This is a genomic window from Salinimicrobium gaetbulicola (assembly GCF_042676025.1).
Classification (GTDB): domain Bacteria; phylum Bacteroidota; class Bacteroidia; order Flavobacteriales; family Flavobacteriaceae; genus Salinimicrobium; species Salinimicrobium gaetbulicola.
The window spans coordinates 811,255-926,597 of the sequence record NZ_JBHTJP010000032.1; the positions used below are offsets into that span (position 1 = coordinate 811,255).

Here is a 115,343-nt window from a genome sequence, read left to right on the forward strand (position 1 = left end):
ACTTCTTGCTTTGATAAATTACTGGTGAAATAAGTCCAAACTTTGTCATTTTTAGTCAATTCTTTCATTTCTTCGAAATCATCTTCTTTTATTGGACGAAGTATAAACTGGTCGGTTTTTAGAACTTTCTTGTAGTTGAGCATTTTATAATAATTGGCTATAACGGTTTGCGGTTATCGCAAGTTGCGGGATTAGGAACGCGGTTTTGTCGGCTAACGCTTTAGATTGTTAGGAATCCAATTTAGTTCCTTTTTCTACAATACCCGGAATTTGAGATGAACCGCTGTTAGGCACTGAGCCATTTGATAATTATTCATCATTTCCTTCGACTTCTCTTAAAACATTACTTACGAAGTTAACACCTTCTTCGGTAAGCAGTTGATCGTCATCTACTAAATCATACTTTATTAGATCTGATTGAAATCCTTTATGAAATCTTCTGGACTCTTTGTAAAAAGTATCTTTAAATTCATCCTCTCCTAATATTTCAGAGAACGATAGAACATCACGAAACTCTTTGTTTCTGTTTAATCTAATTTTAAGGAAATTTACTAATCGTGATGGAACATTATACTTTGAATCCATTTTTAATTTAGACTTCTCGAAGAGTTTTAATTTCTTTTCTAATTTTTGAACTTCTTCATTTTTCTGGTTTATTCTTTCCAAAAACTCTTCTTTATCTTTTTCAGCAATTTGATATTTCTGCACTAATTCGTTTAGTAGTTCATCTTTTTCATTTAATTCACTTTTCAACTTTTCCTGTATTTCTTTTTCCTTTTTTTCTTCCTTTTCAATATCATCTTTTTTTGAAGAACCATTGGAGTAATATCTTTCTACCCTACTAGAAAGAGATTTATTTTCCTCTTTTAAAGATTCAAGTTTCTCACCAAATCTTTCCTCTATTCTTCCCAGATTTTCTGAAATATCTTTAGTGAAAGTGTAAGTATTATTATAAAATTTTGCGCTTGCTTCATTGTTTTTATGATAAAAATTTATGGATATCCAAACAGCGAATAATGCTAGAATTATGGATAGGAAATCTGTAAACTGAAAATTTAGTTGGGAAAAATTGTAATCAGAAAATACAATTTTCACACAAATTACAATAACTATAAGAGTAGCTAGTATCCAGCCAAACCATGCATGAATTGAACTTTTTGATTTTTCTTGTTTTGGTTTTTCCATTTTTGTTATATGTTGAAATTATTTTATGGCTTTGTGCCTAACTGGTTATACCACAGCAAAACTTATGTTTATCAATTTCTCAAAGCGATAAACACAAGCTTAGTTGATAGTTAGTAAATTTATAAAATATTGTTAAAGAAATTTACGAAAACCCGTAAAGAAGGGCCTTTTAAAGGAATTTGACAATAAAAAAGCCTGCAGCTCGTAAGTCACGGTGGAAGTAAGTTAAGCCTGGTAGCTCAAGGTATTATCGGATAGTTTTTAACATTGAAAAAGGATGCAACTGGTAAATTAAAGATCATCATCTATCCTAACAGGAGTTCACTTAATTTATTTCTAATAGTTCATTTTGAAAAGCCTGTAAGCATTTTCCGGAATCTATATCGTGACCCAGTTCTAACAAAACACGTTCTAAAGCCCCCAGAACCGCCAAGAGATCATTTGCCGAGACCGAGCCCATATGACCGATTCGGAAATATTCAGTTTTTATTTCTGATAGAAGTCCTCCGGCAATGATCACATTATTATGGGCTATTTTTGATAGAAATGACCCGCTATCCATTCCTTTTGGATAATAAACCGCTGAAAGCGTGTTAGCGGCTGATTGGGTCGTTTTCGGCAAAATTGTGAGATTTAATGAAGAAATTCCGGTTCGAAATGCTTTTGCTAATTTTTGATGTCTTTTCACCCTTTCGTTCATGCCTTCTTTTGATATGATCTTAAGGCTTGTTTCTAAGGCAACAATGAGATTCACTGCAGGGGTTCCAAAATAAGAAGGTCTTCTTTCTTCGTAGCCCTTCATTATCGGCAACCAGTTATGCCAATCGGCATAATAATTAGATACTGGCGTTTTTCTTTTTCCCCAGACTTCAATTGCTTTCTGAGATGCTACTAACAATGCGAGTCCAGGGGGTACGCCAATGGCCTTCTGAGATCCTGTTAATACAATATCCAGTCCCCATTCATCCTGTTTTATCTCCTCTCCGGCGACGGAACACACGCCATCCAGGATACTTAGGGTTTCATATTGTCGTGCTAATTGCGCTATAGGTGCGGGATCAACCAAGATCCCGGTAGAGGTATCTACATGAGTAAAAGTTAAGGCTTTATACGGTCGATTTTTGAGCTCATTTTCAATTGCCTCCAGACTTACAACTTCGCCTATTGGAGCTTCTAAAATAGTTGTTTCTGCGCCATACCGATCCATTATGTCCTTAAAGCGATCCCCAAAGTATCCTGTGGAAATTACTAACACTCTATCACCTTGTTCTATGAGATTGGCTGCTGCCATATCCATGGCCAAAGTACCTGTTCCGGCAACAATAAAAGGCTGACCTTCCGGAGACTTCCACACTTCTCTCATAAGCTCAAGACTGTTTCCAAAAGTTTCTATAAAATCTGGAGCCAAATGGCTTTGAGTAGGTATTCCCATTGCCTGTAACACTTCGGGTTCAAATTCTATAGGCCCGGGTATCATAAGTAGTTCTCTGCCTTTCATTTAATTTGATTTTGTTATTTATTTGTCGGATGCTCTAAAATAATAAATGCAATATACCTGGATATCGCATTTATCAAAATAAAGAATTATTTATCCAGAACAGCTTCCCGTACAGTAACGGTTTCATGATCTTTGAATTGATTACTTGTATTCTTTTCGCCTCCTGCTTTTAAAGCTTTTTCTCCGGCAAAGAAGCTTTTGTGATCATCACCAAGATCTGAACCTGCCATACGCTGATGTTTTACGCAGGAAACTCCCTTACGGATTTCCTGTCTTTGAACTCCTTTTACATATGCTAACATGCCTTCTTCAGAAAAATAACCTGCCGTTAGGTCATTCATATGAAGTGCTGTTGTATGATAGGTTGGCAGCGTTATCAAGTGATGGAAAACTCCTGCTTCTCTTGCAGCATCGATCTGGAAGGTCTTGATCTTCCTATCTGCTCTAAAACATAGTTCTGTATCATCATATTCAGAATTCATTAAATTATTCCTGTCATAACCGGTCATATTTTCACCTTCTGCAAGCATATCATCAAAAGCCTGGTGACGGAAGTTCAAGGTCCAGTTAAAGGATGGGGAGTTATTATATACCAACTTGGCATCAGGCACAACTTTTTTTACCCTGTTCACCATATGGGCAATCTGTTTGACATTAGGGGTTGGAGTCTCGATCCATAGAAGGTCTGCTCCATTTTGAAGACTTGTGATACAATCTAACACAACTCTGTCTATGTTCGAGCCATCTTTGAATTTATATAATCCATTGGCCAATCTTACCGGTCGCAATAATTTTCCGTCTCTTTTGAAAAGAACATCGTCTTCTTTAGCGTCGCTGATGGTTATTTCTTCGGCATCGATAAAAGCCAAATACTGAGAAGCCAGATCTCCGGGTTCCTGACTTACCGGTAGCTTTTGGGTCAGGCCGGCACCTTCTGAATCTGTTCTTGCTACAATAATTCCGTCCTCTACGCCTAATTCGATGAATGCGTATCTTATAGCATTTAATTTTGCAATAAAATCTTCATGAGGTACAGTAACTTTTCCATCCTGGTGCCCGCACTGTTTGGCATCGGAAACCTGGTTTTCGATCTGAATAGCACAGGCTCCAGCCTGAATCATTTTTTTTGCCAGTAAATAGGTTGCCTCTTCATTACCAAAACCAGCATCAATATCAGCAATAATGGGAACTACATGCGTTTCAAAATTGTCAATTTCATCCTGGACATCTTCTCCGCTTTCCAGTCTTTTGAAAAGATCGTTTAGCTCAATAGCATCTGCCTGGCGTAAGAAATCATAAATTTCATTTATTAATGCCGGGACGGCAGTTTTTTCATGCATGGATTGATCCGGTAAGGGTCCAAATTCTGAGCGTAAAGCAGCAACCATCCAACCGGAAAGATATAAGTATTTTTTGTCTGTTGTTTTATGATGTTTCTTAACTGCAATCATATTTTGCTGAGCCACAAAACCATGCCAGCTACCCAAAGACTGGGTGTATTGAGATGGATCTCTATCATATTCAGCCATGTCTTTTCTCATAATGGCTGCTGTGTATCTGGCAATATCCAAACCGGTTCTAAAGCGGTTCTGGGCAACCATCCTGGCAGCGCTTTCCGGATTTATTCCATTCCAGGTCTTTCCATACTTTTCTTTAAGGTTTTTTACAGCTGCTAAAGCAGAGCTATAATTGGTTTGTGGTTGATTTTTCATAATTTTGTTATAGTTATTTTATAATTAATAATTAGATCCTGTTGATTGTTGCCGCAATCGCAGGATTGTTTTTTTATAGGTATTGATAGGCCGGAAGGGTTAAGAACTCTTCAAACCTTTCTGATAATACTAACTTGTCAAAAAGCTCAATAGCAAGTTTAAACCTACTGTTCTCAGAAGTGTCTTTTACTGCTTCTGAAAAGATTTTTTCAACTTCATCGTTTAACAAGTCGATGTACAACTCAGTATTAAATTTTCGTCCATCTTCCAGAACTACTTCATGTTTTAACCATTGCCATATCTGCGTCCTTGAAATTTCGGCAGTTGCCGCATCTTCCATTGAATGGTAGAGCGCTACAGCACCGTAACCTCTCAACCAGGCCTCAGTATACAGGATACCCACATTGATGTTTTTCCTAATTCCGGCTTCTGTAACAGTGCCTTCAGGTATTTCTACAAGATCTTTCTCGGAAATATGTATGTCGTCACGAGTAACCTGCAACTGGTTTGGTGCTGGCATGTGTTTGTCAAACTCTGCCATAGCGACTTCAACTAATGCGGGGTGTGCCACCCAGGTTCCATCATGGCCATTTTTAACTTCGCGCTCTTTATCCTTCCTTACTTTTTCTAAAGCAGCTGCATTAGCCTTTTCATCATTCTTAATCGGGATTTGGGCAGCCATTCCACCAATGGCATGAATGCCACGTTTATGACAGCGTTGAATAACAAGCTTGGAATAAGCCTCCATGAAAGGAGTGGTCATAGTCACCTGGTCACGGTTGGGCACCACAAATTGAGGGTGGTTCCTGAATTTTTTAATGTATGAAAAAATATAATCCCAGCGACCACAGTTCAGACCCACGATGTGATCTTTAAGCTCATAAATAATTTCGTCTAACTGAAAACTTGCAGTAATGGTTTCGATAAGGACAGTTGCCTTAAAAGTACCTTTAGGCACTTCCAGGTATTCCTGGGCAAAATTAAATACCTCATTCCACCAGCGTGCTTCCTGATATTGCTCTAACTTCGGAAGATAGAAATAGGGGGCTGTATTATTGTTTAATAAGGTCCTCGTATTGTGGAACACATACAAACCGAAATCCACCAGGCTTCCTGAAGTTTCTTCGCCATTGATTAGAATATGTCTTTCGTTTAAATGCAAACCTCTGGGCCTAACCATTAAAACTGCATTCTTTTGGTTGAGACTGTAAGATTTACCGCTTACCGAGTCTACCAGTGAAATGCTTTTATTATTTGCATCCCTCAGGTTTTGCTGGCCTTCAATAACATTTTGCCAGCTGGGCGCAGTGCTGTCTTCGAGATCTGCCATAAATGTGCTGGCTCCGGAATTCAAAGCATTGATAACCATTTTTCTATCTACTGGTCCTGTAATTTCTACTCGCCTGTCCTGTAAATCATCAGGAATTTCACCTGCACTCCATTCACTTTCCCGTATGGATCTGGTCTCCTTCGGAAATTCAGGCAACTTACCTTCATCGAAAACCTTCTGCTGATCAATACGTCTTTCTAAGAGAGATAATCTTTTTCCATTAAATCTTTCATGAAGAGCAGCTATAAAGTTCAACGCATCATCTGTAAGAATTTCAGGATAATAGTTTTTAACATCTTTTGAAAAATTCAAGCTTGGCGTGTTTAAGGTGTTAGTTTCCATTGTTTTAGTGTTTTGCATGACAATTATACAGCAAAGTTTTTAAAAAAACAAGCGAACGTTCGCTAAACATTAAAATTCGCGAAAAAAAGATATTCGCAAAAAAGCTTATATTTGGTATATGGAAGAAGATTATATTAAACTAATATTTGGCCTGAAACTAAAGCAGATAAGGACTGAAAAGAATTTGTCTTTATTTGGATTGTCTAAGCTTTCCGGTTTATCCAAGTCTTACCTCAACGAAATTGAAAACGGAAAAAAATATCCTAAACCCGATAAAATAGCTTTGCTTTCAGATAAGCTGGAAGTTCCTTATGACCAAATGGTTTCTTTGAGGCTGGATAAAAATTTAGCTCCAATTGGTGAATTATTACAGTCCAAAATTTTAAAAGAGATACCATTGGATCTATTTGGTATTAAGGAAAGTAATTTGATAGATATAGTTGCCAATGCGCCTACAAAGGTAACTGCATTTATTAGCACAATAATTGAAATCGCACATCATTACAGCTTTAGTAAAGAAAGTTTCTTCCTGGCTGCGGTACGTTCATTTCAAGAAGCTAATAATAATTATTTCGATGATTTAGAACAGCATGTTTTAAAATTCTCAAAAGCTTATCAGGTGGACCTTACCAGATCTCTAACCTCGAAAGATCTAGAAGAGATCCTGACTGAAGAATATGGTTATGTTATTAACGAAAGTGAATTAAGTAAAAATGAGGCTTTAGAAAACCTACGTTCAGTTTTTGTGCCTCAAACCAAAACGCTATTGCTCGCAAATGGGATCGACGAAGCACAGCGCACCTTTATTTTCGCCAAGGAAATTGCGTATAATTATCTTAAAATAGAAGATAGGCTTCATACTTTTCCCTGGATCCAGTTCCAGAGGTTTGACCAGGTGCTTAATAATTTCTATGCTTCCTATTTCGCCGGAGCCCTTGTTATCCCTAAAGATGATTTGACATCACAGTTGGAGACAATTTTTGAAAAAAACACTTTTGATGAAGCTCTCTTTCTTCAAATGTCGGAAGGATTTAATACCTCCCCTGAATCATTCTATCAGCGATTAACAAATGTGCTGCCCCAAGCATTTAGTATTAAAAATTTATTCTTTTTAAGAATTACACATAAAGCAGGAACCGAAAAATTTTATCTGAACAAGGAACTTCATTTATCACATCAGCATTCCCCCCGAGCCAATGAGACAAATGAGCATTATTGTAGGCGGTGGGTGTCCTTGAAAGGTTTAAAGGAAATAAGTAAAAGTCGAAATGATCATGAGTTTGGCATTCAAATTTCCAACTATCCAAGTCACGGAACCACTTATTTAGTGCTGTCATCTGCAACTAAAGATCCTTTTAAAAAAAACCAGTACCGAAGCATAAGCGTTGGATTACTAATTAATAAGCAGCTGGAGCGCAAAGTGAAGTTCTTAGAAGATAAGACGATTAATCGACAAGAAGTTGGCGTTACCTGCGAACGCTGTGCAATTATCAACTGCGAGGTAAGACAAGCTCCGGCGGTTATTCTTCAAAAGGCAGCTAAGAACAAAGAAATAGAAGGAATCGTTGAAGAATTAAATGCTAAGTTTCAGAATTAAATGTGCTCCAACAAATAGCAATTAGATCTCCTTTGGTTCAAGAAGTTTCTTTTTTCAATAACATCACAGTTGTTGCTGCACCCATAGCGAGAACTGGGTTTCATAAATGCGGGTGAGAATAATGATCGCCGCCCCTATGGCCACGAAAAACCAGGAATAATTACCCTTTTTCACCTGCAAGCCTGAGATCAACGCAAGAATAGCAAAAGGCAGCATCAGGATCAAATTCGGGATCAGCCAGGCTCCCTGGAACAGGATCACCGTTTTCATCAATATGAAAAAAAGGCTGTAAAAGAGTATGATCTTGGTTAAAATGACCAGGTTTCTATGAGACATTTCCTAGTTGTAATTAGCAGGGGTTTTTCTTTGCCTGTATTTTGATTCAAACGCGTAACCTATCTCCAACAACTTATCCTCTTCAAAAGGTCTGGCGATAAAAGTGACATTTTTGGGCTCACCCGTATCTTCATATCCCATGGGGACCGTAAGAGCCGGATATTTTGCCACGGCAGCATAAGCAGCATGGAAGTTGTTGATGGAAAGTACTACATCCAGATCATACTGAGACATGGGTTGGTCAAAGAACTTTCGTCCATTCTCCTGCAGTTGCTTTTTAATTGTTTCCAGTTCTTCTTCAGAAGTGGAATCGGCTGCGATACCGTCAAAAAGCTTCTGTCCGTATGGCGCACGCAAAGTACTGTCCTGCAGATTAAAATCAATGACATCTTTAACTTCCTTAAACCTGATCTCTTCTCCCGCGGAAGAAGAAAGATAAGCCGGAAGGTCTTTTTTCATATCTGCATCCAATAATGTTAGAAATCCGTCTAACGGAATTTCAGCCGGAGAGAACTCGAAAATTTCCGCTCCTTGAGATCTTAAATGATCAACAGCAGCAACATAAAGCGAGTCTTCCAGAAGAGGTTTCATCACCCCGATTCTTTTCCCTTTTAAACTCGCGTTCTTAAGGACTTTCACATAGTCCCTGGAATCTTTTACAGAGGCTTCATCCAGCGAATCCTTACCGGTCAAAGCATTCAAAAAAATCGCATTATCAACAACCGACTTTGTCATTGGTCCGGGAGTATCCAGTGTACTTGAAATGGGTACTATTCCGCTTCGGCTAAGCAATCCAACTGTTGGTTTTAAACCAACAACCGAGTTTTTAGCGGAAGGTGATAAAATAGATCCGGCAGTTTCGGTTCCTACGGCCGCAACCGCGTAATTAGCGGCAACCGCTACCCCGCTTCCGGAGCTGGAACCTCCAGTTTCAAATTGTTTTCTTCCGTAGGGATTCAGGGTTTGACCACCCACGGCACTATATCCAAGAGGACAGCCATCACAGAAGTAATATGCCCATTCACTTAAATTCACCTTTCCCAGGATCAAAGCTTCATGATCCATAAGTCGATCAACGATAAAGGCGTTTTCGGAAGGATCGTTTTCGGCAAGGGCGATCGCCCCTGCAGTGGTAGACATATTATTAGTGTTGATATTGTCCTTCAACAGAACCGGCATTCCGTAGATGGAATATTCATTCACCGGAAGCTTTCCGCGGGCATCCAGCTTCTTTGCCTGCTCAATAACATCGGGATTAAGCGCGATGAACGCGTTCAGGGAAAGGTCATTATCGCTTTCAAATTTCCTGATCCTGTATATGTAAAAAAGGCTAAGATCTGTATAGGATAATTTATCTTCTCTTATCGCTTTTTGGAGTTCCGGAATATCTTTTTCAAGGACCAGAGGCTTAAGAGCCTCGTATTTTTCTTCAGAAAACTTGGATAGTTCAGCCGAAAATGGCTCCCAAATAGTATTCTTATCCAGGAATTTGGAATCGATGAGTTTGAACCTCATTCTTTCATTCTCATGAGAAGCCTGCTCTTCAAGAGCGCTGGTTTCATCTGTCGCCTCCCAAACAATTTGATCTTCTTCCTGCAACTCCTTTTCAGGTTCAGATTTACAAGAAAGTAACAAAAAGCTCAACAGGGGGAACAACAGAAGTTTTCTCATGACAGAAAAGATTGAGTGGAATTATTTTTTGAAAAATGAATCTACAAATTCAAATTTATTGAACACTTGCAGGTCTTCGATCCCTTCTCCCACACCAATATACTTCACAGGAATTTTAAATTGATCACTGATCCCGATCACCACTCCGCCTTTCGCGGTACCATCAAGTTTGGTAACGGCAAGAGAAGTCACCTCTGTAGCGGCTGTAAACTGCTTAGCCTGCTCAAAAGCGTTCTGACCGGTTGAGCCATCTAAAACGAGTAAGACCTCGTGAGGCGCGTTGTCAACCACTTTCTGCATTACACGTTTCACTTTGGTCAGCTCGTTCATAAGATTGACCTTGTTATGCAGTCGCCCTGCGGTATCAATGATCACCACATCTGCATCCTGCTTTACGGCGCTTTGCACACTGTCAAATGCTACGGAAGCAGGGTCACTTCCCATTTTTTGTTTCACGATCGGAACATCAACGCGGTCTGCCCAAACCTGTAACTGGTCTATGGCCGCAGCCCGGAAGGTATCGGCTGCTCCAAGTACTACCTTTTTTCCTTCTTTTTTGAACTGATAAGCCAGTTTACCGATGGTCGTGGTTTTCCCAACCCCGTTCACACCAACAACCATGATCACATATGGCTTTTTATCTGAAGGGACATAAAAACTGGTTTCTTCCCCTGAATTGGTTTCAGACAATAAAGACGCTATTTCCTCACGAAGGATCTTATTCAGCTCATCTGCCCCCAGGAATTTATCTCGTGCTACCCGCTCCTCGATCCTGTTTATGATCTTTACGGTAGTACCTACCCCCACATCACTGCTCACCAAAACATCCTCCAGGTCATCAAGAACCTCATCATCAACTTTTGATTTTCCGGCAACAGCCTTTCCTAATTTCGAGAAAAAATCGGTTTTTGATTTTTCCAGGCCTTTGTCTAAAGTCTCCTTCTTTTCCTTGGAGAAAATTTTCTTGAATAAACTCATTATAATTAAATGGTCTTAAAGTTCTACCAACAAAAGCCGATTACATCCAGCCCGGTAATATATTGGGAAAGGACACTACGGCTTGTTTGTTCTGAGCGTAAATATACACAAAAAGAAAAAGCCGTCCTGATAGGTATCGGGACGGCTTTCAATATTTTAGAAATAACTTATTTTTTGTTCAAAAAGTCATTTACTTCTTCTGGAGCCATGATTGCTTCCACAAAAGTATAGGCGCCGCTTTTAGGAGACTTAACCATTTTGATAGCTTTGGTCAATCTCTTTGATCCTGTTTGTAATGATGCTACTGATTTCTTTGCCATGACTTAATTATTTTATCTCTTTATGAACCGTCATTTTCTTAAGAATAGGGTTGAATTTCTTCAATTCCATTCTATCTGGCGTGTTCTTCTTATTTTTAGTTGTAATGTATCTAGAAGTACCTGGTTTCCCAGTAGCTTTATGCTCTGTACACTCTAATATAACCTGAACTCTGTTACCTTTCTTTGCCATTTTACTGCGTCTTAAATGTGAGGATTACTACTTGGTTAAAAAGCCTTTTGCACGGGCTTCTTTGATTACCGCAGCAATTCCTTTCTTATTAATGTTTTTAATTGCAGAAGTAGATACTTTTAAAGTGATCCATTTATCTTCCTCAGGAATGTAAAAACGTTTTTTAACCAAATTGGCGTCAAATTTACGTTTTGTTTTATTCATTGCGTGGGAAACGTTGTTTCCTACCATCGCTTTCTTACCTGTAAGTTCACAAACTCTTGACATTGCTCTATACTTTAACTCGTTATTTCAAAACAGGCTGCAAATTAACGAATTTTTTACCTAATAGCCAACATCAGGTAAAAAATTATTTTTGTTAAAAGATTTGATTGCGTTTCACAGCCTCAACTCCTGAAAAGCTTCAGATTTCTTGTCCTCCCCCACGCTTGGAAAAAATTGATTTCTAAAGGCCTTTTCAGAATGCAGGGCCAAAAGAAGTCAAAAAGCAGAAATTACGCAAAAATTATGGTGTGAAAATTTACAGTTAAGCCGTTATTTCCCTGAGGATCATCTCATAGGCTTTGTAGACCGCCTTTTTCACGACCTGATCCCTGTGGTTCCCTAAAAAGAACTTTTGTGAATAGACTTTTTCCGGGGTAGCCAGCCCAATATACACTGTGCCCACCTCGGCATCACTATCCCCTTTTGTAGGCCCCGCATTACCAGTGGTAGATAGCGCGTAATCTGATTTAAAAAGTTTTCTGGCGTTTTTAGCCATAGCTTCAGCCACCTCGGCACTCACCACGCTGTGCTTTTCAATAAGCTCCTTATTCACCTGCAAGAGATCGATCTTGGTCTGGGTCGCATAGCACACCATTCCGCCTTTAAAACATTTGGATGCCCCGGGATGTGTCGTAAATTCAGCAGCCAGAGCGCCACCGGTGCAACTTTCGGCAACCGCAAGGAATTTATTATCTGATGTAAGCAGTTTGTTGATCTCTACGGCGATCTTCTCATCTTCCTCCTGCTCTTCGGAAATAATATCCCCAAGGATCTCGTAAAGCTCTTCCGCCTGATTTTCTACATCGCTTATCAATTGCTCCTCATTATTTCCTTTTCCGGAGATACGCAAACGAACACTTCCAAAATTGGGCAAATAAGCGAACTTCAAATGCTTCGGAAGCTTCTCTTCCCAGCCTACAAGCCTGTTGGCAATAGCACTTTCCCCCAAGCCACGGGTAAGTATGGTTTTATGATAAATAAAAGGACGGTGGAATTTCTTTTGCAGCCCCGGAATAACTTCATATTCCATAAGGCCTTTCATTTCATAAGGCACACCGGGCATAGAAATGAAGACTTTACCTTCTTTCTCTATCCACATCCCGGGCGCGGTCCCGTAGCGATTATGAAGAACCCTGGCCTTTGAAGGAACCATTGCTTGTTCCCTGTTCAGGTCTGAAATAGGAGTGGTTTTGTATTTAGCGAACAGCTCTTCTATATGAGCCAGTACTTCCTCATTAAGTTGAAGCTGGTCATCAAAATACTCGCAAAAAGTGTATTTGGTGATATCATCTTTGGTAGGCCCCAGCCCACCGGTAAGTAAAATAATTTCAGCTCTTTCTGAAGCTTCTTCGAGAGCTTTTAAAATATGTGTTTTTTCATCCTGAATGGAGGTGATCTGAAAAACCGAAATTCCGATCTTGTTCAGTTCGGTCGCAATAAAAGCCGAATTGGTATCAACGATCTGCCCGATCAGGATCTCATCTCCAATGGTGATAATTTCCGCGGTCATTACAGAGCAAAATCAACCTTCAATTCTTCTTCTGCGGCTTTAACTTTTCGGGAGATAATTATGGCTGCCTCATCCACCTCTGATTTATCTTTACCTGACTTTGACCATTCCTCAATGATCTTGATTTGCGGCATCAACTCCAGGCCAAACATTTGTAGATTAGGCTTCATTTTATGCGCATACTGATAAGCCTGTCCGGGGTTATTTTCAGCAACAGCCTGATTCATTGCTTCAAGATCTGGTGGGATCTCTTCAATGAATGTCTGCACGACCACCTTTACAAAGTCCTGGTCGCCACCAGCCATTTCTTCTACGCTTGCTAGATTGTAATTGCTCATTATTTTACCTGTATTGAAAAAATTTGCTCGTTTTCAACGAAACCTTTCAGCTCGTCATTTATTTTTACCGGCCCCACTCCCGCAGGAGTCCCTGTAAAAATCACATCCCCAATCTTTAATGTGAAATATTGTGAAATATATTCAATTAATTCGTCAATTTTCCAAAGCATATGTGAAGAATTCCCTTTTTGAACCACTTCATCATTCTTTTTTAAACTGAAATTGATCTCATTAAGGTCCTGGAAACGGTCTTTTTTAAGCCATTTCTCACCGATCACCGCGGCACCGTCAAAAGCCTTCGCTTTTTCCCACGGCAGGCCTTTCTCCTTTAATTTCTTCTGAAGGTCACGCGCCGTAAAATCGATTCCCAGACCAATTTCATCATAATATTTATGCGCGAATTTCTTCTGAATATATTTTCCTACCCTGTTGATCCTCACGAGCAATTCCACTTCATAATGAACATCTTCAGAGAATGAAGGTATGAAAAAAGGTTGCTTTTTTAAAAGGATGGAAGTATCGGGCTTTAGAAAAAGTACAGGATCTTCAGGTTTTTCATTTTCCAGTTCCGCAATATGCTCTGTGTAATTACGGCCCACACAAATTATTTTCATGACTTCAGAAAAAGTTATTTGAGTTTGGTATTTAGTTTTCTCAATTTAATTGAGGTAAGTACTTTCTTGGTATATAAAGGGAAGTCGGCATTTTGAAACCATCCGAAATATCCCGGCTCCTGCTCCAAAATATCCTCCACACACTTTCCTTTGTGCTTTCCGAAGGAAAACACCTCCTGCCCTTTTTTGTTATAGGAAATGAATCCGGCGAAATCAGCGCAATTTTTCCTGGAACTGAACTCTGACAACCACTTCACGTCATTCTGAATTTCTCCTTCGTAATGGTCCAACTGTGACTTTAAGACCTCATAAGTAGCTTCTGTGTCAACTGAAGCACTGTGCGCTCCTTCCAGGGTCTTTCCGCAGTAGAATTTGTAGGCAGCAGAAAGAGTGCGCTGCTCCATCTTGTGAAAAATGGTCTGCACGTCTACGGCTAGCATATTCTTCATATCAAAGTCAATCCCGGCGCGAAGCATTTCTTCGGCCAGTAAAGGAATGTCATATCGGTTGGAATTATAACCTGCCACATCACAGCCTTTGATCATTTCATAGACTTTGGAGGCCAGTTCTGCGAAGGTAGGTTCATTTGCCACTTTCTCATCTGTGATCCCGTGAACGGCAACCACTTCTTTAGGAATTGGCACACCCGGATTCACAAGCCAGGTCTTGCTTTCTTTATTGCCATTTGGAAAAATCTTAAGAATAGAGATTTCAACGATTCGATCTTTGGCCACATTGGTACCGGTCGCTTCCAGATCAAAAAAACAAATAGGCTTGGTGAGTTTTAACTCCATATTTTCAATATCGATTTAGGGTAAAGATACTATTTTTTGAAGGCTGCAAATTTGAAGCCTTCGGGACATTCTATAAAAATTAAAGCCATAATCTTACATTTTTCAGATCATGGCTCTAATGTAATTTCTATTTATTTAAATCTAAAGATCTCGGTTCTTATCAAAGCTCTCAAGGTATTTGGCCACACGCTGAACGAATTGCCCACCTAAGGCTCCATTTACCACACGGTGATCATAACTGTGAGAAAGGAACATCTTATAACGAATACCGATGAAATCCCCCTCTGGAGTCTCGATCACTGCAGGAACTTTCCTGATCGCACCTAAGGCAAGGATCCCTACCTGCGGCTGATTGATAATTGGAGTTCCCATAATGCTTCCGAAAGTACCCACATTAGTCACTGTATAGGTTCCACCCTGAATATCATCTGGCTTTAGTTTATTCAATCTCGCGCGGTTGGCAAGGTCATTAACCGCCTTGGCCATTCCAACCAGGTTAAGCTGATCTGCATTCTTGATGACAGGAACGATCAGGTTCCCGTCAGGAAGAGCAGCTGCCATCCCCAGGTTGATATTCTTTCTCTTGATTATTTTATCCCCGTCAACAGAAATGTTGATCATCGGGAAATCTTTAATTGATTTTGCGACGGCTTCCATGAAGATAGGCGTGAAAGTTAATTTCTCTCCTTCACGTTTTTCAAAAGCATCCTTGTTCTTCTTACGCCAGTTCCAGATATTGGTGACATCCACTTCAATAAATGACTGTACATGCGCTGAAGTCTGTACACTTTCTACCATGTGGTGCGCGATCATTTTACCCATTCTGGACATTTCAATGATCTCATCTTCACCATTAACGCTCACCGGAGCTTTGGAAGGTTGCGGCGCGGCAGCAGGCTTCTGTTCTTTTCCAGCAGCTACAGGAGCCGGTCGGGAAGACCTGTTTTCTACATAGTCTAAAATGTCATTTTTAGTGACCCTTCCGTCCTTACCTGTTCCTTTAATACCTTCCAGTTCTTCAAAGGAAATTCCTTCCTCCTTTGCGATATTTTTCACCAATGGAGAATAGAAACGATCACTTTCAGAAAAATCGGTTACACTGATCTCTTTCGCTTCTTCCACTCTTTTTTCAGCTTCAGCTACTGCTTCCTGAATTTCTTCGGAAGGAACTTCTTCTGTGGTCTCTTCTGAAGATTGAGCTCCCTCTCCTCCTTCGGTCTCTATAATGGCGATTGTTTGCCCTACCTGCACTACATCATCTTCATTGAACAGCTTTTCCACTAAAACCCCGTCAACTTCACTCGGCACTTCGCTATCAACCTTGTCGGTGGCAATTTCCAGAACGGCCTCATCGGCTTCAATGGTATCACCAACCTCCTTAAGCCAGTTAGTTATGGTTGCCTCAGCAACACTTTCTCCCATCTTGGGTAATTTAAGTTCAAATTTTGCCATATTCTTAATTCGAAGATGTATTAAATTAATTTGAATGCGAATTTACTAAAAAATTCGCTTTATTAATAATAAATATTCATCAATAGAAAATCATCAATTTCTTTCAGGCTTCTATTTTCAGTTAATTTGCCGAGTAAAATTACAATTTCGAAGCCTTAATTGGAAAGTATTCAAGTCCTTTTTTGCCAGAAATCTTTAATTCTTCAAGGAATTTTCAAACGGGATCCTGTTTGTGATACTCCGTCCAAGGGTAACCTCATCTGCATACTCCAGCTCATCACCCACCGAAATTCCGCGGGCAATGGTACTGGTCTTTATATTCAGACCTTCCAATTGCTTGAAAATGTAAAAGTTGGTCGTATCCCCTTCCAAAGTGCTGCTCAGGGCAAAAATGATCTCCTCGATCTCACCGCTGCGAGCTTTCTCAATTAAGGATTTGATGGTCAATTGAGAAGGACCGATCCCTTCCATAGGATTGATCTTGCCACCAAGCACGTGATAAAGACCTCGATACTGACTGGTATTCTCAATGGCCATCACATCTCGTATATCTTCTACTACACAAACCACTTCACTTTGCCTGGAGGAATTCGCGCAGATCTCACAAAGTTCGGTATCACTGATATTATGACAGTTCTTGCAAAATTTCACTTCGGTCTTTAGGTCCACCAAAGCTTTACCTAAAGCCACTGTCTGGGATTCGGGTTGTTTTAATAAATGCAAAACCAATCTTAAAGCGGTACGCCTCCCTATCCCCGGAAGCTGAGACATCTCATTAACTGCCTCTTCCAATAATTTAGATGAAAATTCCATGACACAAAATTACGGCTTTTTCAGGCACACACCATAAAATTTAGACTACATGTCCTTGCCGTTGGTTTCACCTTTATTTGTATTTTGCCGCGGAAATTTCAGAACTAATGCAGCCTCAATACATCCTATTACTTATTGCCGCCTATTTTATGGCCTTGATCCTGATCTCCTGGATCACCGGAAAAAACTCAGACAACAGCACCTTTTTCAAAGCCAACAGGCAATCGCCCTGGTATGTGGTAGCCTTCGGAATGATTGGAGCTTCCCTGAGCGGGGTGACCTTCATTTCTGTTCCCGGATGGGTCGAAGCGAGCCAGTTCAGCTACATGCAGGTAGTGTTTGGATATGTTGTAGGTTATATTGTGATAGGAACGGTGCTGCTTCCGTTATATTATCGGCTGAATTTAACCTCTATTTACACCTACCTGGAAACCAGGTTCGGAAGATATTCTTATAAAACCGGAGCTTCTTTTTTCCTGTTGTCCCGTGTTGTGGGAGCGAGTTTCAGATTATTCCTGGTAGCCAACGTACTCCAGATCATTCTTTTTGATTCTCTGGGAATACCTTTTTGGGCGACAGTTATTATGACCATCCTGTTGATATGGCTTTACACATTTAGATCTGGGATCAAAACCATTGTTTATACAGACACGCTTCAAACCCTTTGTATGCTAATCGCTGTGGGGGTGAGTATTTATTTTGTTTCTGATGACCTCGGAATTCAGGGTGCTGACCTCATTGGTTACATCGCCGACAGTGAGCTCTCAAAAATGTTCTTTTTTGACGATTTCAAGAGCGCCGATTATTTCTGGAAACAATTTATTTCAGGAGCCTTTATTGCTATCGTTATGACCGGCCTTGACCAGGACATGATGCAAAAGAACCTTACCTGTCGTAACTTGAAGGATGCACAAAAGAACATGTTCTGGTTTACCATCGTTTTGGTATTTGTCAACCTGTTCTTTATGGCCTTAGGAATATTACTGACCGAATACGCCCGTCAAAACGGTATCGATGCTTCCAAAGATGATCTTTTCCCTGTGATCGCAACTCAAAGCGGACTCGGGGTAGGAATTGCGACCTTCTTTATTCTTGGTTTGATCGCAGCCGCCTACAGTAGTGCCGATAGCGCATTGACCTCCCTGACCACTTCCTTCAGTATTGATATTTTAGACATTGAGAAGAGATACGAAAAAGCAAAACAGGAACTGGTAAGAAAGAAGATCCACGTGATGGTTTCTATAATGCTGATCCTGGTTATCATCAGTTTCAAATACATCATCAAGGACGAAAGTGTGATCGCTAAATTGTTCGTGTTCGCAGGTTATACGTATGGACCATTACTGGGGCTTTTCAGCTTTGGACTTTTCACCAGGCTAAAAGTAAGAGACAAACTGGTTCCAGTAATCGCGATCGCATCGCCTATCCTAACATATATTATAAGCGACCATAGCCTATCCTGGTTTGGATTTGAATTCGGATTCTTTGTTTTGATCCTGAATGGATTCCTAACCTTTCTCGGTTTAATACTGGCCAGTAGAAAGTAAGATCAAAGTACAGGCTACCTCAACTTCAATATTCTTCTCCCTTAGGAGTCTAAAGAATTCCGGGTTTTCGGTGCCGGGATTGAAGATCACCCTGTCGGGATTCAGAGAAATTATATAATCATAATATTCCGGTTGCCTTGGCGGACCGAGATATAGGGTCACGGTATCTATATCCTCAAAAGGAAGTTTTTCAGTTTCTATTTTCACACCCGCCACTTCTCCCGTCCTCAAACCGATTGCCACAGTAGGAACCTTGTGAGAAGTGAGACGATTAATAGCAATATTTGAATAACGGCTTCTATTCATAGAAGCGCCTATCACCAATGTTTTTTTACTCATTTTAATTTATTTACCCTAAAGTGTAACAATTACCGTTTATACTAGTCTTTTAAGGTAAGAAATATTTCCCGCATTAGGGACTCTTGTCATGCATTGATGGTTAGTGTTAAAAGAGCTCTGGTGCTAAACCCACACTTAAGGTGTGGGTTTTTCTTTATGTAACTGTAACAAAAATCAATTTCAATAGTCTTATTTAATAGAAGCCAATAGTTATGGTTTTTTTTTGACCCAATAACTATGTATTGCAAAGTACCTTTCATAATTAATTTTAAAATTTTGCAACAAAACTTTTTGTTGCTCGTCTTTTAAGTACAGGTAAGCAATATTTCGCGGAGAGCTGGGTTTCAGAAGTATGCTTAACAAAGTAATATGTATAACATTAATCATCATAAAATCAATCAAAAAATGAAGAGTTTCATCCTATTTTTAGCCTTATTTTCTGCCACCCTGGTGGGTAGTGCTGCAAACGACCCCATAATATTGGGAAGTGTAACCGGGACGGTGATGGACAATGATCTACACGAACCTATCCCCTACGCCACAATCACCGTCAAAAATGAAACGGGCGAAATTGTTACCGGAACGGTAAGCCGGGTAGATGGAAGTTTTATTTTAGAAAAACTTCCGGCTGGAAAATACCTTTTCGAAGTACAGTTTATGGGCTACAAAACCTATTCGGAAGAGGTAATTATTTCAAACAAAAAGAAAGAGTTCGACCTCGGCGAGATCTATTTAAATGCCGAAGTAGCCCTTCTCAACGATGTTGAAGTGGTAGCAGAACGTTCGACGATCGAACAAAGAATCGACCGTAAAGTGGTCAACGTAGGAAAAGACCTTACCACTACAGGAGCTACCGCCTCAGAGATCATGAACAACATTCCTTCGGTCAGCGTAGACCAGGATGGTAATATCGCCTTAAGGGGAAATCAAAACGTGAAGGTTCTTGTTGACGGGAAACCAACTAATATGGACGTAGCAACACTCCTTAAACAAATACCTTCTACCTCTATTAAGCAGATTGAATTGATCACTAATCCTTCCGCGAAGCATGATCCTGAAGGCATGAGCGGTATTATAAACATCATTCTTCACAAGAACAGCAACCTCGGCTTTAACGGAAATGTAACGACCGGAATTACAGTGGCCGAAAAGTTGAGTTCCACAGGGTCTTTGAACATGAACTATCGCAAAGGAAAATTCAATTTTTACACGAATTTAGGTGCGAATGATCGCAACAATAAATTAGACGGATACATCAGGAACTTAACCACAGGAGTAACTGAGTACCCAGATCTTGAATTCGGAAATACGGGATATCTCGCCAAAGCCGGTGTTGACTTCTATCTTAATGACAAAAACGTACTTTCATTTTACACCAATCAGAATCTATCCCTACAAAGGTTTAATGGGGATTTTAACCTGGATTATCCGGCCCAGCCTTCTTTGAACTATACCCAGGTAGTAGATACCGATGAAGAAAACCTGTCATCGACCTATAACTTTGACTTCAAACATGATTTCGAAAAGGAAGGCCACAACCTGGAACTGGAAGCTGATCTTAACAGATATACAAATGATGAGGATACCTCTTTTGAATTCGTAGGAGAAAATCCTCCATCTGAAGATTTTTTAGACAGGTTAGACAAAGAAAGACTCACTACCCTTATAAACCTTGATTATGTGAACCCACTTTCTGAAACTATGAAACTGGAACTTGGTGCCGAGTCCCGAATAGAAAGGTCAGAAAATGATTACCGTTCCACAAACACCAATTTGAACGATGTGCTTTACAATTATGACCGCGATATTTACTCTTTCTACGCCACCTTCGGACAGAATTTTGACAAATGGTCTTATCAGTTTGGAACGAGAATGGAGAATTATAATGTAGAGGCTGTTCAGCAAGGGAGTAAGGTCTATGAAGACGATTATTTCACTTTTTACCCATCGGCTTTTCTTTCTTATACCCCGAGCGAAAAGAATTCATTCAATCTAAGCTATAGTCGCAGGGTAGACAGGCCATCGTTCAATCAGGTGAACCCGGCAAGGCAGTTATCGACTCCAAGGTTGACCGTAAAAGGTAATCCTGAGTTGCAACCGCAATTCACCAATTCAATTGAATTGAACTACACCCGAAAGCTGGGGAGAAATTCAATTTCCGGAGGTGTATTTTACAGAATGATCAATGACGAGATCGACCAGGTGATCGATGAAGATCCTGAGAATCCTGAACACCTTATCCTGACTTTCGGGAATGCTGGGGACAGCAACTCATACGGAATTGAGCTTTCCGGAAACTTTAAACCCGCCCATTTCTGGGATCTCAACGCGAATTTCAATTTTTATGGACAATCCATCAGCGGATTCCTGGGATCTACTTATGTAGAGAAAGAAACAACGTTTTACCGTTTTCAGGCGAATAACTCGTTTAAGGTTTCAAACCGCTTAAAACTTCAATTATTTGGTATTTATCAGGGGCCGGCGGAAACCATACAATTTAAACTTGATGACATGTACTTCGTGAATATTGGTGCACGTTACAGCTTCTGGGATGACAAGGCTTCTTTAAGCCTGAATGTTAATGACATTTTCAAAACCCAGTACCAGCAGTTTTCAACGACTCTGCCAAGTGCTCAAACGGGAAAACTCGCCAGGGACTCCCGCAACGTATACCTGGGCTTCTCCTATAGGTTTGGAGGCGGAAAGAACCGCGCCCTGCAAAGAAAACAACGAGATGATAATACTGCCAGCGGCGGAATGTTCTAATAGTTTGTTTGTTTAGCCAAAAAAAGCCGCAACGATCGTTGCGGCTTTTTGATTTTTGGTTTGAAGCATACTACCAATTAATAATGGCACTACCCCAGGTAAATCCACTACCAAAGGCGGCCAATACAACAGTATCGCCTTCTTTGATCTTACCGTTCTCCCATGCTTCGGTCAAAGCGATAGGAATAGAAGCAGCTGTGGTATTTCCATACTTCTGAATATTGTTATAAACCTGATCATCGCTTAACTTGAACTTCTGCTGAATGAACTGAGAAATTCGAAGGTTTGCCTGGTGAGGGATCAACATGTCGATATCTTTAACTTCAAGACCATTCGCTTCAAGTCCCTCCATGATCACTTCAGAAAAACGAACCACCGCATTCTTGAATACGAACTGACCATTCATATAAGGGTAATATGGTATATCATCGCCCTGTGGATTTTCAGCAATGATCTCAGGAACCCAGTGAAGTGTACTAGGTCCTTTTAAAGATAATTCAAGAGCGTGTTTTCCTTCAGAATGCAAATGCGTGGAAAGTATTCCCTGCCCGTTGTGATCGCTACGAGTAAGAACAGCTGCTCCTGCTCCATCACCAAATATCACAGACACTCCTCTACCTCTTGTAGAGAAATCAAGGCCGCCACTGTGATTTTCACTACCAATCACTAAAACGTTTTCGTACATTCCTGTTTTAATGAATTGATCAGCAACCGAAAGCCCATAGATAAAACCGCTACATTGGTTTCTTACATCTAATGCAGGGCAGGTGTCAATATCCAGCATTTCCTGAACCTGAACTCCCCCTCCTGGGAAATAATAATCAGGACTTAAAGTCGCAAATACTATAAGGTCAATATCATCTTTTGATATGTTCGCACGTTCAATGGCTATTTTAGCAGCTTTCACTCCCATCACCGCGGTCGTGTTGCCATCTCCTTTTTTAATGTGTCTTCTTTCTTTTATTCCGGTTCTCTCCTGGATCCACTCATCATTAGTGTCCATTATTTTAGCAAGGTCATCATTGGTTACCACATTCTCCGGCACATAGCTTCCCAATCCTGCTATCTTTGACTGATACATTTATTGTTTATTAGGGTATTTAAAATTATTCCTCTTAAATTTAAGCAATTAATAAAAATTGCGCCCGCAATATAAGAAAGATTAACGTTCTTCTAATCAAACTTGGTTACTCCTTAAAGGAAATATCTCAAGTCCCTGACAGCCAAAAACAAACCTGTAAATTACTTCGTAAGGAATTTTTCCCAGTTATTGACCTCTACCCTGGCACCCAGTTCGTGAAGCAAACTGTAAAGCCCCATAAATGTGCGACTTATATATAAAAAATGCTCACTACCCCGGTTGGTGTTCATTTTCCGCAATTCTTTATCCCTGCTATACTCCTCACTTAATGCTGAAATGGATTGTAAAAAGGAAGGATCAGAAAAATCAAAATGAACAGAATTCAACGGTTTTGCAAAGAGACTCAGCATTTGGTAATACATCCTGGTAAAATACTCTGTTTCCTTTGGGGAATCTGATTCGTGAAGGATCTCAAGTTCCCTCAGCTTGGTTTGCAGAAAATCCATGTCTTCAAAATTTTCCTTCTTCGTGAGTTCGAAATAAGGATTGTAAAAATCTTCAGGCAGTCGTTTTATACATCCAAAATCTATGGCAATTAACCTCTTTTGTTCATCAACCAGGAAATTACCGGGATGCGGATCTGCATGCACCGCCTTTAAAGCGTGTATTTGATAGAAATAAAAATCCCACAAGGTTTGTCCTATTTTGTCAGCCTCTTCGGCGGAAGGATTGGATTTCGCAAATTCACTTAAGTGGATCCCGGTCATCCAGTCCATAGTGATGATCTTTTCACTGGATAGATCCTCGTAATATTTCGGAAAGAGAAGATTTGGAAGGTGATCACAGCTTTCGGAAATTTCTTTGCTTTGCTGCAATTCCATGGTATAATCTGTTTCCTCCATCAACTTATCCTCAACCTCCCTGAAGTACTTTTCAGAATCTTCTCCTTGAAGATTGAACATTTTAAGAGCGATGGGTTTTACAAGAGCCAGGTCTGAGCTTATACTTTCAGCAACGCCAGGATACTGTATCTTGACAGCCAATTTCTTACCATTCAGTTCTGCCTTATGCACCTGACCAATACTAGCGGCATTCACAGACTCGCTGGAGAAAGAATCAAAGATCTCCTCCGGATACTTTCCATGGTATTTTTTAAAGGTTTTCTTAACCAATGGAGCAGACAATGGCGGCACACTGAATTGGGCCAGGCTGAATTTTTCCACATAGGCTGCAGGAAGCAGGCTTTTCTCCATGGATAGCATTTGAGCGACTTTCAAGGCACTCCCTTTCAGACTTTTCAAACCGTCATAGATATCCTCCGCGTTACTTTGATCGAGTTCCTCCCGGGAAAGCTCTGAGTTCAGCGCTTTTTTTCCGTAGTATTTTAAATAGTTACCGCCGATCTTAAAACCCGTTTGCAGCATTTTGCTGGTACGACCAATCTTTCCGGTAGGTATATTATCAATTGTTTTCATAGCAATTTTTAAGCATTAAAAGCCCGCAGGAGGATGTAGGGGTTCCCATTCTGCGGGCAAAAAAACGGGTGAGACTAAGACATCTTCTCCTTCCAGAGAAATCTGCCAAAATCAAATACCCGTTCTAGGGGGGTTGTATCAAAAAGTTCAAAAAGCGTATTTACAGATTTCTCTATAGCGACATCGGTACTTTCGAATTTTACTGAACTATCATTTTTCCAAAACCTAAGCAGGAATAGCTGCTGCAGCCAAACCGATTCAGAAAAGATCATTTCAGATTTGTTCAAACTTGCGGCCGGTCTTTGAGAATTCTCTTCTTTGGCAAGTTCCTTCGCGAAACCCTTTACTTTATGACGAAGACCTGATAACTGCTCCAGATTTTTCAATGGACTCTTTTCTTTAGAAAGGCTTAAGAGCACATAACTTCGGTTTGCGGTTAGTATTTCAAAAAAAGTAAAAAAGTAGGTTAGCAACTTTTCCCTGGCAGAAAAATCTTTATAATCTGCACTCTTATTCATTACTTCAAGGGCATGATCAAAAAATTGTTCCCATATACCTTTTTCAAGAGCTTCAAAACTTCCGTAGAAATTATAGAAATCCTCTTCCTTAATTTTATTCAGCTTACAGAATTTATAGATACTTAAAGGAGCGACACCTTGCTCCAGCACATGATCCATATAAAAGGCGGTTAATTTTTCCCGGGTAAGTTTTTTATCTTTTTCTGAGTTTTTTACAGTGGCCATATGACGAAGTTTTATTTTGTTTAAGTAAATTTACGCAAATCTAAACAAAAATTAAAAGAAGTAGTGTTAAATGCTGTGCTTCAAGTGTTAACTTAGACGTAAAGTCAATTGGTTCATTACAAGTTATGTCAGTTTGTCAGCGGCCGGTTATTGGTACTTTTTTTGACTCTTAGATGAGGAACAAAAAATTACTTAAATAAATTTATATATGGCAACCGGAAACATTAATGTATCTGTAGAAAACATATTTCCACTCATCAAAAAGTTTCTCTACAGTGATCATGAGATCTTCCTGAGAGAGTTGATCTCAAACGCGACAGACGCGACTTTGAAGTTAAAACACCTTACCAGTATTGGTGAGGCTTCTGTGGAATACGGAAATCCTGTGATCGAGGTAAAGATCGACAAAGAGAAGAAGCAACTTCGTATCTCTGATCAGGGGATCGGGATGACCAAAGAAGAGGTTGAAAAATACATTAACCAGGTGGCTTTTTCAGGAGCAGAAGAATTCCTTGAAAAATATAAGGATTCCGCGAAAGACAGCGGGATCATCGGGCATTTTGGTTTAGGATTCTACTCAGCCTTTATGGTAGCGAACAAAGTAGAGATCATCACCAAATCTTATAAAGATGAACCGGCGGCTCACTGGGTATGCGAAGGAACCACTGAATTCACCCTGGAAGAAGCCGATAAAAAAGAACGCGGTACAGAGATCATTCTTCATATCAATGAAGATGATAAAGAGTTTCTTGAAGAAAACCGAATTGAGCAATTGCTTGTGAAATACAACAAGTTCATGCCGGTACCAATTAAATTCGGAACTAAGGAAGAAACCATCGAGTTACCCGAAGATGCACCTGAAGATGCCAAGCCGGAAACTAAAACTGTTGACAAGATCATCAACAACACCAATCCAGCCTGGACCAAACAACCTACAGACCTGGAGGAAAAGGATTATAACGAATTTTACAGGGAACTTTACCCTATGCAATTCGAAGATCCATTATTCCACATTCACCTGAATGTCGACTATCCGTTCAATCTTACCGGAATACTTTACTTCCCTAAGATGACCAGGGATATGAATATCCAGAAGGATAAGATACAGTTGTACCAAAACCAGGTTTTTGTAACTGACAATGTGGAAGGAATTGTTCCTGAATTCCTTACTATGCTTAGAGGGGTGATCGATTCTCCGGATATTCCTTTGAACGTTTCAAGATCTTACTTACAGGCTGACGGAGCGGTGAAAAAGATCTCAAGTTATATCACCCGAAAAGTAGCAGATAAGCTGAAAACACTTTTCAATAATAATCGTGAAGATTTTGAAAAGAAATGGGATGATATTAAGATCGTGATCGAGTACGGAATGCTTTCTGAAGATAAGTTCTTTGAAAAAGCCCAGGCCTTCGCTCTTTATCCAACAGTAGATAAGAAATATTATACTTTCGAGGAGCTGGAAGAAAAGATAAAAGACACTCAAACCGATAAGGACGGAAATAAAGTAATTCTTTACGCTTCTAATGAAGATGAGCAGCACAGCTATATTGAAGCTGCCAAAGAGAAAGGCTATGAAGTTCTTTTATTGGATTCTCCTATCGTATCTCATTTAATCCAGAAACTGGAAGCTGAAAAAGAGAAAATTTCTTTCGCTCGTGTAGACGCAGATCATATTGATAATCTAATCAAGAAAGAAGAGGAAAAAATTTCAAAACTTTCTGAAGAGGAAAAAGAAAAGCTAAAAACAGACTTCGAAAAGGTGATCCCAAAAGAGAAGTACAACGTACAGCTTGAAAGTATGGATAGTAATGCGGCTCCTTTGATCATCACGCAGCCTGAATTTATGCGTAGAATGAAAGAAATGCAGCAAACCGGCGGTGGAATGTTTGGAATGGGCAACATGCCTGAGATGTACAATCTTGTGGTAAATACAAATCACCCGTTGATTTCAGATATTCTGAACACTAAAACCGAGAAGAAACAGGAGCGTTTGATCAAGCAATCGCTTGACCTTGCAAGGCTATCTCAAAACCTCTTAAAAGGGGAAGAGTTAACTTCGTTTATCAAACGTAGTTTTGAAATGATCAAATAATCATTGATCATTTCAAAAAGTAAAAGCCGCTTTCTGGAAAATCAGAGAGCGGCTTTTTTATGTTTTTAATGCCCCGGACCGTTTATAACCTTTTATTCCAGATCAACTACGGGCTGTCTTAGGTTCTTGAAAATTATCTGGAAGAACTGCGGAATATTGTAGGGTTTATTAATGATATCATTCATTCCTGCACCAAGGATTTCGTCACGCATTTCCCCTACCTCAACAGCAGTAAGTGCTATCACAGGCACATAAGGATCAAACTTCCTAATTTCCATAGTTGCCTGCATCCCATCCATTCCCGGCATGTTCACATCCATAAGAACAACATCTACTCGGTTAAGTTTTAAATATGCAATAGCTTCCTCCCCGCTACCGGCGACGTCACATTCAAAATCCCTTTGTTCCAGGATCCTTTTTGTGACCACCTGGTTAATTCTGTTATCATCTACTATCAATGCCTTCCTTACTTCATCTTGTTCAGTTTCCAATAAGGCCGTTTTTTTGATCACAGGCATTGACTTCTCGTCCCCTTTCAAGAAACTGATCTCGAAACTGAAGATCGCACCTTCTCCTGAAGCGCTTTTCAGCTTAATTTCAGAACCGAATAATTGAAGTAGTTTCTTAACAATTGGAAGCCCTAAACCAGTTCCCTGGTAGTTGTAGTTGGTTGACTTTAACTGGGAGAACTCCTCAAAGATCTCCTGTTGTTTGTCATCAGGAATTCCGGGCCCGGTGTCACCTACCTCAAAGTAAATCAAACAACTGCCGTCAGAACATTGTTTACATGATGCCTTGATCCAAACTTTTCCATTCTCAGTGAATTTTACGGCATTCCCTACAAGGTTCATCATAATTTGAGAAAGCCTCATGGAATCCCCTATCAAGTGACGGGGAATATTACTGTCGATCCTTAATTCGATCTTATTATTATTAAGATTACGGGTCGTTTTAAAAGACTGTACAATTCCGTGGAAAAGCTCTTCAATATTAAAACTGCTGTTCTCCAACTGCAGTAAATTAGATTCCATTTTATTCATTTGGAGAACATCATTGATAAGGGCCAGCAGGTAATCAGCAGAAAATTTCAGGGATTTAAGATCTTCTTTTTGCTTTTCATCTTTATTGTCCTCTAGGAGTAAAGAGGTAAGACCCACCACTCCATACAGAGGAGTTCTTAATTCGTGGCTCACCGTTGAGAAAAACCGTGTTTTAAGAAGTGACAAACGTTCAGCCTCCTCTTTGGCTTCCATATATTCTTGATTCTTATTCTTAAGTTCCTGGATCAAGGTTTTTCTTAAACGATTATTTCTGTAAAGTAAGATGAGGAAAAGTAACATAACTAAAAGAGAGAAGACCATAATAGCGGTGATCTGTTTAGTTTTAGCCAGCACCGCATCCTTATACTTCTGCTCTCTTTGGGCGGCCGCCAGGTCTTTCTTATATTCTTCAGTTTCGAATTCAGTTTTGAACCTACCGTATACCGCTTCCCGCTGAAGGTTTTTCTCCTTCTGAAAAAATTTCTCTCTATATTTTTGATGCTTTTCCAGAGCCGAATAAGCCTCTTTATAGGCTCCCGTCTTCACTAACATTTCTGCGTACTCCTTATATGCGAAGGAGGCGTCCACGATCAAGGTATCTTTTTCTGCAACTTCTAGAGCTAATTGAAAATGATCACGTGCTTCATCATATTCTTGCTTGCCCGAATGATACATCCCAATTAGGGAAAGTAAGTTGCTCTGTAGGCTCTTGTTATTTGATTTACTACTTAGTTTCCATGCCTTTTTTAAATATGGAGCAGCAGCATCGTAATTGTCATTATCTAGATAGGTCCAGGCAATATTTATAATCGGGGTTAAAGATTCATTAGGGTCATTGAGTCGCAGAGCTATACCTACAGCCTTTTTGTAATATTCAAGCCCATCATTTACAGTTTTTTCTTGCGAACTAAGAATGTTACCTAAATTATTATAGGCATATCCTAATAGGGTGTCGTTTTGGGTTAATTCCGCATAATGAAGAGCCTTTTCGTAGTTTTCCTTAGCCCGTAAAGTATCTTCAAGAACCTCATAGGAAATACCCAGTCCATTATATCCATCAAAAAGAGCAGATGGGTCATCAAATTTTGAAGCTAATCGAACTAATTGAGCTGAATATTCGATTGAAGCGTTGTAGTCGTAAGCAGAATAGGCTTCCCCGGCTGCTTTTCTCAACTTTTGAATACTATCTTTATAGGCCTTAGCTGGAGTTTGAGAGAACCCCGGAAGCCAAAGAAGTACAACAATAAAACTTAAAAAGTAGTTTTTTTTCAAATTTTTGAGGTTAAGTGAAAACAGCTTTAGGGTTCTGCAAATTATTTATTAATAACCAATTATCCAACAAAAAAAAGTAATTTGACAAAGAAATGGGGTTCACAGTTAAAAACCTACTATTATTTTTCAAAAATGATAGAATTAAAAAAGCCTGAACAGATTGTCCAGGCTCTTATTTTTATAAACAAAGAGGAATATCCTATTTAAATATATCGTTTAAAACCTTCGCTAGCCTAATACCCCCCTTTTGAATTTGATCATGGGCTACCGGGAACCATTCGTACATATACTCGTATCCCAGTTTTTCTCCTATCTCTACCGAATCATAAACTTTATTGCTCAAGGCTTTTGATTCATACATCCAATCTGAAATAGACCCAGCACGGATCTTGTTAATCTCATTTTTTGAAAGCTTATCTGTACTTTCTGCAAGTTCGGTAAAACTCATCTCAAAGTCATTGATCATTTCACTATCCCAAACCCTGTGAAGGTTAGAACCTTTACCAAACCATCTAACCTGGATATCGTTACCACCTTTATCTTCCCCTCGACCGGTGTGAAGAGGCTGGTGAAGATCTCCCATAAAGTGAACGAGCATTTTTAAATAGAATGCTTTTTGCTCTTTAGAAGCTTCTTTATCTTTTAGAACCTCTACACAGGTTTGGATCCCCTGTAAAAGATCACCTTTAGGGTTTGCATCCTCTTTTTTATAATTCGTTGCTCCCTGTGGCAGGTTTACATAATGCCATGGACCATACTCACGGTATTTGGGATCACTTTTAATATCATCACCATAAGTAGAGACAAACGCCAGGCTTTGACCATCCAAAAGTTCAGCTATCTGTTTTTGAGCTTTATTTGAAAGGTAAGACTCTGCGACTTCCCCCGTAGCTCTATGCCCCGTTCTTCCCCAATCTCCTTCTGATGCGAAAGAAAAAGATGAGATAACCAAAGCTGTGACAAGTAATAAGTATTTCATAGAATAGGTTGTATTTATTTCAGCAAATATAAAAAACGTATTAGTAGTCCGCTACTTTCAAATACCTTGCCTTTTTTATTTTCCTTCTTTTGGCAATCCTTCTTGAGCAAAAAAGAAATTTGTAACTTTAAAGGAAAGCTTAAAACCATACTTATGAAGATCTTCCAGGAAAAACAATTCATTAATCGCTGGTGGTTATTAATGTTCATTCTCGCCATTATTGTGATCATCGTTGGAACTGCATATTATGCCACCAAAGATGCTTCCGAAGATACCGCGATGATCGTTTCTCTTATAAGTGTAGGAATTACTTTACCAATTGTACTTGGTCTGCTATATTTGCGACTTGAGACCAGAATAGACGCTGAAGGTGTCACCACCTATTTCAAACCATTTTCTTTTACTCGGAAGCATTTTTCCTGGCAGGAGATCAAGGAATGTTACTTAAGGAAATACGACTCAAAAAAAGAATTTGGAGGCTGGGGTTTACGCGGAATCGGGGAAGACTGGAAAGCTTATTTTATTTATGGCAACAAAGGAATCCAGATCATTACAAATAAAGACAAACATTTTTTAATAGGCACCCAAAGACCTGCCGCAGCAAAAGAAATACTAAAAACATATTTTCAAAACCCGGTAAATACTACCTATGAAAAATAGCATTTTCGTCCTCCTATTTCTGGTCACCTCTATCACGTTCGGCCAGAATAACCAATTAAGTTCAGAAGACATTAAGATAAACAAGTTTGTTGAAGGAACCCTTCTCAAACCCACTACTCAGGAAAGACCGCCATTGATCATCATGATCCAGGGTTCGGGTCCTATTGACAGAAATGGAAATCAATCCTTCATGAAAAGCGACTACTTCAAAAAGCTGGCGTACGAGCTGGCAGAAAAAGGGATCGCCAGTTACAGATATGATAAGAGGATACTTCGAGCATCGCAATTAGGCCTTCAGGAAAAAGATATACGTTTTGACGATTTTATTTCAGATGCCTCCTCAGTCCTGGCTCACTTTAAAAATGACAGTACTTTTAGCAAGCTGGTTGTTTTAGGACACAGCCAGGGATCCCTGGTTGGAATGGTTGCTGCAAAAGATGCGGCCGATGCTTACATTTCAATTGCAGGGCCATCACAACCAATTGACTCGGTGATCACTCAACAGATAGCAAAACAGGTCCCCGGCTTAAAAGAAAATGTTCAGACTTCATTTAAAGAAATACGGGAGACGGGCAGCAGCAACAGTTATAATCCCGTTCTGGAAACGGTTTTTCGTCCCAATCTTCAGCCCTTCATGTTATCATGGATGCAGTATGACCCAAGAAAAGAAATTGCTGACCTAGAGATCCCGGTGTTGATCATTAACGGCAACAAAGACCTCCAAATTGGAGAGGAATCGGCACAAGAATTAAAAGACGCCAATCCCGATGCGGAGCTGGTGATCATTGACAAAATGAATCATGTCTTAAGAAAGATCGAAGGCAGTGACCTTGAAAATTCCAAATCCTATAATGAACCAGGTAATCCAATTCACGCTGAATTAGTATCTACCTTAGTAAAATTCATAAAAAGCATCGATGAACTATAAGATCGTTTTTTCAGACATAGATGGCACCTTACTCAATAAAGACCGAAAGCTCTCAGACCTTACGAAAAAAGTGATTAGGGAACTTAATTCTCAAATTCCGGTCATACTGATTTCTTCCAGAATGCCTCAAGCCATGAGACATTTGCAGGAACAGCTTCATATTTCACATCAACCATTGATCTGCTATAACGGAGGCCTGATCCTGGTAGATAATAAAACGGTAAGCTCTACTGAAATCCCCTTGGAAATAGTAGAAGAGCTAAACACGTTCAATTCTTCCTTAGAATGTCATTTAAGTCTTTATCACAATGAAGAATGGTATGTTCCTCAAATGGACAAATGGGCGCTTCGAGAGGAAAATAACACAGAGGTGACACCAACAGTACTTTCAAACGACAAAGTGATAGAGAAATGGAAAGGCGAGGAAAAATCAGCTCATAAAATCATGTGTATGGGAGAGGAAACCCATATTGATCAAATTGTAGATTTCCTCTCAGCCAATTTTCAGGATAAACTTCATCTATACCGCTCAAAGCTCACATATCTTGAGGTTGCCAGCAGAAAGGTTTCAAAATTAACAGCAATAAATCAACTTTTAAAAGAGCATTTTCATTATGATATTAAAGAAGCGATCGCTTTTGGCGACAACTTTAATGACTATGAAATGTTACAGGCGGCTGGCCTGGGCATTGCCGTTGGAAATGCCAAACCGGAGATTCTTGAAATCGCAAACGAGATCACCCATCACGGGAAAGAGGACGGCGTAGCAAAAAGCCTTCAGAAACTGTTTAAACTTTCATAGTTAGATCGGTTTTTTGTGTACCATAAAAATTGTATTTTTCCGGCCTTATAAGCAAAATCATGGAAAACCCCCCAATTTTTACAAATGATGCCATCGTCCTTGGAATATTAATGGTGGCTCTTGGATTCGTATTTCTTACATCTTCTAAAAAATCAGGTTTCTGGTATAAGTTTTATAAGGTCGTTCCTGCACTTTTAATGTGCTACCTTATTCCGGCGATCTTTAATTCCCTGAACATTATTTCAGATGAAGTTTCGCAACTTTATTACATAGCAAGTAGATTCCTTTTACCGGCATCACTGGTCTTAATGACCTTAAGTATAGACCTTAAAGCCATTTACAACCTGGGTCCCAAAGCCCTTATTATGTTCTTTACAGGAACTATCGGTATTATAATTGGTGGTCCCATTGCAATATTATTAATCTCCATATTTTCCCCTGAAACGGTCGGTGGCATAGGTCCTGATGCTGTTTGGAGAGGACTTTCCACACTGGCAGGAAGCTGGATTGGAGGTGGAGCCAATCAGGCCGCCATGCTTGAGATCTTTGAATACAACCCTGACCTTTATGGAGGAATGGTGTTAGTAGATATTGTGGTGGCGAATTTATGGATGGCAATTCTCCTAATGGGAATTGGAAAAAGTGACAGAATTGACCGCTGGTTACAGGCCGACAATACAGCAATAACCGAGTTAAAGCACAAAGTAACCGAATATGCTGAAAGTGTGACCCGCAACCCTTCCCTGGCAGACCTAATGATAATGTTAGCCATCGCATTTGGTGCTGTTGGACTGGCTCACTGGGGCGCCAACGGGATTTCAGAAACCTTATCTTCTAATTTCGAAGTTTTCAATGATAGTAAATCAGCTCTTTCTTCATTCTCCTCCTCTTTCTTTTGGATGATCACGATTGCCACAGCGATAGGGATAATTTTATCCTTCACAAAGGCAAAAGAATATGAAGGAGCCGGTGCCAGTAAAATTGGTAGTGTGTTCATCTACTTCCTGGTGGCTACGATTGGAATGAAAATGGATTTGACAATGGTATTTGATAATCCCGGTCTTATTGCCATTGGATTGGTTTGGATGTCAATTCACGCAGGTCTCCTGATCCTGATAGCAAAACTAATTAAAGCACCTTATTTCTTCCTTGCGGTAGGAAGCCAGGCAAACGTAGGAGGAGCAGCTTCAGCACCGGTAGTAGCAGCAGCATTCCACCCATCACTTGCTACAGTGGGGGTGCTTCTTGCAGTGTTTGGTTATGTGGTAGGAACCTATGGTGCGATCCTGAGTACAATTCTTATGCAAATGGCTTCTGCAAGCTAGTCGAATCCAAAGAAAATTTACAATATTTACTCTAACAATATCTAAACACTTACATGAAAAAATTAGCATTACTAGCACTTACATTTTGCTGCCTTGCAGCCTGTTCTTCTGAAGAAAAAAACCTTAGTATCCAGGGAAAAGTTCAGGGATTGAAAAAGGGTACATTATATCTGCAAAAAGTTGAGGACACTGCTTTGGTCACTTTAGATTCGGTAGTGATAAAGGGAAAAGAAGATTTTGTTTTAGAGAGTTACATTGATGGCCCGGAAGTTCTTTATTTATATCTAAACAAGATTGACAATAACGAATACGATGACAGATTCCTGTTTTTTGCAGAGCCGGGTCAAATGACGATCAACACGACTCTTAAGAATTTTGAAACCGATGCTGTCGTTGAAGGATCTGAAAACCAGAAAAAACTAGTCGAGTTCAATAAGATGATGAGACGATTCAACACTAAGAATTTGGAGTTGATAAAGTCAAACATCCTTGCTCGCCAAAAGGAAGACATGATATTAATGGATTCCACTGCTAAAGAATATGACAATCTAACCAAGCGACGATATTTATTCACTGTAAACTACGCGATCAATAACAAGGATAAGGAGATAGCTCCTTACCTTGCAATTTCTGAGATCTATGACGCGAACATCAAATACCTGGATACCATCTACAAGTCACTTACTCCAGAGGTAAGAGATTCAAAATACGGGAAAAGTTTAGAAGATTTCCTGAAAGAAAGACGTGAGTCAGAAAAACAGCAAGCTGCGGTTGAGGACAGCCCTGTAGCCCAATAAAATATTTACTTACTCAGTTAAAAATCCCGCTTCTAAGGCGGGATTTTTTATTTAAGACATTTCTTAATTGATCTTCCCTTCCTTCATTTTAGAATTTTAGCACAAGAGAAGAAAAGGATTCTATTATAAAGCCTCTAAGGAAATAGACACACCCGTTTAGAGCATGGAGAAATTTCCCCGCCCTTTCTCCTCGCCTTGAGGCTCCTCCCTCCCTTCGACTACAGCAACAAAATTGCTGCTTTCGCTCAGGATGAACATCTCGTCACTCTCCATAAAAAAAGCTCCTTCATTTCTGAAGGAGCTTTGAGCCGATGGAGGGACTCGAACCCACGACCTGCTGATTACAAATCAGCTGCTCTAGCCAGCTGAGCTACATCGGCAATAAATCTCTAATTAAAGAGCGTTTACTTTTTCTACAAGAACTCTTGCTTTCGCTTCAAGTTCCTTTTCGATATTTTTAAAATGCTGTTTCTTGTTCTCAACATCTTTTTGATTCATCTTTCCGATCAATTCATCGAAGTCTGCGATTGCCTGGTCAACTACTGCCTCAGACTTAGCAGGATCTTCTTTTGGGTTTGTAATCTGGTGCAGGTAAGCTGCTTCGATTATGTCTCCCATTACGTAATTGATATCCCTCTTAAGTGTTCTTTTATTAGCCATCTTGTGCTTTAATTTCAGCTGCGAATTTACACTATTTCCCGATTTCCAAAATGTTTTTTTTGAAAAAATTTTAATCTCCGCGGTAAGTCACAAAATTCCTGGGAGTTTCGAATAATTTCACCTCCAGATCAAGCTTAGATCCTAATTCATGGCGAAGCTTTCTCCAGATCACCACCGCAATATTTTCCGCAGTAGGATTAAGATCTTTAAATTCAGGAACTTCAAGATTCAGGTTTTTATGATCAAAGGGCACTTCGATCTTATTATAGATCAACTCCTTCAGGTCTTTAAGATCAATAACAAACCCCGTTTCCTCACATATTTCCCCGGTAACCGAAACGATAAGCTCATAATTATGCCCGTGATAGTTAGGATTACTGCATTTCCCAAAAACCTGTTCGTTCTTTGCATCATCCCATTCTTTCCGGAATAATCTGTGGGCCGCATTAAAATGCGCTTTTCTGCTTACCGTTACTTTCATTGCTGGATGTATTTGTAATACTTATCAAAAATGATCTTAAACCACTCGGTATAACGTTGCGGGTTTTTAGCCATATCCTCCTTCAGTGTTTCCAGGTCTACCCACTTATAATCATGCGCCTCTTCAGGATTCAGGTTTGGTTCCTCGTTATAATACCCCACTAAAATGTGATCAAATTCATGCTCGGTAAGGCCATTATCAAAAGGAGCCTTGTATATAAACGAGATAGTATCTTTCAGGTCAGTGGTAAAGCCCATCTCCTCCTGAAGTCGGCGTTTCCCGGCTTCAATGTTAGACTCCCCTTCTCTTTGATGGCTGCAACAAGTGTTAGTCCAAAGACCCGGAGAATGGTATTTTCCCATTGCCCGTTGCTGTATCATCAACTCGTTACGGTCATTAAATACAAATACTGAAAAAGCACGATGCAACAAGGCTTTTTCATGGGCTTCCATCTTAGGCATTAGCCCAATTTGTTCATCGTTTTCATTAACCAGGATAACTTGTTCTTCTTTCATCGCAAAAATTGAACTCCAAATGTACGAAATCGAACCAGAAATCAAAGTCACTCTTGTTTCAGAAGGGGTAAAAAGCCTCCATAAATCTATCATAAAATTCACGTTCAAATAATTATCTTTGCAGCCTTAATTACATGTATGAAGTTTTCAGAAGAGATCAGGAGAAGAAGAACGTTTGGAATTATATCCCACCCAGATGCCGGTAAAACCACCCTTACCGAAAAGTTACTGCTTTTTGGTGGTGCTATCCAGGAGGCCGGTGCGGTAAAATCAAATAAGATCAAGAAAGGCGCGACCAGTGACTTTATGGAGATCGAGCGCCAGAGAGGGATCTCGGTTGCCACTTCGGTATTGGCTTTTGAATATAAAGACATAAAGATCAATATCCTGGATACCCCGGGTCACAAGGATTTTGCTGAAGATACTTTTAGAACCCTTACTGCAGTTGACTCTGTGATAGTGGTGATCGATGTCGCAAAAGGGGTCGAGGAACAAACAGAAAAGCTGGTTGAGGTTTGCCGCATGCGGAATATTCCTATGATCGTATTCATCAACAAATTGGACCGTGAAGGAAAGGACGCTTTCGAACTTCTGGATGAAATAGAGCAAAAATTAAATTTGACCGTGACTCCTTTGAGTTTTCCTATCGGGATGGGATATGACTTTAAAGGAATTTACAATATCTGGGAACAGAACGTGAACCTGTTCACCGGTGACCCGCGTCGCGATATTGAAGAAACTGTTGAGATATCAGATCTTTCTTCCAGCGATCTTGATGGCCTGATTGGAGAAAAAGCTGCCGGAAATCTAAGGGACGAACTGGAACTAGCACAAGGAGTTTACCCTGAATTCAATAAGCAGGATTACCTTGACGGAAATCTCCAGCCTGTTTTCTTCGGTTCTGCCTTGAATAACTTCGGAGTTAGAGAGTTGCTGGATTGTTTCATTTCCATCGCTCCCACTCCGCGCCCGAAGGACAGTGATACCCGAAAAGTGGAACCCGATGAAAAAGATTTCACCGGATTCGTTTTTAAGATCCACGCGAATATGGATCCTAAACATAGAGATCGTCTTGCTTTCATCAAGATCGTTTCAGGGAAATTTGAACGCAACAAGCCTTATCTCCACGTAAGACATGGCAAAAATCTTAAGTTTTCGAGCCCAAATGCTTTCTTTGCGGAAAAAAAGGAGATCGTAGACGTTTCCTATCCGGGCGATATTGTTGGGTTGCATGACACCGGAAATTTCAAGATCGGGGATACTTTGACCGAAGGAGAACAACTGATGTATAAAGGGATCCCGAGTTTCTCTCCGGAACACTTCAGATACATCAACAATGCTGATCCTATGAAATCCAAGCAACTGGAAAAAGGGATCGACCAGCTGATGGATGAAGGGGTTGCACAGTTGTTCACCCTTGAACTAAACGGCCGAAAAGTAATTGGCACTGTAGGAGCCCTTCAATTCGAAGTAATTCAGTACAGACTGGAACACGAATACGGCGCGAAATGTACGTATGAAAACCTGAATGTACACAAGGCATGCTGGGTAGAACCTGAAGATTTCAAAAGTGAGGAATTCAAGGACTTTAAAAGAGTGAAATCAAAATATCTCGCCAAAGACAAACGCGGACAACTCGTGTTTTTGGCAGATTCTGCTTTCTCCCTACAAATGGCACAGCAGAAATATCCTTCTATAAAATTCCATTTTACTTCGGAATTTTAATTATTAGAAAAATCATTTATAAAGCCCTTCAAAAATGACTTTTTTGAAGGGCTTTCTTTTAAGTGATCTTATATCATAATCGCTCTTTCAAAAATTGCGTTGCTTTTATGAGGTAAAACTCTACAAGTTCAAGCCGTTTGGCTTCAGGTAAGAGGGCACTGAAGGATTCATCTTCAGCACAGAAATAAACAAAATCTCTATGACGATCTTTCGGAATACCAAGATCTGAAAAAAAACTAACCGGCAATGCAGCTACTCCTTCATCTACAACCTGTGAAAGATCTTCATTAGCGGCAGCCTTCCGTAGCATCTCAGTTTTACCGTTGAACCTGTTTATGATTCCGTCAAGACTTACATTCACCATTCCGGGAGGGTTGTATTTAGAAGATGTGCTAACGTTTGAGACCGTTTTAAGCTTTCGCTCAATTGATGTAAGTTTAGGTTTATCTGACATATGAAAACCAAGATCGGCCTGAGTGAGGGTAGGAATATACTCCAGATCATTTGCGAGATTCCCGCTAAGGTTAATATCACTTAGGGAAACTTCCTTAAGTTCATCTATCTTTTCTACCAGAAGTACTTGCAAAAATGCCATTTTCAGAACTTCTTCTGTAATAATTATTTCCCTTGATTCATATTGAACCGAAGAAAACAGAAGAGTATCCTCTTTGGACACAGAAATTTCAAATTCTCCTTTACTGTTGTTTGTGGTTCCCGCCTTACTGCTGAGATTGATAATATTAATAAAAGAATTTTCCTGATCCTGTGTGATTATCCTTCCTGTCAACAACTTTCTTTCCTGACCAAAGGCAGAAAAGTATAGTAAAAGTGCCAGAGCAATTAAATAATTTTTACTCATTCTTTTCAGAGTTCAGAATCTTGAAGGAGTTGAAGTTGGGCTCTATTAAACTTCGAATTTTACTGGTCGATATTGAGTCGTTACTACCAGTATTTATGTCATCAGGATGTGAAATAATCAAATCTAAAGCTCCCTCAGCGCTAATATTATGCAATTTCCGAAAATCAATGGCTTTTTCCATATATAATTCAATTAATGGAAGTGCCTCTCTATTGATCATAAGCTCCTTATATCTCGAATCTTCTCCACAGTAGTAAACGAATAGCCTGATCATATTTTCAGGGACATGAATAATATCCGTAAAAAATTCAGTAGGAAAAATATCTACTCCTAAGTCAATAAGATTCTCAAATTCCATGTTCTTCTGTGCTCTTTTTAACATCTTTAGCCTCCCGTTGAGCATATTTACAAGTAACATTAAGGAAGAACTTGAAGCAGTATATATCTTTCTTTCTATTGAAGTTAGTCTGGGTTTTGTAGACATTGGAAAACCAACAGAAGCCTGGTCGAAAGTTTCAATATTATTAAGATCTGCAGTTAAATTACCACTTAAGCTGATATTACTGATCCTTACCTCATCCAACTCGTTCATCATAAATGAAAGTTCTACTTTCAAAAAGCCCTTTTCAAGGATCTCTTTTGAAATGACTATTTCCCTGACCTCATATTGAACCGAGGAAAATAAAAGTGTATCTCCCACCGTGGCTTCTATTTCAAATTCTCCGGAACCACTGTTTGTCGTACCTATTTCCTTGGTCAGGTTCACGATATTAATAGACGAGCCGATTAAAGAATCTGCCAAGATCTGTCCTTTCAGCAAGGAATCTTCCTGGGCATTACCGGCCACATTCAGAAACAGGAAGAACAGTAAAAGATTATACCTCATCAATTAATCCATTTGGGAGTCAAAACTTTTATTCCCGAACAGGATCTCGAAGAATAATTTAAAATCGGAGATCAAGCTCCAAAAAGGATATTTGAATGTGGCAGGTTTGTTCTTTTCAAAAAAGGCATGCCCTACCCAGGCAAATCCGTAGCCTACAAATGGCAAAAAGACCCATTCCCAGCCCCAGTCGTTTAAAATGGCAATAAAAAACAATACAAATACCAGGAAAGTGCCAATAAAGTGCAAAATCCTGCTGCTTCGGTTCTGATGCTCTGAGAGATAAAAATGGTAAAATTCGCTATAAGTCTTAATAACTTCTGCCTTTCTTGAAAAATTAAGGTGCGATCTCCTTTTTAGTGGTCGTTTCTGAAATCGGTTTTACAACAGGCTGCAGAGCTTCATAGGAATCTGTTCTTATTCCTATGAGACCATGCTTGGTTTCACCTTTTTTAATTAAAGTTCCCTGGAGATTATTCTCCATCAAATCTTTTTTAAATGAACTATTAGAATTACTTGCCACAATCATATTTCCGGCTGCTAAGCCCGGTCCTAAAATCAATCCTATTGGAAAGGAACTAGTTTCTGTATGCCCGAATGAATTGACTTTGGTTACATAGAGATTCACAGGTGAAAGAAGGAGATAGAATAAGTGAGTAAGCGGACTCTGTTTTAAACTGGTAAAAGTTTTATCATATTCCATTATAAAAACATCTTTTCCATTTTCGTAACTAACGGTAAGATCCTTTCCAAACATCAAATCCCTGTCTGTATTATTTGTAATACTTATAGCCACGAGCTTAACACCACGTTTGGTTTCCTTCTTTTCGTATTTTTTATCAAGTAAATCATATTTGTATTCCAAGGTCACCCCATCGTTTACATTTGTGGAGATATAGTTAAGGTTTTGCGGAGTAATGGTTCTGTAACCGGAGGCGCAACTGGTCATTGCGGCTATAATCACAATAAAAAGAGAGAGTTTAAAAAGTTTCATAAGGTTGGTACTTGGTGAGATTGGGTTTATAAATATTTTAAATGTGAATATAATGTTAAAATTTAAATGAAAATAAGGAAAACCGTAAAATCGATGATTTTTTACAACTTTAACTGAGCTTTTATACAAATAATATAAATTAATCTCTGCAGGAAATCCAGAAAATAATAGCTTTTTGAAAAATGAAAAACCCCGAGGCTTTCGCATCGGGGTCCAAATTTTATTTTATAAAGTGAAGTTTATGCCTGTCCTGTGGGGCCGAAGTTCAAAGGTATAGGTGGTTGTTCATAATCCTTTATCTCGCCATGTGCTTTTTCAAATCTGTTTACGTTATCGGCCAGAGCCTTTAGTAAACGTTTGGCATGTTGTGGGGTAAGGATGATCCTTGATTTCACTTTACTCTTAGGGGTACCCGGCATAATGCTTACAAAGTCCACTACAAATTCTGATACTGAATGGTTGATGATTGCGAGATTGGAATAAGTGCCTTCGGCAACCTTCTCATCTAATTCTATATTAATCTGCCCTTTTTTAGGTTTCTTTTTTTCTTCGCTCATTACACTAATTTTTATTTCAGAATAAATGTAGGAAATAAAAACAAAAATCCCGGCCAAAGCGGACCGGGATTCAAAATAATTAAAAAAGAAAAAGGCCGCTTTAGCGGCCTTTTATCTTAGTTATAATTTACTTCCTGCTTTTTCTCAAGCATTTCGTCAAATTCTTCTTTAGAACCTACAATGATATCGTCGTAGTCTCTCATACCTGTACCGGCAGGGATTCTATGTCCAACAATAACATTTTCCTTAAGTCCTTCAAGTGTATCAACCTTACCGCTTACCGCAGCCTCGTTCAACACTTTGGTAGTTTCCTGGAAGGAAGCTGCCGAAATGAATGACTTGGTCTGTAGTGACGCTCTGGTAATACCCTGAAGTATCGGAGTAGCTGTCGCAGGAGTTACGTCTCTTGCAGTCGCCAGATTCTTGTCTTCTCTTCTCAAGATAGAGTTCTCATCTCTAAGTTGACGTGGAGAAACAATTTGTCCCGGTTTCAGGTTTTCAGAATCACCTGCATCTTCAACTACTTTCATTCCAAAGATCTCATCGTTCTCTGTGATAAAGTCAGCTTTGTGAACCAATTGGTTCTCTAAGAAGATAGTGTCTCCCGGATCAACGATTCGTACCTTACGCATCATTTGTCTTACAACTACCTCGAAGTGCTTATCATTGATCTTCACCCCTTGTAGTCGGTAAACTTCCTGAACTTCGTTCACAAGATACTGCTGTACCGCGTTTGGTCCTTTGATACTCAAGATATCCTCAGGTGTAACAGAACCATCAGATAATGGCATTCCGGCACGTACATAATCGTTCTCCTGAACAAGGATCTGGTTAGAAAGTTTCACAAGATACTTCTTAACTTCTCCAAGCTTGGATTCAACGATGATCTCACGGTTACCACGTTTGATCTTTCCGAAGGAAACAACACCATCAATCTCACTTACAACAGCAGGGTTAGATGGGTTACGCGCTTCGAATAGCTCGGTTACACGCGGAAGACCTCCCGTAATATCCCCAGACTTGGAAGACTTACGTGGAATCTTAACAAGGATCTTTCCAACCTTGATCTTCTCGTCGTTGTCCACCATAAGGTGAGCTCCAACAGGAAGGTTATAAGAACGAATTACTTCATCCTTCTTACCTAAGATTTGAAGGGTTGGGATAAGTTTCTTGTTTCTTGATTCAGAAATAACTTTCTCCTGGAATCCGGTTTGCTCATCGATCTCAACCTGGTAAGTAACACCCTGCTCGATATTCTCGTAGCGGATCTTACCTGCAAATTCAGAAATGATCACCCCGTTATATGGATCCCACTGACAAACTACATCGTCTTTAGTAACTTTATCGCCATTCTTGATGAAGATCTGTGAACCGTAAGGAATGTTATTGGTACTCAATACAATTCCTGATTTCGGATCTTTGACCTTCAATTCTGAAGTTCTGGAGATCACGATCTCGGCCTCACCACCATCAGGAGCTTCTCCTTTTACAGTTTTAAGGTCTTCGATCTCTGCGATACCATTGAACTTAACGATCAATTTATTTTCTTCTGAAATGTTTCCTGCAATACCACCCACGTGGAAGGTACGAAGGGTAAGCTGTGTACCAGGCTCTCCAATAGACTGAGCTGCTACAACACCTACTGCTTCACCGCGCTGAACCGTTTTACCGGTAGCAAGGTTACGTCCGTAACATTTCACACAAATACCTTTCTTGGCCTCACAAGTAAGCGCAGAACGTACTTCTACACTTTCGATTGGCGCACTGGTAATTTTCTTAACAATTTCTTCGTCGATCTCGTCACCAGAAGATACTAACAATTCGTTGGTGATTGGATCGTATACATCATGTAAAGCGGTTCTACCAAGGATACGCTCTCCTAAAGATTCAACGATCTCTTCGTTCTTCTTAAGTGGAGATACATCAACACCTCTTAAAGTACCACAATCTTCTTCGTTGATAATAACGTCCTGAGACACATCAACCAGACGACGTGTAAGGTAACCAGCATCTGCAGTTTTAAGAGCGGTATCGGCAAGACCTTTACGCGCACCGTGAGTAGAGATAAAGTATTCAAGAATCGACAGACCTTCCTTAAAGTTGGAAAGAATCGGGTTCTCAATAATTTCTCCACCTCCAGAGTTGGATTTCTTAGGCTTCGCCATCAATCCACGCATACCGGTCAACTGACGGATCTGTTCTTTAGATCCCCTCGCTCCAGAGTCAAGCATCATGTACACCGAGTTAAATCCTTGCTGGTCTTCACGAATACGCTTCATGGCCAATTCCGTTAGACCTGCGTTTGTAGAAGTCCAGATGTCAATAACCTGGTTGTAACGTTCGTTGTTGGTAATAAGACCCATGTTATAGTTGGCCATAATACCTTCAACCTGCTCATTTGCATCATCGATCATTCCTTGTTTCTCTTCAGGAATGATAATATCACCTAAACTGAAAGATAGACCACCTCTAAATGCGAAGCCGTATCCAAGTCCTTTGATCTGGTCAAGGAACTCTGCTGTTTCAGGAACGCTAGTGATCTTAAGGATGTTTCCAATGATATCCCTAAGAGATTTCTTGGTCAATACCTCGTTGATATAACCTGCCTTTTCAGGAACTGTCTGGTTGAACAATACTCTACCAACAGTCGTTTCAATGATCTGGTAAACAAGTTCACCGGCCTCATTGTAATCTTTCGCACGAATCTTAATGATCGCGTTCAGATCAACTCTCTTCTGGTTGTAAGCAATTACTACTTCTTCATCAGAATAGAAAGTCAGACCTTCTCCTTTTACAGGCACTTCAGGAGTAGATTTTCTAGGTTTGGTCATATAGTATAGACCAAGAACCATATCCTGAGATGGTACTGTTACCGGAGATCCGTTAGCAGGGTTCAAAATGTTATGAGAAGCCAACATTAGAAGCTGAGCTTCCAAAATCGCTTCAGGTCCAAGTGGTAAGTGAACCGCCATCTGGTCACCGTCAAAATCGGCGTTAAATGCAGTACACACCAATGGGTGTAATTGTATAGCTTTACCTTCAATAAGTTTAGGCTGGAATGCCTGGATACCTAAACGGTGAAGCGTAGGAGCACGGTTAAGCAATACAGGGTGTCCTTTCAATACATTTTCAAGGATATCCCATACTACAGGCTCTTTCTTGTCTATAATCTTTTTAGCAGATTTTACGGTCTTAACAATTCCTCTTTCGATCAATTTCCTGATCACGAAAGGTTTGTAAAGCTCGGCTGCCATGTTCTTAGGAAGACCACATTCGAATAATTTCAACTCAGGTCCTACAACAATAACCGAACGTGCCGAGTAATCAACCCTCTTACCAAGTAAGTTTTGACGGAAACGTCCCTGCTTACCTTTTAAGGAATCAGAAAGTGATTTTAACGGTCTGTTAGAATCGGTTTTTACTGCTGAAGACTTACGAGTGTTATCAAATAACGAATCTACAGATTCCTGAAGCATACGCTTTTCGTTACGTAAGATCACTTCAGGAGCTTTGATCTCCATTAATCTTTTCAGACGATTGTTACGAATAATTACACGACGGTAAAGATCGTTCAAATCTGAAGTCGCGAAACGTCCTCCATCAAGCGGCACTAATGGACGCAATTCTGGCGGAATGATTGGAATAACCTTCATGATCATCCATTCCGGACGGTTCTCGCGGTTCTTGTTCGCGTCACGAAGTGCTTCTACAACCTGAAGTCTCTTAAGAGCTTCAGTTTTACGTTGTTTAGAAGTTTCGTTGTTCGCTTTATGTCTTAATTCATAAGAAAGTGAATCAAGGTCAATTCTTTGCAGGATCTCAATAAGACATTCTGCACCCATCTTAGCGATGAATTTGTTTGGATCGTTATCATCCAAATAAAGGTTTTCCTGCGGAAGGCTATCTAAAATGTTCAGATATTCTTCTTCGGTAAGGAAATCCATTTTTTGTAAAGGCTCACCTTCTTCATTCTTGGCGATACCAGGCTGAATTACCACGTATCTCTCGTAGTAAATGATCATGTCTAATTTCTTAGACGGAAGGCCCAATAAATAACCAATCTTGTTTGGTAAAGAACGGAAGTACCAGATATGAGCTACAGGAACCACTAGGTTGATGTGCCCCACACGATCTCTACGTACTTTCTTTTCAGTTACTTCAACACCACATCTATCGCAAACGATGCCTTTATAACGGATTCTCTTGTATTTTCCACAGGCACATTCATAATCCTTAACAGGACCAAAGATGCGCTCACAGAAAAGACCATCCCTCTCAGGTTTGTGCGTACGATAATTGATAGTTTCCGGCTTTAGAACTTCCCCGCGAGACTCTGCCAAAATGGACTCAGGAGAAGCTAAACCTATAGAGATCTTGTTAAACCTCTGTACTGTATTCTTATCATTATTTCTAGCCATAATAAATGGTGCTATCTAATTATTGTAAATGCGGCGTGAAGCGTGAGCAACACGCCGCAAATTTTTATTCTTCTAATCTAATATCTAATCCCAGACCTTTCAATTCGTGCATCAACACGTTGAAGGATTCAGGTAGTCCCGGTTCTGGCATTGGCTCACCTTTTACGATGGCTTCATAAGTCTTAGCCCTACCGATTACATCATCAGACTTCACAGTTAAGATCTCACGCAGGGTAGCTGAAGCACCATAGGCTTCAAGTGCCCATACCTCCATCTCACCAAAACGCTGACCACCAAACTGAGCTTTACCTCCAAGAGGCTGCTGGGTGATAAGTGAGTATGGCCCGATAGAACGCGCGTGCATCTTATCATCGATCATGTGACCTAATTTAAGCATGTAGATCACACCAACAGTAGCAGCCTGGTCAAAACGGTCTCCGGTTCCACCATCATAAAGATAAGTGTGACCAAAGCGAGGAATTCCGGCTTCATCTGTTAGTTCATTGATCTGGTCTATAGTAGCACCGTCGAAAATTGGAGTAGCATATTTTCTACCTAATTTTTGACCGGCCCATCCTAGAACAGTTTCATAGATCTGCCCAATGTTCATACGTGAAGGTACCCCAAGTGGGTTCAACACGATATCAACAGGGGTTCCATCTTCAAGGAATGGCATATCCTCCTGACGAACGATTCTGGCAACAATACCTTTGTTACCGTGACGTCCTGCCATCTTATCCCCTACTTTCAGCTTACGTTTCTTAGCGATATAGATCTTCGCCAATTTGATGATACCAGATGGTAATTCATCCCCTACTGAAATAGTGAATTTCTCTCTTCTAAGGTTACCTTGGATGTCATTTTCCTTGATTCGGTAATTATGCAGAAGGTCTGCAACCAAAGCATTCAAATGATCATCTGTTGTCCAGGTACCTTGAGTAAGGTGCGTATAATCATCAACAGAGTTCAGCATTTTTTGAGTATACTTCTTACCTTTTGGAAGGATCTCTTCCCCAAGGTCGTTCATTACTCCCTGTGCTGTTTTACCACCAATGATCGCAAAAAGTTTGTCAACCAATTCAGATTTTAAGATCGCGAATTTAGCTTCATACTTTTTCTCAAGTGCTGCAACATCTTCCTTATCCTGAGCTCTCTTACGCTTATCTTTTATGGCACGAGCGAACAACTTCTTATTGATTACCACACCACTTAGAGAAGGAGAAGCTTTTAAAGAAGCATCTTTTACGTCTCCGGCTTTATCACCAAAGATCGCTCTAAGAAGTTTCTCTTCAGGAGTTGGATCACTTTCACCTTTTGGAGTAATTTTTCCAATTAGGATATCTCCAGGCTTCACTTCAGCACCCACACGAATCATTCCGTTCTCATCAAGGTCTTTAGTAGCCTCTTCAGAAACGTTTGGAATGTCGTTGGTCAATTCTTCATTACCTAATTTAGTATCTCTTACTTCCAGTGAATACTCATCAATGTGAATAGAGGTAAAGATATCATCTCTAACCACTTTTTCAGAAATCACGATGGCATCCTCAAAGTTATATCCTTTCCAAGGCATGAAGGCAACCTTCATGTTTCTACCAAGAGCAAGTTCCCCAGCTTCGGTAGCATAACCCTGACAAAGAACCTGACCTTTAGAAACTCTGTCTCCTACTCTTACGATAGGCTTCAGGTTAATTGAGGTTCCCTGGTTTGTTTTTCTAAACTTAACCAGTTCATATGTCTTAGAATCTGAATCAAAGCTAACCATTCGCTCTTCTTCAGTTCTGTCATACTTAATAGTGATCTGGTTTGCGTCAACATATTCTACAGTTCCATCTCCTTCCGCATTGATCAATACTCGAGAATCTGTAGCAACCTGTCTTTCCAGTCCGGTACCAACGATTGGAGAGTCAACTCTCAATAGAGGCACGGCCTGGCGCATCATGTTTGATCCCATCAAGGCACGGTTGGCATCATCATGCTCCAAGAATGGAATCAAAGAAGCTGAAATAGATGCAACCTGGTTTGGTGCAACGTCAATGTAGTGAACAGATTTTGGTTCAACTACCGGGAAGTCACCTTCCTCACGTGCAATAATTCTTTCAGGCTCGATAGTACCGTCATCAGATATTGGAATGTTCGCCTGAGCGATCATTTTCTCCTCTTCCTCTTCAGCACTTAAATAACGAGGCTGATCTTTGATATTTACTTTTCCGTCAACAACTTCACGGTAAGGTGTCTCAATGAATCCCATTCCGTTCACTTTAGCATAAACAGAAAGAGAAGAGATCAAACCAATGTTTGGTCCTTCAGGAGTTTCAATAGGACAAAGTCTTCCGTAGTGAGTATAGTGAACATCACGCACCTCGAACCCTGCACGCTCACGGGAAAGACCACCTGGCCCAAGAGCCGAAAGTCTACGTTTGTGAGTGATCTCTGCAAGTGGGTTTGTTTGGTCCATGAACTGAGACAACTGGTTTGTACCAAAGAAAGAATTGATCACAGAAGAAAGAGTCTTCGCGTTGATCAAGTCAATTGGGGTAAACACCTCGTTGTCACGTACGTTCATACGCTCACGAATTGTTCTGGCCATACGAGCCAATCCAACACCAAACTGCTGAGATAACTGTTCTCCTACTGTTCTAACACGACCGTTAGACAAGTGGTCGATATCATCGATCTCTGCCTTAGAGTTGATTAGCTCAATAAGATACTTAACGATGGTAATGATATCCTCACGGGTAAGCACCTGCTTATCCATAGCGATATCAAGACCTAATTTCTTGTTCATTCTGTAACGACCTACCTCACCTAAGTTGTAACGTTGGTCTGAGAAGAACAGTTTGTCAATAATACCTCTTGCCGTTTCTTCATCTGGCGGTTCGGCATTACGTAATTGACGGTATATGTGTTCAACCGCTTCTTTTTCAGAGTTGGTTGGATCTTTTTGTAATGTGTTGTGGATAATCGCGTAGTCTCCTGTTTGATTATCCTCTTTATGAAGCAGAATGGTTTTAGAACCGGTTTCTACTATCTCTTCAATATGTTCTTTATCAAGAACGGTGTCACGATCTAGCACGATCTCATTACGCTCGATAGAAACAACCTCTCCAGTATCTTCATCTACGAAATCTTCATACCAGGTGTTCAATACACGAGCGGCCAATTTACGGCCTAACACTTTTTTCAATCCAGACTTGGAAACCTTCACTTCTTCTGCAAGGTCGAAGATCTCAAGAATATCCTTATCACGCTCAAATCCAATGGCACGGAAAAGCGTGGTAACAGGTAATTTTTTCTTTCTACCGATATAAGCATACATTACGCTGTTAATATCGGTAGCAAATTCAATCCATGATCCTTTAAAAGGAATAACACGGGCAGAATACAATTTGGTTCCGTTCGCGTGGAACGACTGCCCAAAGAATACTCCCGGGGAACGGTGTAACTGAGATACAACTACGCGCTCTGCACCATTAATACAAAATGTCCCACTAGGGGTCATATAAGGGATAGTCCCTAAATACACGTCCTGCACGATGGTTTCAAAATCCTCATGCTCTGGGTCTGTACAATAAAGCTTTAACCGTGCTTTAAGCGGTACACTATAAGTTAAACCACGCTCAATACATTCCTGGATGGAATACCTTGGTGGGTCCACAAAATAGTCTAGAAATTCTAGTACGAATTGATTACGGGTGTCCGTAATTGGAAAGTTCTCCATGAAGGTGTTATAAAGACCTTCATTTCCTCTTTCTTCTGATTTCGTTTCCAACTGGAAGAAGTCCTGGAATGACTTAATTTGGATATCCAAAAAGTCAGGGTAATCAGGCCTGTTCTTCACAGAAGAGAAATTCAATCTTTCAGTTTGCGTTGCTAACATCAATGGACGGAATTATGTTATTATAAAAAAATGGACGCGAAATAAACAGGAAATGTTTATATACGCAAAAGGGTTTAGACCTCAGAGAACCAAATCCCCGGGTCTAAACCTATATTAGTTTGTGGGTTTAGCTTACTTAAGCTCAACCTCAGCTCCTGCTTCTTCTAACTGTGCTTTTAATGCTTCAGCTTCGTCTTTTGCAACACCTTCTTTAACAGGTTTTGGAGCTCCATCTACCAATTCTTTAGCATCTTTCAAGCCAAGACCGGTAAGTTCTTTTACTAATTTAACTACAGCAAGTTTAGATGCTCCAGCAGCCTTAAGAATTACGTCAAATTCTGTTTGCTCTTCAGCAGCATCTTCACCACCAGCAGCAGCACCACCAGCAACAGCTACAGCAGCAGCTGCAGGCTCGATACCATACTCTTCTTTTAATATATCAGCTAACTCATTAACTTCTTTAACTGTCAAGTTAACTAATTGTTCTGCGAAATCTTTTAAATCTGCCATTTTCTATCGTTTTTAAAATGTAATGTAATTTATATTTGTTAAAAAGTGCGTACTTCGTTTATCCTTCTTTTTCAGAAAGAGTCTTAAGAATTCCAGCAATTTTACCTCCACCAGACTTAAGTGCCGAAACAACATTTTTAGCAGGTGATTGTAACAATCCGATGATATCTCCAATAACCTCTTCCTTAGATTTGATGTTAACCAGAGTTTCCAGTTTATCATCTCCTACGAAGATAGCTTCCTCAATAAACGCGCCTTTTAGTAAAGGCTTATCAGATTTTTTTCTGAATTCTTTAATTACCTTAGCCGGAGCATTTCCAGTTTCAGAAATCATGATAGAAGTGTTCCCCTTCAATACTGAAGTAAGTTCACCAAAATCCTTATCTGAACTTTCCATGGCCTTAGCCAATAAAGTATTTTTAACTACCGCTAACTTTACGTTCGCTTTGAAACAAGCACGACGTAAGTTTGAAGTATTCAGGGCGTTAAGACCTGAAATATCTGCTAAATAAATAGTGTTACTATCAGCTAACTGGGCAGTTAAATCTTCAATTACTCTTGATTTTTCTTCTCTTGTCATAATCTAATAATATTATTGCTCAGTGAACCTTTTAGTATCAATCTCAACACTCGGACTCATTGTACTAGACATGTAGATACTTTTAATATATACACCTTTAGCAGCCTGAGGCTTCAATTTTACAAGGGTAGTTAATAATTCTCTTGCGTTTCCTGCAAGTTTCTCAGCATCAAAAGACGCTTTTCCAATACCTGCATGAACAATACCAGTCTTGTCAACTTTGAAGTCGATCTTACCGGCTTTAACATCTGAGACAGCTTTTGCAACATCCATAGTCACCGTACCGGTCTTAGGGTTAGGCATAAGCCCTCTAGGTCCAAGAACACGTCCTAACGGTCCTAATTTACCCATAACACTAGGCATAGTGATGATCACATCAACATCTGTCCATCCTCCCTTGATCTTGTCAAGGTACTCATCTAATCCAACGTAATCTGCTCCTGCTGCTTTAGCCTCTTCTTCCTTATCTGGAGTTACAAGTGCCAAAACTTTTACGTCCTTACCAGTACCATGAGGTAAAGTAACAACACCACGAACCATTTGATTAGCCTTACGAGGATCAACGTTCAAACGAACTGCCAAATCCACAGAAGGATCAAAGTTTACATTGGTAATCTCTTTTATTAAAGCTGAAGCTTCTGTAACCGAATAAGTTTTACCTTTTTCAAGTTTAGACTGTGCTTCCTTTTGCTTTTTAGTCAATCTTGCCATTTTTAATTTCTTTTTGGATTAAAAAGGTGCTTGTCCTTTTACAGTAATTCCCATCGATCTTGCTGTTCCCGCAACCATTTTCATTGCAGACTCAATAGTAAATGCATTAAGATCCTGCATTTTATCTTCAGCAATGGCTCTTACCTGATCCCAAGAAACACTAGCTACTTTTTTACGGTTTGGTTCTCCAGACCCTTTCTTAGCTTTTGCAGCTTCCAAAATTTGTACTGCAGCCGGAGGGGTTTTGATAACAAAGTCAAAAGACTTGTCTTTGTACACAGTGATAACAACAGGCAATACTTTACCTTGTTTATCCTGGGTTCTGGCATTAAACTGCTTACAGAACTCCATGATATTCACCCCGGCAGCACCTAAAGCTGGTCCAACTGGTGGTGAAGGGTTAGCAGCACCTCCGCGAACTTGTAACTTAACAACCTTACTTACTTCTTTTGCCATTTTTCTAATTTTAAGATGATAGTTTTGTTAGTGGAAGCATACTAAAACTATCGAAAATATGTGTGTGTAACAGTTATTATACTTTTTCTACCTGCATATAGCTCAATTCAAGCGGAGTCTTCCTTCCGAAGATCTTCACCATCACTTCAAGCTTACGCTTCTCTTCATTTATCTTCTCAACCGTTCCATTGAACCCGTTGAAAGGACCGTCAATCACTTTAATAGTTTCGCCGATCGTGAAAGGAATCGCCACGTTATCTGTCTTAACAGAAAGTTCATCAACTTTCCCTAACATTCGGTTAACCTCAGATTTTCTAAGAGGCACAGGATCTCCACCTTTTGTCTCTCCTAAAAATCCTATTACACCATTTATGGATTTGATTATATGCGTAACTTCCCCACCAAGATTGGCAAGGATCATTACATATCCAGGAAAGTAAACACGCTCTTTGTTTACTTTTTTCCCATTTCTTATTTGAATAACTTTTTCAGTCGGAACAAGAACCTGATCAATAAAATCCTCAAGTCCTTCATGAGCGATCTCACGCTCAATATATTCCTTTACCTTATTTTCCTGTCCGCTAACGGCACGAACTACATACCACTTTTTGTCTTTCACCTCTGCCATAGCAATACAACTTATGATTTAATCCACTCAAAATATTGCTCGATAACACCACTAAAGACAGTGTCTACCCCCCAAATCGCAAGTGCGAAAAGAATAGAGAAAACAGCCACCACAACAGTAAGGCGTTGCGCCTCAGGCCAGGTTGGCCAGGTAACGTGGTTCTTTAATTCGTTATATGACTCCGATAAATAATTAACTATTCCTGCCATGGTATTTTATTTAGTTCACCTTAAAAAAGGTGCAGGCAAATCGAGAATCTTCCTTCAATTAATTCGGGACAGGCCTCCTGCCAAATTGTTCAATATTATTTCAAAAAGCGACTAAAAAAGATCGTTTTTTAAGCACGGGTTGAGAGACTCGAACTCCCGACACCTGGTTTTGGAGACCAGTGCTCTACCAACTGAGCTAAACCCGTAAATATAAGTCAAGGCATTCACCGAGGCGAATACCTTAACTTTATATTGAAAGACTAATTAGTCTAAAATTTCAGTTACCTGACCAGCACCTACAGTTCTACCACCTTCACGGATAGCGAAACGTAGACCAACGTTCATTGCGATTGGCTGGATAAGATCTACAGTAATAGTAAGGTTATCACCTGGCATTACCATTTCAACACCTTCTGGCAAGTTAATAGTACCAGTTACGTCAGTAGTTCTTACGTAGAACTGTGGACGGTAGTTGTTGTGGAATGGAGTGTGACGTCCACCTTCTTCTTTCTTAAGGATATAAACCTCAGCTTTGAATTTAGCGTGTGGAGTTACAGATCCTGGCTTAGTAATTACCATACCTCTAGAGATTTGAGTTTTCTCAATACCTCTTAGAAGGATACCAACGTTATCACCAGCTTCACCTCTATCAAGGATCTTACGGAACATCTCAACTCCAGTAATAGTAGAAGTCAATTTACCAGCACCCATACCAATGATCTCTACAGGATCTCCAGTGTTAGCAACACCAGTTTCGATACGTCCAGTTGCAACAGTACCACGACCAGTAATAGAGAATACATCTTCGATAGGCATCAAGAATGGCTTATCAACATCACGCTGTGGTAATTCAATCCAAGTATCAACAGCCTCCATCAATTCCAATACAGTATCAACCCATTTTTGCTCACCGTTAAGTGCACCAAGAGCTGAACCTGAAATTACAGGACCATTATCTCCATCATACTCGTAGAAAGAAAGAAGATCTCTTACTTCCATTTCAACAAGCTCTAATAATTCTTCATCGTCAACCATGTCAACTTTGTTCAAGAATACAACGATTCTTGGAATACCAACCTGACGCCCTAAAAGGATGTGTTCACGAGTTTGTGGCATTGGACCATCAGTAGCAGCAACCACAAGAATAGCTCCGTCCATTTGAGCAGCACCAGTTACCATGTTCTTTACGTAATCGGCGTGACCTGGACAGTCAACGTGAGCATAGTGACGGTTTGCAGTAGAATACTCTACGTGCGAAGAGTTAATAGTAATACCTCTTTCTTTTTCTTCCGGAGCATTATCAATCTGATCAAAAGATCTAGCTTCTGAATAACCAGCATCAGCCAATACTTTAGTAATAGCTGCTGTTAAAGTTGTTTTTCCGTGATCTACGTGTCCAATTGTACCTATGTTAAGGTGCGGTTTGGAACGATCATAAGTTTCCTTTGCCATAATTAATACTTATTTAATCTTAGTTATATATTAGTGTTCAATTTTATACAAAATCTAGAGCCAACGACGAGAATTGAACTCGTGACCTCTTCCTTACCAAGGAAACGCTCTACCCCTGAGCTACGTCGGCAAAAAAGGCTATCCCCATCAAGCTACACTTTCTGGAGACTGTTCTCAGCGAATTTCTTCGCTAAATTTCACAAGACAAGATCTGCGTTTTCACGAGATCTTTTCTTAGTGTGGTAAATCACATCTTTTGATGCAAACTACTTAGAGCGGGAGACCGGGTTCGAACCGGCGACATTCAGCTTGGAAGGCTGACGCTCTACCAACTGAGCTACTCCCGCAAGTTTTAAAATTCCAATTTCTCAAGCATCAACTTCCAATTTGGTATTTGGAATTTGTTTTGGAATTTAATTTTTGTGGGGAGAGCAGGATTCGAACCTGCGAAGTTAAAAAACAACAGATTTACAGTCTGTCCTCGTTGGCCGCTTGAGTATCTCCCCAATTATTTTACCTTTTCAAAATTTCACAGAACCACTTGCTTTACATTGTGGCTTAGTTTTTGAAGCCGCAAATTAAAAGAAAATAAATTTATCTTCCAAAGCTTTTTTTCCAAAATTTTAAGAACTACAAAATAAGTCTTTTTTACTTATTTTTTTGAGCCGATGGAGGGACTCGAACCCACGACCTGCTGATTACAAATCAGCTGCTCTAGCCAGCTGAGCTACATCGGCCAATCACTTCTTTTACACAAAAAAAGTCCGCTATTTCTAACGGACTGCAAATGTATTAATTTTATTCAGTTCTCAAAACATTTCTGGAAAATATTTTAAGCAACTCGGGCATTAAATTTATCCTTTCTTTTTTGCAATTGGCGCTCCAGGGAATTAACGCATTCATCTACACCTACTTCGAATCTTCGGCTCTTCTTTTTGCAGATTAACTCATCACCCGGAATACTCAATAAAATTTCTGAAATTTTATTTTCTTTTTCACTGGTGTTCTCAACTTTCAGGTATACATCCGCATAAATGACATTGTCGAAATGGTTTTCCAGCTTATCGAGTTTCTTTTGAATAAAGTCTACTAATTTTTGATCTGCAGTGAAGTTGACCGACTGTAAGTTCATTTTCATAATAGTTGAAGTTTAATTAAACAATTTAGCTTGGTCCCTTTTTCCTGTTCCGGGGATGCGCGTTTTTATAAACCCTATTCAATTCGGCCATGCTGTTATGGGTGTAAACCTGGGTGGCAGCAAGACTGGAATGTCCTAGAAGTTCTTTTACAGCATTTAAATGAGCACCCTGGTTCAGTAAATGAGTAGCAAAGGAATGTCGCAGTATGTGCGGACTCTTTTTTAGCTTACTCGAGATACCTCTAAAATAATTATTAATTGTTCTATAAACAAGGGAATCGTACATTTTAACTCCCTTCGAGGTTAAAAATAAATACCCCCCGGAAATTGAATTTTCAACCTCTTTTCTCTCAGCCAGATAGGCTTTCAAGGTGTCAACTACAGAACTCAAAAGAGGAATATATCGCTCCTTATTTCCTTTCCCCAGCACTTTTAAAGACTTTCCGTAAATATCCACATTTGAAAGCTTGATATTGATCAATTCGCTCCTCCTGATCCCGGTTGAATAAAAGATCTCGACCATCAGTTTGTTGCGCACCTCCTCAAAACCTTCAGCAGACAAAGAACCCAGCGCCTCCCCTACCTCATCTTCAGAAAAAGGTATTTGCAGCTTCTTTGACACTTTCATGGATTTGTGCTTTGCTAGCGGAGAAACCTCCAGTTGTTTTGTCTTTTGAAGGAATTTGTAATAAGACTTCAAAGAAGAAACCTTGCGGTTTACACTATTATTGGATAGCCCACTTTCAACTAGGTTAACGATCCAGCTACGCACCTGGGAATAATTCACCCCTGTAAGATCATTCGAATCATATTCCGCAGCAATGAATTCAGAAAAAGAAAGCAGGTCTTTCCTGTAGGCTGTTATAGTATGTTCGGAATATTTCTTCTCGAATTCGAGATATTCTAAGAATTGGGTATGGGGCATAAAAAAACTGTTGGAAAGCAAAGTTATCAAACTTTAACCAACCAACAGTTATTTATTTGTATACCTAAGAACTCAGGCTTAGGAATAGATACTAGATCTCTTCCTGATCTCTTAGATGCTGAATGTATTCAGCTTTTTGGACTTGAGCCCTACGTTCTACCGACGGCTTTGTGAAATGCTGACGACTTCTTAACTGACGCATAGTTCCTGTACGATCAAATTTACGCTTGAAACGCTTCAGCGCTCTATCAATATTCTCTCCGTCTTTAACTGGTATAATTAACATAGTGACACCTCCTTTCTTTAGAAATTTAAGTTGCAAAGATAGTCCATTTCTACAATCCCGCAATCTTATTTAGTTTTATTTCAAATATTTTTTGTTTCCGGTAGAAACCCGCTTATTTGGCGGCCGGCTTATATTCCTTTTTATCAATCACCATCTTGGCAATTACTTCCTTCAGGATCTCTGAAGTTCCTCCTCCAATTGGCCCTAACCTGCTGTCTCTGGAAAGTCGCGCCAATGGATAGTCTTCCATATAACCGTAACCTCCAAGATACTGAAGACATTTGTATATGACCTCATCTGCCATTTTAGTAGACAGCATCTTAGACATACTAGCCTCCTTCACAACATATTCTCCTTTCCCAAGACGTTCGGCGATGGAGTAATTGAATTCCCTGTTCATTTCAACTTCACTGGCCATTTCAGCAATCCCATGTCTCAAGGCCTGGAACTGGTCAATCGTTTTTCCAAAAGCCACCCGCTCACTCATATATTTCAAGGTATAATCCAGCGCATATGCTGCCCGCGCATGAGCATTGATCCCCATGATCAATCTTTCAGACGCGAAATGCTGCATAATATAAGGAAAACCTTTTCCTTCTTCCCCCATAAGATGATCTGCAGGGATTTCAACATTATCAAAAGCGATCTCTGCGGTATCTGAAGCTCTCCAGCCCAGTTTATCAAGCTTAGTAGCCGAAATTCCCGGAGTATCCCTGTCAACTATGAAAATACTCATCCCTTTATTATGAAGCTCCGGATTGGTTTTGGCGGCAACCACCAAATAATCTGAATAAACTCCGTTTGTTATAAAGGTCTTGGAACCATTGATCACATATTTATCACCTTTTTTTACCGCTGTAGTTTTCATACCGGCTACATCAGACCCTCCAAAAGGTTCAGAAATACAGAGGCATCCAATTTTTTCACCTTCAATACTGGCGGTAAGATATTTTTGCTTGATCTCTTCACTCCCTTCAGCATTCACATGGGTCATGGCTAAATACGCGTGCGCCCACATGGCGGCCGCAAAGCCTCCCGAATTTATTTTCTGAAGCTCTTCCAAAAAGATCACCGTGTAGAAAATATCTAATCCCATACCTCCATACTGCTCTGGGTAATTCAATCCGAAATATCCCATTTCACCGAATTTCTTCCAGATAAAACGCTCGATTGTTCCGGTCTTTTCCCACTTTTCAATATGCGGGACTACCTCCTTTTGTAAAAACTCCTGAAAGCTTTTTCTGAATAATTCATGTTCTTCTGTAAAATATCTGCTATTCATAAATGTTGTAATAATCGTATTATCTGAAAAATTTACGGGGGATAAGGCACCAGGGCCTTAGTCGATTGCCAAATATAATTTAATTCTCTCTATTTTATCAACCGGAAAGCCTTTTATATGCTCCAATTCTTCGAAACTTGAGATCGTTCCCCGGTTTTGGCGGTAGGTTATAATGCTCCTTGCGAGCTCATAGTTGAAATAGGGTATTTCTGAGAGATCCAGTACTGTTATGGAGTTTAAAGATAATTTCTCCTGCGGAATTGATCTTACTTCAAAAGCCCTGTTCAATCTTTCAATTACTTCAGGAGACAACCCATATACATCTTCAAGCTGAAGAGAACTTCGGAAACCACCAATTTTGGAACGATACTTCACGATCCTTTCTGAAAGCTTTTCTCCAATACCATTTATTACCTGAAGTTCTTCGGTGGAAGCTGCATTTAGATCTTGTTTTTTCCTAGGTGTCGAAAGGGTGTTTTTTGGAATGTCTTTATTTGAGATCTCCTTTTTCTTCCATTCCGGAAATTTGAAATAAGGCGCTATTTTCTTCAGAAGTGAATCTGAAACCCCTGTGACCTCCCGGAACTCTTCCGAAGAATTAACCCAAAGACCTTTTTCCCGAAATGCAAGAAGCCTGTCAATTTCCTCCACAGACATGCCAAGGGTATATCCTTTATAATCAGAGATCAGATTCGGGTTAAAAGGTTGCAGCTCAAAAGTGCCTTTTTCCGCAGCAATTGATTTTAGAGAATCAACGCTCCGCTGTAATTCCTCAACTACTTTTTGCTGCTCGCGACCCTCTACTACTTCCGAAGAAAAAGGATAGAAAAAATAGACGAGTTGCAACACTATTATAATTAGCACCAAAAGAAAAATCCCATTTTGTTGACTTCGATTGAAAACAAAATGGGATTTGATATTTTTCATTTTAAAAGCTTAAGAGGCCTTCTTCACTTTTTTCTTTTCAGGTTTGTGAAAAAGCTCACCGTCTTTCAATTTACGAAGATATTCGTTGAGATCATTTTTCACTTCACCAGACATGATATAAAGTCCAATAATGTTAGGGAATGACATGGCAAGGATCATCATATCTGAGAAATCCAGTACAGCCCCTAAACTTACAGAAGCTCCAATCACTACAAATACCAGGAAGAAAGACTTGTAGACAAGCTCTGTTCTTCGGCTTTTTCCGAATAAATAGGTCCAGGCCCTCATTCCATAGTAAGACCATGAGATCATTGTAGAGAAAGCGAACAGGAATACTGCGGTTGCCAGAACATATGGGAACCAGGAGATCACACTACCAAAGGCGCTAGATGTCAATTCAACTCCTCCTATTCCTTCTACTTCGTGCATTCCGGTAAAGATCAGTACTAATGCAGTAAGTGTACACACTACAACCGTATCAATAAATGGTTCAAGAAGAGATACAAATCCTTCAGACGGAGGATTATTGGTCTTTGCAGCGGAGTGAGCGATCGCAGCAGATCCAACCCCGGCCTCATTCGAGAATGCCGCTCTTTGGAATCCTACAATCAACACTCCTATCACACCACCTTTCAAGGCACTCGGGCTAAAAGCTCCGTCGATGATCGCTGAAAAAGCAGGACCAATATTTTCAATGTTTACCCCAATCACGGTAAGGGCTCCCAAGACATATACCGCCGCCATGAAAGGAACGATCTTTTCTGTCACTTTCGCGATACTGGAAATCCCTCCAATAATCACGATACCAACTACTACAGCAACGATCAATCCGAAGATAAATCCGTTTCCTTCAAGAATTGGAAACTGACCTGCAAGGATCACGAAAGACTGGTTAGCCTGGAACATGTTACCTCCACCAAAAGAGGCTCCAATAGCAAGGATTGCGAAGAATACAGCCAGCACTTTTCCAAGGCCGTTCATATTTCTTCTTTCAAGACCATATCTAAGGTAGTTCATTGGCCCACCAAATACACGCCCTTCACTATTGATAAAACGATATTTAACACCTAAGGTACATTCGACAAATTTTGAGGACATTCCTAAAAGACCGGCAATGATCATCCAGAAAGTAGCTCCCGCTCCTCCTAAAGAGACAGCAACAGCAACCCCGGCAATGTTTCCAAGACCTACGGTTCCTGATACAGCTGTAGCAAGAGCCTGGAAGTGGGTCACCTGCCCCGGCGCATCGGGATCGTCATATTTTCCACGTGCAAGATTTAATGAGTGTTTAAATCCGCGTATATTGATAAAGCCCATTCTTAAAGTAAAGAATAAAGCTCCAAACACAAGCCAAACCACGATGAACGGAATATCCTTTGTTTGAGGGTCTCCGTTAGGGTGCAACAACGCAATCGGCTCATCATATTTAATTGCAGCAAGGTATTGAGCTCCCTGCTCGATAATGTGCTCTTTGTTTTCTGAGTTATAGATCACGCCTCCTTCAGGCACCAAATACGACAGTGTCCCGTTAGCGTTGGCGTATGCCGTAGCATCTTCACCATCCATAGCAACAACAGCGATAGCATCTCCTTCTTTCACCTGGGCTCCTTCTGCTATCAGCCATTCTTTCAATACGAATTTTGCATCTACAGTAGCTGACCAGCGAGGTGCAGGCACTCTCTTAAGGTCTGCATATACTACAGGATCATAGATCCCTAAGGCCGAAAAAGGATCCCAAAAGAGAACGCTCCCCATGCTCTCAACAATTGGAGCAAATGTTCCGTTAAAGTGCTCTGTGATAGCTTGAGCCGGCACAGTATATTCTTTAGTCACAGAATTGCCAGCAGCATCAGTAACTGTCACAGAATAAGGCACCCCCTCTACCAGACCTTCAGATCTTGGAGAATCTAAAGGAGTAGATTGACTGGACCACTTGTAAGTATAAGGTGGTGTTCCCCCTTCAACATTCAATTCTACAAAACCGTTATTAATTACTTTTGATGGATTTTCAACCTCAGCATCAACTGTTAGCTCTTGCGCATACAAACTGAAAACTGAAATGGAAAATAAAAATGAAAGCAAGTACTTTCTCATAAGATCTAATTAAAAATTTAATTAAGGATTTTTTTCGGCGAAGCAAGATGCTAAAAAAATTAACGTTTTCAAATTTTCCTGAGTTAAATTGCAAAGAAAACGTTAATCCATCTCAGGTAATAAGCAGATTTGACCGATTCCGCAGAAGCGTCACAAATCAAATACGGATGTTCTTTTTGCATAGATCATATCCTTAAATTTTAAAAGAAATGCAAGGGTAAGATATACGGCAAAACCAAAACCAAAAGTAGCGAAGGACAGGTAAATAAAGAAAAGACGGACATTTTTGGCCCGCATTCCTAATTTATCTGCGAACCTTGAGGAAACATAGAATCCATGTCTCTCAAAGTAGCTCCGTATCTGGTTTACCATCTGCTGCATGTCACAAAGATATTAAATTCGAGGTTGTTCTTTTAAAATTTTTAATCCCAGACTGCAATGAAGGCACCGGTTGTTATCACAATACTCCTTTTTTAGTCGTAAAAGCGCCTGGGAATGCAGGGCTGTAATTCCTGTTTTCGGCCTAATCGAGTTAAAACCATTGACCACCACATTAGATTCTACTTTCAATTTGCGCATTATACCAAGCATGACCTCTTCTTTATCAGCCACACCCACTTTCTTATAGTACAAAAATTTTAACGGAATAATGGTATTAATGATCAGAAGGTCAGTAAATGCGGTACTGACAGGCTTCCGTCTTTCAGAATGCGGTTTCGCAAAAGTATAATGTGTCTTCCAGAATTCACTGGCTTCCGTCTTGAGAATATTCCTTAACTCATCTATTTCTTCAGCTTCATTAATGTCTGAAAAGAGTCCAGACCTACTCTCATAAATTCCTGCCAGCTGAGAAAAACGTATTTCGGGAAAATTATCTGGCCGTAACCTGAAATATTTTACTGGAATTTCAGCTTTTTTCAGACTGAATTTATTCTGAAGGAATTCGTATTTCCGCCGCAGAGAGTGAAAATATGGTTCTTCATGTCCATCTTCCAGCAAACCTGATTGCCCAAAAAGTATCGCCTCGAAACCGGTTCTTTCTTTCATGCATTTCCTAACAACGGAAAATGGAATGGAGTCGGCAGTACTTAAAAAAGCATCCCCGTTTATATTCAACCCGAAGTTTTTGGCCAGCATTTTAAAAAGAACTTCTTCCCAGTCTCCCGATGATCTATTCAACAGCTCTTCGATCACAGCCGATTTCTTTTCAAGCCGTTCTACATAGAGACGCTCCAGCCAGTTCTCAATCACAAAATCATCTATAGAAGGGAAATCCCGCTCGCAGTTTATCCATTTTTGATCTTTTGCAAGCAGATCCTCATACCGTACGAGAGCATCTTTCTGAACAAAATTCTTAAGCTCCAGTACCGGAATTACGGTATCATTTTTCCGGTACACTTCAGAATCATGTTCCCACACTACGTGAAGGATCACGCTGTCATAGGCGGGATCTTCATGGTGTGCATGCCTGTACCAGTCTGAAGCTCTGATATGGATCTCCACATTTCCGGCCCATTGCTGCTTACCTATTACAATACGGGAATTAAAAAAATCAGGGCCGGACAAAAAATTATGAGTTCCGGTATTAAGAATAGTTATGGGAAAACCTTCAGAGGTGGTCAAAGAAATATTCTTCCATTTCTGAAATTTCCATAAATAGTGTAAGTAGTCCTCCTGCATCAAATAAAAATAAAACATTTATCCTTATGATGCTGAATTACAGCTATTTATTGATAAAAAAGTCAACTCCCGGCAGCAGCCTTGGCTAAAACCTCATCCACAAATTCTTCTACCCACAGACTGTACATATCCCCGCTGGGATGAAGATCATCTGAAGCCACCAGATTTTTTTCTTCTAAACCTTTTTCCGAGATGGGAGTAATATTGTAAAAGTCAATTTCATATTTCCGGGCTACCTGCTCAAAAACCGAATTGAATTCCGCTATTTCACGACCAATTTCCTCGGCTCGAGGCTCACCGTAAGGAGTCGCTCCATAATCTGGGATACTCACTACAAAAACACCGTCTTTCCCCCTTTTAGAGTGATTAATGGCCTGTTGAAAGATCTCGTGGAGATCGGCTTCGTATGCTTCAATTGATTTTCCCTGATATTGGTTATTAACACCGATCAAAACCGAAACAAGATCAAATTTTTCCTGATCCAGTTTCTGGTCCATTGCCCCCAACAAGTCACCTGTAGTCCATCCTGTTTTTGCGATGATGACCGGATAGTTCACATTTATTTCCCGATCACGCAGGCTGTCCACCAACTGAACCGGCCAACGCATTTCAGGTTCCACACTTTCCCCTATGGTATAAGAATCTCCCAGGGCAAGGTAACTTAAAGAGCTTTCATGCTCTTCATTCATATTTTCAGGGGAATTCTCTTTGCAGCCAAATAACAGCACAGATAATAAAATTGGTAATAGAATTCTCTTCATAATCTGAATTTTTAGAATCACTAAAATATATTTTCTTAAGCAATAGCCAACCTCCTTTAGTACTTTTACCGCATACAGGTAAATGATTATATCTTAATCCCGGGTTAAACAGGCTGGGATGACAGTATGATTGAGGTGAAAATTTTATCTTACTAAAAATTTAATAACTATGGAACCTTCCGAACGGGCACCAGAGGAGAAAAAAGCTATAAAGCAACAACAACAGACTCCTTTAAAAAAGGAAAGTAAATTCATAAAGGGCCTTAGAAAGGTTGGGTTTAATGTATGGCTGGCGGTTATGATCATTGGAGGTGCACTGGCATTTATTACAGCTCTGTTCCTGATATGAAAAGAATCAATCTATTATTTTGGCTTTCTTTCGGAATATTTCTTCTGAATCTGCTTCTTCTGCGGCTCCCTGTACAGCTACCGGCATTTTTCTCCTCGCATTTGAACGACCTGTTGTGTATGCCTATAGTTTTAAGTATATGTCATTATATTATCCGGAAAATGAATCCAGATAAAAACCTTAAGATCAATCTTTTTTCAGCCTTTTCCCTGGCCGCATTATATGCTGTTTATTTTGAATTTTACCTGCCCCGGATAACAGAAAGGTACACCTATGATGTTGTGGATATATTTCTATATTTTACAGGCGCTTTTATCTTCTGGCTGGCCCAACAAACTGATGCGCCAAAAAAAATTCAGCAAAACGAATAAAAAAAGCCACCTTTGGCAAGGCAGCTTTCTATGTGCATAGAGTCCTAAACCCGGACTCCTCAATCTTAATTATTCAATATATCCTTTTTCACGCATCCAGTCATCGTTGAACATTTTTCCAACGTAACGGCTTCCGTGGTCATGGAATAAAACGACTACAACATCATCTTTTTTGAAATGTTCCTTCAGTTGAAGTAAACCTTTCATAGCTGCTCCTGCACTGTTCCCAAGGAACATTCCTTCTTCCTTCGCCAGTCTTTGAGTGTAGATCGCAGCATCCTTATCGGTCACTTTGGTAAATCCGTCAATAATGTCGAAATCCACATTCTTCGGAAGTATATCTTCTCCAATACCTTCTGTAACATAAGGGTAGATCTCTTTTTCATCAAATTCCCCGGTCTCGTGGTATTTTTTAAAAACCGAACCATAGGTATCAATCCCCCAAACTTTGATGTTCGGGTTTTGTTCTTTTAAATATTTTCCAACTCCGGAAATAGTTCCGCCGGTACCAACACCTACTACGAAATGAGTGATTTTTCCATCGGTCTGTTTCCAGATCTCAGGCCCGGTAGTTTCATAGTGAGCCTTTCGGTTTGAAAGGTTATCATATTGATTTACGTACCAGGAATTCGGAGTTTCTTCTGCCAGTCTTTTAGAAGTAGAATAATAAGACCTTGGATCGTCAGGCTCTACATCTGTAGGGCAAACTATGACCTCGCTCCCAACAGCTCTAAGAATATCGACCTTTTCTTTGGATTGTTTATCGGCCATCACACAGACCATTTTGTAACCTTTTACAATGGCGACAAGGGCTAGGCCCATTCCAGTATTTCCGGAAGTACCTTCTATAATAGTTCCACCCGGTTTCAACAGTCCGGCAGCCTCAGCATCCTCGATCATTTTAACCGCCATACGGTCTTTAACCGAGTTTCCGGGATTGAAGGTTTCATATTTAGCAAGTACCAAGGCATCGATCTCTTCAGCAAGTTTATTGATCTTCACTAAAGGGGTGTTCCCGATGGTACCTAAGATATTTTCAGCGTATTCCATAACAAAATTTTTGCGGCTGCAAAGGTAACAAAAAAAGCAGGTTTTAAAATAGGTCGCAAAAAGCTGAAGCACATTACTTTCAAAAAAGGTAAATCCTAATCAAATTTCATGGCTTTGACGGGCGTAATACGCGTGATGATGAAGGACGGTACCAGCAGCATCAGCATACATAGTATCAATGTACCAACATTAACTCCTACGATATATTCCCAGCCAATGTAGACAGGAGCTTCGGTCACATAGTAAGTTTGAGGGTTAAGAGGAATAAGCTCCAGATATTTTTGAGCGAAGAGCAATCCTAATCCAATCAGGTTACCCCAAAAGAGACCTAAAAGTATAAGGTATCCCGCATTGTAAAGGAAGATCTTCCGAATACTCCAGTCATTACTCCCTAAAGCTTTCAGGATGCCTATCATTTGGGTGCGTTCCAGGATCAATACCAGTAAAGCGGTAATCATATTGATACCTGCCACCAGGATCATGATCCCGATAATAAGAGCGATATTGAAATCGAAAAGGGATAACCATTCAAAAATGGAAAAATATTTCTGCTTTATAGTTCGTGTATCAAGGAAGGAACCGGTATTCTCATAGATCTGCCTGCCCTTTTCGTCAAGTTCACTAAAATCCTCCAGGAAGACCTCAAAGTTCCCTACTTCATTTTTCTCCCATTTATTCAATCGTTGAATATGTCTGATATCTGCGATCATATAGAGCTCATCAAACTCCTGAAAACCCGAACTGTAAATTCCTGTTACTTCAAAGGCACGCAATAATGGAGTTTTGCGGCTGTCTTCTCTCAAAAAGTACGTAACCACCTTATCCCCTACTTTGAAGCCCAAACGTCTGGCGATATATTCTGAAATAAGCACCTGCTCATTCAGCCCATCTGAATATTCGGGCAACTCACCCTCTATCAGAAAGTCTTTAAAGTAGTCCCATTTATAATCGGTGCCAACACCTTTTATGATAATACCTTCAAAATCTGAAGCCGTCCGTATCACCCCTCCTTTATATGCGGTAGCCTGCACGTGAGAAATTCCCTCAACCGAAGTGAATTCGGGATAAAAATCCTGATCCAGAGAAATAGGCTTCAGGGAAACCTGGGAATTGTTATTATCGTAGTTGGAAATGGTGATATGACCGGTAAAAGCCGACATTTTTTCCCGAATCTTCTGCTGTAAACCAATTCCGGTCGCGAAGGCCACCAGCATCATGATAACCCCAATAGCAATTGCCACAATGGCAATTTTTATTATAGGAGCCGAAATGCTACTTTTGTGTTGCTTCGCACTTATCAGGCGCCTGGCTATAAAAAATTCAAGATTCAAGAGTCGCTTATGATTTTAAGATTTTTCAAAAGTACATTTTTATTCGTACTTGTCAGCATCACCGCTTGCGGAAACACTTCCGCGGAAAAAGAGAACAACAAAGAAACAGTACAGGATTCCGTTTCTGTACAGCAGGCCCGAATCGTAATGGGCGCCGAAAGAGTAGGCGAATATCTACCCCTTTTTAAAGGTAAAAAAGTAGGGTTCGTCGGAAATCAAACCAGTATCATTCCTGCTGAAGGACAACCTATGCACCTGGTAGATTTCCTGCTTGGTTTTGAGGTTGACCTGAAAACCGTTTTTGCACCCGAGCATGGTTTCAGAGGAACCGCAGATGCCGGGGAAGTCGTTAAAGACGGAAAGGATCCCAAAACCGGACTACCCATCATCTCTTTATATGGAGACAACAAGAAACCATCAGCCGAACAATTAAAGGACCTTGATATTCTCATTTTTGACATCCAGGATGTAGGCGCGCGATTCTACACCTACATTTCTACCCTTCACTACGTGATGGAGGCCGCTGCCGAAAATAATATCCCGGTACTCGTTTTTGACAGACCGAATCCGAACGGACATTATATTGACGGACCAATCCTCGAGCCAGATCATAAGAGTTTTGTGGGCATGCATACCGTTCCTGTGGTTCACGGGATGACCATTGGGGAATATGCTAAAATGGTGAACGGTGAAAAATGGCTGAAAAACGGAATCCAGGCTGATCTTACCATTATTGAAATGGAAAATTATGATCACTCAAGATCGTATGACCTCCCGGTAAAGCCTTCTCCCAACCTACCCAACGCACAGGCGATCAATTTATATCCCAGCCTTTGCTTTTTTGAAGGCACCAATGTCAATGCCGGAAGAGGAACCAGCAAACAATTCCAGGTTTTCGGATCTCCATATTTACCTGCCGAAAAATACGCCTTCATTTATACACCTAAATCTAATGAGGGTGCGAAATCACCTAAGCATTTAGGTGAAGAATGCTTTGGAAAAGACCTTACTCAACATCCAAAATTGAGTAAGATCAACCTGGAATGGCTGATAAATGCCTTTCAAAACACTTCAGACCAAAAGGTATTCTTCAACAGTTTCTTTACAAAATTAGCAGGAACTACCAAGTTGCAAACCCAGATCGAAGAAGGTTTGACGTCTGAAGAGATCAGAGAAATATGGAAACCGGGATTAGAGAGGTTCAAGATCGTTAGGCAAAAGTATTTGTCGTATCCTTAAAAGGTTAAAATGAGTGGGTTCCAGGTTGCAAGTTGCAGGTTATATCAAGTTCTCTAGGAGTTTTCTACATACCTAATAAATGCCAGGATCTTGGAACCTAGTATTTCGTAATCTGATTTTAAGGTCTTATGATCTTGCATAATTTCAGGATACAAATAATTTAGCTTTTCTAAATGACAAATCGTTTCATCACTGCTTGAATGCGCATAAATAAGAAACTTTAAAAAATCTGCTTTATATTTCTTTCTACCATATCCTTCGACAATATTAGTTACGATTGAGTCAGAAGATCTTCGGACTTGACTACCTAACTTATATAATTCATATTTAGGCAACTGAAGGCTCAAAGGATGAAGTTGGTAGAAAAGTTGAAGAGAAGAAGTATAAATTTCGAGATCCCTGTACGATTTAGCCATTACTTTTGGTTTTACTGTAAAGTACAACAAGAACTTACAACATGCAACAAGCAACTTGCAACTTGAAACTTTAAGGCAACCGTTTCTTCATCTCCTCCACTATATTGAAAGCTGCGGGACAGATCGCGACATTTTTCATGGTGAGATTACTTATTTTATGGAAGTCTTTTCGATTGGTATGAGGGAATTCACTGCAGGCCTTTGGACGAACATCATAGATCATACAGTAGTTCTCCGCATCAAGAAAAGTACAGGGCACTTCCTGTAATACGTAATCATTCTCTTCATCTATCCTTAGATACTGGTCAATGAATTGCTGAGGCTTCAGTTTAAGAAATTTTGAAATGCGCTCAATGTCCTTATTAGTGAAAAGCGGACCCGTGGTTTTACAGCAATTCGCGCATTTAAGGCAGTCTGTTCGCTCAAACTCCTCATCGTGAATCTCTTGCATTTGCTGATCTAAATGCCTGGGAGGCTTCTTTTTAAGCTTAGAAAAAAACTTTTTATTCTCCTTATGCTTATCTTTGGCCCTTTGCGGGAGCCCATTTATTTCTTCCTGCATGTTGCAAAGATAAAAAGAACACAAGCTTGAACAACGAAAAAAATGATCCCGATATCTTCGGAAAAGCCATAAAAGCCTATTTTGAATCGGGAGACGAGGAGGATATCACAGTGCACTCTCCCGACTTTGATGACGATGTCATCCCTGTACCTTATTTATTCAGAAGCTATAAAGAAATGCCTCCTTTGGAAAAAAAGGCTCTGACATTAGCTAAAGGTCGGGTTTTGGATGTTGGTTGCGGCGCCGGAAGCCATGTACTTTACCTTCAGAAAGAAAAAAAGCTAGCAGTTACGGCCATCGATACTTCCGAAGGAGCGATAGAAATATGTAAAAAGCGTGGGATCACAGACGCCAGAAAACTCGCTTTTGAAGATCTTTCCGAAGAAAAATATGACACCATTCTTATGCTTATGAACGGCACCGGAATAGTGGGTAAAATGAGAAATCTGGATGCCTTCTTTAAAAAATTAAGATCCCTGCTGAATCCGGAAGGGCAGGTTTTAATAGATTCTTCAGACCTGGTTTACCTATTTGACACCGATGAAGACGGCGGAGTTTGGGTAGATGCCGCGCATGGGTATTATGGGGAACTTACCTACTCTTTGAGTTATAAAGGGGAAACTTCAAAAACCTTTGATTGGCTGTACCTTGATTTTGATTCATTATATTTAGCTTCGGCCAAGAATGGATTTAATTGTGAACTGGTGAAGAAAGGGGAACATTATGACTACCTGGCCCGTTTAACTTTAAAAAAATCTTAAGCACCTGATGAAAATAAAATCTCAGATACTTTCCCTACTTAGCGTGTTCTTTTTACTGGTTGTTTCCTGTTCAACAGAAGAGGAAGTAGCACCAGATGATCGTCCTTTAGGGGTTTCTGCGAGGTCTTTCCTGAGTGATGAGAGTTACACTTCTTTAGAGGTCGAGATGGTATATGTGACCGGTTATGAGCCTTCTCAAAATTCCATTTCCACCCTGGAAACATTTCTGAAAAAATACCTGAACAAACCCGGCGGAGTCTCCATCAAAACGAGAGCTATTGCCGCACCGGGAGCAGGCACATATTCCCTTTCTGAAATCAGGAATGTTGAGGAGGAACAGCGTACTGTCTTCACTTCAGGAAATAAACTCAGCACTTTTATTTTCATCGCCGATAATAAAAGTGATTCCTCAACCGGGGAAAACGTGATCCTGGGCAAAGCTTACAGAAACACTTCTATGGTGATCTTTCAAAAAGAGATCAGGGAATTGGCCTCCAGCCTTGGCACCGTTTCAAGTGATGAGATCCAGGCCACCACCATCAAGCATGAATTCGGGCACCTCTTTGGCCTTGTAAATAACGGAACTCCCGCCCAAACCCTTCATGAAGACCAGGATCCGGAGAATAAAGCGCATTGCGATGTTGAAAGTTGCTTAATGGCCGCTTTACAGGATTTCGGAAACCAGTCCGCTACCGGAAGCCTCGATTTTGATGAGCACTGTCATCGAGATCTTATAGCGAATGGTGGAAAATAAAAAAGCCTGCCAGAGGAGCGAAAATTACGTCAACCTGAACTGGTTTCAGGTTCTTCCTGGTTTTAAGATTCAAATCAATAGACTCTGAAATAAATTCAGAGTGACGCCATAAGATCACTTTTCCAACGGCCTTTCCGTTACTCCCCAAAAAAGGCCTTTAAAACACCTTTTCTCCTCCTAAATAAGTTGAATTCACTTTTATATTAGGAATTTCATTCTCCGGGATCTCCATGATATCCTGTTCGAGAATAACAAAATCAGCAAATTTTCCGGGTTCAATGCTACCCTTTTCATCTTCTTCAAAATTACTATAGGCCGCCCAGATGGTCATCCCTTTTAAGGTCTCCTCCCTACTCAACGCCTGCTCTTTCATATATCCTCCTTCGGGATAGTCTTTCGTGTCCTTTCTTGCAACGGAAGCGTAAAAGGTCAAAAACGGACTTACTTTTTCCACCGGAAAATCTGTTCCTAAGGCGATTATTCCGGCTTGATCCAGTAATTGCTTATAAGCGTAAGCGCCTTTTTCACGTTCCTCCCCCAGCCTGTCCTTGGCCCAGTACATATCACTGGTAGCATGGGTAGGTTGTACAGAAGGAATAATATTCTTGCTGAAGTAACCGAAATCTTCCTGGTCGATCACCTGGGAATGCTCCACTTTCCAACGACGATCTCCTTCTTTCCCCATCAAAGAATCATAGGTCTTTAAAACCACATAATTGGCAGAGTCTCCTATGGCGTGAGTATTCATTTGATATTCTGAATTAGCGATACGCTCTGCGGTCCTTTTAAAATCATCTACCGAAGATAATAAGGCTCCAAAGTGATTGTGCTTGTCTGAATAAGGCTCTTTTAAAGCCGCGCCACGAGAACCTAAGGCTCCGTCAGCATAGAATTTTACCGAACGAACGTTCAGCCTGTCTGTTTTATAAGGTTCTTTATCCAGGTAATAATCTAGATTTTCAGGAGTATTGCTGATCATCGCGTAGATCCTCATCTTAAGATCCCCTTTCTGCTGAAGACTATCGATCAATTCGATGGTGCTTCTATCCAGTCCGGCGTCATTTATCGTAGTAAGACCATACTGAAAAGCCATTTTTTGAGCATCCAGTAAAGCGGTAGCTTCTGTCTGTTTTCCTGCTTTCGGAATCGCATTTTCAACAAGCATCATTGGATTATCGATAAGGATCCCCGTTAGTTTGCCGTTCTTCTTTTCGATCTCTCCACCTTCCGCAGGAGTTTCGAAAGTAATACCTGCGGCATTTAGAGCCGCCTGGTTAGCCAGCAATGCATGACCATCAATACGGGTGATTGCCACCGGAGTATCAGGAAAAAGAATGTCCAAAGTATCTTTTACGGGAAATTCCTTTTCCTCCCAGTCATTCTGATCCCATCCTCTGCCTACGATGAAATCAACTTTCTTTTCCTTTTGAAAATCGGTTATTCTTTTGACTACTTCTTCAAAGCTATTAGTTTCAGTAAGATCAACATGCTGCAACTGCATTCCAAGTCCGTAGAAATGAGCGTGGGCATCAATGAATCCCGGAAATACTGTTTTTCCCTGGGCATCAATTTTTTCTTTGGCTTTATATTTTTTCGATAAATCTTTCGAAATACCTATCTCAACGAACTTACCGTCATGTACCGCAAAAGCTTCCGCTTTGGAAAAATCTGAATCAACTGTGTATATTCTAGCGTTAACCACTAACAGGTCAACTTCTTCCTTTTTTTCACATGACGCGAGCATTCCGAAGAAAAGGGAAACAAAGAGTATTTTTTTCATAATTAAAACTTGAATTAGGTAAAAATAAAAAATGCGCCCTTAAAAAAAGAGCGCATTTGACTTTTATTAAAATTTATACTGTTTACCAGCTTGTCAGGGCATCGATAATCACAGTACGTATTTCTTCGTTGGCACCAGCTGCAAGGGCAACCGAAATGAAAAGACCGGTCATGGCTGCAGAGAAATCTCTGAAGATCATTTTTCCTGCTTTCTTGCGGTGCTTCTTACCTTTCTTGGTTCTGGCAAGACTTATAGCGATTTCACGCCCTCCAATTATCCCTAGGAAAACCCAGGTGGTACTCATTGGAACGGTACTGATGAATAACTTGTATATTAACAGGATCACATAGGTGGCATCTACAAGAGTTGCAGCTCTTACGTCTGAAATTCTTGCTTTCTCACTTACTACTTCCTGGATCTTATCTCCCCTCAGGTAAAATAACAAACCAAGACCTGCAAAAATGGTTAAGGCGAAGATCGAGAATTGGAATACATCAAGTTGTCTTGGTAAGAAAACCGCGATGTTCGCACCATCCTGCATTACCCATACACCCCAAAGTGTACCTGAAACAACCCATTGAACGATATTCCAGCTCTTATTGAACTTTCGGCTTTTAAAGTATTTCTTGATAAGGTTATAGGAGAAGTACCAAACCAGGAAGGATAGTACAAACGCCATGATATATCCCGTCCAACTCTTCCAAACTACCGAAGTGATCCCCGAAGTATTTGCACTGAACACACTTAAAATAAGGAAAGTGGTCGACACAGGCATTCTCATCCTGGTAAGAATAAGCAGTACTAAAGGTGCGATGATCTGGAAGAAACTAAAGGTTTCAGGATGCGGATATTTAGTAGTCCCGTCAGGGCTTAAAAGTCTTTGATAGGTAACGTCCCCATCAAAATAAACCCAGCTAAAAGTAACTGTGAGAAGGAATATCCCTCCAATGAACAACCAAAGTTTCCACCATTGTTTGTCTTTATTACTCTCAATAAATGTTCCCAATGACTGAATACTGTCATTGGCTACTGTTGCATAGGCCGCAAAAAAGAAACCAAGCCACATTCCTGTCTGACTTCCTGCCATAACTCCCGCCAAGGCAAGGCCTATTATTACAATAAACAGGAACGTCTTTTCCTGCACCATAAAGTCCAGGATATTCAAATAAGGCCTGTCCCTTTTTACACGTGTAAATTTCTTTTTTGCCATTTTCTTGTAGAGAGTTTAAATCGCTTACAATATAAGCTTGTAAAATAGTTTTTATTTCTGATTTTTTATAGAACTGCAAAAATACCTACTTAGCCTAAATTTTGATTTAAATTCAATGTTATGTAATTGTTAAGAAATAATTAACGTTAGACTTACGGCACAAAAAAACCGAACTCATAGAGTCCGGCTTTTTAAAAATCTCTTTTTCAACTCTTATCTTCCGAAGTCGAATTTATAGGTTGCTCCCGCCATAACCTGAAGCCCGTAAACCGGGTAATTTTTCCATTTTTCATAATTATCACCCAGCAGGTTCTTTCCTTTAGCAAAGATCGAAAGCCTGTCATTGAAGCGATATCCAAGATTTAAGTTCATGTCAAAATAACTGTCAAGAGTGGTAATATTTTCTTCGGGACTGAAGATATCATTCTGATACTCGACATCCTTTCTTTCCCCTATCAAGAAGAAGTTCGCGCCCGCAAACCAGTTTTTGGTAATCTGGTAATCAGCCAGAAGGTTTGCCTTAAAATTAGGCAGGTTCCAAACTTCAGATTGAACATCAGTATCATATACAAAATACTCTCCGTTCACTCGAAGGTTAAAACTGCTGTTCACATCAAAGCTGAGTTCCCCAAACGCTGAAACTGTTTTCACTTTATCGTAGACAACTCCAAAGGAGTTTACGTTGGCGTATGGCTCCTGATTGGCACCGGCAACAGGAGGATTAGCCACGAACATATGTTTCATATCTTCGGAAATAAGATTTCCCTTAAGATTAAAACTCACACTATTAGATAATTTCCCCTTAGCGCCAAGGTATGCATCATACTGTTGATCTGTTGGAGCTATGGCCAAAGTTGGGGACACGAATGGATTCTCCTTCGCAAAATTATAATAAGTATTTTGTTTCAATCCACCTTCAAGTCCGGCATAGGCAATAAAATAGTCTCCTGCCATTCTGTAACTGGCCGTAACCTGCGGATATACATATACAGAACCATCACTATTCTCAGTGTCAAGCCCATAATAGATCGCAGCTCCCAGATTCAGTGTCAGATCATCTCTAAGGATCAATAAGCCAGATGAAATTCCGGCATTCAGATAACCGTAATTTATTCCGTCTTCAACGAAAAGATCGCGGTCAAAAGATCCGTTTACATAGTCAAGCATTAAACTGGTATTCAAAAGCTCCCCTCCAATAGTCAATTCCATGGTAGGCTTAAAGGTCAAATGGTGTTCGGTAGAATTGAAGTCATCCCCAAAATACCTATACTTCGCTTTTGCCCTTTCGAAAAAGGAATCATCAAGGTTAACTTCCCCACCAACGTACACGCTGTAAAAGTTGTGCTGCGGATCAAAATCATAATTCTCACCCGGCCCCGGAGAAACTCCATACCAGTTATACAACTGATGCTCCACTCCAAAATCTGTATTCCATACAAGATCTCGCTGGCGGGATGAATAGTTCAGATTCAACTCTGTGTCATAATAATGGTCGTCTAGAACAACATCCTCGATATCTCCCTGAGCAGAGTTGTGAGTGAGGAATATTCCGAAGTTATCGGTCCTGTTCACTTCCAGGTTACTATAAAATTCAGCCAGAGCGCTGGTATATGAACCAAAGCCAAGCGTGATGTAGTTGTCATATACTTTTTGAGGGCTCTCCCGCTCCACACTAGCCGCACGACCTTTTGCAGGAGAAAACGTAGAAGCCACCGGTACCGAAAAAATACTGTAAGTAACGTTCTTCTTTTCCAGACTGATGGAATCTGTAATGGCAGGTTTCTCCTTGATCTTAAAGGCATCGCTCACACTTGGCGTGTAAGGTTTTACGACCACGATAGAATCACTTTTGATCTCCTGGGCGCTCAGAATACCTGCAAACAGAAATGATATAATAAATGCACTGTTCCTTAATGAGTTGAATTTCATGGGAAGGCTTGGTTTTTTATGAGAATTAATTGTTGGTTGGTTCTACGGAAGCATTGGTCCTGGCTTCCTTGGCTTTGATGCGGGCAAGTTCTGTTCTGGCTTCTTTTACCACTTCAGGGAACTGACCAAAATTCTTGATCACATTATCCAGAATGTAAGTAGCCTGGTAGGCATCTCCTAACTGGTCAAAGTTTTTACCCATCAATACGAGCCCTTTTGCTCCGTACAATTTATAACCGGAATACTCTTTCGCAAGTTTTTGCACCGCGTCGTTTGAAGCTTTATAGTTTCCGTTCTTATGTTTAAAGTAAGCATCATAGTAAAGTGCTTCAGCGGCAAGCTCTCCCGAAGCCGACTTCATTACTTCGGCGTAGGCTTGTTGGGCCCGGGCCTCGTTTCCTGTTCTAATGGCAGCGCGGGCAATGATCACCTGCGCGTCATTCTTAGCAGTTTTCTCAGCTGCAGGATTAGCAAGTACCTTTTCGGCGTAACTCACAGCTTCAGAATACCTGTCTTCCTGCAAATAAGATTTCATCAAGTTTGACTGGGCAAAAATGACATTCTGAGAATAAGCCGCTTCGGTCTCTAATTGCTTCAGCACCGGGATAGCTTCGGAATAATTTTGCTGGTCAAGATATACTTCGGCTAAACGAGCGAGCGCCTGTTCATTAAATTCACTTCCTCCCCTGTAGATCACAAACTTGTAATGAGGGATACTTTTAGCTTTATTCCCATCTCTGAAGTATAACTGAGCGAGGTAGAAATTGGCTTCGAGAGAATGTAAACCGTTCGGGAAAGATTGGATGTATTTTTCAAGAGCAACTCTCGCTTTTTCTGAATTGTTTTCCCTGTATTGCTTATCGGCAGCCTCAAAAGTGGTATTATCAAGATCAGCATCTGTAATCTCGACAAAATCCAGGTTTTTCACCCAGGCAGCATATTCGTCGATTCGCCCTAGATCAATATAAACCAACCTGGCAGTTTGAACTGCCTGTGCCGCTTCGGGAGAATTGGGATAATCCGTCACCACTCTTTTCATTTTGTCTAAAGCCTGGTTTCCCTGATCCCGGTTATAGTAAATAAGCCCTTGCTTCAGCAGCGCTTTTGGCACCAAGGAGCTTCCCGGAACTTCTCTCACCAGCCTGTCATAGGCATCCATGGCCCTAGAAGTATTGTTCATGGCCACATACGTGTTCCCGAGTTCGTAAGATGCGTCGTCACGATAGGAAGAACGCGGATACCTGTTAAGGAAATCTCCTAATGCTTCGATCTTACTCTCATTACGGTTCACAAACCCATAACTAATGGCCTTTTGAAAAGCTGCATAATCGTTTTGAGTTCCGTTCATTGAAATAGCAGAATTATAGGCTTCCATTGCCGGCCAGTAGCTGCTGTTCACAAAATAACTGTCTCCCAGCCGCACAAAAGCATCATTTCTTCTCGAGTCATCGTTGGCTGCATTGTTGGCGTATCTTTTGAAATATTCAATTGCCCGGTCGTATTCCCGTTGCTTGAAATAGGCATACCCGATATTGTAATCCAGGTTTTCTCGTTCCGCTGAATTCTTTGCACCGCTCATTCCGCTGAATTCTCTATACCCGATAAGGGCTTCCCGGAAATTGTTCAGGTTGAAATCACTCTCTGCTTTCCAGAAGGTCGCTAAAGCTGTGAAACGAGGATCTCTTCTCTCGCTTAAAGCTTTTCCGAAGAATTCATTCGCCTCACGGAAGTTCCCTTCGTTGAATAATTCTATCCCTCTGTAAAGTGCTACCTGCTGATAAACGACGTTGTTTTGGAAATTTCGGTTCCCCTGAAGCAATCTCATCGCCTCCTCATAATTTTTAGTGGTAATGAAGGAATTGATCAGCAACTCATTGATCTCCTCTTTTGCAGAAGAATTCGGGTATTGCTCCAAATAGTTCATCAACACTTCGGGAACGCTGGCATAGTTATTACCTATCTCATAACTAAGTTTCGCGTAATTAAGAGCCGCATCTGCCTGGATCTCCTTATTGAAATCCATCTCACTCGCATTTTTGAACGCGTTTAGAGCTTCCTGTTTTTTATCGGTCTTTAAATAAGATTGAGCCAGGTGATAATAGGCATTCTGCGCAACAGCGTTTTTACCGTCTATAATTTTATTGAACTCAGAAATGGCTTTTTCGTAATCTCCCTGCTGGAAATAAGCATAGCCTAACTGGTAGTAATCTGTATTGTTCCATCTTCCGCGCTGTCCTTTATACTCGGTCAGGTATGGAATCGCTTTTTCATATTGCCCCAGGTTAAAATAGCTTTCCCCAATGATCTTGTTCAGCTCACTTTGATCTTTGCGGTCAGCCTTCGGAAGTTGTTCCAAACCGAGTTGGATCGCCTTTTCAAAATTCCCTTGCTTGAAGTTCATATCGCTCTGGAAGTAAGAAAGGTCTTCCTGGTAGCGCTCCTCCTGTTTTACATCTTCAAAAAGCTCGTTGGCTTCCCGATAATCATCACCTTCATAGGCCATAAATCCGAGGTAATACTTTGCCTGAGACCCATATTTCTTTGAGTTTTTAACCTTCGATAAGTATTCTTTAGCTTCATCGAACTTATTTCCTTTAAAATAGGAATAACCGTTATTGAAGTTAAAACGTTCTTTTTCAGCCCTGCTCAGGTTGTCCTGGTCAACTGTATCATACCATTTTCTGGCAAGAGAATATTTCCCTGTTTCAAAGTAATAATCGGCCACATCCAAGAAGGCCGCGTTGGTCTTGGTGCTGGTCGGGTACCGTTCCACAAATTCTTCCATGAGCTCATCTGCACCCGGCTGGTTAAGGCGTATGGCAGCATTGGCTATATAATATGCGCAGTTCGCTTTGATCCTTTCGTCATCTATTTCGTCCTGTACTTCATCAAACAAGGTTTGGGCGGCCAGGTACTGACTTCCGTTATAAAGTTCCAGTGCACGATTATAGTCTGCCAGCTCTGTGGTATGAAGAGCAGTTTGCTGAGGAAAAACGGAAATACTTAGGAAAAGGAAAACAACAAAAAGGTAAGTTTTGCTATGTGTCATTCGAGGGTTTAGTTTTGTTGATGATACCAAAGATATAAGAATCTCTTTGGTAATAACGCCTATCTGCCAAGATAAATTATATGCATTTATCAAATGATCCTTCAATTTTCTGCGGAAAAATCCTTTAAGAATTATAAGTCTAGTCCTAATATTTACGTTCTCTTTCTTACTTTTACCTCACAAAAACCGACTTTTCATGGCCAATACGGTGTTACACCTCAAAGACGCTTCCATCTACCAAAGGGAGAGCCTCATACTTTCTGAAGTCAATATCGAGATCGAAAAAGGGGAATTCGTCTACCTGATCGGAAAAACAGGAACCGGAAAAAGTAGTTTTATGAAAACGCTTTACGGAGATCTTCCACTTTCAGAAGGTGAAGGCAGTATTGTAGATTATAACCTCAGGACCCTGAAAGAAAAAGATATTCCGTTCCTTCGAAGGAAACTGGGAGTTGTTTTCCAGGATTTCAAACTATTGAATGACCGCAACGTTAAAGATAATCTCTTATTTGTCCTGAAAGCGACCGGCTGGAAAGACAAGGCTGCCATGGACAAAAAGATCGAGGAAGTTCTCAACAAGGTAGGAATGGGCACTAAAGGATTTAAAAATCCATACCAGCTTTCTGGAGGGGAACAGCAAAGAATCGCCATCGCGAGGGCGCTTCTCAATGACCCTGAATTGATCCTGGCCGATGAGCCTACAGGTAACCTGGATCCCCAGACATCTGTTGAAGTTATGGAAGTACTCCAGGAGATCAGTAAAAATGGTAAGACCATTCTGATGGCTACCCATGACTATGCGCTACTTCTGAAATACCCTTCCAAAACCCTGAAATGTGACGGGCAAAAGGTATTTGAGGTAGTTCAAAAAACGGTGTAGAAATAAGTTTTCTGTGTCATTCTGAACTAAGCAACGCGAAGTGAAGAATCTCTTTTTTTCGGCACACTGTCCCGAAGTTTCGGGAGTTTCAGGGTCTACTCAATAAGATGCGGAAATAAATTCAGCATAACGTTTTTAAATAAAAAACCCTTTCAAAAAATACATTTTGAAAGGGTTTTTTTTGTTCTTCAGATAAAAACCTAAGCTTCTTTCGGAGCAGTGTTTTTCTTGCTGATAAACAGGTAATATAAGTTTACCAGAATGATCGCGGCATTGGTAATGATAATTGGCCAGGAATTCAATAGTATTCCGTAGACCACAAAGAACATACAGCCCAGGGTATTTACATATCTCAAGGTGGTAATGTTTCGCATAAGGAATGACATCAACACAAAAAGCGACGCCAGGTACCCAAACCATTCCACGTATGATATTCCAAGTATTTCCATAATTAAGGTCTAAAAATTAAAAGCTGTCAAATTTAGAACTTTCATTCTTTATCTGACAGCTTTTTAAAAATTCAAAAACTATATAGTCTTATTTCTTTTTCTGTCGTTTTCGGTAAGATAGATCTTTCTAAGACGAAGGTGGTTTGGAGTAACCTCAACATATTCGTCTTTCTGGATGTATTCCAAAGCCTCTTCCAACGAGAATTTAATAGCAGGAACGATCTTCGCCTTATCATCTGCTCCAGATGAACGTACGTTAGAAAGTTTCTTGGTCTTGGTAATGTTCACCACCATATCATCCTGACGGGAGTTCTCACCAATCACCTGTCCTTCGTAAATATCCTCTCCCGGATCAACAAAGAATTTACCTCTATCCTGAAGTTTATCGATAGAATAAGGAATTGCTTTTCCTTTTTCCATAGAAACCAAAGATCCGTTTTGGCGCTCTGGAATTCCACCTTTCAACGGCTGATATTCTTTATAACGGTGAGCCATGATTGCTTCACCTGCAGTCGCGGTCAATAACTGGTTACGTAAACCAATGATTCCACGAGAAGGGATCTGGAACTGAATGGTCATCCTGTCTCCTTTTCCTTCCATGCTTAACATTTCACCTTTACGCATAGTCACCATTTCAACCGCTTTTCCTGAAACATCTTCAGGAAGGTCAATGGTAAGCTCTTCAATAGGCTCACATTTAACTCCGTCAATTTCTTTAATGATAACCTGAGGCTGCCCAATCTGAAGTTCATAACCTTCACGGCGCATGGTCTCGATAAGTACAGATAAGTGAAGTACCCCACGCCCGAAGACCATGAATTTATCGGCACTATCGGTCTCCTCTACTCTAAGAGCAAGGTTCTTTTCAAGCTCCTTCATCAGGCGATCCTTGATGTGCCTGGAAGTAACGAATTTTCCGTCTTTTCCAAAGAAAGGGGAATCGTTGATCGTGAATAACATGCTCATTGTAGGCTCATCGATCGCGATGGTCTTCAATCCTTGCGGATTTTCAATATCTGCAACCGTGTCCCCGATCTCAAATCCTTCAAGTCCAACCAGGGCACAAATGTCTCCTGCCTGTACTTCTTCAACTTTTCTACGGCCTAAACCTTCAAAAGTATGAAGTTCTTTGATTTTTGTCTTTTTAATAGTACCGTCACGCTTCACAAGAGAAACCTGCATTCCCTCTTTCAATGTCCCACGTTGAAGACGCCCAATTGCGATCCTTCCGGTGAACGATGAAAAGTCAAGGGAAGTGATCAACATCTGTGGTGTACCTTCCTCGATCTTTGGAGAAGGAATGTGCTCGATCACCATGTCAAGTAACGGTTCAATATTTTCAGTTTGATTTCTCCAGTCGTCACTCATCCAGTTATTCTTAGCTGAACCGTAAACGGTTGGAAAATCCAACTGCCATTCTTCTGCACCCAGTTCGAACATAAGGTCGAACACTTTTTCATGAACCTCTTCTGGAGTACAGTTTTCTTTATCTACTTTGTTTACCACCACACAAGGCTTAAGACCTAAATCGATGGCTTTTTGCAATACAAAACGAGTTTGCGGCATTGGACCTTCAAAAGCATCAACAAGAAGCAATACTCCGTCGGCCATATTCAATACTCTTTCAACCTCACCACCAAAATCGGCGTGACCAGGAGTATCGATAATATTAATTTTCGTGTCTTTATAAACTACGGAAACGTTCTTAGAAGTAATTGTGATCCCTCTTTCTCTTTCAAGATCATTGTTATCAAGGATCAAGTCTCCGGTATTTTCGTTTTCCCTGAAAAGTTGACAATGGTACATAATCTTATCTACCAACGTGGTCTTTCCGTGGTCAACGTGCGCGATAATCGCGATGTTTTTAATAGCTGTCATATAAACGCCTGATTTTTAAGGCTGCAAAGGTACGTTTATTTTTTGCGAAAAAAACAACCCCGACAGTTTTATTATTCCCCACCCGCAAAAGACATTCAAAAAATTGATTATCAGCAAATTAAACAACACCAAACCACTTAATTATAAAGGAATCGCTGTTAGGTTTTAAAAAATTGTCAAATTCATATATCTGTCAGAAAATAAAGAATTTAAGATTTCTCAAATACCTTTTAATCCTAAGATTTCGTAAATTTAAAGGATTAGAAATCAGAATCATACAAACCATAACCCCTAAAACCCGATGGTATGAAAAATATTAATTACAATAAATACATTTACTTTTTACTGATAGTACTGATATCAGGTGCCAGTATGGGACTTTATGGTCAGAAACCAGAACCGGCAAGCCTTGATTACCCTAATGTTCAAAAAGACATTGAGACCGTAAAAGCCACTATTAAAGCTTATGAGAACGGGAACTGGGAGCAACTACGCAATAACCTTGCAGAAGATGCTATGGTGTATAACCTGGGAAGTTTTGACAGTCTAACAGTTGACCAGACCGTAAATTACTGGAAAAAAGGCCGAGATTCGGCTATTCCAATGATTTCTGAAGATGGAATCTGGCTGGGTGTTGCAGTTTCTGAAGGCCCACGCGAAGGAAACTGGATTCTTCATTGGGGTAATAACACCCTTACTTACCCAAACGGGGAAACCATTAGTTTCCCTTACCACCTTGCCACTCATATGAAAGAGGACCAGATCGACCGGATCTATTTTTATTACGATAACGGAAGGATCATCCGCAGTTTAGGATATTCCATTGACCCACCTGTCAAAGAAGATGATGACGACGGCCTGGAAGATTTTGAAGGCTACAGGGAGAACGATTAGAAATTTCAATTTTTAGAAGATTTGTTAGCCGGGTATAAAGATTCTCAAAAAGGGTATCTTTGTACCCAAATTTTATTTTATGAAACTGGAAAAAATCCCTCAAATAAAACACGCTAATTCAGGAAACTTCTTCTTACTGGCAGGACCTTGCGCCATTGAAGGAGAAGAAATGGCCCTTAGAATTGCCGAAACTATCCTGAAGATCACAGATAAACTGGAGATTCCATTAATTTTCAAAGGCTCCTTCAAAAAAGCGAACCGAAGCCGTATTGACAGCTTCACGGGTATCGGCGATGAAAAAGCTTTAAAGATCCTGAGAAAAGTTTCCGAAACTTTTGAGGTTCCAACCGTGACAGATATTCACGAACGATCTGATGCTGCCATGGCCGCGGAATATGTTGATGTATTACAAATTCCGGCTTTCCTGGTAAGACAAACAGACCTTGTTGTTGCCGCAGCCGAAACCGGAAAGGTGGTTAACCTTAAAAAAGGTCAGTTCATGAGCCCTGAAAGTATGAAACATGCGGTAACCAAAGTAACCGACTGCAACAACGAACAGGTAATGGTAACAGACCGTGGAACCATGTTCGGATACCAGGATATGATCGTTGACTTCAGAGGAATTCCAACCATGCGACAATTCGCGCCAACTGTGCTTGATGTAACCCATTCTTTACAACAGCCTAATCAAAGCAGCGGAGTGACTGGGGGAAGACCTGATATGATCGAAACAATTGCCAGAGCTGGTATCGCTACCGGAGCTGACGGTATTTTTATTGAAACCCATTTCGATCCGGCTAACGCGAAAAGTGACGGTGCCAACATGCTCGACATTCAGTACCTCGAAAGACTATTGACGAATCTTACCGCCATCAGGAAGACCATCAATACTTTCTAGATCACAAAAAAGGAAATAATAAAAAACCCACTTCTTTCGAGTGGGTTTTTTCATTTTTATTGAGGGACAAAAAGTATTATCCACATTTAGAGTAACCACAGCTCTTACAAACCAGGCAACCTTCAGAGAAAATGATTCCTTCCGGATCACCACATTCTCCACATTCCTTGTCTGCCGCCGGAGTTCCGTCAGGCACAAATTGTTTCAATGCACGAACCACCCCTGCTTTCCAGGTATTGATGTTCTCATCCATCAAATTCAGGTTGTTGATAAGATCTACCACGTAAGGAATAGGCATTCCGTGACGCAATACCCCAGAGATCAATTTGGCGTAGTTCCAATATTCCTCATTGAAGGATCTTGAAAGCCCTTCAATTGTCACTTTATAACCATGCTTATCACAGAACTGGAAATCATATCTTGATCTCTCTTCCTCATCTCGATTCTTGATCACATATCCTTTTTCCACCCAGTTCGGAAGGTTGAACACATCTTCCATTTTCCCTGTAAAGATCTCATAAGGACGATCATGCAATAATCCTACAACCGCAAGCCATTTTTCATTTTCATTATTGAAACGTACGATCTTAGCTTCCAGTTTCTTCGGACGTTTTGGAGCAAAAGTTTCAGCGAACACTGATTCGTTCTCCTTTTTGTCTTTTTTATCTTCGGAAGAAACAAGGATTCCGCTTCTTGATCCGTCTCGGTAAACTGTGATCCCTTTAAGCCCTTGCCTCCATGATTCAATATAGATATCACTAACCTTTTCAAGACTTACATCTGTAGCCAAGTTGATGGTAGAACTAATGGAGTGAGTAGTGTATTTTTGAACAAGCGCCTGCATTTCCACGCGCTTATGCCAGTCAATTTCTGAAGCCGTAGCGCCAGCATACGGACTTTCTTCAATATTATCTTTCCCGGTAGCGTCCATCCAGGTTTTAACTTTTGGATGGTATACCGTGAACTCTTCAAAGGCATCACCGGTAGCATCTACAAATGCAACTTTGGCGTTCTTTTCTGAAGGATTTACTTTTCTTCTTCTCTTATAGGAAAGCATGAATACAGGCTCAATTCCTGAAGAAGTTTGTGCCAGCATACTTAGACTTCCGGTTGGAGCAACTGTACTGATGGAAATGTTCCTTCTTCCGAATTGCATCATTCTGGAATAGATCTCCGGAAATTCATTTTTCATCATCTGTACAAAATCTGACTTCTCCTCGATAGCCGGATCAAACACCTTGAATGGCTCTCTGGTGATGGCCATATCAATACTACTGTCAAACTCCCCACGGAATTTAGTTTGCATGATCTTATCAACTACTTCCAGAGCTTCATCAGTGTCAAACTTCACACCCAACGCAGCGACAGCATCGGCAAGAGCCGTAAATCCAAGTCCAGTTCTACGACCGTTCTTTCCGTTTTCTGCTAACAGCTTCCAGGTATCGATCTCATTCTTTTTAATGAAGTCAGGCTCAGAATCCTGATCGATTTTTCCAAGAATTCTTTCGACAGCTTCCAATTCCAGATCTACAAGATCATCCATCAAACGTTGAGTTTCATAGATCACTTTATAGAACTTCTCATGGTTAAAACTTGCATTTTCAGTAAACGGCTGATCAACAAAATTGTATAGGTTCACGGCGATCAAACGACAGGAATCTCCTCCCTGCATAGCGATCTCAGAACATGGATTTGTCGAGCTGTTCTTGAAACCAGGATAATAAGACGAGGTAGAATACGTATGTTGCTTATCCCAGAAGATCAGTCCAGGTTCTGCAGTATTGTGAGCGCATTTAATGATAGTATCCCAAAGTTCTTTTGCGCGAACAGTTCTGGTGTATTTAGGATCTGGGCTGTCAATCGGGAAACGCAAAGTGAAATCTGCATCTTCGGTCACGGCTTTCATGAACTCATCTGAAAGTCGGACTGAAATATTGGCTCCGGTCACCTTTTGAAGGTCCTGCTTGATGGTAATGAAATCCTCCACATCAGGGTGAGCCACATCAATGGTCAACATTAATGCTCCCCTTCTGCCGTTTTGAGCAACCTCCCTTGTGGTATTCGAGAAACGATCCATAAAAGAAACCGCTCCTGTAGTGGTTCCGGCCGCATTTGAAACAAGTGCATCCTTAGGACGAAGTCCGGAAAGGTCTACCCCAACTCCACATCTTCTTTTGAATAACTGAACGAGCTGTTGGTCTGTATAAAGAATCCCTCCATAAGAATCGTATACCGGTGGGACAACCACACAGTTCGAAAGCGAAGCGATCATTTGGTCATTCCCAAGTGCTGCCATGACACTTCCTTGGGGAATGCTGTATTTAAAATCTTTGAAAAGTTGAAAAATTCGCTCTTCGGTAAGAGATTCCCTTACTTTTCCGTACTCAGAAAGGTTTTCGACATTTCCGGCCTTATCAGCATATTTCGCTTCTACCCTGGCAAATTCCTTTGCCATACGCTGATGCATATCATTAGGTGATAATTCAAGAAAATTTCCGCTTTTATCCTTTACCGCATATTTATTAATCCAGGTAGTGGCAGCAAGCTCATCATTCTTGAAATATTTCAATGATTCTTTTAAGACTTCATCGTACGTATAAGTCTGAGTAGTAAATAATTCTTCAACCATGGCAGTTTAAATTTGTTTTAATAGAAAGAGTGATAAAGTTATTTTAAAAATTGACTTTTTGATTGCGGCCTTACACATTCTTATCAACCATTCATTGTTGAAAAATTTTCAATTTTTTTCTCGCGAATTTCTCATTTTTCGCCAGCCCTTGCTACTACTGATTTCAATCAAATTTTTGACCAAAACTATACTCTTTAGAAAACCTTAACATTCTGAAAAAATCACATAAACTCTTGTTAACCAGCTGGGGCTTAAGAGCTTTTTGACTTAAATTAATGTTCTAACCTTCTAAAAATTATGAAAAATGGAAAATCAACTCGAAGAGATCGGTAATAGCATTGCCGATTTTTTACCAGATCTTTTAGGCGCCCTGATCGTTCTCTTGATAGGCTGGCTAATTGCCAAAGGCATTAAAACATTAGTCGTTAAAATGCTCCGTAAAACATCCTGGGACGAACGCGTTTTCGGAAGGGATAATATAGAGGACACAAACGTTTTTGTAGGCAACATCCTCTATTACCTTATTATGGTGATCGTCTTATTGATCGTCCTCGAGATATTAGGTATTAGCGAAGTCCTTACTCCGCTGGAAAATATGCTGAATGAATTCCTGTTGTTTATCCCTAACTTAATTGGAGCAGCCCTTATAGCTTTTATTGGCTATGTTCTCGCTAAGTTCGTAGCGAACCTCATTAGGATAAGTGGAGGAATCCTCGACAAATGGATTGATAAAACCGGATTTAAAGACACAGATAAATTAGCTGACATTCTTAGAAAAGTAGTTTTTATCATCATTTTCATACCGTTTCTTATTCAGGCTTTCAATACCCTGCAGCTGGATGCCATTTCAGATCCTGCAAATGAAATTCTATATGGTTTCACCGAAATGATTGGTGAAATTATCATCGCTGCAGTGATCCTTCTTGTATTTATATGGGGTGGAAAATTCCTGGCAGACTTTCTTGAAGATCTTTTTAAAAGTCTCGGTTTAGATCGGGCTGCTGAAAAGATACAAATACACAATATGATAGGTACCGGCCAGTCCTTATCTAAACTGGTTGCTAACCTTATTTATTTTTTCCTTGTCTTCTTCGGAATTATTACGGCTGTAGAGATATTAGGACTTTCACGATTATCAGAAATTCTAAATGACATACTGGATGTTACCGGACAAATAATTTTCGGATTGATCATCCTGGCGATCGGAAATTATATCTCCTTATTGATCTATAATACCATGACCAGGTCTAACAAGAATAATTTCATTGCCAGCATTATTAGATGGGCTTCATTGGCACTTTTCATTGCCATCGCCCTAAGGACTATGGGAATCGCCAATGAGATCGTGGAACTTGCGTTCGGATTGATCCTTGGCGCCATTGCAGTAGCCGTAGCTCTAAGTTACGGACTGGGAGGCCGTGAGGCGGCTGGAGAACATTTCCGGGATATCATTAAAAAGCTGAGAGAAGAATCGGCAGATTATAAGACTGAAAAGAAAAAACTACCTCCGGCTGATGACAGGGATGAAACGAGGGATCATCGAAACCCTCCAATGTAAAACAAAAAAACCAGCCTTGAGCTGGTTTTTTTTATTTCAGTTTTAACTGTACCAGTACCGGTAAGTGATCTGAAGGATATTTTAAATCATATGAATCTGATAACACTCCATACTTCAGGATCTCGAAATCACCTTGAGAGGTAAAGATATAATCAATTCGACGTGTAACAGGCTCTGTGAAATTGTATGTATTGAATGTACCTTCCGGACCAAAAACGAGTTTTGCAATGCGTTTCGAATCATCCATTTTCCCGGAAAGGAGTTTGATTTCAGAAGTTTCAGGTTCGAGATTAAAATCCCCCATCAGGATAAACGGAAGATTTTCTTTATTCAATTCGTCGATCTTTGAAATGATAAGTCTGGTACTCTCTTCCCTCGCCCGGTCTCCCACATGGTCAAAATGAGTATTGAACACGAAAAACTTATCACCGGTCACCAAATCCTTTAATAATATATAGGTGCAGATCCTTGGATATGCCGCATCCCAGCCTTTTGAAACAATTTCCGGGGTTTCTGAAAGCCAGAAAGTTCCCTCCTCTATTAGTTGATATTTTTTTTTATTATAAAATATAGCAGTGTATTCCCCTTTATTTTGACCATCACGACCAACGCCTGAGAAATCATAGTCGGGAAGACCTTGCAGCAAAAACTTCAATTGCACTAGCTGAGCTTCCTGCACCCCTAAAATATCTGGCTCATAAAATGCAACTTGATTACGCAAATGCTCCTTTCTAAAAGACCAGCTGTTTTCCCCGTCATTCTCATTGGCATATTTAATATTATAGGTCATTACTTTCATCTGTCCGTATCCTGATAAGGTTCCGCCCAAAAACAGCAGCGAAAAAAACAATTTAGATAGCCTCTTCATCCTCTATTCTTTAACGTAATCTTCCAAATATTTAAATCTCTCGGTAAGCTTTCCGTCTTTGGTCATTCTGGCTCTTTCCAGGATCCCGTCTTTATCATTATCAAAGAAAGCCGGTAATACGTTATCCAGGAACATTTGCCCGAATCCTTCGCTGGCATCTTTTGGCAGTTCGCAGGGCAGGTTATCTACAGCCATGACCGCGATCGCGTTCTTTTCCCGAAAATCAACTTCCCCACCGGTTTCCGGGCTGTAGCCGTAAAAAGGCTCGGCTATGGTAGAAGGACGAATCGTACTGGCAACAGGTCCTGCTATGTCACAGGAAATATCTGCTACATAGCGAATTTTGAAAGCCGCGGACTTGGTATCTTCAGCAGTAAAGAAAACCGGTGCTCCCTGGCCATAAAAATGACCGGCTATAAAAAAGTCACTGGCCCTGGCGAAACGTAAAAAATCGGATTCATAATTTTCTGGATGGTCATAAAAATCCTGAACCGAAGCTTCCTTTCCATCTTTTCTCTTATTGTAATCCATGACATCAATATGGCAAAAGACCGGCTCCTCAAAGCTCTCTCTGAGGTACTCTTCTACTCCAACTTGTTTTATTTGGAGATGATCCATGATCTCTTTGGCTCCATGCGCTACTTTCCCACTTCCGGTAAGCACTATCTTTATTGGAGGTACAGAAATCCTGTCCAGTTCTGCAAGCATGGTTTTTAGATCGGGGAGTTCCTCAGCTTTGGGTAACTCAAAAATACCTTTTTTAAGCCCCAGCATCCTGAAGCCGTTATAAGCTCCTACGAGTCCGGCATATCTTCCGAAACCAATCAGCCGGTGTCCCCGTTCATTAATGATCACCTCATGATCATACAGTTCAATATTATTTTTAAGGATCTCCCTTAACAGGTCTCTGTTATAAGGTTGTTTTTTTATAGTATGGGAAAAGAAAAAGTATTTTTTATTCGGAATAAGAGCAGGAATAGGAACTTCCTTCACCCCTAGCAACACATCGCAATCTGAAATTTCCCCGGAAACTTCAAAATCGGCATCAAGATATGCACTGTCGGGAAAGATTCGAATATCTGATGTTTCCACTTTAAAACTTGCCTCCGGAAACTTTTTCACGGCTTCTTTCAATTTTTGGGGAGAAAAAACTACTCTTCTGTCTGGTGGTGTTTTTCGCTCTTTAATGAGGGCAAATTTTATCATATTTTGGTATAGGTTTTGAGTATTTATTGATGAATTTCAAAGATAGGAATTTAAAACCTATCTTTGCACTTCCCTGAAGCAGGATGGCACTTCGTGCCTTTGTTTCGGTAAGTTCTTTTTTTATGGGGTCGACTTGGTTTTGACAGCGAGTCTAATTGAGTTGTAAGCACGTCGAGCGCTGGGAAATAGCTCGTAAATCTCATTTTTCACACTTTTTTAAACGGCGAGAATAACTACGCCTTGGCTGCATAATCCGAATCATAGTAGGATAGCTTAGTCCCTGCAAGGCAGGGAGCCAAGATGTCTCGTGGAAGCCTTGATTTACGGCGTCCGCACCAGAGGCACCGATAAAGTAAATATAGTAATCACAGGGCCTTGATGTGGTTGCGAAACTTAACCGAGGATACGTGTAAGATTGGTGGTTTTCGGCCGGTCTTGCATCGACAACCAAGCGAAAACTAAGCGTGAAGAAAGCATCTGAATTGCTTGTTTGGACGAGGGTTCGAACCCCTCCGACTCCACGATCAAGCGCAGCTAAGTTGCGGATTAGAACAGGAAAATCCTGCCAAACAGTTGTTTGCGCGGGATTCTTTCGTTTTAAGACGCCCAGCCCGCAGGGATGGTTAAGCTTAGCTGCATTTGCAGAAAGTTAGTTTCAGGGGGAAGGCGCAGCCAACCCCTCCGACTCCACAATATAACCCGGTAAGCCTTGTGTTTACCGGGTTTTTTGTTTTAAGATAACAATATGGATGACAAATAAAACCTGTCTTATTCCTCTTATTGAAACCTTAATTTCTTTAAAAACATTTTTCGTTTAAAAGCTGACTTCAATAATGACTTTATTTAATCTATCTCGAAATTTTCGTCATTTCGTTTAGAAAGATGAAAAGAACATTGGTTAAAATTATTATAGAAAATTCTTTAAGAATTTCCCCTTCTCTCTTCCCGGACCTCTTTCTTAAAGTCCTCAAAACCACCTTTCCTCTTTAAAGTACAAGCCTATCAGACTCTTGGGATTTTATAGATTAGGAGTGTAGGCAACATCTACTTTAAATCTGCGACTTAATTTTAGCGAACTCCTGTTCCAGAAACCGTAGTTTTTCTTCGAGTCCGTTTCCGGTTTCAGGGACACGATGATAGAATACATAACAAATATTCCAAAGTTCTTTAACCTCGTCCAGCCCTAAAGTAATATCTTCTATAAGTTTGTGGTCTGCCCTTAGCACAAGGCTTGATTTCAAGATATATCCTCTTCGTAATACCAGTTGGTCCTCGGTTATAACCAATAATAGTTTTCCATTGTCCAGGTTTTTATATTCCTTTTTCGGCACAAATTGTCCAACCACCACATCCTTAGGAAATAACCCTTTTTCATGTGAACTCATCTCCAGAGAGTCTACCACAAAGCCTCGAAAGGATAAATCTCTGCTAATTGGCAACCTGAGGCAGGGTAGTCTACTTATAAATTCCTGGTTACCATACTCGGAAAGGTAGCTATTCCTGTTTGTAGGGACTATACAGGGAACGGAGGCGAACTGCTCTTTTAAAAGCTCGTCCTGATTTTCTGCAAAGTCGCCCTTAAACCTAAGCAACCGGTTTACCGTAAGCTCTTTCGTCAGCAATTCGTCGATGGAAATGCTAAAATGCTTAGCAATTTTTATCACGGTATCGATCTTTGGCTCACTCCTCCCCTCCTCATAAGCACCTAAGGTCCCGCGCTTTAAATCAAACATTTCCGCAAAGGCTTGCTGACTTAAAGATTTCACAGTGCGGATCTTCTTAATGTTTTTTCCAAAAAAAGACATATTTTGCTAATTTTATTTGCGTTAATGAAATAAATTCGTACATTGGTCTAACAATATTAGCAAAAAAGTTTGGGATTAGCTAATATTATGAGGAGGACATTGACCCTTCCGATAATAAATTTCTCAGGACTGAATATTTTTTCGGGTAACATTTTAAAGAAATTCATACTAACCTATAACAAAACATTATGATACCATTAATTATTTGCTTTTTTACTCAAGTAGTTAAACTTTTGGCTACCATGCTTTAGAGTTTTTTCGTAATATTAACTTTTAGAAATTTTTAACAATCCCGCCAATAATGAAAAACCACTTCAATATCACTAAAGATTTTTTACTGGAGCTAAATTTCCACATTAGTCGAGAGGATACGGAGAATAATGTTCTTGTGGTCCAAAAAGAAAACCACGGGATTAGAAACCTCATATTAGGGATTGCTCCTCCAATTTTAATCATGGAGCAGTATATTTTCAAGGTGAGCAACCAATCTGAAAAGGTTTTTAAAAACTTACTCCAAAAAAACAGGGATGTCATTCATGGAGCTTTTGTTTTGGATGATTCCGGTGAAAAAGTAATTTTCAGGGATACCCTTCAAATTGAAAACCTTGATATCAATGAACTCGAAGGCAGTCTTAATTCTTTAAGTCTCTTAATGAGTGAATTCTCAGACCGTATAATTGAATTTTCTAAATACTAACCTTAACCTTTACATCATGAATATTTTTAAACGTTTATTTAAAATTGGGCAGGCAGAAACAAATTCTGCAATTGACAGCATGGAAGATCCTATCAAGATGACCGAACAGGGCATCAGGGATATGAAAGAAGATCTGGACCGAAGCCTCGAGGCACTTGCACAGGTAAAAGCATTGGCAATAAGAGCCAAAAATGACCAGGAAGAGTACCAGGAAAAGGCGGAAGAATACCAGAAAAAGGCCATTATTATTCTTAAAAAAGGTCATAGCAAAGAACTTGAACCTACCGAAGCAGATGAGCTTGCAAAAGAAGCACTTGTTCAAAAAGAAACTGCAGAGAAACAGGCAGGTCGCAGTAAGGAGGAAGCCGCTAAGTTTGATGATAACGTGGCGCAATTGCAAAAAACAATCCAGTCTATCAAGAGCAATATCAGCAACTGGGAAAATGAACTTAAAACCCTGAAGGCACGTGTAAAAGTTTCTAAGGCTACTACGAACCTTAACAAACAAATGGCTGAACTCGACAGTACTGGAACTGTTTCAATGCTTGAGCGAATGAAAGAAAAAGTAGCCCAGGAAGAAGCTCTTGCTGAAGCCTATAGCGATATTGCGAATGCATCAAAGTCTGTTGACGAAAAGATCGACAAGGCTGCAGATACTTCCAAAGCTAAAGCAGATGACGATCTAGCTAGATTGAAAGAACAATTAGGTCTTAACGCTAACAAAGATTCATAATTTTGGGCAACCTTTATGACATTTTATTCTCTGAGGTCAACCTTATATTGACCGTTCTCCTCATTGTTCTCCTTCTTTACTGGATAGTTTCAATGATTGGCGGATTAGACTTCGACGTTGACTTTGATGTAGAGGTCGATCTTGATCCGGCGATTGACGCCGGCACCGCAATAGATGGAGGCAATATGGATTTCCAGGACCTCTCCAATGCGGAAGTGAACCAGGAAGATGTGGTGGGAAAAAGACGAAGACCACTTAAATGGTGGCAGGTTTTTTTAATCTACTTCAATTTTGTTGGACTTCCCTTCATGTTCACCTTTACCTGTTGGATTTTTATTTGGTGGTTTATGACCGCATTGACTACGGCAATGACCTTTTCCTATGACAATTATTTCGGCTTTGCGATTATGTTGATTGCCATGTTTCCGGCACTTATCGTCAACAAAATACTCACAACCCCTTTTAAAGGTTTCTTTAAAAATCTGAACAAAAACGGTGACACCCCTATAGATTATCTTGGCCGAAAAGGTCTTTTACTCTCTTCTATCTCAGGTGACAGGATGGGTAATGCCGAAGTAAAAGTCGACGGCAACACCATGTCTATTTATGTAAAATCCCTTTCCGGAGATCCCCTACCCTACGGAAGCAATATTTTAATTATTAAAAGGTCTCCGGACCAAAATTACTACCTAGTTGAAAATTATAACGAATAAATAAAAATTTAATGGAATCAATTCTACAAATTATCGGACTTGGAATAGGCGTGCTGCTGTTCCTTATAGTAGTCTATTTCGCGATCATTGCGATGTTCTACAAAAAAGTTCCGCAGGGGCAGGCATTAATCAGAACAGGGTTTGGAGGCACCCAGGTCGCAACAGACAAAGGACTATATGTTGTTCCTGTTTTTCACAAAGTGGAGATCATGGATGTTTCTGTCAAAAAAATTCAGATCGAGCGATTGGCTCACGAAGGGCTTATCTGTAAAGACAATATGAGAGCAGACATCAAAGTTGCTTTTTTTGTAAGAGTAAATAACGATGTGGAATATATTAAAAAAGTGGCCCAAACCATTGGAGTAGCCCGTGCATCTAGGATCGAAACCCTGGAAGATCTGTTTGAGGCAAAATTTTCCGAAGCTTTAAAAACAGTCGGTAAAAAATTTGAATTTATTGAACTATATGAAGCCCGCCGGGAATTTCGCGATGAAATCGTTGACATTATAGGGACTGATCTTAATGGATATACCCTCGAAGACTGCGCAATTGATTATTTGGAGCAAACTTCAATAAAAGAGCTAAAGCCGGACAATATCCTTGATGCAGAAGGTATCAAAAAGATCACTGAATTAACCGCGGTTCAAAGTGTTAAAGCAAATCTTATCAAAAGGGACGAAGAAAAAACCATCAGGAAGCAGGATGTAGAGGCAAGAGAAGCCATTCTTGAACTGGATAAGCAGTTAGCTGAAAAAGAAGAGCAGCAAAAACGTGAGATCGCAAATATCAAGTCTCGTGAAGAAGCTGAAACACTGAAAGTAGCTGAAGAGGAGCGGTTAAAATCTGAAACTGCTCGCATTATCACTCTGGAAAAAGTAAAGGTTGCCGAAGAAAACATGGAGCGCCAGGTTATTGTTGCCCTTAAAAACAAACAACGCACCGATGCTGTCGAAACAGAACGTGTGGAAAAAGATCGTTTACTCGAAGCTACCGAGCGGGAAAGAGTAGTGACCCTTGCACAGATCGAGAAAGAAAAAGTGGTGGAAGTTGAGAAGAAAAACATCCAAGATATTATCCGCGATAGGGTCGCCCTGGAAAAAGGCGTGGTCGAAGAGCAGGAAAACATGAAAGATATCCAGGCTTTTAAAACTGCAGACCGTGACAAACAGGTAAAAATCACTCTTGCTGAGGCCAATGCTGAGGAAGATCTTATTAAAACCATTAAAGCTGCTGAAGCACAAAAAGAAGCCGCAAAACAAAAAGCTGAAGAGATCAATATCGAGGCCCTTGCTCATAAAGAAGCTAGTGAGAAAGAAGCTGAGGCTCGCAAGATCCTTGCTGAAGCACAGGCCAAAGAAGAAGCTACTGTTGGAATGTCTGAAGCACAAGTAATGCATGCAAAAGCAGATGCAAATGAGCGTCAGGGACTGGTAGAAGCCAATATTATTGAGAAAAAAGCCAAAGCAGAAGCGGCCGGTATTGAGGCCAAAGCCGAGGCGAAGCGTAAAGACGGACTTGCAGAAGCTGCGGTAATAAAAGAAAAGGCATTATCTGATGCTGCCGGGATCGAAGAGAAAGCAAATGCTATGAAGAAACTGGATGGCGTAGGTAAAGACCATGAAGAATTTAAACTGCGCCTGGACAAGGACCTGAAGGTAGACCTTGCACACATCAATGTTCACAGGGATATTGCAGACGCCCAGGCAAAAGTACTTGGAGATGCATTAAAAGCTGCTAAAATCGATATTGTAGGTGGTGAAACAATGTTCTTTGAACAGATCGTTGGACAGATTGCCAGAGGAAAAGGAATTGACCGACTTGTAGAGAACAGCAGCAACATACGCGAAGTCAAAGAAGCTGTTCTGGGTGATGAACAGGCCAATGGAAACCTACTGGACAAGATCAAGACCTTTACAGAAAAATACGGTATATCTGCAGAAGACATCAAGAACCTCACTGTTGCCAACCTGTTACTCGATCTAAAGAGAAAATCTGATGATTCAGGAGAGCAGTCTACCCTCAGTAATTTGCTGAATATGGCTAATGAACTGGGCATCGCAAACAAACCAATCAACAAACTCTAGCAGAATTAAGCGCCCTGGTAATTCTTAACAGGGCGCTGTTTTTATCGACTTATAAAACTTCCACTTAAGGCAAACTTGCTATTTAGTTAGGATAAGTAGTTATACCAATGGGACGCATGAAAAATACAAGAGTAATAAGAACTCATTTTTAAAGCCACCCGTATGGACAACAGCAATAATATTTTCGCCTAAAAGGAAAAAGCAGAATTGGAAATGGCAGTACAGGAACAAAAAAATAAATCATCACAGACTCTGGACGGCGGTACTTATGAAGTGATCCAGGGCAGGTTACAGAAACAGAAAAAGGATTTACAGGATCGGCTGCAAAAACTCGATACAGATCGTAAAAAGGTTTTTGGTTCCCTGGAAACCAAATTGATTTCCAATGACAGGATCAATACAGAAAACCGCTGCATAGCCCGGGATATTGTGTCGTTCGGTGACACCTGTCTATTTGGGTACAATGTTCATTTTGGACTGCGTACAGAGATTAATATATCTGATGTTTTCAGTGTCTATGAGTTTAAAAATAATAAACTAGAACCCAAGACCCTAGAGATATTAGAGAACGAACTTTTTCAGTCAGATTTCACCAACCTTTATAAATATTACCGTCATACCATTTTTTCGAAGTTCGCCATCATTGGAAATTACCTGTATATGGTCTTTAGGTTGAGCGAAAGTGTAACCGATATTAAAACCTTTAAATGGCTTATTAAAGAAGAGTCTCTGGAGTACGTGGACAATCGCAGTGATCACGAGTATAAATTCCAGGCACAGCACGAATTTAAATGGCGGGAAGTAACAAGAGATATGCACCGCTACGGTGTTCATTCCCACGTCTCGATTCTCGATCGAGTATTTGTAGAAACCATCGGTGGGGACCTTACTATTAAAATAGAAGATAATACCGAAGACGGTAAAGGCATTCTCACTGAGCCTGTTGAACATCGTGATCAGACATTAGATGATGGAAATTATAGATTTGGCCAAATAGGAAATTTGATTCCGTTAGAGATAAAACCTTTTCAAGAACCGGCACGTTATTTTGTTTATAATCATAAGCTTCGTGAAGTAAAGAAGATCGAGAGCATAAAAGAAAGCTGCATTCTTCTTCCGGACGACCAGGGGATCATTTTTCCTAATGGTTATTACTTGCAAACCGGCGAATACAAAATTTTCACGAACAGCATTGATGATGTAAAATTCGAGCAGAAGATAGCGTCACCCAACGGTGAAGACTTTTTGTACGTCTTCTACTCTCCCCAGAAAGGTTTGTACAACCTAATGTCCTACAATATCATTAGCCGCGAAATTCAGACCCCAATCATCTGTAACGGATTCACCCTGCTCAAAAATGGAGAACTATGCTATTTCAGGAGTGAAGAGGAACAAACCCGGCACCATGTGATCCAGATTTGGCAAACGCCTTTTCTGAAGGGGGACTTTATGCCTTCACAACACGAGGACACTTTGCTCTATAAGATCGGAAATAAGGAAATTGTACAGGCAATGGCCGAAGCAAACAGCCTTATCAACCTGCTGAACAAGGAGGACAACTATGACGGACTCTACAATGACATTGCCCGGGTTTCCAAAGACATTCTCGATTCCTATTACTGGTTGCCCGAAGCAGAATCCCAACAGCTAAATGAGCCTCTTTCTGAAATTAACAAGGCAGCCAATGCTGCAATGGATGAATTCGAGAAAGTGGTGCAGCTTAAGAAGAATGCAACGAAGCAGACTAATGAAATACAGGAAAAAGCGGAAGCCCTTTTCACAAAGATCAAGAGCTCTTCCTTTAATTCAATTAATGACTTTGTCGCATTCCTAACTGAACTTCGAAAACTGCGCGGGGAAGCACTTTCCCTGAAGGAAGTGCGCTACGTCAATGAAGAGTTCATCAAAAAATTAGAGGAGGAAATAGCAACTCATACTACAAAACTTTCTGAGCGCTGTGTAAAATTCCTGCTCGATGAAAAGGCCTTACAGCCATATCATGACAAAGTTGGGGAAAAACAGGCGGCTTTAGAAAAGGTTACCAAGGTTGTGGATGTTCGTAAATTGGAAGAAGAGGTGAACCAGATCGCTGCAGACCTGGAATTGCTAATAGATATAATTACGAATCTGGATATTGAAGACACCTCCCACTCTACCACGATCATCGATAACATCTCGCTGATCTTTTCGACAATAAATCAGCTGAAAGCTGCGCTAAAGAACAAAAAGAATGCCTTGGGTAGTGCAGAGGCACGTGCCGATTTTGCCGCACAATTAAAACTAATTGATCAAAGTATCATCAATTACCTAGACATGGCAGGCACTCCCGAAAAATGTGATGAATTCCAGACGAAGATCTCCATTCAACTGGAAGAGTTGGAGGGAAAATTTACCGACTTCGAAGAGTTCATAGGGAGCATTATTGAAAAACGGGAAGAAGTCCACGCTGCTTTTGAGTCCAAAAAGAATGCGCTTGTCGAAAAACGGAACAAAAAAGCCCTTGCTCTTCACAATGCCTCTGAAAGGATCCTGAAGGGTGCCCGTTCAAAGGTGCAAAGTTTTCGTACCGCCGCAGAGATCCAGGGCTATTTCGCTTCAGATCTTATGATCAACAAAGTTCGGGACATCATTCAGCAACTAAAGGATCTCGATGATTCAGGAAAAGCTGAAGAGATCGAGACCAGCCTTAAGTCGGCACGTGAGAACGCACTCCGGCAATTAAAGGATAAGCTCGACCTATATGAAGATGGTGACAACATAATAAGATTGGGAAAACATAAATTCGGGGTAAACAAGCAGCCACTTGACCTCAGTATTGTTTTCAAAAGCGGAACCCCTTACTGTCATTTAACAGGAACCGATTTTTACCAGGAACTCAGCGATTCAACTCTTCTCAATTCCAAAGATCTCTGGGACCAGGAATTTGTTTCTGAAAATTCAAAAGTCTATCGTTCCTCATACCTTGCCTATAAGCTGTTCAAAAAACTGCCTCATGAGCAATTGCTCCATGCCGGAGAGGAAGAATTACTAAGGATCGTACAGCAGGAAAGTAGCAGCGATTATTCAGAAGGTTACCTTAAAGGAGTTCACGATGTAGATGCAAGTAAAATCCTAAAGGTGCTTGTGCATAAACATCACGCAATGGGTTTATTACGATTTCCTCCCAAAATACGTGCCTACGCCCAGTACTTCTGGAACAGCCTTCCTGAAAAAATAAAAGATGATCTTGACCGAGGATTAAAAGCTTCAGGCGAGGTACTGAGTATTTTTCCGGACACCCAAGAATATGACTTTGTCATTAGAGACCTGAGCGACCATGCTAGAAAATTTGCTACGGAAACAGCACTTTTTGATCCTGCTCTGAGTGAAGAAATAGCAGCTTATATTTTTGAAGAATTGCAGGGCGATGACGAATTTGAACGCAGCCATGTCGCCCTTACCATAAAAGGAGATTTCTGGAAAGCCTTGAAAAAGGAGCAGGTAGATCTAAGGTTTAAAAACAGCTTGGAATCGGTGACTAATTATGTAGACAGAATTCGCCTGGTAAAGCAATGGATCTCGGCTTTCGTGAACAGCAAAGCTAAAGCTGAAAAGACTTCTGAAACGATTGAAGCCACTAATTACATTGATGAAGTTGTTTGCCGAATTTTATCTGAGGATGAATCAGTTTCCAAAACCAAAACGGTGACCCCCGCGGAGACCATAGAAGGTCTTACCGGCGATCATCCTACTTTCAAAAAAGGCATCTTTCATTTTCAATATCATAACTTTATTTCTCAACTGGAGCAGTTTGTAAGAGAAGATATTCCCACGTATAACACCTACCGGAAAACCAAACATGCGCTCACAAAGCAACTGAAAGAGGAACTAAAACTGGAAGAATTCAAACCAAGAGTACTGACTTCTTTTGTCCGGAATAAATTGATAGACCAAGTTTACTTTCCGCTGTTTGGAGACAACCTGGCAAAACAGCTGGGAACCGTTGGAGATAAAACCAGGACAGACCGAAGCGGAATGCTTCTACTCGTATCCCCACCGGGATACGGTAAAACCACGTTAATGGAATACATTGCCGATCGTCTGGGGCTCGTTTTTATGCGCATCAACGGACCTGCAATCGGGCATGATATCACTTCAATAGATCCGGCTTCGGCTACCAATTCAGGTGCCAGGGAGGAGTTGAAGAAGCTAAATCTGGCGTTTGAAATGGGCAACAATGTGATGTTGTATCTGGATGATATACAGCATTGTAATCCAGAATTCCTCCAGAAATTCATTTCCCTTTCTGACGGAACCAGAAAAATTGAAGGGATATTTAACGGAAGATCCAAAACCTATGATTTGCGTGGAAAGAAATTCTGCGTGATCATGGCAGGGAACCCATACACCGAAACCGGGGATAAATTCAGAATACCTGATATGCTGGCGAACAGGGCAGATATCTACAACCTGGGAGACATCATTGGTGATACAGAGCACCTGTTCAAACTCAGTTTGATCGAAAACTCCCTCACTTCTAATCCTCTTTTGCAGCAGCTTAGCAGCTCCAACTTTGAGGATGTATATACGCTTTTGGATCGTGTGGAAAATAACAACCAGGAGACGCAACTAATAGGCAATCACAGCTCACAAGATGTTCAGGAATACACTTCAATACTAAAAAAGGTGGTTAGCCTTCGCGATACAGTACTAAAAGTAAATGCTGCTTATATCAAAAGTGCAGCTATGGAAGATGAATACAGAATAGAACCTGCATTTAAGTTGCAGGGCTCCTATAGAGATATGAACAAACTTGTGGCGAAAGTAGTGCCGATCATGGACGAGAAAGAGCTACAGCGATTGGTTCTTTCCCATTATGAAAGTGAATCACAAACCCTCACCTCCTCTGCCGAAGCAAACCTGCTAAAGTTCAAAGAACTGGTAAATGCATTGAATCCTGAAGAACAGGAACGTTGGACCAAGATTTGCGAAACATTTTTAAAAAACAATAAACTGAAAGCTTTTGGAGACAAAAATGAAATGGCACAGGTACTATCCCAGATGATGCTGTTCTCTGAAAACCTTGAAGGTATCAAGAAAGTTCTGGAGCGGGGAATTGAAAACGGACTTGAACGCCCCGAATTGCCGCAGTTATAAATTTAAAAATTCCTTTTCCTCCAACTCCACAATATAACCCGGTAAGCCTTTTTTTACTGGGTTTTTTTGTTTTTAGGTGACAAAAATATTTGACTATTTCCTGAGAACTAGCTTAGAGCTTTTGAACCTACAGAGCCACATTTCATTATAAACTATTCTGAGTGTTAATTTTTTAATTATAGATCACTGACAATCAATAACGAAGAAAATCCTCAGTAAAAAACAACTATTTTTCCTTTGATTATTATTTAGATTGATTCTACATTTGCCATTGTTTTTAATTAATCTAAATAAGAATCATTAATGAAATCCCTCCTATTTTCTACCTTAATGCTGTTTAGTGTTATTGCCAGCGCTCAAAATGCCTCCCTCTCAGGACGGCTTACTAATACACTGGGTGAGGTTATCCCTTTTGCAACGATAAGCTTTCAGAAAGCACCTTATACTTCGACTACTTCCGAAACCGGACAGTACATTATCCGGGATATTTCTTCTGGTAGCTATACCGTTATTTATTCTTCCCCAGGTTTCACTACCGTGGTTCGGGAAGTAAATTTAAAAGCGGGTGAAGAGCGAATACTTGATATCCAACTGGAAGAAGACATTAAGACACTGGATGAAATTATAATTACCTCAAATAGAAGAATAGAAACGCTTGACGAAGTGCCTTCTTCGGTATCAGTATTAAGCTCTGCACAAATTGAAAAACTATCTCTTACCAGTAACTCAGTTGCAGACATCATGAACGAGGTGCCGGGACTGGCTTTAAGTACAAGCCAGACCAGCAATACTGGGCAGACCCTGCGTGGAAGAAAAATGCTGATATTGATCGATGGGATTCCTCAGTCCACCCCATTAAGAAACGGAAGCAGAGATGTGAACACGATCGACCCTAACGTGATAGAGCGGATTGAGGTGATCAAAGGAGCAACGGCCATTTATGGAAATGGTGCTGATGGAGGGATCATCAATTACATTACAAAAAATCCAAAAGCCTCAGAAAAACTTGAAAGTACCACCGAACTTAGCAGCGGAATTTCACTGGTAGATACAGATCACTCTCTTAGCTCAAAGCTATCTCAGACTTTTTCAGGACAAGTTGGAAAATTAGGGTATGTTGCCAACGGAAGCTTCCAGCAAACTGGGGTTTTTCGGGATGCAAACGGAGAAATAATCTCTCCTTCTTATGGCCTGGGAGAAACGGACCAATATAACCTGTTTGGAAAGTTTAACTATCAAATTAATCAGGATCATTCCCTTGAGTTCATGTACAACTACTTCAGCAGCAATCAAGACACTGAATACATCAATCAACCCGGAGTATACGGGGTAAGACCAGCTATAGGTGTGATTGGGGAAGACCCGGGAGTAGCCCAGGGAAATCGCTACAATCATAACGGTCAATTTACATATAACGCTTTCAACTTGATTGGAAACACAGATTTCAATTTAAACCTATATTTTCAGAACTTCCAAACCATTTATGGCTTTTCACCTTTCTTCTCTAATGAAGAAACCGGATATGAAGGAGGCCAGTCTATGATTGAGTCAGATAAAAAAGGGGCACGCATCAATTTCAAGACACCCTATACTCTTGGAAGTAAATTTTCGGGTGATATTCTTTACGGGGTTGACATCCTGAACGATGTTACCTCGCAGTACCTGGTTGATGGCCGTTTATGGGTACCCGAAATCGACATGAGCAACCTTGCCCCTTATGCACAATTAAAGTCCCTTTACAAAGATTTCGTCTTTAAAGCCGGGATACGCTTGGAGAATATAAATATTGACATCCCAGATTACAGAACTATATACATCTATCCAAATGGGGGCACACCGCAAGGAAACGTAGCTGTTGAAGGAGGGGAATTAAAGTATGATGCCACGACCTTAAATGTAGGTTTACGATTTAACCGATGGTCACAATTCAAACCTTTTGCAAGTTTCTCCCAGAGTTTTTCTATTGCAGATTTAGGCCGTACCCTTAGAAGTGCCACAGAGAATACCGTGGGTAATATTTCTTCGGAAGCAGTAATCGCCAATAATTATGAGGTTGGTTTTAATAGTTACCTTGGAAGGACCAGTATTAGTGGAGCATACTTCTTGAGTACTTCAGAACTTGGAGCAACTTACCGAGAGGTTAACGGAATATTTCAGATCGCCCGTCAGCCTGAAAAGGTTTATGGTTTTGAATTAGCTGTAGATACTAAACTTACTGACCGAATCGACCTGGGAAGCTCACTTTCCTGGACAGAGGGAAAACTGGATTCTGAAGACAACGACAACTATGATACATGGATGAACGGGGATCGCATCCCTCCTTTGAAGACTGTGACATATTTAAGCTATAATGCTTTTGATAAATTGAACTTAAGATTATCACATGTTTATAGTGGAAGGCGTGACCGTTTCGAGCCGAAAGCAGATGGCAGCTACACTTATGGCCAGGGGCGGGTCGAGGACATCAACCTATTTAATCTTACCGCCAATTATAAAATGACAAACCAAACCTCCTTAGGACTAGGGGTCGAAAACCTCTTTAATGAAGATTATTATCTACCCATTTCCCAGTGGGATGCCAGACCGCAAAATTATATTAAAGGTAATGGAGCAAGGCTGAGTCTTTCTCTTAAAGTGAATTTATAAACACTAATACAGCAGCTATGGGTACGCCCGTAGCTGCTTTTCTTATGAAAAACAGGCAGATCTTAAAATACCATTCTATAGCCGGACTTGTGGTTGGAGCTTTTTTGTTCCTTATGGGCCTGTCCGGAGCAGTCCTTGTTTTTCAGCATGATATAGAGGATCTTCAATGGGAGAAATATAAATCTGTCTCCTCAGCTGAAGATTTAAATATTGATCTAGGAATTAATACCATACAGGAAAACTACCCTGGCTGGGATACCAGGCTTATTCATTTTAAAGCAAAGGAATCCCTGGTCTTCAATTTGCGGAAACCAACCGAACGATTATTTGTCTTTATCCATCCTTCCTCCGGGGAAATTATAAAAGAGGTTAATGAACTTACTACCTTTACCCGTTGGTTGCTGAAGTTCCACTATTCCTTCCAGGCAGGTCCTGCCGGAAGAATTTTGGTTTTTTTCGTAGGCTTACTGTTCCTGTTTTCAATTTTATCCGGATTATATCTATACCGAAAATCTTTTTTTAAAACCTTGTTCTTTAAAATGAGGATCGTCTCGAAGAATAAAAGAACCTTTTATTCTTCCCTGCATCGAATTGTGGGAGTGTGGAGCCTGATCTTGAACCTACTTCTGGTAGTTACAGGAGTGTTTCTTGCCTGGACGGTAGCGGCAGCAGGATTGAAGCCGCCGTCCACGCCAGAAACTCCAATTGTCACCACATCTGTTGAGGAGCTTTTGAATAAAATAAATATCCAAAACCAGGATTTTACGCCCACATATATACGCCTTCCATTATCACCCGGTGGCGATCTTAGAGTGTATGGGCTTTATGACGATGATGCTTTTTTCTTTTCGGAATTCTACAACAGTTTCTTGGCCAATTATGAGACTGGAGAGATCACCGGAAAAATAAGGGTTCAGGAAGCTGACTTAAAAACCCAATTATCCAGCACATTAATTCCATTGCATTTTGGGCAATATGGAGGGATATGGAGCAAGATATTGTATTGCCTTACGGGTCTTTCTGGTCCTTTCCTTTCAATTTCTGGGTTTATAATCTGGAAAAAGAGAAATGATAAGCGAAGGTATATTCACAAAGCTTAAGAAAGCAAACCCATTAATCATCAACCAAACTGATCTTGTATATCTTGCCTGTATTTCCTGTAGGCCCCAACTCGCTTGATACCGCAAGATAAATCTCTCCCTCGAGGTCTTGTCCGAAACCTTTTAGAAAATATCCAATATCTCCAGGGGTGCTTTTGAACTCCAATTCTTGAAAATCCCAAAGACCAGGACCGGAAGGATTGGCAAAAAATACTTCTCCTGTAGGCTCAAAGTCTCTGGAAAATGATCCAAATACATATTGCCCACTTAATTCAGGGATGGCACTACCCCTATAAACATATCCTCCAATGATAGTAACAGTTGAACCTCCAGCAGGGTTACTCGTATTGCTCATCTCTATTACGGGATCGATCAGCTCGTTGCCCAGGTTATCGATATCGGGACAAGAAGCCAGCACATTTAGATTATTGGAAGCATCAAAACAATGAGTTCCTTCTTTTACGTTCCAACCATAATTACCGCCATTTTCCACTACACTAATTTCCTCCCATAAGCGTTGGCCGGCATCTCCTACAAATAACCGGTGATCTCCTCCCATATCAAATGAAAATCTAAACGGGTTCCTGAAGCCATAAGCATAGATTTCATCCTTCCCTTCAGAATTTACGAATGGGTTATCACCAGGGATACCGTAAGAATCACCGCTATCAACATCTATTCTTAAAATATTTCCCAGAAGGTTAGCTTCAACGTCCTGGCCGTTCCCTCCTTCATTCACTTCATACCAATCCTCAACATGCCCCGGAGACACATCATCAGAGTCTCCTCCATCCCCAATAGAGATGTAGAGGTAACCGTCAGGTCCAAAAGCTATAGTTCCACCTTCATGATTACCTTGTGGTTGATTGATGTCCAAAATTATTTTTTCTGAGCCGGCCATTACCATAGTTGGATCGGTATCTGAGACAATGAACTCAGATATTCTACTAGTATTATCCCACATTTCTCCTTCCTCGGGTCCTCCGGCTTTTGGCGGGGCTGTATAATAAACAAATAGCCGTCCATTTGAGCTGTAGTCCGGATGAAAAGCAAGACCCAGTAAGCCTCTTTCATCATAATTTGGAGTCAAGGAAACCATCATTGAGCTCACATCCAGGAAAGGATCTTCCAGTAATGTACCCGAATCATCAATGACCCAAACTTTCCCGATCTGGTCTATTACGAATAAGTTTCCTGAGTTATCAGGTGAGGGGACAAGACCCACTGGAGATGCCATATTTTCAGCCACCAGGACAAGATCAATAGACTGGCTTTGCTCCACGGGAGGAGGTGTGTTGTCATCGTCATCTGAACATCCTATTGCGCCAAAAAGCAGGGAAATTAAGCATATATATATCGGTAAGAACAAATTTCTACCGAAATGTCCAAAATGTATAATTTTCGAATTTTTCATAGCAAGAATTATTTTAAAAGATTATACCAGTTAAGGGAGCCTTTTAAAATTACCAAGATCTATTATGAGTTGGAATATTTTGTAGATGTATCCTTACAATTTTAACAGCTTCAATAGGCGATTTACCATTATTTTATAATTGATATCGGTTTTTAAAAACAATAATTAATAACACTAAAATATTTTTACGTAAATAATATTAATAACTTCGTAAAAATGTTAAACTTAAAGTTGAATTTATAGATTTTTGTAATTTTGATGAATATTTAATTTTTAGAGTTTATAAGATTATAAACTTTACTTATTCATCGATAAATCCCCCTCACTTACCTGCCTCAATTTTATCTGACTTCACCCAGGCAATCATGAAGATACAAGGAGTATTAATTTAAATTATTGGATTATGGACAGGAAAACATTTATTCAGAAAACAACAATGGGGATACTTTTAAGCATTCCGGCAGTTAGCATGCTCGGTTGCTCAGGATCTGATGATAACGGAAATGGAGTTCCAGACCCCGATCCCGATCCAACACCCACTGCGAAAAATTGCGTGGAAAACGGAACCAGCGCTTCGGTAAGTTCGGCGCAGAATCATACTCACACTCTAACCGTTTCTAAAGAGGATGTTTCGGCTGCCACTACCAAGACTTATGATCTAAGCGAGTCAGCAAATCATATACACCAAGTTACACTTGAAGCAAATGATTTTCAAGCGCTGAAGGATAATCCAAACCAATCTATTACAAAGGTATCTACTACAAATAGCCAACACAGTCACAACGTAACAGTTTCCTGTGCCTGATCTTTGTAATGTTCTAATTTAAATCCCTTTTTGCATTCAGGTAAAAAGGGATTACTTTTCTACTGTATTTTCTGGATTATATCAGGATAAGGCACAGCCAACCCCTCCGACCCTAACAAAACTTATGTTTACAGGAGATTTCTCCCCACACTTTCCATACTTACGGAGCAATGCACAATCGGTTTCTCGGAATGACTGCAATATTACGGCCATTGCAAAAAGAATAAAACCGCAATCATTGCGGTTTTATTCTTTATATCCATCAAATAAGCACTAGAACGTACTATTTAATCGAACAGTAAATTCCTTAGGACCTGCCAATTCCTCCCCATCTACCTTGAATTTAGGATTATATTTTCCCGTAGGAAGATCTTGGAAGGTATAAGTGTTACATGCTTTGGCAACGTCAACATATTTAGTCGCAGCCGTATTAACGGCAGATAAAGCCAAATTAGCCACTAAACCTAACACCCCAGGAGCACCAGTATTGACGGAAGTATCATAGACAACCTCACCTTTTCTATTATACAAGGTCTCATTAGTCTTGGTCGATTTTATAATATATTCCACTTCGACCTTTACGTTTGATCCAATTGCTGACTTATCCCACTTGTTGATAATGGTAAAAACAGCAAGATCAGCACCAAAGATTTCTCCAAAAGTACTCAATGGTGAATCTAAAAACAATTCAGCATCATAGGCACTTTCCTTCTTTAAGATCTCCATTGAAAGGAACGGAGGAATTACATAATATCCGGCATTTGCCAGGGGAACATTTAATGTGGTGTGGAAATATTCCTTGGCTTCCACATTAGTAGTTCTGTTAATGGGGGGCATCAATAAGACAGTAAGAGGCTCTTGCTCATACATTTGTTGATAAGCAACCGATTTTGCAACTTTGGGTGTACTACAACTGGAAAGTGTAAATACAATTAAACTAAATACAAACAGTGCTCTTTTCATAACTCAGTTAGTTTTAAGATTCTTTCAATAAAAATTTTAGATTCAGGATATAGCTCTATTTCTTTTGCCAGCATATCTTTTCCCTGGGCTACTTCTCCTTTTTGCAGTAGAATAAAACCATAATCGGCGTAGATTCCCGGGGGCACGGCCTTCCTTGTTCCGGTTTGTTCTGAAATTATTTTTTTGTAATTCTCAAGAAGGGTCGTTAATGATTCTTCATCACTTTTTTTAATATAGTTGTAACTGGCGTCCTCGTATTTTTCCCAGGAATAAAGTTGTTTTGGGGCAGTGCAGGATACGGCCAGAATTGCTACAGTAAGTATTAAGATTATTTTTTTCATGGTAGTATTATTTTTTTAGTCTCTTGGGCAGATACAAAAATTCTTTTTTGATAGATGATCTCGTTATTATGAGCAACAGAGACCAGATGCTGGCCCGTTGAAATAGCATAAACTTTTCCCTTTGGTCTGTCAGCATGGTTTTTTTGCACCTCTGCAGAAAAAGAGGTTTTGCCATCAATGCTTACCTCTACACCCGAGTCGTAATTTTCGGGGTTTCCCAAAAAAACCAGAAATGCTTCATTTTCTAGACCTGAAGTGGTTGTTTTTACACCAGTGCATCCTACTGATAGGAGCACAATAAATAGAAGGATCAATTTTCTCATATCTTAATTTCTTTAATGTAATACATATCAAGATTACTACTATCAATCGTTCCCTCAACAAATGAAACCATTGAGAATTCAGATTGCGGATTATCACCTCCCATATGAGTTACTTTAACCTTTCCAACTGCTTTTCCCGGCAATTCCATCATCATCCCTGTTTGTGGATTTTTGACACTTTTACCTTTTTCAACGACCTCAAAAATGTCATTTACTTTAATTCCTTGACTGGCACCTCCCGATATCAAAATTCCGTCTTGGTCATAAGTCAGGAAATAAGATTTCCAGGGTCTGTCCATACAATTGTTGATAATATTTTCTACGAGTTTAGAAATGGCTACTGAAATTGCCTTGTCGCTTAAAGTGGCATCATAATCAGTACGTTCTCCCATTCCCATTACGGTTTTGTTGGTAGTTTCGGCCTCTCCCTTAGCCTCTTCAGAATAAATGATCTGGCCTGTGGAAACATCTACTAATCGTATGCTCACTCCAGCCTGTACGGTCTGTGTTTTACTTCGGGAGAAAACATTGACATCACCAACATTTTTACGACCAAATTCAGTGACCGACCCAATAATCAGATAATCAGCCCCTAACTTTTGCCCCTGATTTTCAGAAAGCTTGTATTCCTCCATTATTTTATCCATCTCCTGGCGTTCCAGAAGTATAAATTTATTTGTGGAAGCTAGTTTTGTTGTTAAAATGTCCAGTGCCTGATTGGTAATTGGATCATTTTCTTTTTCGTAGAAGATTCCTTTCGCATACTGGGTTTCATTTGAAAACCGGGCAATAGCTACTTTTCGCTTCAACCCCTGCGCCTCGGGTTGTTTTAATTCCTTGACCTGCGGTTCTACCTGGACAACATTTTGCTGCACAGTGCAGCTCATGAGGGTGCAACCAAGCGCAAGGCCCATTAGAGTTTTTCTCATTTTACCATAATTTTTAATAGGTTAAGTAAAACCGACATTCCCAGAAAATCTTCTGTGAATTCCTTTCTGGTAGGGCAGAATATCGACATAACAATAATAATAAAATTTTGTTAAAATTTTATTATATTTTAATTGTATTTTCGACGAACGACTCTCCTAAACACCTAAAATTCCATTTATTCTGACCAAATGAATCGTTCTAGTTTAACGGAGAATACTATTCCCGGAAAAGTTTTTATAGTACTCACTCATGGTGATCTCTAACCAGATTAAAATTATCTAGATTTTGTATTAAAATAAGACCAATTACCAATTTAGCTGTCTCCTTGGCAAAAAGTGTTTTTTCATGTAACTTCATGAAATCTTTCAACCCTTAAATGCAGTATGTTATGAAAAAAATCTTTCCAATGCTTCTATTGTTTCTAACCAGCCCTCTCTTTGCACAGGAAAATGTGCTTACCCCAGAGGATGTGGCAAAACTGGAGGTCATTACTGATGCCTTGATCTCTCCGAACGGACAGAAAATTGCCTATCAAAAAATGGTTCCCGCCGATCCTACAAAGGAAAACGCACCGGGAAGTATGCATCTATATCTCTTTGACCTGGCTTCAAATTCATCTACTTCCCTGGTCACGGATTACAGCGTCTCCAACATCAAATTCAGGCCTAAACAAAACAATATAACCTTTGCTGCCAAACAGGAAAAAGATTCGGCAACCTCGATCTATCAAATACCTGTAGCAGGTGGAGAACCCCAGAAGATCTTTGAATATGAATCGTCTATTTCAGGGTTTGAATGGAATCCTGAGGGATCAAAAATTGCCTTTGTCGCTAAAGAATCTAAAAAGGAAAAGGAATCCGCCTTACCTTACCAACCGGAGATCTACGAGGGAGACCTGCAAAATTCCGCAGCCTATATTGCACAATTAAACGATCCTTCCCCTGTAAAAATTGAAGTTCAGGGGCATGTAACTGGACTAAAATGGAGTCCGAACGGTAAATATCTCGCGGTAAGCGCTGCCCCCTCCTCTCTTGTTGATGATTTTTATACCGGACAAAAGCTTTATATAATAGACGCCGAAACTTCCAAAGTATCTGCGCAGGTTGATCACAAGGCTAAAATGGGTGCCTTCCATTGGAGTCCAAACGGGAAAAAAATTGCCTTCATTGCCGGAGAAGATGAAAATGATCCAACTGACGGCCGAATTTTTATCGCTGAAGCTACAGGAGGAAGTCCGCAGATCCTACAGCGCGATTTCAAAGGTAAGTTTGAAACAATAGCCTGGAAGGATGACAAAACGCTCACCTACCTTGCAAGTGAAGGGGTATACAGCAATCTGGGTACTTTAGGAATGGATGGAAAAACCAAAAAAGTATTCGAAGATAAAAATTTACATATTACAGGTTTCTCGCTGGCTAAAGACAACAGCATTGCTTTTACGGGGAATACCCCTAAACATCCTAACGAATTATTTTTTCTTAAAGCAGGATCTGATTCTGCACAAAAATTGACTACTTCCAATCCATGGCTGGAAGAGGAAAATTTAGGAAAACAAGAGGTATTTACCTTTAATGCAGACGATGGTATGGAAATACAGGGGATTTTGATCCACCCGGTCAATAACGCAGAAAGAGCTCCCCTTATTACTGTTGTTCATGGTGGGCCTGAAGCTCACTACAGCAACGGCTGGCTGACAGCCTACAGCATGCCAGGCCAAATGGGTGCAGGTGAAGGCTATTATGTCTTCTATCCCAATTACAGGGGAAGTACGGGCCGGGGAGTAGAATTCGCCAAATCCAGCCAGGGAGATCCGGGAGGAAAAGAATTTGATGATATCATCCACGGTATTGACCACCTTATTACCGATTACGGAATCGATAAAGATAAAGTAGGTGTAACCGGAGGTTCTTACGGAGGGTATGCCACAGCCTGGATGTCTACCCGCCATACTGAAAGATTTGCGGCAGGGGTCATGTTCGTAGGTATCAGCAATAATCTTTCAAAATGGGGAACCAGCGATATACCTGAAGAAATGTTCCTGGTACACAGCCGAAAAAGAATATGGGACGATTACCAGTTCTTCCTTGAGAGAAGCCCGATCTTTTATGCAGACCAGGCAAAAACTCCGTTACTTATAATGCACGGAAAAGAAGACACCCGTGTTGACCCGGGGCAATCCTATGAACTGTACCGACATATAAAAACCCGAACTGATACTCCGGTTAGATTAGTACTATATCCCGGTGAAGGACATGGTAACCGCAATTCAACGGCGAGATATGACTATAGCCTTCGTATGATGCGCTGGTTCAACACCTATTTAAAGAGTGAAAATGCTGAAATGCCAGAGTCTGTTTTAGACCTATCAGGACAGTAATCATAGCTTCCTAAAAACCAAAAGCCCGTAACTTTAATCAGTTACGGGCTTTTTTTAGTTTTCATTTCTATACCGTCACCTTTGATCTTCGGTATTTCCTATCACGGAAAAATGCCAGAATGGCGATTGCCGTAAGAATTGCTATTAGCACATAGATGAATGATGGAATGGGCAGCGGGTCACCGGCTGCATAGCTATGTAGGCCTGATAAATAATAGTTCACTCCAAAAGAGGTCATTATAATAGATCCGAAAGCGAAGACACTTACCGCGTTCAATACAAACCTGCCTCGCAGAGCCGGAATAAACCGAAGGTGCAGCACCACTGTATAGACAATAATACTTATGAGCGCCCAGGTTTCCTTGGGATCCCATGCCCAGTAACGCCCCCAGGATTCATTGGCCCAGATACCGCCAAGAAAAGTTCCTACCGCCAGTACGAATAAACCAATGGTCATTGCGATCTCATTGATATAAGTGATCTCTTTAATCTTCACATTGATCTTTTTCTGAGAACCGGGTGTTCTGAAAATTATTAGAAGTAAGGCCATTAGTCCCAAAATAGCAGAAAGCGCCAGAGGAGCATAACTGCTTACGATAGTAGCGACATGCACTTTCAGCCAGAAAGATGATTTTAGCACAGGCATCAAATTAGTGATCTCAGGGTTCAACCAGTCCAGGTAACTCACAAATAAAAGAGCCCCGGTAAATAAAGTAGCAAGAGGCAATGCGAAATCAGATTTTCTAAAGGTGAGCAAACCACATAGCAAGAGCGTCCATGCCACAAAGACCAGCATTTCATAACCATTGCTCCATGGGGCGTGTTGAGCTACGTACCAGCGCAATATGATATTTCCGGTGAAAGCCAGGAAGCTTATCAAAGTGATAAGGATCAAAGCGTTCCACACGATCTCAATACCTTTATTATTCGTAAAGATCTTGACAATAGCAAGCAGTAACAAGATCGCCCCAATAGTAAAGTACAACTGGAACAACCAAAAATTAAGATTCAGTTCATTGTACCAGATCTCGGCCTCAACTCTCTTACTGTCAGGAATTATCTCCTCTCCCAGAACATCCTGAAATTTCTTGATATACGTTAATTTTTCGCTGGCTGCTGCCCAGTCTTTATTTTTGACATCATTAAAATACCCCGGAATTATCCCCTTTGCAAAACGGGCATCTTCTGCCGGAAAATCATTAAAATCATGAGTGGGGCTGTACCATTTGTTAGTACTGTCATTACTGTTAGGGAATATTTTCAAATAATGCCCCGCAAAAACATTGTAGAGAATATTGAAGCGTTCGTCGACCTTGATCACTTCCTTATCTAATTCATTACGTTCTGCAGGCTTTTTCTGATTGGCATCTTCAATAGCTTTGACCAGCAAATAATTTCCTTTATCATCTAGAAGTTGCGCAAACGACACCAGGTCATCCTCACTAAGTTCAAGGGCAGAAAAAGCGCCTTTGGCCTTATCCCGGTCTATTTTTATCAACGGAATATATTGCCACACATTGGGAGAAGCATGCATCGCCAGAAAGGCCTGGTTGGCACTTAAGGTTGTTTTTTCGCCTTCCTTAGTGAATTTAAAATATGGCTTTCTGGTTAGCTTCCGAAGAAATTCTGAAGCCAGGGTGTTGACAGGTTTTATTCTTCCATCAAGATCCTGAACCATAAGCCTTCCGAACATCTCTGCATGCTGTTCGTTCACCGTTTGCTCTTCAATAATATCTATCGTGATCTCAGGATCAGGTTCCTGTGCATTCATTCCGGCAGAAAAGCCAAAAAGCAGAAGTAACAAACTTATCGTTTTCATTTTCTTGAGTTTCTTATTGATCTGTGTGAACCTCGAAGCTCTTCCGAAGAGCGTAAAGAACATTCCTATCATCATTAGAAAATAACCCGCGTAGGTAACATAAGTTCCCGGAGCATCATGATTCACAGCCAGCACTGTTCCCATCTCATCGGTGTCATAACTGGCTTGAAAGAATCTGTACCCTTCATAATCCAGGACATTGTTCATATAAATGCGATGGGGCATGGCCTTACCATTATCCATCACCTTAACTTCACTCGCATAAGAGGAAGGGCTTGTTGAACCGGGATAGCGCTCCAGCTGAAAATCATCAAGATGAATGGCAAAAGGTGTGGTTAAAGCCTTTGAACCGTAGGACAAAATCACTTTTGTGCCTGCCAACTCAACCTCATGTTGGGATGGCAAAAAGCCTTGCCTGTACAATAAGGTCACCTTTTCTTCCTGATCACCAACTTTGACGTTCACCACAAGGGCATCATCCTTGATCTCATCATTATCTTTTGGTTTTTCAGATTCGCTCACCAATTTAATGGACGCATTAGGATGGTAAGATAACGGAACAAAGGACGCATCTCCATCTCTATACAAAGTTCGAAGGGACATGGGATGTAAACTGTCCTTTAACAGTGTTCCGGCTTTTTCTGAAGCCATCACAAAAGTTCCCAGATTCCGCGGAGACCTTATCTTAAAGCTGCCGTCCTCCTCTGTAATATTGATCACCCCTTCCCCTTCAGCTTCAAAGCCTATTTTGTGATTATGAGTACCTATGTTCTCGATCTCTCCTTTCTCAAGAAAAACGGTCTGGCGTTGACTACCTGCCGAAACCACCATTTGAAGCATTGGCTTTCCTCCTTCGATGCCGTCAACAATTTCGGGAACCGCATCTGCCACAAACTCATTATAACTCACGGTTACCGGCTGACCGTTGAATTCGGTGTCAATGGTAAAATCATTATCCCCGATAGGAGAAAAATTCATTCTCTTTTCAAGGGTCTTTGAACCATTCTTATCACTCAATGTGAACTTTAAAAAATTGGCATCTGAAATTATCGTGTTAGAAGCTGCTCCTTCCCGTATGCGCATGATCCCACCATAAGAAGTGTACCGGGTAATTCCTGCGCCAATGAGGATCACGATAAAAGCCAGGTGAAATAAAAGGATCGCCCATTTCTCTTTTCTCCAGAGGTTGTATTTAAAAATATTGGCCGCAAAACTAATTCCCAGGCCTAGCATAATGAGTTCAAACCATAAGGAATCATAGATCAACTGCCAGGCAGTTGCTGTACCAAAATCATTTTCAACAAAGGTGGCGACCGCCATAGCTACCGCATACGCGAACAATAATAGTACTGCCAAAACAGGCGATGCGAAAACTTTATATAACTTTTTCATTGCAATTTATTTTCTCCATAAAATATAGAGACACCTAATTTTCACAAAAGGTGCCTCTATATAATATCAATATTTGATTATTCTTCTACCGAAGAAACCGCTTTTTTAGTATCCATTTTTGCTTCACGTTCCTTGGCTCTTTCCATCCATTTTGGAAGCAGGTTTTCTTTAAAACTTTCTTTCTCAGCCTCTAATTTTTCCATATCAAGGCCAATGAATTTCTGAGCTTTTTCTTTAGTATCAATGTCTGGCATTTCAATAGGTTTGTTATGACCAAGATCAGCCAACAAACGGCTTAACTTCAATCTTGCATCCTGTGCTTTCACAAGACCTCCGCCTATCACTCTGGCGATCTCCACAGGCGAGTGGAAAGACGCCCCATGAGCCGCAGCAGAGAAATCCCAACGCCATTGTGCATGACGAATATCTTGCAGGATATCTTTCATCTGCTCTTCGGTTGCACCTAGATCCCAGCATTTTTTTGCTTCCAGGTGAGCTCGCACTAACAGATCCTCCAGTTTCAATCTATTTTCAGTCGCTTTCTTCTGTCTTTCATAAACATTTGCGATCAACTTGGTAGATTCTTCCCTGTGGCATACCTGGCAG

The 115,343-nt window shown here is 40.4% G+C and carries 97 protein-coding genes, 6 tRNA genes and 1 other RNA gene (1 of these 104 running past the window's edge); 29 read left to right on the top strand and 75 right to left on the bottom strand.

The window, feature by feature from the left end; translation table 11 throughout:
* Positions 1 to 309: 309 nt before the first annotated feature.
* From ACFQ1G_RS05230 to aceB, 4 genes are all read right to left on the bottom strand, one after another.
* A complete protein-coding gene (locus tag ACFQ1G_RS05230; protein WP_380737301.1) occupies positions 310 to 1,185 on the bottom strand; it encodes a hypothetical protein in 876 nt (291 codons plus the stop codon).
* Positions 1,186 to 1,510: 325 nt separating this feature from the next.
* Positions 1,511 to 2,683 (bottom strand): pyridoxal-phosphate-dependent aminotransferase family protein, encoded by a 1,173-nt coding sequence (locus ACFQ1G_RS05235; RefSeq protein WP_380737303.1) that lies wholly within the window; start codon positions 2,681 to 2,683, stop codon positions 1,511 to 1,513.
* Positions 2,684 to 2,769: 86 nt separating this feature from the next.
* Positions 2,770 to 4,395, bottom strand: a complete 1,626-nt coding sequence (locus ACFQ1G_RS05240; protein ID WP_380737305.1) for an isocitrate lyase — start codon at positions 4,393 to 4,395, stop codon at positions 2,770 to 2,772.
* A 73-nt stretch (positions 4,396 to 4,468) separates the two neighbouring features.
* Positions 4,469 to 6,067: a malate synthase A gene (aceB, locus tag ACFQ1G_RS05245; RefSeq protein WP_380737307.1), complete on the bottom strand. Its 1,599-nt coding sequence runs from the start codon at positions 6,065 to 6,067 to the stop codon at positions 4,469 to 4,471.
* A gap of 118 nt (positions 6,068 to 6,185) precedes the next feature.
* Here aceB and ACFQ1G_RS05250 point away from each other — a divergent pair, with 118 nt between their 5' ends.
* A complete protein-coding gene (locus ACFQ1G_RS05250; RefSeq protein WP_380737309.1) occupies positions 6,186 to 7,664 on the top strand; it encodes a helix-turn-helix domain-containing protein in 1,479 nt (492 codons plus the stop codon).
* A gap of 63 nt (positions 7,665 to 7,727) precedes the next feature.
* Here ACFQ1G_RS05250 and ACFQ1G_RS05255 read toward each other — a convergent pair whose 3' ends face one another.
* The 12 genes from ACFQ1G_RS05255 to recR form a co-directional block, all read right to left on the bottom strand.
* The gene (locus ACFQ1G_RS05255) at positions 7,728 to 8,000 is read right to left on the bottom strand and encodes a hypothetical protein (RefSeq protein WP_380737311.1); all 273 of its coding nucleotides are present in this window, start codon (positions 7,998 to 8,000) and stop codon (positions 7,728 to 7,730) included.
* A gap of 3 nt (positions 8,001 to 8,003) precedes the next feature.
* Positions 8,004 to 9,671, bottom strand: coding sequence for an amidase family protein (locus ACFQ1G_RS05260; RefSeq protein WP_380737313.1), 1,668 nt, complete (start codon positions 9,669 to 9,671; stop codon positions 8,004 to 8,006).
* A gap of 21 nt (positions 9,672 to 9,692) precedes the next feature.
* Positions 9,693 to 10,649 carry a signal recognition particle-docking protein FtsY gene (ftsY, locus tag ACFQ1G_RS05265; RefSeq protein ID WP_380737315.1) on the bottom strand — a complete coding sequence of 319 codons (957 nt, stop codon included), beginning with the start codon at positions 10,647 to 10,649 and terminating at the stop codon, positions 9,693 to 9,695.
* A gap of 167 nt (positions 10,650 to 10,816) precedes the next feature.
* Positions 10,817 to 10,969, bottom strand: coding sequence for a DUF4295 domain-containing protein (locus ACFQ1G_RS05270; protein ID WP_380737317.1), 153 nt, complete (start codon positions 10,967 to 10,969; stop codon positions 10,817 to 10,819).
* Between the two features lie 7 nt (positions 10,970 to 10,976).
* Positions 10,977 to 11,159 (bottom strand): 50S ribosomal protein L33, encoded by a 183-nt coding sequence (gene rpmG, locus ACFQ1G_RS05275; RefSeq protein WP_029034962.1) that lies wholly within the window; start codon positions 11,157 to 11,159, stop codon positions 10,977 to 10,979.
* A 27-nt stretch (positions 11,160 to 11,186) separates the two neighbouring features.
* On the bottom strand, positions 11,187 to 11,426 hold the full coding sequence (gene rpmB, locus ACFQ1G_RS05280; RefSeq protein ID WP_380737319.1) for a 50S ribosomal protein L28: 240 nt from the start codon (positions 11,424 to 11,426) through the stop codon (positions 11,187 to 11,189).
* 259 nt (positions 11,427 to 11,685) lie between these two features.
* Entirely contained in the window at positions 11,686 to 12,933 is a 1,248-nt protein-coding gene (locus ACFQ1G_RS05285; protein ID WP_380737321.1) for a competence/damage-inducible protein A, read from the bottom strand.
* Positions 12,933 to 13,271 (bottom strand): Hpt domain-containing protein, encoded by a 339-nt coding sequence (locus ACFQ1G_RS05290; protein ID WP_380737323.1) that lies wholly within the window; start codon positions 13,269 to 13,271, stop codon positions 12,933 to 12,935. Before ACFQ1G_RS05290 ends, ACFQ1G_RS05285 begins: the two co-directional genes overlap by 1 nt.
* A complete protein-coding gene (locus ACFQ1G_RS05295; protein ID WP_380737325.1) occupies positions 13,271 to 13,885 on the bottom strand; it encodes a fumarylacetoacetate hydrolase family protein in 615 nt (204 codons plus the stop codon). The genes ACFQ1G_RS05290 and ACFQ1G_RS05295 overlap by 1 nt, the downstream gene beginning before the upstream one ends.
* 14 nt (positions 13,886 to 13,899) lie before the next feature.
* Entirely contained in the window at positions 13,900 to 14,679 is a 780-nt protein-coding gene (locus tag ACFQ1G_RS05300; protein WP_380737327.1) for an exonuclease domain-containing protein, read from the bottom strand.
* Positions 14,680 to 14,820: 141 nt separating this feature from the next.
* Positions 14,821 to 16,131, bottom strand: a complete 1,311-nt coding sequence (locus tag ACFQ1G_RS05305) for a dihydrolipoamide acetyltransferase family protein (protein ID WP_380737329.1) — start codon at positions 16,129 to 16,131, stop codon at positions 14,821 to 14,823.
* A gap of 195 nt (positions 16,132 to 16,326) precedes the next feature.
* Positions 16,327 to 16,944, bottom strand: a complete 618-nt coding sequence (gene recR / locus ACFQ1G_RS05310) for a recombination mediator RecR (RefSeq protein WP_380737331.1) — start codon at positions 16,942 to 16,944, stop codon at positions 16,327 to 16,329.
* A 107-nt stretch (positions 16,945 to 17,051) separates the two neighbouring features.
* Between recR and ACFQ1G_RS05315 the strand changes: the two genes are divergently transcribed.
* Entirely contained in the window at positions 17,052 to 18,491 is a 1,440-nt protein-coding gene (locus tag ACFQ1G_RS05315) for a sodium:solute symporter (RefSeq protein WP_380737333.1), read from the top strand.
* On the opposite strand, the gene ACFQ1G_RS05320 is transcribed toward ACFQ1G_RS05315, so the two are convergent.
* Positions 18,468 to 18,830, bottom strand: a complete 363-nt coding sequence (locus ACFQ1G_RS05320; RefSeq protein WP_380737335.1) for a CoA-binding protein — start codon at positions 18,828 to 18,830, stop codon at positions 18,468 to 18,470. The genes ACFQ1G_RS05315 and ACFQ1G_RS05320 overlap by 24 nt on opposite strands.
* 405 nt (positions 18,831 to 19,235) lie before the next feature.
* Here ACFQ1G_RS05320 and ACFQ1G_RS05325 point away from each other — a divergent pair, with 405 nt between their 5' ends.
* On the top strand, positions 19,236 to 21,596 hold the full coding sequence (locus ACFQ1G_RS05325) for a TonB-dependent receptor domain-containing protein (protein ID WP_380737337.1): 2,361 nt from the start codon (positions 19,236 to 19,238) through the stop codon (positions 21,594 to 21,596).
* 70 nt (positions 21,597 to 21,666) lie between these two features.
* Here ACFQ1G_RS05325 and ACFQ1G_RS05330 read toward each other — a convergent pair whose 3' ends face one another.
* The 3 genes from ACFQ1G_RS05330 to ACFQ1G_RS05340 form a co-directional block, all read right to left on the bottom strand.
* Positions 21,667 to 22,677, bottom strand: coding sequence for a 3-oxoacyl-ACP synthase III family protein (locus ACFQ1G_RS05330; RefSeq protein ID WP_380737339.1), 1,011 nt, complete (start codon positions 22,675 to 22,677; stop codon positions 21,667 to 21,669).
* A gap of 161 nt (positions 22,678 to 22,838) precedes the next feature.
* Positions 22,839 to 24,152: an ABC1 kinase family protein gene (locus tag ACFQ1G_RS05335; protein ID WP_380737340.1), complete on the bottom strand. Its 1,314-nt coding sequence runs from the start codon at positions 24,150 to 24,152 to the stop codon at positions 22,839 to 22,841.
* 74 nt (positions 24,153 to 24,226) lie between these two features.
* A complete protein-coding gene (locus ACFQ1G_RS05340; protein WP_380737342.1) occupies positions 24,227 to 24,895 on the bottom strand; it encodes a TetR/AcrR family transcriptional regulator in 669 nt (222 codons plus the stop codon).
* A gap of 208 nt (positions 24,896 to 25,103) precedes the next feature.
* On the opposite strand from ACFQ1G_RS05340, the gene htpG reads away from it, so the two are divergent.
* The gene (gene htpG / locus ACFQ1G_RS05345; RefSeq protein ID WP_380737344.1) at positions 25,104 to 26,987 is read left to right on the top strand and encodes a molecular chaperone HtpG; all 1,884 of its coding nucleotides are present in this window, start codon (positions 25,104 to 25,106) and stop codon (positions 26,985 to 26,987) included.
* A 92-nt stretch (positions 26,988 to 27,079) separates the two neighbouring features.
* On the opposite strand, the gene ACFQ1G_RS05350 is transcribed toward htpG, so the two are convergent.
* Positions 27,080 to 29,299 (bottom strand): response regulator, encoded by a 2,220-nt coding sequence (locus ACFQ1G_RS05350; protein WP_380737346.1) that lies wholly within the window; start codon positions 29,297 to 29,299, stop codon positions 27,080 to 27,082.
* Between the two features lie 199 nt (positions 29,300 to 29,498).
* The gene (locus ACFQ1G_RS05355; RefSeq protein ID WP_380737348.1) at positions 29,499 to 30,278 is read right to left on the bottom strand and encodes a S1/P1 nuclease; all 780 of its coding nucleotides are present in this window, start codon (positions 30,276 to 30,278) and stop codon (positions 29,499 to 29,501) included.
* A 153-nt stretch (positions 30,279 to 30,431) separates the two neighbouring features.
* Here ACFQ1G_RS05355 and ACFQ1G_RS05360 point away from each other — a divergent pair, with 153 nt between their 5' ends.
* The 5 genes from ACFQ1G_RS05360 to ACFQ1G_RS05380 are packed head-to-tail and all read left to right on the top strand — an operon-like array spanning position 30,432 to position 34,790.
* Positions 30,432 to 30,938, top strand: a complete 507-nt coding sequence (locus ACFQ1G_RS05360) for a hypothetical protein (RefSeq protein ID WP_380737349.1) — start codon at positions 30,432 to 30,434, stop codon at positions 30,936 to 30,938.
* Positions 30,928 to 31,866, top strand: a complete 939-nt coding sequence (locus ACFQ1G_RS05365; protein ID WP_380737351.1) for an alpha/beta hydrolase — start codon at positions 30,928 to 30,930, stop codon at positions 31,864 to 31,866. The genes ACFQ1G_RS05360 and ACFQ1G_RS05365 overlap by 11 nt, the downstream gene beginning before the upstream one ends.
* Positions 31,856 to 32,668, top strand: coding sequence for a Cof-type HAD-IIB family hydrolase (locus tag ACFQ1G_RS05370; RefSeq protein ID WP_380737352.1), 813 nt, complete (start codon positions 31,856 to 31,858; stop codon positions 32,666 to 32,668). Before ACFQ1G_RS05365 ends, ACFQ1G_RS05370 begins: the two co-directional genes overlap by 11 nt.
* A 59-nt stretch (positions 32,669 to 32,727) precedes the next feature.
* Positions 32,728 to 33,993 (top strand): DUF819 family protein, encoded by a 1,266-nt coding sequence (locus ACFQ1G_RS05375; RefSeq protein ID WP_380737354.1) that lies wholly within the window; start codon positions 32,728 to 32,730, stop codon positions 33,991 to 33,993.
* Between the two features lie 53 nt (positions 33,994 to 34,046).
* Entirely contained in the window at positions 34,047 to 34,790 is a 744-nt protein-coding gene (locus tag ACFQ1G_RS05380; RefSeq protein WP_380737356.1) for a DUF4369 domain-containing protein, read from the top strand.
* A gap of 306 nt (positions 34,791 to 35,096) precedes the next feature.
* On the opposite strand, the gene ACFQ1G_RS05385 is transcribed toward ACFQ1G_RS05380, so the two are convergent.
* From ACFQ1G_RS05385 to idi, 4 genes are all read right to left on the bottom strand, one after another.
* A tRNA-Thr gene (locus ACFQ1G_RS05385) sits at positions 35,097 to 35,170 on the bottom strand.
* A 13-nt stretch (positions 35,171 to 35,183) separates the two neighbouring features.
* A complete protein-coding gene (locus ACFQ1G_RS05390; protein WP_380737358.1) occupies positions 35,184 to 35,450 on the bottom strand; it encodes a hypothetical protein in 267 nt (88 codons plus the stop codon).
* Positions 35,451 to 35,520: 70 nt separating this feature from the next.
* The gene (locus ACFQ1G_RS05395) at positions 35,521 to 35,931 is read right to left on the bottom strand and encodes a 6-pyruvoyl trahydropterin synthase family protein (RefSeq protein ID WP_380737360.1); all 411 of its coding nucleotides are present in this window, start codon (positions 35,929 to 35,931) and stop codon (positions 35,521 to 35,523) included.
* Positions 35,928 to 36,446 (bottom strand): isopentenyl-diphosphate Delta-isomerase, encoded by a 519-nt coding sequence (gene idi, locus ACFQ1G_RS05400; RefSeq protein WP_380737362.1) that lies wholly within the window; start codon positions 36,444 to 36,446, stop codon positions 35,928 to 35,930. The genes ACFQ1G_RS05395 and idi overlap by 4 nt, the downstream gene beginning before the upstream one ends.
* A 138-nt stretch (positions 36,447 to 36,584) precedes the next feature.
* Between idi and ACFQ1G_RS05405 the strand changes: the two genes are divergently transcribed.
* Positions 36,585 to 38,171, top strand: coding sequence for a peptide chain release factor 3 (locus tag ACFQ1G_RS05405; RefSeq protein WP_380737364.1), 1,587 nt, complete (start codon positions 36,585 to 36,587; stop codon positions 38,169 to 38,171).
* 73 nt (positions 38,172 to 38,244) lie between these two features.
* Here ACFQ1G_RS05405 and ACFQ1G_RS05410 read toward each other — a convergent pair whose 3' ends face one another.
* From ACFQ1G_RS05410 to ACFQ1G_RS05545, 28 genes are all read right to left on the bottom strand, one after another.
* Entirely contained in the window at positions 38,245 to 39,030 is a 786-nt protein-coding gene (locus ACFQ1G_RS05410; protein WP_380737366.1) for a hypothetical protein, read from the bottom strand.
* Positions 39,023 to 39,916 carry a hypothetical protein gene (locus ACFQ1G_RS05415; RefSeq protein ID WP_380737367.1) on the bottom strand — a complete coding sequence of 298 codons (894 nt, stop codon included), beginning with the start codon at positions 39,914 to 39,916 and terminating at the stop codon, positions 39,023 to 39,025. Before ACFQ1G_RS05415 ends, ACFQ1G_RS05410 begins: the two co-directional genes overlap by 8 nt.
* A gap of 3 nt (positions 39,917 to 39,919) precedes the next feature.
* Entirely contained in the window at positions 39,920 to 40,228 is a 309-nt protein-coding gene (locus tag ACFQ1G_RS05420; RefSeq protein WP_380738462.1) for an Mpo1-like protein, read from the bottom strand.
* A gap of 22 nt (positions 40,229 to 40,250) precedes the next feature.
* Complete coding sequence (locus ACFQ1G_RS05425) at positions 40,251 to 40,907, bottom strand: hypothetical protein (protein WP_380737369.1); 657 nt, start codon at positions 40,905 to 40,907, stop codon at positions 40,251 to 40,253.
* 239 nt (positions 40,908 to 41,146) lie between these two features.
* Positions 41,147 to 41,464 carry a DUF3467 domain-containing protein gene (locus tag ACFQ1G_RS05430; protein ID WP_380737371.1) on the bottom strand — a complete coding sequence of 106 codons (318 nt, stop codon included), beginning with the start codon at positions 41,462 to 41,464 and terminating at the stop codon, positions 41,147 to 41,149.
* A gap of 116 nt (positions 41,465 to 41,580) precedes the next feature.
* Complete coding sequence (rpoC, locus tag ACFQ1G_RS05435) at positions 41,581 to 45,882, bottom strand: DNA-directed RNA polymerase subunit beta' (protein ID WP_380737373.1); 4,302 nt, start codon at positions 45,880 to 45,882, stop codon at positions 41,581 to 41,583.
* Between the two features lie 64 nt (positions 45,883 to 45,946).
* Complete coding sequence (gene rpoB, locus ACFQ1G_RS05440) at positions 45,947 to 49,759, bottom strand: DNA-directed RNA polymerase subunit beta (RefSeq protein WP_380738464.1); 3,813 nt, start codon at positions 49,757 to 49,759, stop codon at positions 45,947 to 45,949.
* A gap of 132 nt (positions 49,760 to 49,891) precedes the next feature.
* Entirely contained in the window at positions 49,892 to 50,269 is a 378-nt protein-coding gene (gene rplL / locus ACFQ1G_RS05445; RefSeq protein WP_380737375.1) for a 50S ribosomal protein L7/L12, read from the bottom strand.
* A 58-nt stretch (positions 50,270 to 50,327) separates the two neighbouring features.
* Complete coding sequence (gene rplJ / locus ACFQ1G_RS05450) at positions 50,328 to 50,849, bottom strand: 50S ribosomal protein L10 (RefSeq protein WP_380737376.1); 522 nt, start codon at positions 50,847 to 50,849, stop codon at positions 50,328 to 50,330.
* A gap of 12 nt (positions 50,850 to 50,861) precedes the next feature.
* Complete coding sequence (gene rplA / locus ACFQ1G_RS05455) at positions 50,862 to 51,560, bottom strand: 50S ribosomal protein L1 (protein WP_380737378.1); 699 nt, start codon at positions 51,558 to 51,560, stop codon at positions 50,862 to 50,864.
* Positions 51,561 to 51,578: 18 nt separating this feature from the next.
* Positions 51,579 to 52,016, bottom strand: a complete 438-nt coding sequence (gene rplK / locus ACFQ1G_RS05460) for a 50S ribosomal protein L11 (protein ID WP_380737379.1) — start codon at positions 52,014 to 52,016, stop codon at positions 51,579 to 51,581.
* A 76-nt stretch (positions 52,017 to 52,092) separates the two neighbouring features.
* A complete protein-coding gene (nusG, locus tag ACFQ1G_RS05465; protein ID WP_380737381.1) occupies positions 52,093 to 52,644 on the bottom strand; it encodes a transcription termination/antitermination protein NusG in 552 nt (183 codons plus the stop codon).
* Between the two features lie 11 nt (positions 52,645 to 52,655).
* Positions 52,656 to 52,853, bottom strand: a complete 198-nt coding sequence (secE, locus tag ACFQ1G_RS05470; protein WP_380737383.1) for a preprotein translocase subunit SecE — start codon at positions 52,851 to 52,853, stop codon at positions 52,656 to 52,658.
* Positions 52,854 to 52,986: 133 nt separating this feature from the next.
* Positions 52,987 to 53,059 (bottom strand) — tRNA-Trp (locus ACFQ1G_RS05475).
* A gap of 58 nt (positions 53,060 to 53,117) precedes the next feature.
* Positions 53,118 to 54,305 (bottom strand): elongation factor Tu, encoded by a 1,188-nt coding sequence (tuf, locus tag ACFQ1G_RS05480; protein ID WP_380737385.1) that lies wholly within the window; start codon positions 54,303 to 54,305, stop codon positions 53,118 to 53,120.
* Between the two features lie 58 nt (positions 54,306 to 54,363).
* Positions 54,364 to 54,435: transfer RNA gene (locus tag ACFQ1G_RS05485), tRNA-Thr, on the bottom strand.
* Positions 54,436 to 54,579: 144 nt separating this feature from the next.
* Positions 54,580 to 54,652: transfer RNA gene (locus ACFQ1G_RS05490), tRNA-Gly, on the bottom strand.
* A 76-nt stretch (positions 54,653 to 54,728) separates the two neighbouring features.
* Positions 54,729 to 54,811: transfer RNA gene (locus ACFQ1G_RS05495), tRNA-Tyr, on the bottom strand.
* Between the two features lie 157 nt (positions 54,812 to 54,968).
* Positions 54,969 to 55,042: transfer RNA gene (locus tag ACFQ1G_RS05500), tRNA-Thr, on the bottom strand.
* 95 nt (positions 55,043 to 55,137) lie between these two features.
* Positions 55,138 to 55,443 (bottom strand): ribosome hibernation-promoting factor, HPF/YfiA family, encoded by a 306-nt coding sequence (gene hpf, locus ACFQ1G_RS05505; protein WP_380737387.1) that lies wholly within the window; start codon positions 55,441 to 55,443, stop codon positions 55,138 to 55,140.
* A 25-nt stretch (positions 55,444 to 55,468) separates the two neighbouring features.
* Complete coding sequence (locus ACFQ1G_RS05510; RefSeq protein ID WP_380737388.1) at positions 55,469 to 56,368, bottom strand: tyrosine-type recombinase/integrase; 900 nt, start codon at positions 56,366 to 56,368, stop codon at positions 55,469 to 55,471.
* 91 nt (positions 56,369 to 56,459) lie between these two features.
* Positions 56,460 to 56,654, bottom strand: coding sequence for a 30S ribosomal protein S21 (gene rpsU, locus ACFQ1G_RS05515; RefSeq protein ID WP_380737390.1), 195 nt, complete (start codon positions 56,652 to 56,654; stop codon positions 56,460 to 56,462).
* Between the two features lie 112 nt (positions 56,655 to 56,766).
* A complete protein-coding gene (locus ACFQ1G_RS05520; protein WP_380737391.1) occupies positions 56,767 to 57,936 on the bottom strand; it encodes an acyl-CoA dehydrogenase family protein in 1,170 nt (389 codons plus the stop codon).
* 57 nt (positions 57,937 to 57,993) lie between these two features.
* Positions 57,994 to 58,863: a ComEA family DNA-binding protein gene (locus ACFQ1G_RS05525; RefSeq protein WP_380737393.1), complete on the bottom strand. Its 870-nt coding sequence runs from the start codon at positions 58,861 to 58,863 to the stop codon at positions 57,994 to 57,996.
* A gap of 9 nt (positions 58,864 to 58,872) precedes the next feature.
* The gene (locus tag ACFQ1G_RS05530) at positions 58,873 to 60,957 is read right to left on the bottom strand and encodes an amino acid carrier protein (protein ID WP_380737395.1); all 2,085 of its coding nucleotides are present in this window, start codon (positions 60,955 to 60,957) and stop codon (positions 58,873 to 58,875) included.
* A gap of 150 nt (positions 60,958 to 61,107) precedes the next feature.
* Positions 61,108 to 61,338: a PspC domain-containing protein gene (locus ACFQ1G_RS05535; protein WP_380737397.1), complete on the bottom strand. Its 231-nt coding sequence runs from the start codon at positions 61,336 to 61,338 to the stop codon at positions 61,108 to 61,110.
* 12 nt (positions 61,339 to 61,350) lie between these two features.
* On the bottom strand, positions 61,351 to 62,637 hold the full coding sequence (locus tag ACFQ1G_RS05540; protein WP_380737399.1) for a DUF2851 family protein: 1,287 nt from the start codon (positions 62,635 to 62,637) through the stop codon (positions 61,351 to 61,353).
* 62 nt (positions 62,638 to 62,699) lie between these two features.
* Positions 62,700 to 63,398 (bottom strand): SGNH/GDSL hydrolase family protein, encoded by a 699-nt coding sequence (locus tag ACFQ1G_RS05545; RefSeq protein WP_380737401.1) that lies wholly within the window; start codon positions 63,396 to 63,398, stop codon positions 62,700 to 62,702.
* A 169-nt stretch (positions 63,399 to 63,567) separates the two neighbouring features.
* Here ACFQ1G_RS05545 and ACFQ1G_RS05550 point away from each other — a divergent pair, with 169 nt between their 5' ends.
* Complete coding sequence (locus ACFQ1G_RS05550) at positions 63,568 to 63,747, top strand: hypothetical protein (protein ID WP_380737403.1); 180 nt, start codon at positions 63,568 to 63,570, stop codon at positions 63,745 to 63,747.
* On the top strand, positions 63,744 to 64,118 hold the full coding sequence (locus ACFQ1G_RS05555) for a hypothetical protein (RefSeq protein WP_380737405.1): 375 nt from the start codon (positions 63,744 to 63,746) through the stop codon (positions 64,116 to 64,118). The genes ACFQ1G_RS05550 and ACFQ1G_RS05555 overlap by 4 nt, the downstream gene beginning before the upstream one ends.
* A gap of 69 nt (positions 64,119 to 64,187) precedes the next feature.
* Here the strand turns inward: ACFQ1G_RS05555 and ACFQ1G_RS05560 are convergent, their stop codons facing one another.
* Together ACFQ1G_RS05560 and ACFQ1G_RS05565 are read right to left on the bottom strand one after the other, a co-directional pair.
* A complete protein-coding gene (locus ACFQ1G_RS05560) occupies positions 64,188 to 65,168 on the bottom strand; it encodes a PLP-dependent cysteine synthase family protein (protein WP_380737406.1) in 981 nt (326 codons plus the stop codon).
* 95 nt (positions 65,169 to 65,263) lie between these two features.
* Entirely contained in the window at positions 65,264 to 66,499 is a 1,236-nt protein-coding gene (locus ACFQ1G_RS05565; protein ID WP_380737408.1) for an ABC transporter permease, read from the bottom strand.
* A gap of 9 nt (positions 66,500 to 66,508) precedes the next feature.
* On the opposite strand from ACFQ1G_RS05565, the gene ACFQ1G_RS05570 reads away from it, so the two are divergent.
* Positions 66,509 to 67,738, top strand: a complete 1,230-nt coding sequence (locus ACFQ1G_RS05570; protein WP_380737410.1) for an exo-beta-N-acetylmuramidase NamZ family protein — start codon at positions 66,509 to 66,511, stop codon at positions 67,736 to 67,738.
* Positions 67,739 to 67,791: 53 nt separating this feature from the next.
* Here the strand turns inward: ACFQ1G_RS05570 and ACFQ1G_RS05575 are convergent, their stop codons facing one another.
* Positions 67,792 to 68,154: a four helix bundle protein gene (locus ACFQ1G_RS05575; RefSeq protein ID WP_380737412.1), complete on the bottom strand. Its 363-nt coding sequence runs from the start codon at positions 68,152 to 68,154 to the stop codon at positions 67,792 to 67,794.
* Positions 68,155 to 68,224: 70 nt separating this feature from the next.
* The gene (locus tag ACFQ1G_RS05580; RefSeq protein ID WP_380737414.1) at positions 68,225 to 68,716 is read right to left on the bottom strand and encodes a YkgJ family cysteine cluster protein; all 492 of its coding nucleotides are present in this window, start codon (positions 68,714 to 68,716) and stop codon (positions 68,225 to 68,227) included.
* 26 nt (positions 68,717 to 68,742) lie between these two features.
* On the opposite strand from ACFQ1G_RS05580, the gene ACFQ1G_RS05585 reads away from it, so the two are divergent.
* The gene (locus tag ACFQ1G_RS05585) at positions 68,743 to 69,477 is read left to right on the top strand and encodes a class I SAM-dependent methyltransferase (protein ID WP_380737416.1); all 735 of its coding nucleotides are present in this window, start codon (positions 68,743 to 68,745) and stop codon (positions 69,475 to 69,477) included.
* A gap of 7 nt (positions 69,478 to 69,484) precedes the next feature.
* Positions 69,485 to 70,231, top strand: coding sequence for a hypothetical protein (locus ACFQ1G_RS05590; protein ID WP_380737418.1), 747 nt, complete (start codon positions 69,485 to 69,487; stop codon positions 70,229 to 70,231).
* A gap of 157 nt (positions 70,232 to 70,388) precedes the next feature.
* On the opposite strand, the gene ACFQ1G_RS05595 is transcribed toward ACFQ1G_RS05590, so the two are convergent.
* The 4 genes from ACFQ1G_RS05595 to ACFQ1G_RS05610 all read right to left on the bottom strand — a co-directional run bounded on the left by ACFQ1G_RS05595 (position 70,389) and on the right by ACFQ1G_RS05610 (position 78,199).
* Positions 70,389 to 72,011: an amidohydrolase gene (locus ACFQ1G_RS05595; RefSeq protein ID WP_380737420.1), complete on the bottom strand. Its 1,623-nt coding sequence runs from the start codon at positions 72,009 to 72,011 to the stop codon at positions 70,389 to 70,391.
* 82 nt (positions 72,012 to 72,093) lie between these two features.
* Entirely contained in the window at positions 72,094 to 73,221 is a 1,128-nt protein-coding gene (locus ACFQ1G_RS05600) for a hypothetical protein (RefSeq protein ID WP_380737422.1), read from the bottom strand.
* A 213-nt stretch (positions 73,222 to 73,434) separates the two neighbouring features.
* Positions 73,435 to 75,150 (bottom strand): TonB-dependent receptor domain-containing protein, encoded by a 1,716-nt coding sequence (locus tag ACFQ1G_RS05605; protein WP_380737424.1) that lies wholly within the window; start codon positions 75,148 to 75,150, stop codon positions 73,435 to 73,437.
* Positions 75,151 to 75,175: 25 nt separating this feature from the next.
* Positions 75,176 to 78,199, bottom strand: a complete 3,024-nt coding sequence (locus tag ACFQ1G_RS05610) for a tetratricopeptide repeat protein (protein ID WP_380737426.1) — start codon at positions 78,197 to 78,199, stop codon at positions 75,176 to 75,178.
* A 196-nt stretch (positions 78,200 to 78,395) separates the two neighbouring features.
* Here ACFQ1G_RS05610 and ACFQ1G_RS05615 point away from each other — a divergent pair, with 196 nt between their 5' ends.
* Entirely contained in the window at positions 78,396 to 79,079 is a 684-nt protein-coding gene (locus ACFQ1G_RS05615) for a cell division ATP-binding protein FtsE (protein ID WP_380737428.1), read from the top strand.
* Between the two features lie 200 nt (positions 79,080 to 79,279).
* Here the strand turns inward: ACFQ1G_RS05615 and ACFQ1G_RS05620 are convergent, their stop codons facing one another.
* The gene (locus ACFQ1G_RS05620; RefSeq protein ID WP_380737429.1) at positions 79,280 to 79,528 is read right to left on the bottom strand and encodes a uroporphyrinogen decarboxylase; all 249 of its coding nucleotides are present in this window, start codon (positions 79,526 to 79,528) and stop codon (positions 79,280 to 79,282) included.
* Between the two features lie 78 nt (positions 79,529 to 79,606).
* The gene (gene typA, locus ACFQ1G_RS05625; protein ID WP_380737431.1) at positions 79,607 to 81,406 is read right to left on the bottom strand and encodes a translational GTPase TypA; all 1,800 of its coding nucleotides are present in this window, start codon (positions 81,404 to 81,406) and stop codon (positions 79,607 to 79,609) included.
* 306 nt (positions 81,407 to 81,712) lie between these two features.
* On the opposite strand from typA, the gene ACFQ1G_RS05630 reads away from it, so the two are divergent.
* Both ACFQ1G_RS05630 and kdsA read left to right on the top strand, forming a co-directional pair.
* Complete coding sequence (locus ACFQ1G_RS05630) at positions 81,713 to 82,300, top strand: hypothetical protein (RefSeq protein WP_380737432.1); 588 nt, start codon at positions 81,713 to 81,715, stop codon at positions 82,298 to 82,300.
* A 79-nt stretch (positions 82,301 to 82,379) separates the two neighbouring features.
* The gene (gene kdsA / locus ACFQ1G_RS05635) at positions 82,380 to 83,198 is read left to right on the top strand and encodes a 3-deoxy-8-phosphooctulonate synthase (RefSeq protein ID WP_380737434.1); all 819 of its coding nucleotides are present in this window, start codon (positions 82,380 to 82,382) and stop codon (positions 83,196 to 83,198) included.
* 76 nt (positions 83,199 to 83,274) lie between these two features.
* Here the strand turns inward: kdsA and ACFQ1G_RS05640 are convergent, their stop codons facing one another.
* Entirely contained in the window at positions 83,275 to 85,827 is a 2,553-nt protein-coding gene (locus tag ACFQ1G_RS05640) for an adenosylcobalamin-dependent ribonucleoside-diphosphate reductase (RefSeq protein WP_380737436.1), read from the bottom strand.
* A gap of 304 nt (positions 85,828 to 86,131) precedes the next feature.
* On the opposite strand from ACFQ1G_RS05640, the gene ACFQ1G_RS05645 reads away from it, so the two are divergent.
* Complete coding sequence (locus tag ACFQ1G_RS05645; protein WP_380737438.1) at positions 86,132 to 87,385, top strand: mechanosensitive ion channel; 1,254 nt, start codon at positions 86,132 to 86,134, stop codon at positions 87,383 to 87,385.
* 31 nt (positions 87,386 to 87,416) lie between these two features.
* Here the strand turns inward: ACFQ1G_RS05645 and ACFQ1G_RS05650 are convergent, their stop codons facing one another.
* Complete coding sequence (locus ACFQ1G_RS05650) at positions 87,417 to 88,253, bottom strand: endonuclease/exonuclease/phosphatase family protein (RefSeq protein WP_380737440.1); 837 nt, start codon at positions 88,251 to 88,253, stop codon at positions 87,417 to 87,419.
* 3 nt (positions 88,254 to 88,256) lie between these two features.
* The gene (locus ACFQ1G_RS05655; RefSeq protein WP_380737442.1) at positions 88,257 to 89,459 is read right to left on the bottom strand and encodes an NAD(P)-dependent oxidoreductase; all 1,203 of its coding nucleotides are present in this window, start codon (positions 89,457 to 89,459) and stop codon (positions 88,257 to 88,259) included.
* A 124-nt stretch (positions 89,460 to 89,583) separates the two neighbouring features.
* Between ACFQ1G_RS05655 and ssrA the strand changes: the two genes are divergently transcribed.
* Positions 89,584 to 89,983, top strand: a transfer-messenger RNA (tmRNA) gene (ssrA, locus tag ACFQ1G_RS05660).
* A gap of 525 nt (positions 89,984 to 90,508) precedes the next feature.
* Here the strand turns inward: ssrA and ACFQ1G_RS05665 are convergent.
* A complete protein-coding gene (locus ACFQ1G_RS05665; protein ID WP_380737444.1) occupies positions 90,509 to 91,264 on the bottom strand; it encodes a helix-turn-helix domain-containing protein in 756 nt (251 codons plus the stop codon).
* Positions 91,265 to 91,565: 301 nt separating this feature from the next.
* On the opposite strand from ACFQ1G_RS05665, the gene ACFQ1G_RS05670 reads away from it, so the two are divergent.
* From ACFQ1G_RS05670 to ACFQ1G_RS05700, 7 genes are all read left to right on the top strand, one after another.
* On the top strand, positions 91,566 to 91,961 hold the full coding sequence (locus ACFQ1G_RS05670) for a molecular chaperone Tir (RefSeq protein ID WP_380737446.1): 396 nt from the start codon (positions 91,566 to 91,568) through the stop codon (positions 91,959 to 91,961).
* Positions 91,962 to 91,977: 16 nt separating this feature from the next.
* Positions 91,978 to 92,694, top strand: coding sequence for a PspA/IM30 family protein (locus ACFQ1G_RS05675; protein ID WP_380737448.1), 717 nt, complete (start codon positions 91,978 to 91,980; stop codon positions 92,692 to 92,694).
* A 2-nt stretch (positions 92,695 to 92,696) separates the two neighbouring features.
* Positions 92,697 to 93,407: a hypothetical protein gene (locus ACFQ1G_RS05680; RefSeq protein ID WP_380737450.1), complete on the top strand. Its 711-nt coding sequence runs from the start codon at positions 92,697 to 92,699 to the stop codon at positions 93,405 to 93,407.
* 11 nt (positions 93,408 to 93,418) lie between these two features.
* Positions 93,419 to 95,491 (top strand): flotillin family protein, encoded by a 2,073-nt coding sequence (locus ACFQ1G_RS05685; RefSeq protein WP_380737452.1) that lies wholly within the window; start codon positions 93,419 to 93,421, stop codon positions 95,489 to 95,491.
* A gap of 213 nt (positions 95,492 to 95,704) precedes the next feature.
* Entirely contained in the window at positions 95,705 to 100,627 is a 4,923-nt protein-coding gene (locus ACFQ1G_RS05690; protein WP_380737454.1) for a DNA repair ATPase, read from the top strand.
* A gap of 303 nt (positions 100,628 to 100,930) precedes the next feature.
* On the top strand, positions 100,931 to 103,273 hold the full coding sequence (locus ACFQ1G_RS05695; RefSeq protein WP_380737455.1) for a TonB-dependent receptor: 2,343 nt from the start codon (positions 100,931 to 100,933) through the stop codon (positions 103,271 to 103,273).
* Between the two features lie 17 nt (positions 103,274 to 103,290).
* Positions 103,291 to 104,373, top strand: a complete 1,083-nt coding sequence (locus ACFQ1G_RS05700) for a PepSY-associated TM helix domain-containing protein (protein ID WP_380737456.1) — start codon at positions 103,291 to 103,293, stop codon at positions 104,371 to 104,373.
* Between the two features lie 13 nt (positions 104,374 to 104,386).
* Here ACFQ1G_RS05700 and ACFQ1G_RS05705 read toward each other — a convergent pair whose 3' ends face one another.
* Positions 104,387 to 105,787, bottom strand: coding sequence for a PQQ-dependent sugar dehydrogenase (locus ACFQ1G_RS05705; RefSeq protein WP_380737458.1), 1,401 nt, complete (start codon positions 105,785 to 105,787; stop codon positions 104,387 to 104,389).
* 403 nt (positions 105,788 to 106,190) lie between these two features.
* Here ACFQ1G_RS05705 and ACFQ1G_RS05710 point away from each other — a divergent pair, with 403 nt between their 5' ends.
* On the top strand, positions 106,191 to 106,592 hold the full coding sequence (locus ACFQ1G_RS05710) for a hypothetical protein (RefSeq protein ID WP_380737460.1): 402 nt from the start codon (positions 106,191 to 106,193) through the stop codon (positions 106,590 to 106,592).
* A 273-nt stretch (positions 106,593 to 106,865) separates the two neighbouring features.
* On the opposite strand, the gene ACFQ1G_RS05715 is transcribed toward ACFQ1G_RS05710, so the two are convergent.
* Genes ACFQ1G_RS05715 through ACFQ1G_RS05730 form a run of 4 tightly spaced genes read right to left on the bottom strand, consistent with a single transcriptional unit; the run spans position 106,866 to position 109,148 of the window.
* Positions 106,866 to 107,555 carry a GNA1162 family protein gene (locus tag ACFQ1G_RS05715; protein WP_380737462.1) on the bottom strand — a complete coding sequence of 230 codons (690 nt, stop codon included), beginning with the start codon at positions 107,553 to 107,555 and terminating at the stop codon, positions 106,866 to 106,868.
* Positions 107,552 to 107,896 (bottom strand): DUF4810 domain-containing protein, encoded by a 345-nt coding sequence (locus ACFQ1G_RS05720; protein WP_380737464.1) that lies wholly within the window; start codon positions 107,894 to 107,896, stop codon positions 107,552 to 107,554. Before ACFQ1G_RS05720 ends, ACFQ1G_RS05715 begins: the two co-directional genes overlap by 4 nt.
* The gene (locus ACFQ1G_RS05725) at positions 107,893 to 108,219 is read right to left on the bottom strand and encodes a hypothetical protein (protein ID WP_380737466.1); all 327 of its coding nucleotides are present in this window, start codon (positions 108,217 to 108,219) and stop codon (positions 107,893 to 107,895) included. The genes ACFQ1G_RS05720 and ACFQ1G_RS05725 overlap by 4 nt, the downstream gene beginning before the upstream one ends.
* Positions 108,216 to 109,148: a CsgG/HfaB family protein gene (locus ACFQ1G_RS05730; protein ID WP_380737468.1), complete on the bottom strand. Its 933-nt coding sequence runs from the start codon at positions 109,146 to 109,148 to the stop codon at positions 108,216 to 108,218. Before ACFQ1G_RS05730 ends, ACFQ1G_RS05725 begins: the two co-directional genes overlap by 4 nt.
* Before the next feature lie 389 nt (positions 109,149 to 109,537).
* On the opposite strand from ACFQ1G_RS05730, the gene ACFQ1G_RS05735 reads away from it, so the two are divergent.
* Positions 109,538 to 111,526, top strand: coding sequence for a S9 family peptidase (locus ACFQ1G_RS05735; protein ID WP_380737470.1), 1,989 nt, complete (start codon positions 109,538 to 109,540; stop codon positions 111,524 to 111,526).
* Positions 111,527 to 111,593: 67 nt separating this feature from the next.
* Here the strand turns inward: ACFQ1G_RS05735 and ccsA are convergent, their stop codons facing one another.
* Together ccsA and nrfA are read right to left on the bottom strand one after the other, a co-directional pair.
* A complete protein-coding gene (gene ccsA / locus ACFQ1G_RS05740; RefSeq protein WP_380737472.1) occupies positions 111,594 to 114,737 on the bottom strand; it encodes a cytochrome c biogenesis protein in 3,144 nt (1,047 codons plus the stop codon).
* A gap of 77 nt (positions 114,738 to 114,814) precedes the next feature.
* On the bottom strand, positions 114,815 to 115,343 hold the 3' portion of the coding sequence (gene nrfA, locus ACFQ1G_RS05745) for an ammonia-forming cytochrome c nitrite reductase (protein WP_380737474.1). It continues 974 nt past the right edge of the window; 529 of the gene's 1,503 nt are visible here — the last part of the coding sequence; its start codon lies beyond the right edge, outside the window — the gene reads right to left on this strand; it ends in the stop codon at positions 114,815 to 114,817.

Coding starts and splice junctions, on each gene's coding strand:
- ACFQ1G_RS05335 (WP_380737340.1), bottom strand. CDS start 24,152: ATGAAAACAATTGATAATATACCTACCGGAAAGATTGGTCGTACCAGC.
- ACFQ1G_RS05715 (WP_380737462.1), bottom strand. CDS start 107,555: ATGAAAAGAGCACTGTTTGTATTTAGTTTAATTGTATTTACACTTTCC.
- ACFQ1G_RS05590 (WP_380737418.1), top strand. CDS start 69,485: ATGAAAATAAAATCTCAGATACTTTCCCTACTTAGCGTGTTCTTTTTA.
- rpmG (WP_029034962.1), bottom strand. CDS start 11,159: ATGGCAAAGAAAGGTAACAGAGTTCAGGTTATATTAGAGTGTACAGAG.
- kdsA (WP_380737434.1), top strand. CDS start 82,380: ATGAAACTGGAAAAAATCCCTCAAATAAAACACGCTAATTCAGGAAAC.
- rpoC (WP_380737373.1), bottom strand. CDS start 45,882: ATGGCTAGAAATAATGATAAGAATACAGTACAGAGGTTTAACAAGATC.
- ACFQ1G_RS05610 (WP_380737426.1), bottom strand. CDS start 78,199: ATGACACATAGCAAAACTTACCTTTTTGTTGTTTTCCTTTTCCTAAGT.
- ACFQ1G_RS05405 (WP_380737364.1), top strand. CDS start 36,585: ATGAAGTTTTCAGAAGAGATCAGGAGAAGAAGAACGTTTGGAATTATA.
- ACFQ1G_RS05675 (WP_380737448.1), top strand. CDS start 91,978: ATGAATATTTTTAAACGTTTATTTAAAATTGGGCAGGCAGAAACAAAT.
- ACFQ1G_RS05560 (WP_380737406.1), bottom strand. CDS start 65,168: ATGGAATACGCTGAAAATATCTTAGGTACCATCGGGAACACCCCTTTA.
- ACFQ1G_RS05510 (WP_380737388.1), bottom strand. CDS start 56,368: ATGCCCCATACCCAATTCTTAGAATATCTCGAATTCGAGAAGAAATAT.
- ACFQ1G_RS05735 (WP_380737470.1), top strand. CDS start 109,538: ATGAAAAAAATCTTTCCAATGCTTCTATTGTTTCTAACCAGCCCTCTC.
- ACFQ1G_RS05520 (WP_380737391.1), bottom strand. CDS start 57,936: ATGAATAGCAGATATTTTACAGAAGAACATGAATTATTCAGAAAAAGC.
- ACFQ1G_RS05410 (WP_380737366.1), bottom strand. CDS start 39,030: ATGAGTAAAAATTATTTAATTGCTCTGGCACTTTTACTATACTTTTCT.
- htpG (WP_380737344.1), top strand. CDS start 25,104: ATGGCAACCGGAAACATTAATGTATCTGTAGAAAACATATTTCCACTC.
- ACFQ1G_RS05570 (WP_380737410.1), top strand. CDS start 66,509: ATGATTTTAAGATTTTTCAAAAGTACATTTTTATTCGTACTTGTCAGC.
- ACFQ1G_RS05540 (WP_380737399.1), bottom strand. CDS start 62,637: ATGCAGGAGGACTACTTACACTATTTATGGAAATTTCAGAAATGGAAG.
- ACFQ1G_RS05285 (WP_380737321.1), bottom strand. CDS start 12,933: ATGACCGCGGAAATTATCACCATTGGAGATGAGATCCTGATCGGGCAG.
- ACFQ1G_RS05240 (WP_380737305.1), bottom strand. CDS start 4,395: ATGAAAAATCAACCACAAACCAATTATAGCTCTGCTTTAGCAGCTGTA.
- rpsU (WP_380737390.1), bottom strand. CDS start 56,654: ATGTTAATTATACCAGTTAAAGACGGAGAGAATATTGATAGAGCGCTG.
- rpmB (WP_380737319.1), bottom strand. CDS start 11,426: ATGTCAAGAGTTTGTGAACTTACAGGTAAGAAAGCGATGGTAGGAAAC.
- ACFQ1G_RS05380 (WP_380737356.1), top strand. CDS start 34,047: ATGAAAAAATTAGCATTACTAGCACTTACATTTTGCTGCCTTGCAGCC.
- ACFQ1G_RS05555 (WP_380737405.1), top strand. CDS start 63,744: ATGAAAAGAATCAATCTATTATTTTGGCTTTCTTTCGGAATATTTCTT.
- rplJ (WP_380737376.1), bottom strand. CDS start 50,849: ATGACAAGAGAAGAAAAATCAAGAGTAATTGAAGATTTAACTGCCCAG.
- ACFQ1G_RS05670 (WP_380737446.1), top strand. CDS start 91,566: ATGAAAAACCACTTCAATATCACTAAAGATTTTTTACTGGAGCTAAAT.
- ACFQ1G_RS05650 (WP_380737440.1), bottom strand. CDS start 88,253: ATGAAGAGGCTATCTAAATTGTTTTTTTCGCTGCTGTTTTTGGGCGGA.
- ACFQ1G_RS05340 (WP_380737342.1), bottom strand. CDS start 24,895: ATGGCCACTGTAAAAAACTCAGAAAAAGATAAAAAACTTACCCGGGAA.
- ACFQ1G_RS05630 (WP_380737432.1), top strand. CDS start 81,713: ATGAAAAATATTAATTACAATAAATACATTTACTTTTTACTGATAGTA.
- ACFQ1G_RS05615 (WP_380737428.1), top strand. CDS start 78,396: ATGGCCAATACGGTGTTACACCTCAAAGACGCTTCCATCTACCAAAGG.
- ACFQ1G_RS05550 (WP_380737403.1), top strand. CDS start 63,568: ATGGAACCTTCCGAACGGGCACCAGAGGAGAAAAAAGCTATAAAGCAA.
- ACFQ1G_RS05695 (WP_380737455.1), top strand. CDS start 100,931: ATGAAATCCCTCCTATTTTCTACCTTAATGCTGTTTAGTGTTATTGCC.
- ACFQ1G_RS05575 (WP_380737412.1), bottom strand. CDS start 68,154: ATGGCTAAATCGTACAGGGATCTCGAAATTTATACTTCTTCTCTTCAA.
- ACFQ1G_RS05315 (WP_380737333.1), top strand. CDS start 17,052: ATGCAGCCTCAATACATCCTATTACTTATTGCCGCCTATTTTATGGCC.
- ACFQ1G_RS05600 (WP_380737422.1), bottom strand. CDS start 73,221: ATGGCAAAAAAGAAATTTACACGTGTAAAAAGGGACAGGCCTTATTTG.
- idi (WP_380737362.1), bottom strand. CDS start 36,446: ATGAAAGAAGAACAAGTTATCCTGGTTAATGAAAACGATGAACAAATT.
- recR (WP_380737331.1), bottom strand. CDS start 16,944: ATGGAATTTTCATCTAAATTATTGGAAGAGGCAGTTAATGAGATGTCT.
- hpf (WP_380737387.1), bottom strand. CDS start 55,443: ATGAAAATGAACTTACAGTCGGTCAACTTCACTGCAGATCAAAAATTA.
- ACFQ1G_RS05730 (WP_380737468.1), bottom strand. CDS start 109,148: ATGAGAAAAACTCTAATGGGCCTTGCGCTTGGTTGCACCCTCATGAGC.
- ACFQ1G_RS05620 (WP_380737429.1), bottom strand. CDS start 79,528: ATGGAAATACTTGGAATATCATACGTGGAATGGTTTGGGTACCTGGCG.
- rplL (WP_380737375.1), bottom strand. CDS start 50,269: ATGGCAGATTTAAAAGATTTCGCAGAACAATTAGTTAACTTGACAGTT.
- ACFQ1G_RS05325 (WP_380737337.1), top strand. CDS start 19,236: ATGAAGAGTTTCATCCTATTTTTAGCCTTATTTTCTGCCACCCTGGTG.
- ACFQ1G_RS05665 (WP_380737444.1), bottom strand. CDS start 91,264: ATGTCTTTTTTTGGAAAAAACATTAAGAAGATCCGCACTGTGAAATCT.
- ACFQ1G_RS05235 (WP_380737303.1), bottom strand. CDS start 2,683: ATGAAAGGCAGAGAACTACTTATGATACCCGGGCCTATAGAATTTGAA.
- ACFQ1G_RS05365 (WP_380737351.1), top strand. CDS start 30,928: ATGAAAAATAGCATTTTCGTCCTCCTATTTCTGGTCACCTCTATCACG.
- ACFQ1G_RS05300 (WP_380737327.1), bottom strand. CDS start 14,679: ATGGAGTTAAAACTCACCAAGCCTATTTGTTTTTTTGATCTGGAAGCG.
- rpoB (WP_380738464.1), bottom strand. CDS start 49,759: ATGTTAGCAACGCAAACTGAAAGATTGAATTTCTCTTCTGTGAAGAAC.
- ftsY (WP_380737315.1), bottom strand. CDS start 10,649: ATGAGTTTATTCAAGAAAATTTTCTCCAAGGAAAAGAAGGAGACTTTA.
- ACFQ1G_RS05355 (WP_380737348.1), bottom strand. CDS start 30,278: ATGAAATACTTATTACTTGTCACAGCTTTGGTTATCTCATCTTTTTCT.
- ACFQ1G_RS05415 (WP_380737367.1), bottom strand. CDS start 39,916: ATGAGGTATAATCTTTTACTGTTCTTCCTGTTTCTGAATGTGGCCGGT.
- ACFQ1G_RS05545 (WP_380737401.1), bottom strand. CDS start 63,398: ATGAAGAGAATTCTATTACCAATTTTATTATCTGTGCTGTTATTTGGC.
- ACFQ1G_RS05720 (WP_380737464.1), bottom strand. CDS start 107,896: ATGAAAAAAATAATCTTAATACTTACTGTAGCAATTCTGGCCGTATCC.
- ACFQ1G_RS05375 (WP_380737354.1), top strand. CDS start 32,728: ATGGAAAACCCCCCAATTTTTACAAATGATGCCATCGTCCTTGGAATA.
- ACFQ1G_RS05685 (WP_380737452.1), top strand. CDS start 93,419: ATGGAATCAATTCTACAAATTATCGGACTTGGAATAGGCGTGCTGCTG.
- ACFQ1G_RS05270 (WP_380737317.1), bottom strand. CDS start 10,969: ATGGCAAAGAAATCAGTAGCATCATTACAAACAGGATCAAAGAGATTG.
- ACFQ1G_RS05330 (WP_380737339.1), bottom strand. CDS start 22,677: ATGTATCAGTCAAAGATAGCAGGATTGGGAAGCTATGTGCCGGAGAAT.
- typA (WP_380737431.1), bottom strand. CDS start 81,406: ATGACAGCTATTAAAAACATCGCGATTATCGCGCACGTTGACCACGGA.
- ACFQ1G_RS05290 (WP_380737323.1), bottom strand. CDS start 13,271: ATGAGCAATTACAATCTAGCAAGCGTAGAAGAAATGGCTGGTGGCGAC.
- ACFQ1G_RS05430 (WP_380737371.1), bottom strand. CDS start 41,464: ATGAGCGAAGAAAAAAAGAAACCTAAAAAAGGGCAGATTAATATAGAA.
- ACFQ1G_RS05425 (WP_380737369.1), bottom strand. CDS start 40,907: ATGAAACTTTTTAAACTCTCTCTTTTTATTGTGATTATAGCCGCAATG.
- ACFQ1G_RS05645 (WP_380737438.1), top strand. CDS start 86,132: ATGGAAAATCAACTCGAAGAGATCGGTAATAGCATTGCCGATTTTTTA.
- ACFQ1G_RS05320 (WP_380737335.1), bottom strand. CDS start 18,830: ATGAGTAAAAAAACATTGGTGATAGGCGCTTCTATGAATAGAAGCCGT.
- ACFQ1G_RS05250 (WP_380737309.1), top strand. CDS start 6,186: ATGGAAGAAGATTATATTAAACTAATATTTGGCCTGAAACTAAAGCAG.
- tuf (WP_380737385.1), bottom strand. CDS start 54,305: ATGGCAAAGGAAACTTATGATCGTTCCAAACCGCACCTTAACATAGGT.
- ACFQ1G_RS05395 (WP_380737360.1), bottom strand. CDS start 35,931: ATGAAAGTAACGGTAAGCAGAAAAGCGCATTTTAATGCGGCCCACAGA.
- ACFQ1G_RS05710 (WP_380737460.1), top strand. CDS start 106,191: ATGGACAGGAAAACATTTATTCAGAAAACAACAATGGGGATACTTTTA.
- rplA (WP_380737378.1), bottom strand. CDS start 51,560: ATGGCAAGATTGACTAAAAAGCAAAAGGAAGCACAGTCTAAACTTGAA.
- ACFQ1G_RS05705 (WP_380737458.1), bottom strand. CDS start 105,787: ATGAAAAATTCGAAAATTATACATTTTGGACATTTCGGTAGAAATTTG.
- nusG (WP_380737381.1), bottom strand. CDS start 52,644: ATGGCAGAGGTGAAAGACAAAAAGTGGTATGTAGTTCGTGCCGTTAGC.
- ACFQ1G_RS05370 (WP_380737352.1), top strand. CDS start 31,856: ATGAACTATAAGATCGTTTTTTCAGACATAGATGGCACCTTACTCAAT.
- ACFQ1G_RS05525 (WP_380737393.1), bottom strand. CDS start 58,863: ATGAAAAATATCAAATCCCATTTTGTTTTCAATCGAAGTCAACAAAAT.
- ACFQ1G_RS05260 (WP_380737313.1), bottom strand. CDS start 9,671: ATGAGAAAACTTCTGTTGTTCCCCCTGTTGAGCTTTTTGTTACTTTCT.
- aceB (WP_380737307.1), bottom strand. CDS start 6,067: ATGGAAACTAACACCTTAAACACGCCAAGCTTGAATTTTTCAAAAGAT.
- ACFQ1G_RS05230 (WP_380737301.1), bottom strand. CDS start 1,185: ATGGAAAAACCAAAACAAGAAAAATCAAAAAGTTCAATTCATGCATGG.
- ACFQ1G_RS05390 (WP_380737358.1), bottom strand. CDS start 35,450: ATGGCTAATAAAAGAACACTTAAGAGGGATATCAATTACGTAATGGGA.
- ACFQ1G_RS05605 (WP_380737424.1), bottom strand. CDS start 75,150: ATGAAATTCAACTCATTAAGGAACAGTGCATTTATTATATCATTTCTG.
- ACFQ1G_RS05640 (WP_380737436.1), bottom strand. CDS start 85,827: ATGGTTGAAGAATTATTTACTACTCAGACTTATACGTACGATGAAGTC.
- ccsA (WP_380737472.1), bottom strand. CDS start 114,737: ATGAAAAAGTTATATAAAGTTTTCGCATCGCCTGTTTTGGCAGTACTA.
- ACFQ1G_RS05255 (WP_380737311.1), bottom strand. CDS start 8,000: ATGTCTCATAGAAACCTGGTCATTTTAACCAAGATCATACTCTTTTAC.
- ACFQ1G_RS05305 (WP_380737329.1), bottom strand. CDS start 16,131: ATGGCAAAATTTGAACTTAAATTACCCAAGATGGGAGAAAGTGTTGCT.
- ACFQ1G_RS05535 (WP_380737397.1), bottom strand. CDS start 61,338: ATGCAGCAGATGGTAAACCAGATACGGAGCTACTTTGAGAGACATGGA.
- ACFQ1G_RS05725 (WP_380737466.1), bottom strand. CDS start 108,219: ATGAGAAAATTGATCCTTCTATTTATTGTGCTCCTATCAGTAGGATGC.
- ACFQ1G_RS05530 (WP_380737395.1), bottom strand. CDS start 60,957: ATGAGAAAGTACTTGCTTTCATTTTTATTTTCCATTTCAGTTTTCAGT.
- ACFQ1G_RS05295 (WP_380737325.1), bottom strand. CDS start 13,885: ATGAAAATAATTTGTGTGGGCCGTAATTACACAGAGCATATTGCGGAA.
- ACFQ1G_RS05655 (WP_380737442.1), bottom strand. CDS start 89,459: ATGATAAAATTTGCCCTCATTAAAGAGCGAAAAACACCACCAGACAGA.
- ACFQ1G_RS05360 (WP_380737349.1), top strand. CDS start 30,432: ATGAAGATCTTCCAGGAAAAACAATTCATTAATCGCTGGTGGTTATTA.
- ACFQ1G_RS05700 (WP_380737456.1), top strand. CDS start 103,291: ATGGGTACGCCCGTAGCTGCTTTTCTTATGAAAAACAGGCAGATCTTA.
- secE (WP_380737383.1), bottom strand. CDS start 52,853: ATGGCAGGAATAGTTAATTATTTATCGGAGTCATATAACGAATTAAAG.
- ACFQ1G_RS05690 (WP_380737454.1), top strand. CDS start 95,705: ATGGCAGTACAGGAACAAAAAAATAAATCATCACAGACTCTGGACGGC.
- ACFQ1G_RS05580 (WP_380737414.1), bottom strand. CDS start 68,716: ATGCAGGAAGAAATAAATGGGCTCCCGCAAAGGGCCAAAGATAAGCAT.
- ACFQ1G_RS05595 (WP_380737420.1), bottom strand. CDS start 72,011: ATGAAAAAAATACTCTTTGTTTCCCTTTTCTTCGGAATGCTCGCGTCA.
- rplK (WP_380737379.1), bottom strand. CDS start 52,016: ATGGCAAAAGAAGTAAGTAAGGTTGTTAAGTTACAAGTTCGCGGAGGT.